Origin of the sequence: Bacteroides sp. L10-4 (assembly GCF_013373675.1) — a bacterium.
GTDB lineage: Bacteria > Bacteroidota > Bacteroidia > Bacteroidales > Bacteroidaceae > Bacteroides > Bacteroides muris.
The window spans coordinates 1-99,709 of record NZ_JABXJH010000007.1 but is presented as its reverse complement, the minus strand read 5'-3'; the positions used below and the strand labels follow the sequence as shown (position 1 = coordinate 99,709).

Below are 99,709 nucleotides of genomic sequence, written 5' to 3'. Positions count from 1 at the left end.
AACTGAGCAAATACAAACTTGTCTTGAAACATATGCGGTCATAGTAAAACTACCGCAAAGATAAAATTTCAAGTCCGTTCGCTCGAAAAATCCATGTAACTAACTATATTTCAATAATTTCAAAGAACTTTTTCAGATTTTAATGGGACAGTAGTGAGCCTTTATGCAAGCCTAGCAAGCCGTTCCTTCAGCAATTCGCCATACTTTTCTTTTAATTCAGCACTTAAGAAAGAGTTTTGAATGACAGTTTCAAACTTAGGCAATAGTTTGATATACTTATTTATCAGTCGTTCCACAATCACATTCTCTATACCTAGTGTAGCTGCTGACCTAATAAAATCCTCTCTTTGAAGCTTTTTCTTCCGACCATTCAAGGTCAATGCCAATTCTTCATTATCCTTGGGATTAATGATAACTGCATTTAGCAAATCGTAAGCAGGAGTCAAACGTATTATATCCGCCACCTCATACAAAGAGAAGTTTTTCAAGTGCATATCGTTATTCCCTATCAACCAAGAGAAAAGCACCAACTCAAAGAAATTGGTAACATCCATTTTAGGTAAAGACGAGTATTTCAAAACAGCCTTGCCGACACGTTCATAACTGCTCTTGTATTTATGCTCTGTTTGCCTTTCGGTCAGTTGGCACATATCTTCCATCGCTATCTTCTCTCCGTCAGAAGTCCTGTCAATACGACGGGTAAGATAACATAGCGTATCATCTGCCATCCGCATTAGCGTATGGGGAACCACCTCAATACGTGCCACCTCTGCAAGGTGCATAGTTAAATCCTCGACCTCAGGCATCATTTCATATTGCAATGTCTGTGGCTTACAAATATAACCGCCCCATAGTCCGACAATAGTCAATCGCTTGCTACCCTCATGCTCATTCAAATGTAAGGATAATTTCGGCTGAACACCGGTTAAAGAGGTTTGGTCTTGAATGATTTGCAGAGCAAGCTGATCAAGTTGTTCTGTCGTATAATCAAGAACAGGCAATGTTGCTGTTCCGAAGAACTTCTTTATGCAAGCTGTGTGCATATCCTTTTCTCCTTTTAAGAGCGGACGATAACAATATAGACAATTACACATAGTGTCCCTCCTTTTCTTCCATTGGGATAACGCTTACTGCCCCGATACAATCTTTGCAGCATGTCAGCAACAACGACATCCGATCAAGAATACTGATGTCTGTATTCCGCAATGCAACATCCAACAGCCATCCCTCAGGAATCAAACCATCGAAGAATGGGAACAACACAGGACTTGTATACGCTTCCTCCTGTAAAGGCAATGTCAGGCTTACAGCCTTTGCCGTTTCCAAAGAGAGATATTCCGGCAAATAGCGGAATTCATATCCGGCATCGTTTTCTGTCAGAATACCAGCTAATTGGTCTTTATAAAATATATGGGCTTGTCTCATTAATTACTGTTTTTTTGAGTGGCAACCATTTCATAATTGAAAAAGTCAAGGAGCTGATTCACTTTATCGAGGCGTAGCGTTTCCTTGCCCTGTTCAAGGTCTCGCACAAAGCGCAACCCCACACCCGACTTCAACGAGAGTTCTTCTTGCGTCAGATTATATTGCTTTCGCAACATCTTGACCGTAGTAGAAAGATTATTCATAACATCGTACTTTATACCTTTTCGGGTACAAAGTTAGTACAAATATTCGATATTATATCAGTATGGGTATAATTTATTGTTTCGCTACTGCAATTATATCAGACAGGGTATAATACAAGGAGGATTGAGGCATTATTATTAAGGCTAAAAACAATTACAACGCATATAGTTTTACACTTTTCCAAGCGAATAAATCTGATTCGTTACACTTTTTCAAACGAATATAACCCATTGCTCTACACTTTTTCAAGCGAATCGAGGTGTCTTCTATAGAAATTTTCTGCTTCTATAACCCATTTTCTACTATCCAACACTTTTCAAGGAATAAAAATCACACCGCAAACCACAGAAATCCCAAGAAAACCACTACCTTTGTATTCAACAAGTGTTCTGTAACATACCTGCGGAAATACCCTATCACTCAATACCTTGTATCTGATAGCGGACATTCCATAAAAGGACTGAAAAGAGGCGGTACAACACGTATATGCAAAGCGATGAAATACAACGGTTTGCATTTGTCCCTACATTCTGTGTATTTGTCAAAACAGAGGTTGTACCGATTAAAATGAATGGTCACTGATAATCAGTGATGTAAATATGCTTGCAGGAAAGAACTGTGAATATCCACAGTGTGGATGACTTTCTTTTGTCTCCTGCTGGCATGGAAAAGTTGGTTTGTTATTATTTTCCGAATTGTAACGCGAATCCCAGATTGAAGAATGTGATGTTGTTTTTGAACCAATTGTGATTCACTCCGTCATCATAGCCGTCCGTGTTGTAAAGTCGTGCATCGGGGTTGGCAAACCAGTCTGCTGTCAGGAAATCACAGCGAATCATGCCCGAGAGTTTACGGCTGATGCGGAATTCATAGCCTGCAGCGAAAGTTATTCCACAATATCCTTTATGGAAAAGGTGTCCGTTCCGTTCACCGCGTTTATATGTCCGTTCCTGATAGTTCATATACCCGATGCCGAACGAGAGGAACAGTCCTTGATTCCCGTTGCTCCACAAGGGCCGGTATGTGATGTTGGGGCGTATGCAGTGCAGATGTGCCTTATCCGGCAGGCGTGCCATGCGTAGATAGTCATATTGAAGTCCTGCGGCAAATAGGGGCGTGATGTAGTAGCGGCCTTCTGTCATCAGGTCATATCCCACCCGGTTGCCATTCTTGCTGAAGAAGTCGTTGCGGTTTCCTTCTACATGGGGCAAGGAAACACCGCCACCAAGGATGATGCTGTAATTTTGCGGTAGGCATTCGCTTTGTGCCAGCATTCCTGTCACTCCGATGGAGAGTAGGGATAGACAGAGGAGGAATCGTTTCATTCTTTTTCTTGAGTTTTTTGAAGTATCGAATCTTTCTATCGCTTACCGTATAGCTTGTCTATCAAATCCGCCCGTCCTATCCGGCGCAGTTCGTTTATGATGTTCCTGCGTTCCTCTGGTTTGTACCAGAAGAAGAACTGGCGTTGCGCCAGCTTCTCGCGTTGCGTCTTGGCGCTGAACACCGGTTCCAACGTATAAGGATGGAAGCCCGTGTACCATGCTTCGGTGGCAACGGTCATGGGAGTAGGGGTAAAGTCCTGTACTTGTTCCAGATGGAAATCCAGGCGTTTGGTGATGACGGCAAGTTCAGCCATATCCTCCTCCTTGCATCCGGGATGGCTACTGATGAAATAAGGGATAAGCTGCTGACGCAGTCCTTCTTCACGGTTGATTCTGTCGAATATCTTCTTGAACTCACCGAACTGGCTGAACGAAGGTTTGCGCATGATGTTGAGCACGCGGTCCGAGGTATGCTCCGGAGCCACTTTCAGACGGCCGCTGACATGGCGGGCGATGAGCTCGCGGGTATATTCCTGCGTACTTTTGTCGGTGTCCGGATTCTTGCTCTGGTGCAGTAGCAGGTCATAGCGTACACCGCTGCCGATGAACGACTTCTTGATGCCGGGCAGGGCATCTACGGCATGATAGATGTCAAGCAGTGGACGGTGGTCTGTATTCAGATTGGGGCATACTTTGGGGTAGATGCACGACGGACGTTTACATTTTCTGCAGATAGCCTCATCCCGTCCCTTCATCCGGTACATATTGGCCGACGGACCTCCCAGGTCACTTAAGTAACCCTTAAAGTCGGGCAGCTCTGTGATGGCTTTTACCTCTTTCAGAATGCTTTTCTTGCTGCGGCTTACGATGAACTTGCCCTGATGTGCGGAAATGGTACAGAACGCACATCCTCCGAAACATCCGCGGTGCAGGTTGACGGAGAACTTTATCATGTCGTATGCCGGAATGCGTTTCCCCTTATATTTGGGGTGGGGCAGGCGTGTATAAGGCAAGTCAAAAGAATGGTCGAGCTCGGCTTCCGTTAAAGGGGGATAGGGGGGATTGACCACCACTGTCTGTTTGCCGGTCTTCTGCAGCATGCGCGATGCTGTATATTTGTTACTTTCCTCCTCGATATGACGGAAGTTGGCAGCTTCTTTCTTTTTATCTTTCAGACATTCTTCATGGGAAAAGAGGGTGATATCTCCTTCTTGTGCTACTACTTCCTTGTCAAGATAAACCATTTGAGGAATATCGGCGATGAGCTCTTTGAAGCTTTGGGCGTCCACTTGTGTCTGTTGGCGTTTCAGTCTCTCTGCAAGTTCCACCACCGGTTTCTCTCCCATGCCGTAGATGAGTGAGTCGGCACCACTGTCGAGAAGGATACTGGGGCGTACACGGTCTTGCCAATAGTCATAGTGTGTCAGGCGGCGCATGCTTGCCTCGATGCCGCCCAGTACGACGGGGACGTCGGGAAATAGTTTCTTCAATATGTGGGTATATACAATGGAAGGATATTCGGGGCGCATATCCGGACGTGCGTCCGGTGTATAGGCGTCATCACTGCGCAAGCGTTTGTTGGCAGTGTATTTATTGACCATCGAATCCATACAGCCGGGACTGATGCCGAAAAACAGACGGGGACGTCCCAGCTTCTTGAAGTCGCGCAAGTCGTCGCGCCAGTTGGGCTGGGGAACGATGGCTACGCGTAATCCTTCCGCCTCGAGGATACGGCCTATGACGGCAGCTCCAAAAGACGGATGGTCTACGTAGGCATCACCGCTGAAAAGTATTACATCCAATTCGTCCCAACCATGCAGCTCTACTTCTTTTTTGGTGGTGGGGAGCCAGTCTGTAAGGCGATATTCTTTCATTAATCCATTGTAAATTGTAATGTCATTCGTTCTCCGTCATAAATCTCACGGAAGCCTATCTGTTGCTCGGCAAGATACTCTTTCATATCATTGAAGGCAGTGGCGTCATCCATGATGATTTCCAGCTTCTCGCCTTTCCCGACCTCGCACATGGTTTTTATGGCAGGAATTAGAGGGCTGTAATGCTGTTGTCCGCAGGTGTCGATGGTTTTCATTTATTCTTCTTCTATGGTGTCTTGTTGGGAAAGCCATTGCAGATAGAGCTTGATGAGTTGCTGTAGTCCGAAGGCCTTCATGTTGTTGTGGTAGATAACGTCGATGCAGAGGTCGAGCAGGTCTTTGCTGTCTTCCTCTTGCGCGGCGATGAGAGAGCGGATGTTCAGTTTCAACTTGTCGAGTACGGTTTCTTCCACAATGCCATTGCTGTCGATGAGATGACGGAAGAGTCCGTATTTTTCGATAGTGGCAAGGTTTTCTTCTGAAACTTCTAAACTGCGGGTTCCGCTGGGATTAGCTTGTATGGTGTACATGTTGTTTAATGTTTAGTGGTTAATGTTTAATGATTAATAGAAGCAAAGATAGTTTTTTCACCACAGATTACACAGATTTCTACAGATTATTTATAGGGATTGCTGTTTTTCTCTGTATTACTCAACCTGATTTGTGGTGAGAAAGTGAAGTATGGAGGCCATAATTGCATTTCTGGACGTTTCTTCCTTGATGCTTTCAAAAGGGAATCCCATGATGAAGGTGCGGTAATCGCTGCCTTGATAGGCCACGGCGGCGGATGCGTTGTCGGTGGCATAGGTCATGACTGGAAAAGCGGGAGACATGGGCAGGATGCAATCGGGGGAAGTGACCGGATAGTCCTGCTCATTCGGTAGTCGGGGAAGGGTGAAGGTATGCCCCAGTCCCCGGACATTGATTTTGTCCCCGTCTGTTTTCAGAGAGTTGCCATGCCGGTACTTCAAGATATTCTGAATAAATTCTTTATTGCCCTGCGAGCTGTCCATATCGCTGCCTACGTAGGCACCGCTGACCAGGAGATGACCTCCCGACCGGCAATAGGAAGTCAGTATGCGCTGCATGGGCGAGGAGAATGTTTTGTAGTAGGTATTGCGTGCCGGATTGCTGGAATTGTCTTCTTTCTCCAGTCCGAGGATATAGTCTACTATCGGATAGTCTTCTAAAGAGAGGATACCTTTTTCCACAGCCTCATCGCTGCATGAGACGAAGCTGTAGTTTCCGGCGGCTTGTATGGCCTTGCCGTGTACGAAGGGGTAATCGAAAGTATTTCCGATGATTTTCATGCCTTCGTATTCCTCTCCACTCTCTCCCAGACGTTTTCCCGCTTCTTCCCGGCTGAAGTTCTGCTGGGCGCCGCAAAGGGAGATGTCATAGAGGTAAGGAACGCCGGGATCTTGCGACAGGTCGAAACCTGCAGCATCGGGAGTGTCTATGACGGCCGGCCCGCTGATACGGTCGAATCCGTTGACGATAAGTATCTGTCCTTTTTCCCGTTTGGCTTTATAGGCAGCAAGAATTTCCGAAGGGAAGCTTTCACCGCCCCGGTTCACGGCGGTTACTTTGAAGGAATAGATGATGCCGGGTTCTATTTTTACGGTATGGGACGGAGAACTGACACGTACGCCATTGTCAAATCCTCCGCGTCCGATACGTGTATATACAATATATTCGCGTGGCTTGGCAGTCGGCTCTAGCGGGTCTTCCTTGCCTTGCCAGGAAAGCTCTAAAGTATTTTCCTTTTTCCCGAAGCGGATGGCAAAGTGGCTGACGGGAAGCGGTTGGACTGCATACTCCTTGCCGTGCTGGCCGCATATATATTGCAAGATGGCTTTATAGAGCGCGCGTCCGACGATGAACTTGAAGTTGGGGTCATGCCCCAGACGCATATCTGCGAAGTTCTGGTGCGACAACAGTTCTACGATGGTGGAAGGAACGGCGGGCAGGCGCGTTTCACTGTAGTTGCGGTTCCATAGGCTGCGGCGTGTCCAGTCTACGTTAAAGGTGGAGCGGATGTCATGCTGCAACTGCGTCAGCAAGACGTCCGAGAGGTCGCGGGAGGCATGGCGGTCTGTACCGGCATTCAGCCTGCCGTTGTTGAAGTTGGTGGTATAAATGCCGAGAGTGCCTATAATCTCGTCTTCCTTGCTGAAGCCGGCATCGCTGTGCAGGGCCATACTCATTTCAAAGGGGATGCCCAAGCCTTCTTCCGTCGGATTGAATACTGATTTTCCTGCGAGATAATTCACTGTACGGGAACGCGCGTTGATGTCATCATTCATGTCATTGTTCCCCTCATAGCCTCCGTAGACAGAGTAAGGCATACCTGCCCATTGAGCAGAGTAGCGTGCACCTTCCAGATATCTGGGCAAGCCGCTGGCTTGTCCGCTGCGGGCAATGTTGCCCATGCCTCCTCCAAAGCGGACGGCATCGGCACAGACCACCCCTTTTTCCTTGCTTTCGTTGCTCAATACCACCATGCCATAGTCATTCCGGCCTTTGTCGAAAGTGAATGTGCCAAGGTATACCCATGTACCTCCTCCTATTTGCTGGTTCACCTTGAATTCCGTGACGCCTCCATTGTGGAATACAAGGTATTTGGCATCGCTTACGCTGCCCGGCAGTGTCTGATAAGATACGTATACGGCATATTCTCCTGTTCCCGGAATATCGGGCACCCATTCGGCAAAAGCTTTGTCTTTCTTCTTTTCAGTTTTGGCAAAGCGTGCCGTGCCGGTAAGGAAAGGGTTTTCATTGTCCTGATAGATTTGTTTCCGTTGGGCAAATCCGGGTCGGGAGGTCTGCTCCCAACGTGCTTTCCGGCTTTTTACATCCAGATAGAGGGAACCTTGTCCTCCATGTCCGCTCAGGCTACCGTCATTGTCTACAATGACTTCTCGCTTTTGTGTGTTCCTTTCGCGGGGAGTGAATACATTGGCTCCTGCATTCTCCAGCATGGGCAGAAGGTAGGGCAGGATGAACGACTGGGTGAACTGGTCTTCTGTGGTACAGAACAACCTGGGGCGTTGCCATCCCCATTTGTCTTTGTCATTAATGTAATATTTCCCGTGGCTTTGCCAAAGGGCGATGTGTCTTCCTTCCAGTCCTCGGGTAATTTCGTAGGGGCGCGAAGTGCGGGTTACCCAGGGTGTACCTTTGTATTCCAGGTGGCTGAACAGACGTGCTTTGTCTTTCTTCCCTTTCCGGTAGAGGTTGGGGATAAGCTCTTCGATGTTTTTCCCGTCAGCAAAGATGGTGAGGCCGAAGTTGTTCACCGGTCCCGGCAGGATTTGTCTCAGATATCGGTAAATGGCATCGACGGTTTCTGGTCGTAGAGGCTGGTAGGCAAAGCGCTCGTTTGCGTAGATGAACAATTTCTTTTTCCGGAAGTCGATTTGGAAGCTGTCCGGACGGCAAGTGCCTATGTTTATCGGGGAGGAATATTCATTGAAGAAGGTTTGCAGGCATTCTGCCACGTTCGATTGAATGTCTTGGGCAGACAGCCACGTCCCGTGTAGCAACAAAAGAAAGAAAAGAACAGGTTTTTTCATATTCGCAGTTCATTTTAGAGCTTGTTTGAATTTCGCTTGCCAGGTTTTTATTCGTCACATACCCGCTACGCTCCGCAGAAAAATATTAGAACAAACTTTTAGGGGATTAAAAAAGAGGTGCATAATCAGAGCGATGCACCTCTTTCCTGAATGTATTTATCTCGTTTCCGAATTTTCTTGTTTCAGCAGGTTATAGTGGAATGTATTCCACAAAGGCCTCCATTGCTTCATAGGAAGCAAGTCCGAGACTGTCATACAAGGCAGCTGTTCCGCGGTTACGGTCTTCGCTGCGTTGCCAGAACAGACGTTCGTCATTGCCCAAGAACGGTGCGCTTTCCATCTGCGACTGATGCTTCAGGATAGAGTTGCGTTTGGCACGCAATTCTTCCGGGCTGATGGGAACGGCCATTTCGATGTTTTCGATTTCCCATTCTGCCCATGCACCGCGATACATCCAGATGCGGCATTCCTTCAACCATTTGGCATCTTCTTCTTTTTCCAGGTCGATAGCGGCAAATACGGCATCCGTACAAACACGGTGTGTTCCGTGCGGGTCGGCCAGGTCGCCGGCAACGAAAATCTGATGGGGCTTCACTTCGCGCAACAGGTTGCGTACGATTTCCACGTCTGCTTCGCTGATAGGATTCTTCTGTATCTTGCCCGTTTCGTAGAACGGCAGGTCAAGGAAGTGGCAGTGATCCAAAGGTATGTTATTATATGTACATGCAGTACGTGCTTCGCCACGACGAATCAGTCCCTTGATGGTCAGGATGTCGCGCGTGTCCATGTCACCGTCTTTTTTCTCCTTCAGATACTTACGGATTTCGGCGTATTTGTCGTTGATAACCTGGTCCTCGCTGTTGTTGAAGATTTGGTTGAATCCGTTGATGAAGTGTAGGAAACGGATCACTTCTTCATCGCCTACGGCAATGTTGCCGGAAGTTTCGTAAGCCACATGCACGTCATGTTTCTGCTCTACTAGACGACGGATGGTACCTCCCATGGAGATAACGTCATCATCGGGATGCGGAGAGAACACGACCACACGTTTGGGATAAGGTTTCGCACGTTCGGGACGATAGGTGTCGTCTGCGTTCGGCTTGCCGCCCGGCCATCCGGTGATGGTATGTTGCAGGTCATTGAATATCTTGATGTTCACGTTATAGGCTGAACCGAACAATGCTAGCAGCTCACTCAGACCGTTTTCGTTGTAGTCCTTGTTGGTTAGCTTCAGAATGGGTTTTCCGGTGAGCTGGCACAACCAGACGATGGCGCTGCGGATGAGCTTGTCGTTCCATTCGCAGGAAGTTACCAGCCAGGGGCGTTGGATACGCGTCAAGTTGGCGGCGGCAGACAAGTCGATGACGATGTGCGCATTGTTGTGAGTCTGCAAGTAAGAAGCTGGAATGGTGTCGGTAACTGCACCTTCCACACACTCTTTTACCATCTTGGCTTTTTCTTCACCCCATGCCATCAGGTATACTTTCTTTGCGGCAAGGATAGTGGAAACACCCATTGTGATGGAACTGATAGGAGTACTTTCGATGCTGCCGAACATCTTGGAAGCTTCGTTACGTGAATCATTATCTAGCAGAATCAGACGGGTGGTAGAGTTCATGCGTGAACCCGGTTCGTTGAAACCGATGTTGCCTACGCGGCCTATGCCTATGATAGCGGCGTCTACTCCGCCGAAGCTTTCGATGCGCTGTTCGTACAGACGGCAATATTCAAAAATGATGTCTTTGGCAATCGTACTGTCCGGGCTGAAGATGTTCTGCCTGTCAATATCCACATGGTCGAGCAGCATTTCTTTCAAGGCATTGAGGTTGCTGTTAATGGCATCCGGTGCCAGTGGATAATATTCGTAAAGGTTGAATACGACTACATTGCGGAAACTCAAGCCTTCTTCTTTATGCATGCGGATGAGGGCTGCATATACGTTGCGTGGAGAGTTTCCTCCTGCCAGTGCCAACACACAGAAACGTCCCGCTTTTTGCTTGTCACGGATTAACTGTGCAATGTCAAGGGCAATCTGGTTGGCGCCTTCTTCGGCAGACTCGTAAATGTCTGTCGGTATTTTTTCCAGTCGGGTCAATACCGACCGTTCAAATGCATTCTCAGGCCTGTAGTATCTGGGGGATACTCTGTTGAGAGTGATTTGAGAGCTTAGATTGGTTTTCATAAATAGAATATTAATAAATGATTAAATATTGCACTGTTCTTTGAAAAACAAATATACGAAAAACAATGTTCATTCGCATGTCGTTGAAGATTAATTAAGAGATTGTATAGGTCTCCGGTACAAGTTTGCCCATGGCCCATACGGCTCTTACGTTCAAGTTTTCGTCCATGACAATGATGTCGGCATCCTTGCCTTTTTGGAGGGAGCCTTTGCGGTCGTATACGCCCATAATCTTTGCCGGGGTTTCAGAAGCCATGCGTACGGCGTCTGCCAACGGAATTTCAGCTTTTTGTACTACGGTGCGTATCAGCCGGTCCATGGTGGCTACGCTGCCGGCAAGGGCGGAATGGTCTGCAAGCTTGCAGACTCCGTCTTCGATGATGACGCGCGGGTCAAAGGCCTCCTGGCTGTCGCTTGCGGCGCATGCCAAGGCGTCGGTTATGAGGCAGGTGCGTTCTACGCCTTTTATCTTGTAGACCAGTCGCAGGATGGTGGGAGGAACATGGATGCCGTCGGCCACCACTTCCACCGTCATATCGTCCAGCAGATAGATGCTTTCTACTGTGCCTTCGTATTTGTACTCACGGCGTTTGTGGAAACCGGGCATTGCATTGTAGAAGTGGGTGGCATGGGTATAGCCTGCTTCGTAGGCTGTACGGATGTCTTCAAACTCCGCTTGCGTATGGGCTACCGATGCCAAAATGCCTTTGGCGGTGATGTATTTTCCAAACTGCATGGCTCCCGGAAGTTCGGGGGCAGCGTCCCAGCGCTTGATACAGGACCAGGTTTCCACGATAGGGATGTATTCGTTGGGGTCGGGACTCTTGATGTTCTCGGGGATTTGTCCGCCTGCCATCGCCATGTTCAGGTAGTGTCCTTCCAGATGCAGGCCAAGGATAGGGCTGTCTTTTTCTTCCATGAGCTTGGTGCAGGTTTCGGCTGCCTGCTCAATCATGGGAACGGTGGAGGAGGAGAGGGTGGGGAAAATGCTGGTTGTTCCATATTTCATATGGGTTTTGACGGCTACACGAAAGGCATCTTCAGTACATTCCATAAAGTCACGGCCTCCACCGCCATGGGCATGGATTTCCACACCGCCGGGGAGTACATACATACCTTTTACGTCTATCAATTGTGCACCGATTACTGCAAGGTCACAGTTAGTCACTTCCAATATTTTTCCGTCCCTGATGAGTACAGAGCCGTCTTTAAGCCATCCTTGCGGGGTAAGGATGCGGGCGTTGATAAGTTGAGTCAACATAGGATTTAGGGGTTAGAGTTATTAAATTAATCATGTCGTTGTTCTGACATTGTTTCAGAGGACAAAAATAGGCACTTTTTGGAGAATATGTACTCCTTCTTTTAGGGTATTTTCATTAAATACTCTAAAAAAAAGCAGATTTGGTGCATTTTGCAGGATGTCTCTTTCCTTAAAATGTGTTCTTATTATATAGAAGCGGAATGCTTATAGGGGTATACCGGGGTAAACTTACGACTGATATACTATTAAAAGGCTTTTAATGATGGTTCGCTATGGGAAGGAGATGGATAGGCGGACTTTGTGGAGGAAAAGGCATAGCTTCTATAAATAGGTTGCTAGGGGTATAATGAGGATAATCATGCAAAAATAAACCGTTCATCGCACTTTTTCCGTTTGGGTTTGTTATATTTGTATTTGTTTATAAACTCTAAAATATCAACGTATGAAAAGCTGGAAAGTAGAAGCAGCCATTATAGCCGTGGGGCTGCTTTTGTTGGGAATCAAGGTAAAAGGCGGTATTGACAATTTTGTGAATAAGGATCGTGTGGTCAGTGTAAAAGGACTGGCCGAAATGGAAGTGCCTGCCGACAAGGTGGTCTGGCCTCTTGTTTACAAAGACATAGGCAATGACCCTGCTCTGCTTTATGCCAATATGGAGAAGAAGAATGCAGCCATCGTGAGTTATCTTGAAAGCAACGGCATAGAGAAGGAAGAAATCAGCATTGCACCCCCCGAGGTGATTGACATGCAGGCTGAACGTTACGGTGACCGCAATGTGGTCTATCGTTATAATGCCACGTCTGTCATCACTGTCACTTCCAAGAATGTGGATAGGGTGCGTAGACTCATGTCCGGGCAAGCCGAGCTCTTGAAGCAGGGCATTGCCATCACAGGAGGAGACTACAAATATAACGTGTCTTATGAATTTACCGGTCTTAATGAAGTGAAGCCAAAGATGATAGAAGAGGCTACCAAGAATGCCCGTGCCGCAGCCGAGAAGTTTGCCAAGGATTCGGACAGCGAGTTGGGCAAAATCCGTAATGCTTCGCAAGGGCAGTTCTCCATCAGCGACCGCGATGCTTATACTCCTTATATAAAGAGCGTGCGCGTAGTGACTACCGTGAACTATTATCTGAAGAAATAACGAAACCGTCCGCATCTTTCCAAGCGGGGAACTTTTGCCTGAACTCCTGCAGGGAGGAAAGGCTGAGGGAGGCAGTGGCAGTCGCTTCTTTGTCATCGGGCACAGTGGCAAGCACTTCTCCTTTTGGAGAGTAGACCGCACTGCCTCCACAGTGTGGAGTGTCTCTGCCATCTCTGCCGATGCGGTTGACACCGCAGACATAACTGATGTTTTCCAAAGCACGTGCTTGCAGCAGGATGTCCCAAACCTTCCGGCGGGGAACGGGCCAGTTGGCGACACAAATCAAAAGGTCGTATTCATTGTTCCTGTTGCGACTCCATACCGGGAAGCGAAGATCATAACATACAAGCAACAGTATGTTCCAGCCGCGATACCGGATAATGGGACGTTGGTAGCCGGAAGTGAAATGCTCTGTTTCGTGCCCCATCCGGAAGAGGTGCCGTTTGTCGTAATGCATCGCCTTCGGGCGTAAGGAAGAATGCACGGTTGTAGTAGGATGGCTTTCCTCCTTCTGGAGCTGTCTCGTTGGCAATAAAGCTGCCTGCAAGAGCGAGTCGGTACTCTTCAGACCATCGGCGCAGCGTTGTGATAGTTTCTCCTGTTGTGGGTTCGGCCAAGCTGGCGGTGTTCATACTGAAGCCGGTGGAGAATGTTTCCGGTAAAACAACAATCTCCGTTGTTCCACGAAGAGTTTCTAACTTCTCGTGGAGACGACGGAGATTTTCTTGTTTATTTTCCCAGACGATGTCTGTTTGCAGAATGCTTATTCGCATGGCATGAATGCTTAATACCTGATTAGATATCTCCTAAATCAAAATTTTCGGGATTTTTCCCTTTAAAGTTCTTGAAATACAGTTTTATCTCGCGCATATCCTTTTCTATGTCTCCGGTAGGCATGACAGCTTTGGTAGAGGAGATGGTCTTGGAAGGATAGTCAATCCCGATAAGCATGATGGGTACTTGTGCTTTAAGCGCTATGTAATAAAAACCTTTCTTCCAGTTGGGATTGGCTTTACGGGTTCCTTCCGGTGTAATGGCCAGGTGGAAATGCTTGCTGCTTACAAACTTTTCGGTCATTTGGTCTACTAAGGAAGATTTACGTCCCCGGTTCACCGGGATGCCACCAACGGCTTTGAATATCAATCCCAGAGGAAAAAAGAACCATTCCTTTTTCATCATGAAGCTGGTCTTGCGGCCGATGGCGCCATAAAACAATTTACCGATAAATAAGTCCCAATTGGAAGTATGGGGTGCCGCACAAATTACACATTTGTCGTAGTTGGGCACCGTCACGTTTGTCTTCCAGCCCAGCAGGCGATAATAAATGAAGCTATAAAAGGCTTTCTTCATCTTATTTCAGCTTGCCCATTGCGTCAATGATTTCGTCTACCTTCGCATTGAAATCAGCACGAAGTTTTTTGTAGAAACCTTTTACATTTCCCGGCTCGGTGTGGCTGATGCGGCTTATGAATTCATCTTGCATTTTTAGAATTTCAGCCATCAGATTGTCGGCTTTTTGTTTCTCTATTCCAGGTATATATAAGCTGTTTACAAGACACTCTGTGAACAATTCACCCGCAATATAGTTTATATTCTTCTTTAGTTCTTTTCTACTTGCCATAATTTTTACGTTTAAAATGAATAATTTGAATTATTTTCGGTAAAGATAATGTTTTTCTTTGTTAGTGTAGAGCAAAAAAGGGTTTTTATGTGTTTTTAATTTAGTAATTTTGTGGAATTATTCCACAAACTGTGGACACATTCCACAAGAAAAAACAGAAGATGCCACCATGAATAAAAAAATGATTTTTTCTTTTATATCTGATATATAGATTGTTATATGTGATGGATAAGATGGTGATAGATTGGCATCGGATTTGTCTTAATAGAAAGAAACAGGGTTAAATTTAATAGACAAACAAACATGAGACAGTTTTTTACGAAAAAAGAATTGAAATTAAAGAAGAAGAGGTTGTTGATGATGGTTGTCTGCATGGCGGTATTGTTGGCAGGTTACTTTATTCTGACTTGGCCTAAGAAGGTTGAACCGGAAGCTCCTACCGTGATTGTGGAATCAGCAGAAAAAGGAGATGTGGAGATATATGGCGAGTACGTGGGGCGTATTCGTGCCCAGCAGTTTGTAGAGGTACGTGCGCGTGTGGAAGGGTATTTGGAGAATATGCTTTTTGCAGAAGGAACGTATGTCACCAAGAACCAGGTGCTTTTTGTTATAAACCAAGACCAGTATAGGGCAAAGGCCGACAAAGCCCGTGCACAGTTAAAGAAAGATGAGGCGCAGGCATTGAAGGCAAAACGAGATTTGGAGCGTATCCGCCCTCTTCATGCGCAGAATGCTGCCAGCCAGTTGGACTTGGATAATGCCCAGGCTGCCTACGAGACGGCAGAAGCTTCGGTGGCGATGAGTCAGGCCGATTTGGACCAGGCCGAATTGGAATTGGGGTATACGTTGGTCCGTTCTCCGTTATCGGGACATATCAGTGAAAGAAATGTGGATTTGGGAACATTGGTCGGACCGGGAGGTAAGTCTTTGCTGGCTACGATTGTGAAAAGTGATACGGTGCTGGTAGATTTCAGCATGACAGCATTGGATTACCTGAAAAGCAAGGAACGGAATATCGAGATAGGGCGTCAGGATTCTACACGTTCCTGGCAGCCGAACATTACAATTACTTTGGCGAATAATACTGTCTATCCTTATAAAGGCTATGTGGATTTTGCCGAACCTCAGGTAGACCCTCAGACCGGAACATTCTCCGTACGTGCAGAAATGCCGAATCCTGACAGAGTGTTGTTGCCGGGGCAATTTACAAAAGTGAAGCTGTTGCTGGATGTACGTGAGGGTGCTGTCGCTGTTCCTCAAAAGGCAGTTACCATTGAGAAAGGTGGTGCATATGTTTTTGTAATGCGCCGGGACTCTACGGTTGAAAAGCGTTTTATTGAGCTGGGACCTGAATTTGGTAACAATTGGGTAGTTGAGCGTGGTTTGGCTGCCGGAGAACAAATTGTGACAGAAGGTTTTCACAAGCTGACTCCGGGTATGAAAGTACGTGCCCAAGCTGCCGTTCCTAAAAAAGAGGGCGGGCAGACGAATGATTCTCTGAACAAGCAGGTCGTTTCTGAAACGGAGCAGACTACCCCGGTTGAGAATAAATCAAAGGACAACAACCCTTCAAAGTAATGATGTTATGAAAGTAAGTTTTTTTATAGACCGTCCGGTATTCTCGGCGGTGATATCGATTGTGATTGTAATTGTCGGTATCATTGGCCTGACCATGCTGCCGGTAGACCAATATCCGCAGATAACACCTCCTGTAGTGAAAATCAGTGCTTCCTATCCGGGAGCCAGTGCATTGACTGTTTCGCAGGCGGTGGCAACTCCTATTGAGCAGGAGATAAACGGTACTCCCGGTATGCTGTATATGGAGTCCAACAGTTCTAATTCCGGAGGTTTTTCGGCTACGGTCACTTTCGACGTATCCGCCGACCCGGATTTGGCTGCCGTAGAAATACAGAACCGTGTGAAACTGGCAGAGAGTCGTTTACCGGCCGAAGTGATTCAGAATGGTATTTCTGTGGAAAAACAGGCTCCCAGCCAGTTGATGACCATCTGTCTGACTTCCAGTGACCCGAAGTTCGACGAAATTTATCTGAGTAACTTTGCCACTATCAATGTGCTCGATTTGTTGCGCCGTATCCCCGGGGTGGGACGTGTTTCCAACATCGGCAGCCGTTACTATGCCATGCAGATATGGGCGTTGCCTGATAAACTTGCCAACTTCGGCCTGACGGTGCAAGACTTGCAGAATGCCCTGAAAGATCAGAATCGTGAGTCTGCTGCAGGTGTTTTGGGACAACAACCGGTGAAGGGACTTGACATTACTATTCCTATCACTACCCAGGGACGTTTAAGTTCGGTAAAGCAGTTTGAGGACATCGTGGTCCGTGCCAATGCCAATGGTTCCATCATCCGCTTGCGCGATGTGGCACGTGTTTCGCTGGAAGCCTCTTCGTATAGTACCGAGAGCGGAATCAACGGTGAGAATGCTGCTGTGCTCGGCATCTATATGCTTCCCGGAGCCAATGCCATGGAAGTTGCAAAGAATGTAAAGGCCGCTATGGAGGAAATCAGTGCGAATTTCCCTGAGGGAATGAGTTATGAGATTCCCTTCGACATGACGACTTATATTTCCGAATCCATTCATGAAGTATACAAGACGTTGTTCGAAGCGTTGATTCTGGTTGTACTGGTCGTATTCCTTTCTTTGCAAAGTTGGCGTGCGACGGTGATACCGATTGTTGCGGTACCTATTTCACTGATTGGTACCTTCGGTTTCATGCTTATTTTCGGTTTCTCTCTGAACATACTGACTTTGCTTGGATTGATTCTCGCCATCGGTATTGTGGTGGATGATGCCATTGTGGTGGTAGAGAACGTGGAACACCTCATGGAGACGGAGAAACTGGGTCCGTATGAAGCTACCAAAAAAGCTATGAACGGGTTGGCAAGTGCTTTGATTGCTACTTCATTGGTGCTTTGTGCCGTATTTGTGCCGGTAAGTTTCTTGAGCGGAATCACCGGACAGCTATACCGTCAGTTTACCATTACTATTGCTGTTTCCGTATTGCTTTCTACAGTAGTGGCTTTGACGCTCAGTCCTGTTATGTGTTCGCTCATATTGAAGCCCGACAGTGGAAAGAAAAAGAACATCGTTTTCCGTAAGATTAATGAATGGTTGAATCTGGGAAACCACAAATATGTGGCTGTCATCAACCGGGTCATCAGGAATCCTCGCCGATTGATGAGTGCGTTTGGTCTGGTACTGGTTGCCATTTTCATTATCCATCGGCTGGTGCCTACCAGCTTCCTGCCGACAGAAGACCAAGGCTATTTTAAGATTGAATTGGAATTGCCGGAAGGTGCCACTTTGGAACGTACCCGTGTAGTGACCGATCGTGCCGTGCAATACCTGGAGAAGAATCCGTACGTGGCATACGTGCAGAACGTCACGGGTAGCAGCCCCCGCGTGGGAAGTAACCAGGCGCGCAGTGAACTGACGGTTATCCTCAAACCCTGGGAAGAACGTAAGGGAATTTCCATTGATAAGATAATGGAGAATGTGGAGAAGGATTTGAAAGAATATCCCGAATGTAGAGTCTATCTTTCCACACCGCCGGTCATTCCGGGTCTGGGTACTTCGGGAGGTTTCGAAATGCAGCTTGAGGCACGCGGAGACGCAACGTTTGATGATTTGGTGCAAGCGGCAGATACGTTGATGTTATATGCCCGAAAGTACAAGGAGTTGGCAGGGCTTTCCTCTTCCTTGCAGTCCGAAATCCCGCAACTCTATTTTGATGTGGATCGAGACAAGGTGAAGATGCTGGGAGTACCTTTGGCAGATGTGTTTTCTACCATGAAAGCTTATACCGGTTCTGTCTATGTGAATGATTTCAATATGTTCAACCGTATATATAAGGTATATATTCAAGCCGAGGCTCCTTATCGCGAGCATAAAGACAACATCAATCTGTTCTTTGTGAAGGCGAAGGATGGAGTGATGGTGCCGCTTACCTCTTTGGGAAATGCTTCCTATACTACCGGACCGGGCAGCATCAAGCGTTTCAACATGTTTACCACTGCCGTAATCCGCGGTTCTGCTGCACAAGGCTATAGCTCCGGTCAGGCAATGGAGATTATGGAGCAGATTGCGCACGACCACTTGCCGGACAATATCGGTCTGGAATGGAGCGGTCTTTCCTATCAGGAAAAGAAGGCGGGAGGGCAGACGGGTCTTGTACTTACGTTGGTATTCCTTTTTGTATTTCTCTTCCTGGCTGCGCAATACGAAAGCTGGACGGTGCCTATCGCAGTGTTGCTTTCACTGCCGGTTGCTGCTTTGGGTGCCTATCTGGGTGTTGTGATATGCGGGTTGGAAAATGATATTTATTTCCAGATTGGCTTGGTGATGCTGGTGGGACTTGCGGCAAAAAATGCCATTTTGATTGTGGAGTTTGCCAAGGTACAGGTTGACAAGGGGGAAGACTTGATTTTGTCGGCCATCCATGCTGCCCAACTTCGTTTCCGGCCTATTCTGATGACTTCCCTTGCTTTTGTATTGGGTATGCTTCCTATGGTGTTGGCAAGCGGACCGGGCTCAGCAAGCCGTCAGGCTATCGGTACCGGTGTTTTCTTCGGAATGATATTTGCCATTGTATTCGGTATTGTGCTTGTACCGTTCTTCTTTGTGCTGGTTTATAAGGCAAAGGCAAAAGTGCAGCATAAAATCAAGAAAGACTGATTCACTTAAACAAAGACTGTTATGAAAAAAAATAAAATATATATCCTTTTGCTGCTGAGTATTTCCATATTCACTTCCTGTAAGGTCGGAAAGAGTTATGTCCGTCCTGAAATGTCCTTGCCGGACAGCCTTGTGCAACAGCAGGACAGTATCAGCATTGCCGACCAGCAATGGCAAGCTGTTTATACGGACAGTACTCTGCGCAGCTTGATAGACCGTGCATTGGAGTATAATAAGGACATGCAGATTGCGGCTTTCCGCGTCAAGGAGATGGCTGCCCAAAAGCGTATCAGTGTTGCCAATCTTCTGCCGCAGCTCACCGGAAAAGTGGAGGCCGAGCGTGAAGTGGATAATTATGGCGGTCATAGCCGTGATGTAGGCAATACCTATGAAGCCAAGGCATTGCTTTCCTGGGAACTGGATCTTTGGGGAAACTTGAGATGGAAGAAAGTGGCCGCCGTGGCCGAATACCTGCAAAGTGTGGAGGCACAGCGTGCGTTGCGCATGACTATCGTTGCCGAAGTTGCACAGGCTTATTATGAGCTGGTAGCCCTTGATACCGAACTGGAGATTGTACGCCAGACGCAAAAGGCGCGTGAAGAGGGAGTTCGCTTGGCCCGTATCCGTTTTGAAGGTGGACTGACCTCCGAGACCTCTTATCAGCAGGCACAAGTGGAGTTGGCCCGTACGGCTACGCTTGTGCCCGATTTAGAACGCCGTATCTCTCTGAAAGAAAATGATATCGCTTTTCTTGTAGGTGAATTTCCTACCCGCATTAAGCGTGTAAATTTTCTACAGGAACTGGATGTGCCGGAGTCTTTACCGGTAGGTCTTCCTTCCGATTTGTTGGAGCGCCGTCCTGATATTCGTGCGGCAGAGCAGCAGTTGAGGGCCGAGCATGCCAGAGTGAAAATTGCTTATACCAATATGTTTCCCCGTCTGGCGTTGACCGGACAGTTTGGATTGGAAAGTGATGTGCTGTCTAATTTTTTGGAATCTCCCTATTCCTTATTGAATGGTGCGATATTGGCTCCGCTTTTCGGTTGGGGAAAGAATCGTGCCGCCCTGAAAGCTCAGAAAGCTTCTTTTGAAGCCGAGATACATAGCTATGAAAAGACCGTACTGAATGCTTTTAAGGAGGCAAAGAATGCTATTGTGGATTTCAATAAAATAAAGGAAGTCTACCAGCTGCGTGCCAAACTTGAACGCTCTGCCAAAGGGTACGTGGATTTGGCACAATTGCAATACATCAATGGTGTTATCAATTATATGGATGTGCTCGATGCCCAGCGTGGTTATTTCGATGCTCAAATTGGAGTGAGTAATGCTATCCGTGACGAGCTTATTGCCATGGTAAATGTCTATAAGGCATTGGGGGGCGGCTGGCAAACCGAATGACGATTAGCGTTTTTATTTATCCGGTTATAAAAAAAGCAGGGGGTGTTGTTGCAATACCCCCTGCTTTTGTCAATAGTCAAGAATATTAATATCTTCTGGAGTTGTAACCGCCTCTTCTGTCGCGATTGCCGCCATTGAAAGATCTTTCTTCTCTGGGGCGTGCAATGTTTACTGAAATTTGTTTGCGGTCAAATTCGGCACCGTTCAACTCGTCAATGGCTTTTTGGGCGGCTGCGTCGTCCGGCATTTCTACAAAACCGAAACCTCTGGATCTTCTTGTTTCTCTGTCTGTGATGATTCTTGCAGAAGAAACTTCCCCGTACTCTGAAAATAAATCGTTTAAGTCAGCGTCTGTTGTGCTGAAGTTTAAACCTGAAATGTAAATGTTCATTTGAAATTTTAATTAATTGTAATTATTAAATTGGAGTATGGAGAATAATTATGGAAGAGACCGCCTGATAATAGTTATGTATTATAAAGAAGAACAATGCGATAATGACTCGTAACTCGAACTTTGCGACAAAGATAACACAATAAATCAGTTAATTGCTTTCTTTCCCTTTTTATTTTAGGATAAAAGACGATAAATGTCATTTTATACATTATTTCGGCCTCTCGTTTGCATATCTTACGAAAAAAAACGAAATTTGCGACGCTTTTAAACGGAACTTTACTAACACCTTTAAATAATTAAGAGAAATGACTAAAAGTGCATTGCAAATTGCAAGGGCTGCCTATCAGCCCAAACTTCCGAAAGCGCTGAAAGGAACTGTTAAGGCTGCAGAAGGCGCAGCTACTCAGTCTGTTGCTGATCAGGAAGAAATCAAGAAATTGTTCCCCAACACGTACGGAATGCCTTTGATTAAGTTTGAGACTACTGATGAGGCAGCCAACTTTCCCGCAATGAACGTGGGGGTTATCCTTTCCGGTGGACAGGCTCCTGGCGGTCACAATGTGATTTCCGGTATCTTCGACGGTATAAAGAAGCTGAACAAAGACAGCAAATTGTATGGCTTTATTCTGGGTCCCGGTGGCTTGGTTGATCATAATTACATCGAACTGACTGCCGAAATTGTCGATGAATACCGCAATACTGGTGGTTTCGATATCATCGGATCAGGTCGTACTAAGCTGGAGAAGGAAGAACAGTTTGAAAAAGGTTATGAGATTCTGAAGGAACTCAACATCAAGGCACTGGTAATTATTGGTGGTGATGACTCTAACACCAATGCTTGCGTACTGGCTGAATACTATGCTGCCAAGAATTATGGCGTGCAGGTAATTGGTTGCCCTAAGACCATTGACGGTGACTTGAAGAATGATATGATTGAAACTTCTTTCGGTTTCGATACGGCTTGCAAGACTTATTCTGAAGTAATCGGTAACATTCAACGTGACTGTAACTCTGCCCGTAAATACTGGCACTTCATCAAGTTGATGGGACGTTCTGCCTCTCACATCGCTTTGGAATGTGCATTGCAGGTACAGCCTAATATGTGTATCATTTCTGAAGAGGTTGAAGCTAAGGATATGTCTTTGGACGACATCGTGACCAGCATTGCCAAGGTTGTTGCTGAACGTGCAGCTCAGGGAAATAACTTCGGTACGGTTCTTATTCCCGAAGGATTGGTTGAATTCATTCCGGCCATGAAGCGTCTGATTGCTGAGTTGAACGACTTCCTTGCTGCCAATGCAGAGGAATTTGCCCAAATCAAGAAATCGGCTCAACGCGACTATATCATCCGTAAACTCTCTCCGGAGAATGCTGCCATTTACGCAAGCCTTCCCGAGGGTGTGGCACGTCAGTTGTCTCTAGACCGCGACCCGCACGGAAACGTACAGGTGTCTTTGATTGAAACTGAAAAATTGCTGTCTGAAATGGTGGGTACCAAGCTGGCTCAGTGGAAAGAAGAGGGTAAGTTCGTAGGTAAGTTTGCTGCACAGCACCACTTCTTCGGTTACGAAGGACGTTGCGCGGCTCCGTCAAACTTCGATGCTGACTACTGCTACTCTTTGGGTTATGCTGCATCAGCATTGATTGCCAACGGAAAGACCGGTTACATGTCTTCTGTACGCAACACTACTGCTCCTGCCGAAGAATGGATTGCAGGCGGTGTGCCCATCACCATGATGATGAACATGGAACGTCGTCATGGCGAAATGAAGCCGGTTATCCAGAAGGCTCTGGTGAAACTGGACGGTGCTCCGTTCAAGGCATTCGCTGCTCAGCGTGACCGTTGGGCTATGGAAACAGACTATGTTTATCCGGGTCCTATCCAGTACTTCGGTCCGACAGAGGTTTGCGACCAGGCTACGAAGACTTTGCAGCTGGAACAGGCTAAATAAGTTGACGCATCAACAAGTTGATAATAAAACGGAAGGGCGGTTCATTCCGCCCTTTCTTTTGATTTACTCATGGCAACCAAGACCTCCATAAATCCCCGGCGCAGAACTGCTGCCACCCGTCGCTCTTCCTCTCCCTCTTCGCGGAGTAAGAAGAAATCGCAGCCGCGTACCATGCCCGTATGGTTGCGCAATCTTTGGGCGGTCTGTATCATTCTTATTTTTTCTACCGGCTTTTACTGGTTTTTCATTCGTCCATACGCTTATCGTTGGAAGCCTTGTTACGGCCAGAAAGGATATGGTGTGTGCATGCCCTGCAACTATGAGGTGCATGGCATAGACATATCTCATCATCAGGGGAAGATAGATTGGGAACTCCTGGCACATAACAGAGAAGCCAAATTTCCCATCCATTTTGTTTTTCTGAAGGCCACCGAGGGCGGCGACCATGGCGATGATACGTTTACGCAGAACTTCGGTCAGGCGCGTAAGTATGGTTTTATCCGTGGTGCCTATCACTACTTTATCCCTAAGACCGATGCCCACAAGCAAGCCGATTTCTTTATCCGTACTGTGCAGCTGGCAAAGGGAGACCTGCCTCCCGTACTTGATGTGGAGACTATCGGCAAGCAGTCACCGCAGGAACTTAAAACGGCTGTCAAGACTTGGCTGGACAGAATTGAGTCTCATTATGGCATAAAGCCTATTCTTTATACTTCCTATAAATTCAAGAAACGCTATCTCAGCGATTCCATTTTCAATGCTTATCCTTATTGGATAGCCCATTATTATGTGGATTCCGTGCGCTATGAGGGCAAGTGGCACTTTTGGCAGCATACCGATGTGGGTGCTGTGCCCGGTATTGAAGAGGAAGTTGACCTGAACGTATTCAACGGGACATTGGAAAAATTGCAGGCACTTACTCTGCAAGAATAATCCTGGCACCACTGTACACAACACATTTCATGTGGCGACTATTTCATGCAAGTGTTCGTTATTGAACAAGTGTCCGTTATCGGACAGGATGTTAATATGTTATGAATCTCACAGTCAGTATATTACAATATTGGCATGCAACTTGTTTTTCTATTGCCCAAATAGCTGTGATATGATAAGAAAGTATTTGCAACAATCTTTTATGTTACTGAAACAAAATCCCTTGTTCAGTAGTCTTTACATCTTGGGCACCGGACTCGCCATAGCTTTGGCGATGGTACTTGCCATACTCTATTATATAAAGGTGGGAGATATTTATCCGGAAAGCCATCGTAGCAGAATGATGGTGGCTTTGTCTGCACATATGCAGGGAGAGGATACTTCTAATAATACGACTTGGTGTTATTCTTTGCCGTTTGTCAAGAATTGTTTTTATCCGTTGGAGGATGTGGAAGCTGTGACGGCAGTCACGAAAGTTGAGCCGGTCACTGTGAAATCGGAGATGATGAAACGGCCGTTGTCTGTCATGCGGAAGTTTACGGATGTGGCGTTTTGGAAAGTGTTCGATTTTAAGTTCATAGCCGGTGGGCCGTTTACGGAGGCGGACTTTCAGAGTGGAGTTCCTGTGGCAGTAGTTTCGGAAGAACTGGCCCGGCGCATATTCGGGCGGGTAGATGTCGTGGGAAGCGAGTTGAACATGAATTATCGGAAATATAGGATTTGTGGGGTAGTGAAGTCGCCTAGCTATGCTATGAAACTTAGTTTTGCGGATGTGTGGTTACCTTATACGTGTGATGTGTCTTTGAAAGACAGTTATATGGATGTAATAGGGGCTTTCCAAGTGGCCATTCTTTTGCATTCTGCCGGGGATGCCGGAAGGGTGAAGGAGTGTGTGGACGAATATGTACGTAAGTTCAACCTGCAGCCACACGATGGTTATAGGCTGGTGCTGCATGGACAGCCCTACATGTATTGGAAATCAATGTTCTATCAGAATGACATGGAAGAGTTGGATTATGCGAAGATTCTTCGTGAGATGGGTGTTTGGTTGCTGTTGCTGTTATTGGTGCCGGCGCTCAACCTTTCGGGGATGATTGCTTCACGTATGGAGTGGCGTCTGCCCGAGATGGGAGTGCGTAAGGCATTCGGGGCAACCCGTGGCAGATTGTTTGCACAGATAATTTGGGAGAATTTGCTATTGACCGTATTGGGGGGAGTACTGGGATTATTGATTTCTTTTGGTATGCTGTTTTTGGCACAACAGTGGTTGCTGACTATGCTTGACGGAGGAACACAGCTCTTTCCGGATGGCACACAGGGCGTTACGTGGGACATGCTTTTCAATCCATACGTGTTCTTGTTCACGTTTCTCATCTGTGTGTTGTTGAATTTGGTTTCAGCATTGATACCGGCTTTTCTATCTTTGAAGAAAAATATTGTTTATTCTCTTAACAAACAAAAATGATATTATTATGTTTGGACAAATCATACGATACCTTTGGAACTGCCGTCGCCACAATTTGTGGATTATGATAGAGCTGATTGTAATTACTATCGTCAGCTGGATGGTGATAGATCCGCTTTTTGTGCTGAATTATAACCGTGGAATTCCTGACGGTTATGATGTTGACGGGCTGTATCGCTTGCAACTGATGCGGAATCCGGAAGATACGGTGTCCAATCCGGCCGATGACTATCGGCTGATTATGCAGAAGTTGCGCAACATACCTTCCGTTGATGCCGCTACTTGTGTGTTGCGTGGTGCTTATCCCAGTTCGCCGGGTATGAATGCCAACAATATAGTGAAAGATACCGTAGCGATAACCACTACCTATATTCCTTTTTTCCGTGGTTCGGACTTTTTCCGTACTTGGCGTTTCCGTTCGGCATCAGACGGCACATGGGAGACCTTGGAGAATCTGGAAGTGCCTGATGATGGTATTATCTTGAGTGAAGATGCCGCCGCAGTTTTGTCCGGAGGAGGCGACATGGTAGGTCAGACTGTGCATGAAGGTAATGGAGACGGCCCCTCTTATCGGGTGGTGGCGTTGATGCGGCCTTTCAAGATGCGTAATGGCATGCAGCCTTGTGCCGTGCGGTTGGTACCTATTATAGGTGAGATGCCCGAGTGGGGATTTAATGGGATGCGCATCTTTATTCGTGCAAAGGAAGGAATCTCGGAAGAGCGTTTTGTAGAGCAATTTTTGCAATGGTCGGATGAGAATCTGGCGGGAGGGTCATTGGTGTTCAAGGATTTCTTGCCGTTTCACGAAATACAGGCAGCTTCGGATTTGGAGAAAGGCGTTACCAATGAGATACGCTCTAAATATCTCCTTGCTGTCTTTTTCCTGTTCAATTTGCTGCTTGCAGTGAGCGGGACGTTTTGGATGAACACCAGTGGCCGGCATGAAGAAATAGGTATCCGTCTTTCGTATGGTGCTTCGCCCGGAAAAATCCGGCTGATGCTGTTTGGCGAGGGGATAGCATTGACGACAGTTGCCGTGTTGCTGGGATGTTTCGTCTATTTCCAGTGGGCGTGTTTTGAGGGTTTGTATGCTTTTGGCGATCTGTATTCTTATGAAAAGAGAATGGTTGTTACGTCCGATTCCTATTTGCCCGGCCATTTCGGTTTGCACTTTATGATTGTTTCGTTGCTGGTATATCTGTTGATGATGCTGGTAACGTGTCTGGGAATATCTGTTCCGGCATACAGAATCAGTACCATTTCTCTGGTGAGAGCGTTGAAGGATGAGTAATCAATCCTTCAACACTTTTACAGGCATGAAGAATTACGGTTTTTGAAACTTCACCGCCGCCCATCGGTTCTTTTCACAATGGTGGACAAAGTGCAGTCCGTTGCGTTCGGCTTCTTCGCGGATGACGGGAATGTCATCTATGTAGAAACCGCTCATCAACAACTCCGCTCCGGGATTCATGCGGGCTATGTAGTACTTCATGTCCGCCAGGAGGATATTGCGGTTGATGTTGGCGATAACCATATCAAACGGACCTTTGCTTTCCAGAGAGGAGGCGTCACCTTGGGATACGGTAATGCTATCCACTCCATTCAATGCTATATTTTCGAGGGAGTTGCGTACACACCATTCATCTATGTCGATAGCCGTACAAGGAGAGGCTCCACGCATACGTGCCAGTATGGCGAGGATGGAAGTTCCACACCCCATATCGAGCAGTGATTTGCCTTGCAGGTCACTGTCCAGCAGTTCGCCGATGATGAGGCTGGTGGTCTCGTGGTGTCCCGTGCCGAATGCCATCTGCGGATTGATGACGATGTCATATTCTGCTTGTGGGACATCGTTGTGAAAAGTGCTGTGAATGACACAACGGTCTCCGATAACGATGGGCTGGAAGAAGTTCTTCTCCCATTCCTCGTTCCAGTCTTTATCTTCTGCTTCCACATAACTGTATTCTATTTGTGCGTCGGGCAGGGGAAAGTAGGCAAGTGCCTCTTTAAGAACGGTTTCGCTATAAAGTTCTTTCTGTATGTAAGCGGTGATGCCGTCGGTCTGTTCGACAAAACTTTCAAAGCCGGCTTCGCCCAGGACGCCGGAAAGTACATCGTTGACTATTTCTGTACACGGAACGGTGCGGAATGTAAATTCTAAATATTTCATCGGAATATAATTGTTTGTTAAATACAGAATATGCTTCTTAGAAGCAAACCGGTTTCTGCGTATATTTGTTTATCTTTCTGCAAAGGTAATGCAAACCGGGGGGAGAATAAAACGAACGTGCTCTTTTTTTATCCGCTAGGGACTTTGATTTATTGAATGATAGTGTATTTAGGGAATTCCCTATCAATCTTTGGGGAAAATCTGCTGCATGGGATAAAATCAGGCGTTATCTTTGTGACGTGAAGAAATAGATAAATGTAAAATCCATAAACCAAACTAATATGAAAAAGATTGTTTTTTTATCGCTTTTTGCCTTGTGCCTTCCATGGACACTGGCGGCACAAAGTATAGATGACGACCTTTACTACATTCCTTCCAAGAATAAGGAAGAGAAAAAAAAAGAGGTGAAGCAGGAGAAGAAAGTAGCCGCTCCCGTAGAAGAGATTGTAGTAAAGTCGAATGCGCCGACCACTATCTATTCGTCGCCGGGAAGCACTACCGTTGTAGTAAAAGACCGTAAGGGGAAAACCCGCGACGTGGACGAATATAACCGTCGTTACGACTCCCGCAACAATGATTTCGTGATGGAGAACGATACCCTTTACATCAATGAAAAAGAAGATGACGGCTTGGACGGCGAATGGGTGAACGGTGAGTTTGAAGGTTCACAAGATGATTACGAGTATGCTACCCGTATTATCCGTTTCCGCAATCCCCGTTATGCCATCAGCATCAGCAGCCCACTGTATTGGGATGTGGTCTATGGCTTGAATTCCTGGGATTGGAACGTGTACACCGATGGTCTGTATGCATACGCTTTCCCGACATTTACCAACCGCTTGTGGTGGGACTGGCGCTATAACTCTTACGGTTGGGGCGGATATCCTTACTATGGCTGGGGATGGAACAGCTGGCACAGTCCGAGCTGGAGCTTTGGCTGGGGCGGCTGGTACGGCGGTGGCTGGTGGGGACACCATCATCATCACCATCACTATCATCCCGGATATTATCCCGGCGGCGGTGGCCATTGGGGAGGAGGCAGTCATTGGGGAAATACCTATACAAACAGACGTTCATTTGGAAGTTCTCGTGGAAATAGGGTCTCTGCCTATGGAGGAAGTACTACAACCAGACGTTCTTCTTATGTGAATGGTGGGCAAACAGTGCGTCGCAGTGGTGCTGCAACGGGACAAGTCAGGCGTGGAAGTACCGACACTAATCGCAGAGTAGTAGGGACAAGGTCATCTGCTGCTACGCGTTCCAGCGCTATTCGCTCCAGTGCTACGCGTTCGGATGCCGCTACGAGCAGACGTTCTACTTATACTCGTCCAAGTAGTACACGTAGTAGTTCCTATGGTAGTAGTCGTTCTACTGTAGAGGGAGTACGACGTAGTAGTTCTACAGCAGGCGGCCGTTCATCGGTAGGGACATCTTCGCGGAGTACTACCCGTAGCTCGGCAACTTATAATCGTGGCTCAAGTACTGCTCCTGCACGTAGTAATTTCAATAATAATCGCAGTAGCCGTTCTTATAATAATAGTAGTACGCGGTCTTATAATAATAGTGGCAGTAATAGTGGTTCCTCTTCCAGCTTTTCTTCTGGAGGTGGCTCTCGTTCCTCGGGTGGAAGTTATTCAACTGGTGGAGGATCTTCTCGTTCAAGTGGTGGAAGTTCTAGAAGGAGATAAAGGACTTACTGATTAATTCTAAAAAGTGGATTTATGAAAAAAAATATAATGATGATGGCACTTGCTATGTCTATAGCCGTAAGTGTCAATGCACAGACTATCTATGATGCAGCTAATATTGCAAATAAAGATTTGAATGGGACTGCTCGTTTTGTGGGAATGGGAGGTGCTATGGGAGCATTGGGAGGAGATATCACCACTATGGGAACTAATCCTGCAGGCATAGGTATATATCGTAGTAATGATGCTGCTGTTTCTTTTGGATTCTCTTCATATGGAACTGAAAGTAACTATATGGGTAATAAAATGAGTTCGGATAAGACACGGGCAGATTTTAATAATGCAGGTTTTGTGTTTTCCACAAAGGTGGGAAATGTAACGCCCTTGCGATACGTGAACTTTGGGTTCAACTACCAGCGTGTAAAATCTTTTTATAATAACATGCAGATGGAAGGTAATCTTGGTGATTTCTCTCAAACTATTTATATGGCTAATCAGGCATCAGATGCAGGTGGTATTAAAGATTGGCCTGATAATCCTTACCGGGATAATAATATAGGTTGGCTCTCTGCTATGGGATATAATGGTTATTTGATTACGGACTTGATTTCGCAAGGAGATTTAGATAATTTGTTGGCTTCAAACCCCAATTATTCTAACTATGTACCTTATATGAAAGATGGTGTGCAAGTGCAAAATGTGGATGAAGAATTGATGTACCGCACTCCGGGCGAATATGTAGGTATGTACACCGGAGCAGATGCTAAGTTTCATTCTGAGGAACGTGGAGGAATTGATCAGTTTGACTTTAATGTTGCCTTTAATTTTAACGACCGTATCTATTTTGGATTAACTGTTGGAGCTTATGCATTGGACTATAGCAAATACTGTATCTATGATGAAAATTATGGTGGAGGTGAAGGCTATAACTTACAGACATGGAGTAAAATCAATGGAGCAGGCTTTGATGTGAAGTTGGGAACTATCGTACGTCCGTTTGAGTATTCTCCATTACGTATAGGGTTCTCGATACACACACCGATATTCTATAGCTTGGATTATAAAACCAATGCACGTTTGGAGTCTGATGTATGGAATGACTTGAATATGAAGAATGAAGTGGGTACTCCGAGCAATGAGATAGGACATTATGATGAAGATACTTATGATATCCTTAGTGGCGACATGGTAAGCAAATTTCAACTTCGTACTCCGTGGACCTATAATCTCAGTTTAGGATATACTGTAGGTAATAATTTGGCATTGGGAGCTGAATATGAATATAAGGATTATTCTTCTATTCAGTTCAGAGATGATGCAGGTTATGCTGATTCTTTCGATTATGAGAATTCTACTACAGACATGCTGAAAGGTGTCAGTACCATTCGTTTGGGAGCAGAGTATAAGGTGATTCCTCAGTTTGCCTTGCGCGCCGGTTATAATTATCAATCTTCTATTTTCAAGGATGATGCTTTTAAGGATCTTCCGCTAAACTCCATCCAGACAGATACGGATTTTGCCAACAGTGAGTCATTGAGTAACTATACATTGGGTATAGGCTATCGCGGTTCTATGTTCTATGCCGATTTGGCTTATAAGTATACTACTTATGATGCAAAGTTCTATCCATTTGATACATTTGATGGGACAACTTTGGCACAAGCAACCAAAGTAACCAATACGCGCAGCCAAGTACTGCTTACGTTAGGTGTGCGTTTCTAAAAGAACAATTTTCATTGCATATAACCTTTCATTGTCAATACCTTAGGGTATAAAAGAACTCCCCGGAATGTACAAATACATTTCGGGGAGTCTTGTGTTATAAGGGAGGGATTACAGATACCATGCCACGCCAAATGAATAGGGAGATACTTCCGGTCCCTTGTCTTTCTGGAATAATCCGTATGTGGAGTAGCGCAGGTAAATGCCGATATTACCATAACCGGCTTGTGCCAGCAGGTTTATGCCGACGGGCTGCACATACATGCCTTTGCCTACGGTTTTCTTCTTGCCTCCGTTGATGTGTGAGAATGACTTCATACCGTGGCGTATCTCAAATTCGGGACCGGCATTGAAGAACACTTTGCGTCTTCCCACTCTTTGCTGCCATTCCATCAATACGGGTACGCGGAAGAAGAAATGGCGCAGACGGCTTTTATTGTAGCTGGTCTCTTCGTTGCCTGCGGTGAAGATGCTGGTTCCGTTTTCCTTCAGCAAGGCATAGTTACCGTCGATATTGAAAGAACGGTATCCCCAGCTGACTCCCAGATTGATTCCCCAATGCGGGTTCTTCTTGAAGTTGTGATATACGGAGAGGATGTTGAAGCCGAATTCCCATGACTTGGATAAGTCGAGTACCATCTTGTCGCTTGCTCCGAAGGAAAGGAAGTCGTTAGCCAGCCGGCTGTAGCCAATATACAGACCGGAACAGTGCGGTTCGTAAGCATTGTATCTTCTCTTTTTGGGGATGAATGGCAGGGCGTCGAGGAAAGTGCGCTTGTCTGCATCCACTTTCTCAAGATAGACTCCTTCATAAATTTGCACTTCTTTTTTTTCGCCGTCTTCCAGCTGTTCTTCGTACACCTTGATGCGCATGTCTCCTTTTCCTTTCCGGATGATGATGGAGTCGCCTTGTGTCTGTACTGTAGCTTTCTGTTCAGGGTCAGTCTGTTGTTGTGCTGCCATGCGGCCGGCCGGCACAGCAAGCAGGCAGGCCAAAATCATAATTCTGGTTTTCATATCGTATATTGTTTTTAGAGTTATTCCGATTTGTAAAGCATATTCATCATTTCCTTTTCACTGAGCAGGCCCTCTATGTAAATCAAGGTACCCATGGAGCCTTTTCCTATCTTGAAAATGAGGTAGCGGTTCAGCTTCTTCCCGTTGCGTTCCACCTCTTTCAGTTGGTAATAGGCGCTACGCAGAATGCCGCTTTCCATTACCTCTTGCGCCTTCTTTGCGTTGTCCTGCTTGTCGTGGGCAATGGCCTGCTGGATTTCCCGGCAATAGGGGAATACATCCTTGAATACAAGGCTCTTGTAGGTAGTCATTCGGTAAGATTTCAGGATGCTGCCGTTCAGCTCTACCCTGGTCACGCCCTTTTGTTCGCCGTACTTGTTGAACAGGTCGGCTATTTGCAGTCCCTCTTGCGCATGTGCAAAGGCCGGCAGGCAAATCAGCAGGGACAAGAGGCACAGCCTGCGCAGGCAAATCTGTATAGATGTTTTCATAAGCTTGTTTATATTAGTGTTGAAACAGTAAGTTGTTTAAGTCTTCCTCCGTGAAGCCGGCATGTTGCAGGGCTTCCAGCGCTTTGGCTTCCACCAGCTTCTCGTCCGTGTACCGTTTTCCGTCGATGACGACATAATTTTCAAGAACACCGGAAAGCGGAAATATAGTCTTGGCTACCCCGAGAAGCAGGAGCAATCCGGCGGCAACGCCGCTTATGGCATAGCACATGCGGTAAAAGCGGGAGGGCTTTCCGGAAGGCTGTTCCTGTTGTTTTTCCTTCGGTGTGATTGTTGAAACGGCTTCCTTCCTGGTCACTGAAACGGCTTCCTTATCCAGATAGACGAATAGGGGGCGGTAAACCTGCAGATGTTCCGGCACCTTTTCTTCTTCTGTAAAGAAACGGCGCAACCGGCGTTCTTCTTCGCAGGAGGTTTCTCCTTCAAAATATTTATCCAGCAGTTCATCTATCTTCATGCTTCCTTTCTCCTTTCTCTTTTTCCTTGTATGGTTTGCAGGTAAATGTCTCTCACTTTTTTCCGGGCTCTCGACAGGTTGCTGCGGATGGCTTCCGGTCCGCAGCCCGTGATTTCAGCGATTTCATCCGTCTCGTATCCTTCGATGTCCTTCATCCGCATGATGGTGCGTTGAAGATGGGGCAGCGAGTTGATGATTTCGTGCATCAGGCAGATTTCATCTTTGATTTCCAACAGCTGTTCAGGTGTTCCGGCAGGGGATGCTGCCTGCACAATGTCGAGAGACTGATTGTCATTACGTTTGCAGCGCCACATATCTATGCAGGTGTTGTGCGTCAACGTCATGGCAAATGCCTCGATGCTCCGGTACTGATTCAGTTCAAGCCTTTTGTTCCATAGCTTGAGCAGTACCTCCTGAACGGCATCTTCTGCATCCTCCGGGGCGTCGGTCAACTTCCGTGCATAGCTCAACAGCTTGGCACGGAGTGGAAGAACGGTTATTTTGAATTCTTTGAGTTCCATTTCTGTAGATAAGACGAATGGGATTGATAAACGTGACATCAAAGATAGGGAAAAAGAAACATCTGACCTGCAAATGAGGTAGTCTCTTCCTATAGAGAAAGAGGTCTGATGCCTACTTTAAACTTTATCTTCAGTGTGAAGATAAATCTTGTTCCCTGCTTCAGCCAGTTTTTCCGGTAGGATGAGATGTCCTTGCAAGGTAGGTGAGATGGCTTAAGGTCTGCTGTCTGTGTGGCAGTGTGACGTTGGCGTATAAAAAAAGTGCCCTTCCGGAAACGGAAGGGCACTTCAATATATTCAGAAATAAGGATTATTTCTTGAAATAGCGGTTGTACAGGCCTTCGAAACCTTTACCGTGACGAGCTTCGTCCTTAGCCATTTCGTGAACGGTATCATGGATAGCGTCGAGGTTCAAAGCTTTGGCGCGGGTAGCGATGCGCTTCTTGTCTTCGCATGCACCTGATTCTGCGTTCATTCGCTTCTCGAGGTTTGTCTTGGTATCCCATACACAGTCGCCCAGCAGTTCGGCAAACTTGGAAGCATGTTCTGCTTCTTCCCAGGCGTAACGCTTGAAAGCCTCTGCCACTTCGGGATAGCCTTCACGGTCTGCCTGGCGGCTCATTGCCAGGTACATGCCTACTTCTGTGCATTCACCCATGAAGTGGTTGTTCAAGTCCTTAATCATTTCATCGTCGCAACCTTTGGCTACACCGATAACGTGTTCGTCGGCAAATACCAACGGACCGCCGGCTGTTGCTTCTTCAACTTCTACAAACTTGCTTGCGGGAGCTTTACACAAAGGGCATTTTTCGGGAGCTGCATCTCCTTCGTATACGTAACCGCATACTGTGCATCTAAATTTTTTCATTTTCTCTCAGATTTTAATTAGTTGAATTAATTATTCTTCGTTATTCTTAAACGTTCTTCTTCCATACAATGCTTGCAGATGCCTTTGTAGTAATAGTGGATTTCCTGCACGTCGTGTCCGTCCATATCCATGTCTATTACTTTCTTGGTGTTGTTATTGCACATCAAGTCATAAATTTTTCCGCAACGTTTACATAAAAAGTGACCGTGCGGACTGGTATCGGCATCGTAACATGTGTTACGCTCGTCAATGGTCAGAGTTTGTGCCGCGCCTTGCTCACTAAGCAACTTCAGGGTATTGTATACCGTTGTCTTGGACAATGTCGGTATAGAGGGAGACAATGCCGTATATATTTCATCCACCGTGGGATGCGTACGATGCTCCATCAGATAGTTCATAATGGCTATGCGCTGCACTGAAGGCTTAATGTGATGATTTTGCAATCGTTTTATTACATCCATGTCATCTTATTATTCAAACTTGTAATAATTACATTTTTAATTTTTTTGCAAAGATAAGAAGTTCCTATAATTCTCCAAAAGATTTCCGGAATATTTTTAGCAGCAACCATTAAAAATGCTGATATGTTCCTCGTGCCGGTAAGCCACAGCTCTTTCATTTAACTCCCTTTAACTCCCTTAAATGAAAGAGCCGTGTCCGGTAAGAGAAAACGTTTTATCTCTTATCTCTCTTAATCAGAATTTTGCACTATCTTTGCCACGAAAACGAAGATAGTGCAAATCGAATAAATAATATGACATCCTTATGAATTACGGATATGTAAAAGTAGCGGCGGCTGTGCCCCGTGTCAAGGTGGCTGACTGTAAGTTCAATGCCTCAGAGATTGAAAAAGAGATTATTATAGCTGACGGGAAAGGTGTGCAAATCATTGCTTTTCCGGAGTTGTGCATTACCGGATATACTTGTGGTGACCTCTTTGCCCAGCAGCTTTTGCTCGAAGAGGCGGAAATGGGGTTGATACAGATTCTGAACAATACGCGCCAGCTGGATATTATTTCGATATTGGGCATGCCCGTTGCACTGAACGGTGTGTTGCTGAATGCGGCGGTTATCATTCAGAAGGGAAAGGTACTGGGCGTTGTCCCCAAGACTTATCTTCCTAACTATAAGGAGTTTTATGAGAAACGCTGGTTTACTTCGGCTTGTGATGTATCGGAAAACAGTGTGCGCCTTTGCGGACAGATTATTCCGATGGGGAGAAACCTGCTGTTCGAAACGGCTGATACCACTTTCGGGGTGGAGATATGCGAGGATTTGTGGGCGCCCATACCGCCCAGCTCTACGCTGGCGCTGCAAGGTGCGGAAGTCTTGTTCAATCTTTCGGCCGACAATGAAGGTATCGGCAAGCACAATTATCTGCGCTCGCTCATCAGCCAGCAGTCGGCACGTTGCATTGCCGGGTATGTATTCAGCTCGTGCGGTTTCGGAGAATCCACTACGGATGTGGTGTTTGCCGGCAGCGGGCTGATTTATGAGAACGGGACTCTGCTGGCGGCAAACGAACGCTTCTCCTTCGAGGGGCAGGTGGTCATCAGCGAAATTGATGTGGAACACTTGCGTACGGAGCGACGGGTGAATACGACCTTCTCGGCTTGCCATGCAAATTGTGTCTCAGACCTCCCGGTACGAATCTCTACGGAGTATGTCGACAGCAGGGATTTGAACCTGACACGTACTTTTGAGCCGCATCCGTTTGTTCCGCAGGGGATAATGCTGGACGAACGCTGCGAGGAAGTATTTTCCATTCAGGTGTCCGGACTGGCGCAACGTCTGGTGCATACTAAAGCGAAGAGTGCCGTTATCGGCATTTCGGGCGGACTGGATTCTACGTTGGCGCTATTGGTCTGTGTGAAGACTTTCGATAAGTTGGGATGGTCTCGCCAGGGCATTGTCGGGGTCACCATGCCGGGATTCGGGACGACCGACCGTACATATACTAATGCGATGGACTTAATGAACTCCCTCGGTGTGACCGTCCGCGAAGTCAGTATCAAGGAGGCTTGCATACAGCATTTCAAGGATATAGACCATGATGTCCATGTGCACGACGTGGTCTACGAGAACGCGCAGGCACGGGAGCGTACCCAAATCTTGATGGATATTGCCAACCAGACTTGGGGAATGGTTATCGGTACGGGTGACCTTTCGGAACTTGCCTTAGGATGGGCCACCTACAATGGCGACCACATGTCGATGTATGGTGTGAATGCCAGCGTCCCCAAGACTCTGGTGAAGCACTTGGTGAAATGGGTGGCAGAGCATGACATGGATGATGCTTCACGCGTTACGTTGCTCGACATTGTGGATACTCCCATTAGTCCGGAACTGATTCCCGCAGATAAGAACGGAAATATCCGGCAGATTACTGAGGACTTGGTGGGTCCGTATGAGCTTCACGACTTCTTTCTTTATTACTTCCTGCGCTGCGGTTTCCGTCCTTCCAAGATTTTCTTCTTGGCAGCACGCACATTCAAAGGGATGTATGATGAAGAAACCATCAAGAAATGGTTGCAAATCTTCTGCCGCCGTTTCTTCAACCAGCAGTTCAAGCGTTCCTGCTTGCCGGATGGTCCGAAGGTCGGGAGTATCTCCCTCAGTCCGCGCGGTGATTGGAGGATGCCGAGCGATGCCTCATCGGAGATGTGGCTAAGGGAGGTGGAAGGACTTTGATTCTTTACTTCGGGCGTGCCGTAATATCTATGGGTATTTGATGACTGCATCTTGTTTGCATTCTTGCTGCATGTGGTTTGCAGTGCCACTGCAAACGTGTTGCAGTATCACTGCATAACTGTTGCAGTCGTACTGCATATCGATGTGCAGCAAGAATGCAAAGCCGTTGCAGTGGCGCTGCAAAATGTATGCAGGATTTTGCAGTAATAATCTATTGATTAATAGCTGGTTGTAAAAGTAGGGATATGCTGCGTGTATGGAAAAGTGCAGCTTAGTTTCGTTTCCCGTAGTATCGTTTGTAGATTTTCTTGTATTCCTTTCCCTTTTTGAAACTATCCAGCCATGTATTGAGGCTGTCCAGCAGGATAGGTGACTGTTTGCTCACTCCCCAGGAATAGAATTGCGTGAAGCTGACGGCGGTATTGATGTCTATTTGAGGAATACTGTCGGCTGCGGTACGGGCAATGCTTTCGTCGCATACGGCATAGTCAATGTCTCCGTGGGCTACCAATGCAATCAGTTGTTCGGAACCGTACTTCTCTATCTCCTCAACGTAGATGGTGTCGCCTATCTCATTTCCCAGGTTGCGGATACGTAGTATGGAAGGGGAGCCTTTCACTACGTGTAGCGTCTTGCCCGCCAAGTCCAGTTGGTTTTTGATGAACAGTGATGAGTCGGGAACATTCTCGAGCTTGCGCTGCACCAGCACTTGCTTGTTCAGTACGATGGGGATGGTAAGCAGCAAGGAGTCTTTCAGCTCGCTGGTGGCAAGGATGCCGTAGGCAATCACGTCATATTGCCCGTCGGCCAGACCTTCCAGCCGCTTGTTGAAGCTCATTTCCGGTGATATGGCAGCCTGCAGTCCGTGGTCGCGTGCAAAAGCTTCTATCAGCTCGTAGTGGAAACCGGACAAGGTGTCATCATCCACATAGAAACTGATGGAGTTGTATTCCGTCGAAACATGTATGATGCCTTCGGCAGCTATCTCGGCATAGTCGCGCGGATGACCTTTCTGTTTCTCTTCTTTCTTGATGAGATAGTGGGCTATGAGAGCCGCTGTAACTCCCAGAAGTGCGTATTTGAGCAGTCTGCTTTTTATCATACAGTTGTCTGTTAGTCATAGAAATTCCATGAGACACCGATCTTGAACAAGCGCGGATTGATGGGGTAGTGCGGTGTCAGGAAGGAATTGGCGCTTCCCATACCCGCGTTGACGTGATACATCATGGCAAAGATACGCGTCCGTTTCAAGTGCAGGTTGGCATATACGTTTACGATGGGGTAACCGCCTATTTCCACCAAGTCGTCCGTAGGCTGCAGATGGAACTGCTGGACACCGGGCGCATAGGCGGGTGCGTTATACTTGGTGAAGTAACGGACATCGGCACCCAGCTGAACGGTCAGCACCTTCTTGGCGAGTTTGGTCAGTATGTAGAAGTTATGGTAGAGCGAGAGTTTGGGCAATGGAAGTACCGCTTCATTGCTTGTCTTCTGCCAGGTCACTTCGTTGTCCAGATGGAAGACACCAAGGCGGAAGTCTTGTTTCAGCGTGGCAGACAGCACTTGTATGTTGCCTCCGTTCTGTTCGGGCAGGGCGCTTTGGTTGAAGTAAGTGTAGTTCTTGATATTTTCTGCACCGGCACGGAGATTGGTTCCCCAATGGGAAATGTTCAGCTCGCCTTCCACACGCGTACGGAATTCCTTGTCCATGTTGTCATTGTCCCAGTTGTAGTGGTTGGAGTGATAATGACGCATATAGAAGGAAGGAAGCGTGTTACTCACATAACCGCGGGCGTAGAAGTTCACCGTATCTTTCCATAGACGGAAGTTCAGGTCCAGATTGGCGTTGACGCGGAACTGTCCGATGGCTTTGTCTACCAACCCCACTTCGCCGTTTACGTTGTAGTGCAGCAGTTTGCCTTCGCGCTTGGCGAGTTCGCCGCCCAGGAAGATTTCCTGCTCGGTATAGCGGATGCGGCGCATGTCGGTAAGCGTGTCCGTGTTCATCAGGTCGTACCGGCTGAACTTGTGGGAGACATAAGCCGTAAGTCCGGCTTTGGCATATTTGTTGAAACCCTCCAGCAAGGCTATTCCGAACACGTTCTTTACACTGAATGCCGTGGTAGAGTCGTTACTGTAATTCTTGTAAAGCTTGTAGTCTTCCGGAAAGAATCCTTCGGGCTCGCTTCCCGAACGGAATTGGTGTCGCGACCGTTCTACTTTCAGGGTATGGATAAAGCTGGTGACGGGGACGAACTCTTCTTCGAAAAGTGAGTCGTTGTCTGCGGTAGAAACAGGCGGCAAGCTGTCATTGGCTGCTGCAAGTGTGCTGACCGATGTTGATACTATGCTGTCGTTTGGCAATGCCATGTCATTGTTCGAAGCGGATATTTCGGTTTCGGAAGAGGGAGAGGATGAAGCTTTGGGTACAGATACCGACGATTTGCCTTTTTGTGTGCTCCGTACTCTCCGCGTAAAACCAAGACGATAGCGCTGTGTCAGATAGATATAAAAATCCTTGTTGCGGTTGGAAGTCTGCTCCAATTTGACCGGTATAGTGGTGGATTCGTACTCTTTCTTTCCTCCGGACATGTTTTCGGGACGGGTGATGTATTGGTCGTCTGCAATACCGCCGTTCTCGTTCATCTTCAGGAAAAAATTGTTGTAGACTGCTTGTACTTGGTATTTCTCGCCGATATAGCTACCGAACAGACCTGCATTGAAGTGTGAGGTGGACTGGTTCTGGTAATAACCGCGCCCATACAGATAGTCGATGTTAAAGCCAAATGCCAACTGCTTGTTGACGTTGACGGAGAAGTAGGACTTGAAGCGTTCTTCACCGTTCACTTTGTTGCCGGCCTTATAGTAGGTAAGATTGGTGTAAGGCACGTTGCTGTTGGTGAAAAGCACCTGGTCGGGACGTGTGAAAAAACTGGAGAAGGGAGCCATGAAGATGGTCGGCTCGCTTTCTTCCCGTTCGAAGAACAGACGTGAGAGGCGTGGTGAACCTAAATTCCCCAAATAATTGTAGTGGCCGAACATTCCTTCCACCAGATTGGTGTTCTGGAAGTTGAGGCTGGCCGTGTCGGCAGGCATGATGGTACGGTTACCCAGTGTCTCACTTAGTTTCCACATGTAAAGCTTGGGCGGAAGACTTTGAATCTCAGTATTGGTACTGTCTTCCAGATTGTCCGGCTGGGTGTTCGGGTCAATTTGGTTACCGAACCGGTCGCGACTGTTCGTCGGGTTTAAGGTGTTTTGAGCCATAGCCCCCCATATCCCTATAACGGACAGAAATATATATGTCAGTACAATTCGTCTCATAATTAGGCGCAAAGATACAATAAAAAATTGTTTGCTTACTGAATTCAGTCTTTTTTGCTTCTTTTAAACTGTCTTGTTTTCTGTTTTGTCCTATACTGCTTCCGGTTCTCCGCCCTTGAATCCATCTTTTTCCGGCTTGAAATAAAATAAGCCCTTGCAATAAATCAATATCACAAGGGCATATCCGTTTTTCCTTTGTCCTTTATTCTGGCATGAAGTCCCTCCTTATGGGAAGTGGCTTTATATAGCTTTTCATTTCATTTCCTGAATAAGTTCCATTCCTTTCTTGATAGCTTCTTCGTTCATCGGTATCAAGTGGTGGTGACGTTCGGGAAGTGTTTTCTTCAGTCCCTTGAGCACGCTTTCCAGTGCGACCATCGGTTTTAGTTTTAATAATCCGCCTAAAACAATCATGTTGAACGCTTTGGCGTTGTTCATTTCATTGGCGGCATCCATGGCGTCGATGCGATAGACGTGGATGTCCTTGCGCGTAGGCGGATGGATGATGCCGTAGCCGTCGTAGATGAGTATGCCGCCGGGCTTCACTTTGCCCTCGAACTTCTCCAATGACGGCTGGTTCAGGATGATGGCGGCATCGTACTTGCTGAGGATGGGTGAGGAGATTTTCTCATCACTTACAATAACGGTCACGTTTGCTGTGCCACCGCGCTGTTCCGGTCCGTAAGCCGGCATCCAAGTTACTTCTTTGCCTTCCATTAGTCCGGAATATGCCAGAATCTTTCCCATGGACAATACACCTTGCCCACCGAAGCCTGCTATAATGATTTCTTCTTTCATTGTTCTTCTGTCTTTAGCATGATTATTTATCTTTCAGGTCGCCCAGCGGATAGAAGGGGAACATGTTCTCTACCATCCATTCATTGGATTTCGCAGGAGACATCTTCCAGCCGGAGTTGCAGGTGGAAACGATTTCCACAAGGTTGGAGCCTTTGCCTGCCATAGAGTTCTCGAATGCTTTGCGGATAGCCTTTTTCGCTTTGCGGATGGCGGGAACAGACTGTACGCTTTGGCGTGTCACATAAGCGGTTCCTTCCAGTTGTGCGGCAATATCGGCCATCTTCAGCGGATAGCCGTGCAGATGCACGTCGCGTCCGTAAGGGCTGGTCGCCGTCTTCATGCCTACAAGGGTAGTGGGAGCCATTTGTCCCCCGGTCATACCATAGATGGCATTGTTGATGAAGATGATGGTGATGTTTTCGCCGCGGTTCAAGGCGTGGATGGTCTCGGCAGTACCGATACAAGCCAAGTCGCCGTCTCCTTGGTAAGTGAACACCAGACGGTCCGGCCAAAGGCGCTTGATGGCAGTGGCAAGTGCGGGTGCACGTCCGTGGGCGGCTTCCTGCCAGTCGATGTCTATATAATTATAGATGAACACGGCACATCCTACGGGGGAGATGCCTATTGCTTTGTCTTCCAGTCCCATTTCTTCGATAACCTCGGCTACGAGTTTATGAACTACGCCGTGGCTGCATCCCGGGCAGTAGTGCATGGGATTATCGTTCATCAGAGTCGGTTTTTTGGCAACCAGATTCTCGGGCTTTATAATATCTTCTTTTGTCATAATCACTTCTCCTTATCTGTTGGTGAACCGTATGAAAAACTCCATCAGCTTGACGAATATTGCTGCACCGCAGACGTAGATGAACAGTTTGAAGTCATCTTTTGCTGCAAAATATATAATGATAGCCGCCAAGGCAAGTGCCATGAAGAGAATGTTCAGTACGTTTCTTATTTTATCAGGATTCATTTTTCAATCAGTTTTTCTTTCAATGCATCTACTATCTCATCCGGATCGGGAACAATGCCGCCGAGGCGTCCGAAATGTTCCACTTTCACTTTACCGTTCACGGCCAGGCGGACATCTTCCACCATCTGTCCGGCATTTAATTCTGTAACAAGCATGCCTTTTACCTTGTCGGCATATGCGGCAATGGCTTTGGTTGGGAATGGCCACAACGTGATGGGGCGGAGCATACCTACCTTGATTCCTTCTTCGCGTGCCAGTTCCATTGCTTTCTGCCCGATGCGTGCCATGGAACCGAAGGCTACAATCAGGTAGTCGGCATCATCGCAATGAATTTCCTCGAAGCGAACCTCATTCTCTTCAATCTGCTTGTATTTGTTTTGGAAGCGGATGTTGTTTTTTTCCATTTCTTCCGGTTTCAGTTCTAACGAGGTGATGATGTTGGGCTTGCGTCCGTTGGTTCTGCCGGTAGTGGCCCATGGGCATTGTTCGATGACTTCCGCATCGGTGCGGCGTGGCTTTTGTGCCGGAAGCACTACTTTTTCCATCATCTGGCCGATGACACCGTCGGCAAGGATGATTGCAGGGTTACGGTATTTGAAGGCAAGTTCGAATGCCAGTCCTACAAAATCTGCCATTTCCTGTACGGAAGCCGGAGCAAGGGCAATCAGACGATAGTCACCGTGACCGCCTCCTTTTACTGTCTGGAAATAGTCGGCCTGGCTCGGTTGGATAGTTCCCAGACCGGGACCGCCGCGCATAACGTTTACAATCAAGCAAGGCAGCTCGGCACCTGCCAGATAAGAGATGCCTTCCTGCTTCAGGCTGACACCGGGGCTGGAGGAGGAGGTCATGACCATTTTTCCACTTCCGGCACCGCCGTACACCATATTGATAGCTGCCACTTCACTTTCTGCCTGAAGAACCACCATGCCGGTCGTTTCCCAGGGTTTCAGTTCGGCAAGAGTTTCCAATACTTCCGATTGCGGAGTAATGGGATATCCGAAGTAACCGTCTGCACCGCAACGGATAGCTGCGTGGGCGATGGCTTCGTTTCCTTTCATTAATACAACTTCTTCTGCCATATTCTGCTGATTTACAGGTTTATTCTACTTTTATTTTATATACAGAGATACATCCGTCCGGACATACTGTGGCGCACGAGGCGCAGCCGTTGCAGGTATCTTCCAATATCTGTTGGGCATAGTTATACCCTTTCACATTCACCTCCTTGGTGAGGGCTATTACGTTGAGCGGACACGCTACCACACACAAGTTGCAGCCTTTGCAACGTTCGGTGTCTACTACGATTGCTCCTTTGATTTTTGCCATAATTTACGTTCTTTATTTATTGATTGTACATATCCTTGTTGTAGAAGTTCAGGATGTCCATAGCCATTTGATGGGCATGTTTTGCCGGGCTTTCGGGGTTCAGGTCGATGGCATACTGATAATTGTTCAGTGCTTGTTGCCAGTTGCCTTGTTTCCGATAGGCATTTCCCCGCAGGTAGTAAGCTTCGTCTTTGCCAGAAAAGTCTGTTTGCAGTATTTCGTCAAGCTGCTGAATGGCTTGCTCCACCTTTCCCTGGTTAATAAGCTCTTTTATGGTATTCAATCGTTCCATATTTAAACAATATCCGGGTTACTGAACCACAAAGATAGTTTTTATTTGAAGACAAAGCATATCTTAGGGTTGAATTTTGCAGGAAAAAGTGTGCTATTTATCTCTAATTGGTTACTTTTGTTCTGTATAATCAATGTGTATAGCCGATATGTGCGGCATTTGGAAACAATGAAGTGGAATGAAACTGTTTGGGAAGGCGGAAGTAATGCGTAAGTATAAAATTGTTTTTTTTATGGTTGTCGTCTCTTTGGTGGCCGGTCGTTTGTCTGCCAATCAAGGTGGCTATTTTGGCGACAGTACTCTCTATGCCTTATCCATGCAGATGTATGACAGCATCAGGTCTTCTGTTTTTCTGGAGTTGAGACAGTGTGGGTTGCAACGGGCAGAGGCTATACGAAACGCTCATTTCGATTACGTCTTCAGGGTGGCCTTGCTTTCATATTATGAAGTGAGGAAAGAGAAGGAGGAGTATCGGCAAGCGTGTGATAGGCTGGTGCGTTATTATCAGGAAATGGATGAGGATTCTTTGCTATACGAGACTTGGGGACGGTTGCCGGATTGTTTGTTGAAGTGGGGAGATTATGTGGAGGCGGTTCTTTCGTTGCGGGAAATGTCGGCCTATGCTCAGCGGCACAATCACCCTATGGGCATGGCTATTTCTCATTTTTATTTTGCGCAGTGTTATTTGAATAACGGGCAGCTTGACGAGGCAGAACGCCATTACCGATGTGCCATGGGGTGTTTTGCTGATTTGGATGTACCGGGCAAGGTGGCACGTTGCGGATTTAATTTGATTTCTATTCTGCTGGTGCGTAATGATTGGGCGGGTGCTTTGGCCTTGAGCGATTCATTGCCTTGTCATATCCGTTCGTGGGAGCAGAAGAAAGGCATTGCCGTCAATCCGGTACTCCGTGTGCAGCAGGCTATGTATCGTCTGAAGATCTTCATCAATATGAAGGATGCGAAGGCTGCTGCTGTCCAGCGAGACAGTATGCTCTATTATAATAAGGTATATGCGGATGCTTCGCAGCAAGAAGAGCTGCAATATACATTGGCTCGTTATGAACGGTTAGTAGGTAACTATTCTGAAGCAGACAGGATTCTGAAGATGCTGGTCGATGATAGTTTGCAGCAAAATAACCACTCTAGGATAGCACGGTATTGCCGTACATTGGCCGAAGTGAAGCGCTTGGAAAACTTGTCTGCGGAGGCTGCCGAGTATTTCCATTTATATGCCCTTGCAGCAGACAGTTCACAAATGACAGATTCTAATTTGCGGCTTGAGCGTATTACGAAACTTTTCCGTTTGAACGAGTTGGAGCAGGAGAAAAGAGTGGTACAAGCTGAGCATAAGAAAGCTTGTGTACTGGTTGTGTGCATAGCTGTGGTAAGTGTGATGATATTTCTTATTTGTCTCTTGTTGATGGTGCATTTTTACCGCTTGCGCCGGAAGAACCGGGAATTGGTGGAGCGTATACGTAGCCAGGAAGAGGCGGAAGAGCGTGCTATGGAAGCATGTACTTTTGTGGAAACAGTGTTGCCTAAGGGCGGGGAGGTGTCGCGCGAAAAGCAACTTTTCAGACAGATACAAATGTTGCTGTCTGATGAAAAAGTACTGTCGCGTCCTAGGTTGGGGCGTGATGAGCTGGCTGCGTTACTGAATACAAACCGTACGTATGTGGCAGAAGCCATTTCTACCTGTACGCAAGGAAAAAGTGTGTCATTGTTTGTAGCAGAAATGCGTGTGAAGCGTGCGCGTCGTTTGTTGGATCAACATACCGAAATGTCTTTGGAAGAAATAGGGATGGCATGTGGGTTTCAGTCGCAAAGTACTTTCACGAAGTATTATCGTAATTATTATGACATTACTCCTGGTGAATATCGAAAGCTGGTGGGTTCGAAATAGTTTTTTTGTTGTTAAGCAGAGGTTTGCGTATAGTAAATGAAGAATTGCGCATAGGAAAAGGAACTGAATGCCGGTTTCTGTATTTTTGTTCCAAAAAGAAAAAACAACAATTGAAGAGTTTATGAAAAATGTATTCGGATTTTTAAGTATTGTCGTGTTAACTGGATGGAGCTTATTTTCCATTTCATCATGTAGTGATCAATATGATGACAGTGAAATCAAGGACCGTCTGGATAAGGTGGAAGACAGAGTTACAAAACTTGAAGAATGGTGCTCAACCGTTAACAGTGAAATTATTTCGTTGAAAGGATTAATAACAGCTCTGGAAAACAAAGATTATGTAACCGGGGTGGAGACTCTTGAGGATGGTTATAGGATTACATTTTACAAAGGTGGAAACATCATTATCCGGAATGGAAAGGATGGTATTGACGGTGAAGATGGTATTGACGGTTATACCCCTATAATAGGTGTAGCCAAGTATTCTGATGGTTTTTATTATTGGACTGTTCAAACGCAGGATGGAAATACGGATTGGTTGACTGATGCGGATGGTGATATGGTACGCGCCACCGGGAATAATGGTAAAGACGGGGTTGATGGTGAAGATGGCGCTGATGGTGAAGATGGTGTTGACGGAAATAACGGCCTGAACCCTTACATCGGTGATAACGGCAATTGGTGGGTTGGTACTACTGATACTGGTGTAAAAGCACAAGGAGAGCAGGGCGTTTCCGGTTTAAGCCCTTATATCGGTGATAACGGCAATTGGTGGATTGGTACTACTGACACTGGTGTAAAAGCACAAGGAGAGCAGGGCATTTCCGGTTTAAGCCCTTACATCGGTGATAACGGCAATTGGTGGATTGGTACTACTGACACTGGTGTAAAAGCACAAGGGGAGCAGGGCGTTTCCGGTTTAAGCCCTTACATCGGTGATAATGGCAATTGGTGGATTGGCACTACTGATACTGGTGTAAAAGCACAAGGAGATAAGGGACTGGATGCGGTAGCGCCGCAAGTCCGTATTAATGATAATACCAACGAATGGGAGATTTCCATTGACGGAGGAAAAACCTACACTTCGACGGGCGTAAAAGCAACCGGAAATCAGGGTGATAGTATGTTCAAGGATATAGATAACTCGAATGCAGATTATGTTGTGCTAACTCTTGCCGATGGAAAGACTAAGATTACATTACCTAAACAATCGGATATTTCGTTTTCAATCGGTGATGTCTCGGAGAATAATGAAGTGATGGAAATCAATCAGAAAACGACTATCGCAGTTAATTTCTCTTCGGGATTAAAAGAAGGCTTTTTTTCTGCCATTATTGCTGATGTCATAACTCCCGGGGGTATTGTCACTCGTGCAGGTTCATCGGGCTGGGAGATTGAAATAATCAAGCCGACATTTACCAATGGAACCTATAACAATGATGCAGCGATAATAATCACTCCTATTTCGGCGGCAGTTGTAGGTTCATGCGCTATTGTTCGTGTTACAGTTATTGATAATAGAGGAAGGGAGATTACTTCTTCACGTCCTGTCAGATGCGGTAGAATGGATTTAGTTTTAAAGGAAACAGTGGCTGAAGGTGGATTGCAGGCGGCTGTTGAAAAACGATTGTCCGGTGTCACTCCGGAAATAATACGAACGCTTGTTGTGGACGGTACATTGAATAAAGATGACTATGACTATATTGTGGGACAACTGAAAGGACTGCAAGAATTGACTCTTAATAGTGCTGTTTCAATACCGGACAAGGCTTTGAACCACCGTTGGGATGAGCCTGACACATCTCTTACGAAAATTTCGGCACCCAAAGTAGTTGCTATTGGAGAATTGGCATTCAATAATTGTGCGGCTTTGGAGGAAATCGATATGCCTGCTCTGAAAACGATTGGCAAGAGTGCATTTTACAGTTGTATTAGTTTGAAGAAGTTTGCATCCTCCTCGGTCACAACCGTTGAAGAATCTGCATTTATCGAGTGTTCATCGCTTGAGAGTGTTTCTCTTCCCGGTATTACTGAAATAAAACGTTACACATTTTGCGATTGCAGCGCTCTGGTCGACATTGTCTTTCCGGAGGTGAAGGCAATAGGTGAATGTGGATTTAAAAACTGTACGTCGCTGGTATCTTTGTCAGATGTGTTATTCCCAAAGTTGGAAACATTTACCGGTGTGAATGTTTTTGAGGGCTGCACGGGACTTACTGTTGTGTCGTTGAGTAAAGTTACATCATTGGAGACTGGTCTTTTTTCACTTTGTCAATCTCTTCGGGAGGCCAGCTTGCCCAAGGTTACAACAATAGGTGGATATGTTTTTAGGAATTGTACACTGTTGGAAACGGTAGACCTGCCAGAGGCTGTATCTGTTGAGAATATGGCATTCGCGGAATGTGCTTCACTTGCGACAATAGTTTTGCCGAAAGCGGAAACATGTGATACTCATGTCTTCTGGAAGTGTACTTCACTTGAAAATGTTATATTACCTGCCGTAAAAAAGCTGGGCTCACGAGTGTTTAGTGAGTGTTCCGGGCTTTTGTGTGTCGAGTTATGTACAGCGGTCGACCATCCCGGGTTGGATTCTGTCGGTGCCTGTTTGTTCGAATCGGTAGATACTTCCCATATTGAACTATCATTAGGCTATGGAGAAATCGTTGTAACCAAGACTCTTGTGGGGGACAATCAAGAGTGGAAACGGCATTCAGGAGATTTTCAGTATAATAGATTCAAGAAGATTATTGAAAAGATGTGATATATATTAGAGCTTATATAGAATAAAATACAGGTACACAGATTTACAGTGCCCTTAAACCTTATTCTATATGATATCTATTTATAAAGAAAACGGTTACTTCAAGCTGAACAACGTTTTCTTTTATGAGAACAGTAGTTATTCACGTGAGTCATATCGAATGAGCATTAACTATAAGAGTGTGTGTCAAAACTAAAAAATCATCATTATTATTGATTTGAATGAAGTTAATCTATCCTTGTTGTGAGTAGGAGAGGAGATGCTTCATTACATTCTGAATGGCAGAATGGTATATCTTGTTAGAGTTTGACATACCTCTTATAGTTAGTGCTCTTGGAATGGAATCATCCATGTTGTTCCATATCTAAAGATGGCACATAGTTATCTTAATGTATTTTTATAACTCCAAAGCGTGGTTATTTGACAGGTATCTTGTCAATTCGCTTTTGATGGCGTCCACCTTCGAAATCCGTTTGAAAGAATTCCCTCATAATTTTGTCGGCTTCTTCCGTAGAGATGAAACGTCCCGGCATGACAAGCACGTTGGCATTGTTGTGTTGGCGTGCCAGACGGGCTATCTCGGGCTTCCAGCAGAGAGCGGCGCGGATGCCTTGGTGTTTGTTCAGCGTCATACTGATGCCTTCGCCGCTTCCGCAGATGGCAATTCCCGGATAACACTCTCCGGTTTCAACGGCCAGTGCCAGCGGATGTGCAAAGTCGGGATAGTCGCAACTCTCGGTAGAGTAAGTCCCGAAGTCCTTGTAAGCCCAGCCTTTGGCTTCCAACCAGCCGCGGACATATTCCTTCAATTCGAAGCCTGCATGGTCGGAACAGATTCCTATTGTTTTCATAATAGTCAGTTAATATATTAATATGCCAATGTGCTGATGCCTGCAGCTTGTGGGGCGCAGGCAACCAGCACATCAGCACATCGGTTAATGATTATAACATTGTTTTTACTTGCTTGTAAACGTTCTCGGCAGTGAAACCAAGCTTTTCGTCCAGCACTTTATAAGGTGCAGAGAATCCAAATGATTCCAATCCCCATACTTTACCGCGCGGACCTACCAGCCCTTGCAGTGTGACGGGCAGACCGGCTGTCAAGCCGAATACCTTGGTGCCACACGGGATAATGCTTTCTTGATATCCCGGAGCCTGGCTACGGAACAGACCTTCTGAAGGAACGGACACGATACGTACCTTGACGCCATCCTTGCGCAGTAATTCAGCGCCGGCTACCAATGTGGCAACTTCCGAGCCTGAAGCAACGAGGATTACATTCGGATTTTCATCAGATCCGGCTACGATATAAGCGCCTTTGGCAGCTTGTTCGTAATCATTGCCTTCGGGCAGGTTGGCGATATTCTGGCGGGAGAAAATCAAACCGGTTGGGGTCGTGGTGTTTTCCATTGCCAGTTTCCATGCCATAGTTGTTTCTTCTGCATCTGCCGGACGGAGTACCAACATCGAATTGTGTCCCTTGTGGTTTTTTAGTTTTTCCATCAAGCGGATTTGGACTTCTTGTTCTACTGGTTCGTGGGTAGGACCGTCTTCACCTACACGGAAGGCATCGTGTGTCCAGATGAACTTCACGGGAACTTCCATCAAGGCTGCCATACGTATAGCAGGTTTCATGTAATCGGAGAATACGAAGAATGTTCCGCAAGCGGGAATTACACCACCGTGCAGTGCCATACCGATACAGCAGCAAGCCATAGTCAGCTCGGCAACACCAGCCTGGAAGAATGCACCGCTGAAGTCATTTTTCTTGAAGGCATGTGTTTTCTTGAGGAATCCGTCTGTCTTGTCAGAATTGGAAAGGTCAGCGGAAGCAACAATCATATTTTCTACTTGAGTGGCGAGAGCACCGAGTACAGTAGCGGATGCTGCACGCGTGGCAACGCCTGCTTTCTGTTCGATGGCGGACCAATTCACTTCGGGAACTTTACCGGAGAAGAACATTTCCAGTTTGGCTGCCTTTTCCGGGTTAGCCTTTGTCCATGCGGCTTTGGCTGCATACTTTTCAGCCATGATTTTCTTCAGCTCAGCTGCACGCTTGGCATATAGCTCGGCCACTTCGGGGAAGATGACAAACGGATTTGTCGGGTCACCACCCAAATTCTTGATAGTGTTTACATAAGCGTCGCCGCCCAGAGGAGCACCGTGAGTGGCACAATTGGCCTCGTAGCTGCTGCCGTCTTCCTTGCGGGCACCCTTGCCCATTATGGTATGGCCGATAATCAGCGTCGGACGCTCTTTCTCTGCTTTGGCTTCGTTCAGTGCACCGCGGATGGCATCGGAATCGTTACCATTGATTTTAATGACTTTCCAGCCCCAAGCTTCATATTTCTTGCCGGTATCTTCGATGGTCACGTCCTTTGTTTCGGTAGAAAGTTGAATGTCGTTGGCATCATAGAACATGATAAGATTGTCCAGCCCCAATGCCCCGGCGATGCGGCCCGAGCCTTGGGAAATCTCTTCCTGAATGCCACCGTCAGAAATATAAGCGTAGATGGTCTGTGGCATTACTTCTTCGAAACGTGCCTTCATGAACTTGGCTGCAATGGCTGCACCGACTGCAAATGTGTGACCTTGCCCCAACGGACCGGAGGTGTTTTCAATACCGCGCATGATGTCACGTTCGGGATGTCCCGGAGTGGGGCTTCCCCATTGACGGAATTCTTTCAGTTCATCCAGGGTGAACTTGCCGGCCAGAGCCAATGTAGAGTAAAGCATCGGTGACATGTGTCCCGGATCGAGGAAAAAACGGTCACGACCTTCCCATGCCGGATTTTCAGGATCATATACTAGGAACTCTGAGAAGAGTACATTTACAAAGTCAGCACCACCCATGGCACCGCCTGGGTGTCCGGAGTTGGCCTTCTCAACCATGGATGCAGCAAGGATACGGATATTGTCTGCCGCACGGTTCATAAGTTTGTTGTCGTTCATATTGAATCTAATTAATTTTGAATATTATCAACGGGTTATTTTGTCCTTGTAGGTTTTCCAAGGGCAAAGATAACTCTTTATGCGTAATTCACAACACTCGCAGAGTGCCTTTTTTATCAGTATTACTGCCTTTTTGCAGTTAAAATGATACTAAACGTATTTAGCTGATTTTGTGAAGCGCACGGTAGTTTTACTGTAACTCAATAGTAACGATTGATTTGGCCGGAAGTTTAATCTTGAGAATATCTTTATTGATTTTTACCTCTTTGAACGGAACGGGTTTCACATTGTCGGGGTTTTCAAATGAATTGTAGTCCGTCAGGTTGTCGGAAGTCAATATTTCACCAACTGCTTTCTTGGCTTTCGTTCCAGACAGATTGATGGTCACTTCTTGTGCATTGTCCGCATCTACGTTGGATATGGAAATGTGTATCTTGCCGTTTTGGTCTATGGAGGCGGTAGCGCTAATCATAGGTATTCTGCGGTTGCCGCGTACATCCATCATGTCGCAGTTCAGCTCAAGAGGAATGTAGGTGGCATCTTGGTGTACATTGTACATTTTGAATACATAATAAGTGGGAGTGAGCACCATGTCTTTTCCGCTGGTCAGAATCATGGATTGCAATACATTGACGATTTGGGCTATGTTTGCCATTTTCAGACGGTCGGTATATTTATGGAAAATGTCGAAGCTGAGAGAGGCGACAAAAGCATCACGCAATGTATTCTGCTGGTACAGATGTCCGGGATTGGTACCCGGTTCAGTGTCCCACCAGGTTCCCCATTCGTCAAGCATAAGAGCCACGTTCTTTTGAGGGTCGTATTCATCCATAATGGTGCAATGCTTCTTGATGACATCTTCTATTTCGCGGCATTTACCCAATGTCCAGTAATAGTCGTCTTTGCTGAATTGGGTGGCGGCACCTTTGCTGCCGTTCCATCCGCTGACGGTATAGTAGTGCAAGGAAAGACCGTGCATACGGCCGCCTACGCGGTCCATCAGTACTTTAGTCCAGTTATAGTCGTAGTCGCTGGCACCGCTGGCTATCTTGAAGAGGCTATTGCCGTCATAGTTGCGGCAGTAGGTGGAATAGCGGCGGTAGAGGTCGGCATAATATTCGGGACGCATGCTTCCACCGCAACCCCAGCTTTCGTTTCCTACACCGAGGTATTTCACTTTCCAGGCCTTATCGCGACCGTTTTGGCGGCGCAGGCGTGCCATGGGGGAGTCTCCTTCGGAGGTCATGTATTCTACCCATTTGGCAAGTTCTTCTACGGTACCACTACCTACGTTTCCGCTGATATAGGGCTCACAACCCAGCATTTCGCAGAGATTGAGGAACTCATGGGTTCCGAAACTGTTGTCTTCGATAGTGCCTCCCCAGTTGTTGTTCACCATTTTGGGACGGTTTTCTTTAGGGCCGATACCGTCCATCCAATGGTATTCGTCGGCAAAGCAGCCGCCCGGCCAGCGAAGGACAGGTACGCGGAGCTCTTTCAGTGCATTGAACACGTCGGTGCGATAACCGTTGATATTGGGAATATCGGAATTTTCGCCTACCCAAAGTCCGCCATAGATGCAAGTTCCCAAATGTTCTGCAAACTGGCCGTAGATTTCTTTGGGAATGATTTGCTCGCTCTGGTCTGTGTGTAAAGTGATAGTGGTACTTTTCTGTGCGAAGAGTGACAACGAAGCGGAGAGAAATATGCTACTGATAAATAACTTTGTGTTCATAGGATTTTTAGTGTTATTAAATACTTAGTTTTTGAATCTTACTGATGCTTCTTCGATGGGTAATCCTGCTTTATATCTTTCGATGTAGGTGTTGAATCCGCTTACATCTTCGGCTGTCGGTGAGATTTCTATATCGGCATCTCCAGTGAATACATCCTTATCCAGAAAGTCGGCAAGGGATTGGCAGTTTCCATTGTTTACAAGGTAGGAAGCGAGGAGGGCGATTCCCCAGGCACCACCTTCGCCGGCTGTTTCCATAACGGAAATGGGGGAGTTGATGGCAGCTGCCAATATTCTCTGGCCTACTCCTTTGGTTTTGAAGAGTCCTCCGTGAGCGGTGATTCTGTCTACTTTAATCTTTTCTTCATTGAAAAGGATGTCGTTGCCGATTTTGAGGACTCCCACTGAAGCATACAGATGGGTGCGCATGAAGTTGGCAAGGTTGAACTTGTCGCTTGCCGAACGTACAAACAGTGGGCGTCCGTCTGCCAGTCCCGTTATAGGTTCGCCTGATATGTAGTTGTAAGAGATGAGCCCTCCGCAGTCTGCATTGCCTGTCAAGGCGTGGTTATAGAGTTTTCCGTAGATTTCGTCCATATCTACGGGAATACCCATCAGTTCCTGATATTCTTTGAAAATATTAATCCAGGCATTGAGGTCGGAAGTACAGTTGTTGCAATGTACCATAGCTACGAGGCTTCCATCGGGGGTGGTTACCATGTCAATCATTTTGTAGGGTTTGGACAATTCTTTCTCCAATACAATCATTGAGAAAGAGGAAGTGCCTGCCGATACGTTTCCGGTACGCTGCTTTACAGCGTTGGTGGCAACCATGCCGGTGCCAGCGTCACCTTCGGGCGGACAAATGGGAATTCCTGCTTTCAGATGTCCTGATACGTCAAGACGGCTGGCTCCTTCAGGAGTAAGGAAACCTGCGCTTTCACCGGCCGACAATACCTTCGGAAGAATATCTCGAAGCTTCCAGTCGTATCCTTTCGGAGCAATAAGTTTGTCGAACTTATCCACCATTTCAGAAGAATAGTCTTTGGTGATAGAATCGATGGGAAGCATACCGGAGGCATCGCCTATACCCAGTACCTTTTGGCCGGTTATTTGCCAGTGGACAAACCCTGCAAGGGTGGTCAGGTAATTGATGGATGGAACGTGCTCTTCATTATCCAGAATGGCTTGGTAGAGGTGGGAAATGCTCCAACGCAGAGGGATGTTATAGATGAATAGTTCGGATAGGGCTGCGGCAGCCTGGCCGGTATTAGTATTTCTCCAGGTACGGAAGGGCACAAGGATTTCTTCTTTTTCGTTGAATGCCATATAGCCGTGCATCATGGCACTGACACCGATGGCTGCCAGGGTTTCTATCTCTGTATCGTAAAGGCTTTTTACATTAGTACGGAGGTTTGCGTAGCAATCCTGCAATCCATACCAGACTGCTTCGACGCTATATGTCCACAGTCCGTCGACTAACTGATTCTCCCAAGTGTGGCTTCCTTGGGCGATGGGTTTGTTTTCCTGGTCTATCAAAACCGCCTTGATTCGTGTGGAACCAAGTTCTATGCCAAGGATGGCCTTACCTGTTTCAATAGTTGATTTTGCATCTAATTTCATGGTATTAATGATGAATTATGGATTTATAGTACGATTATAAACTACGAATTACTGATTGCAAATTGCTAGTTACGTTTGTGGTGCGTGTAATTAGGAATTCGCAATCGGTAATCCGTAATGATTATCAGCAAAGTGCCTTGTTCAGCATATAGTAGACTTCATTCATGCGCAGTTCTTTTTTGAATTCGCTGATGGTGGTATTTTCATCAATGACCACCATTTCGATGCCGGCCATTTCGGCAAAGTCTTCCCAATACTCCACCGTCAGGTCGTAGGAGAAGCTGGTATGATGTGTACCTCCGGCCAGAATCCAGGCTGCGGCGCCAACTTCGAGGTTGGGCATCGGAATCCACAGTGCGCTGGCAACGGGCAACTTGGGTAGAGGCTTGCTCTTGACGCATTCTACTTTGTTCACAATGAGGCGGAAACGGTTTCCCAAATCTACAATGGTGGCGGCTACACCTTCACCTTGTTTGCTGGTAAATACCAGGCGGGCTGTTTCGCTGTCGATACCGATGCTCAGACGGTGTACTTCCAGTTTCGGCTTCTGTTCGGCAATCAGTGGGCAGACTTCCAGCATGTGCGCCTGCAGGATGGCGCTCTTTTCTCCGTCAAAGTTCAGCGTATAGTCTTCGAGGAAAGAGCACCCCTTCGGCATGCCTTGACTCATCACCCAAGTGGTACGGTACAGTGCTGCGGTTTTCCAGTCGCCTTCGGCACCGAAGCCGTAACCTTCCGCCATCAGTCGCTGTGAGGCCAGTCCGGGGATTTGGTCAAAGTCACCCAAATCGTTGAAGTTGGTGGTGAAGCCTTTGGCGTCCGTATCTTTCAGCACGCGGCGAATGGCTATTTCAGCCTTGGCTGAGTTCCATACCTTGGCATAGGCTTCCGTACGTGTGTCTTCCAGTTCGGGAGCGTGGTCGTAGAGCTTAAAGTATTCTGTTACGAGCGCCTCCACGTCTTCGTCGCTGACCGCGTTGTAGTATGTCATTACATCATTGATGGGATAGTAGTCCACATGATAGCCCAATACTTGTTCGGCGCTGACCTTATCACCGTCCGTCACAGCCACGTTATTCATCTGGTCGCCGAAGCGGATGATGAGCATATCTTGTGCATCAGCCCATGCGGCAGCTACACGCATCCATGCAGCAATCTGGTTTTGTGCTTTTTCGTCCTGCCAGTGGCCTACTACCACTTTGCGGTTCTTTCGCATACGTGTCACGATGTGTCCGAATTCGCGGTCACCGTGAGCCGATTGGTTCAGGTTCATGAAATCCATGTCCATCGTCTCCCAAGGAATCTCCTTGTTGAACTGTGTATGGAAGTGTAGTAACGGCTTCTTCAGTTCCTGCAAACCGTGAATCCACATTTTTGCAGGAGAGAAAGTGTGCATCCAGGTGATGACTCCGATACACTTTTCGTCGTTGTTGGCAGCCTTGAAGGCAGCGGTTACTTCTTTGGATGAATTGACCGTACCTTTATATACTACCTTTACGGGCAGTTTTCCGGAATCATTCAGGCCTTTCACCATTTCATTACTATGTGCGTCTACTGCGATAACTGCGTCACCTCCGTATAAAAGCTGTGCTCCGGTTACGAACCATACTTCATATTGTTCAAATGCGTTCATATAATTTATTTTTATAGTTTATATTTAAAGAATGATAGTTATTTCTGTCCATAATAAGCGTTAGGACCGTGCTTGCGGCTGAAATGCTTCTCTATCAACACCGAATTCATAGTCAGGCGGGGATTCACGGCATAGGCTATACTGGCCATTTTTGCCACCTGCTCCATCACTACGGCATTATGTACCGCTTCGTGTGCATCTTTTCCCCACGAGAAGGGACCGTGGTTCTTTACCAATACTCCGGGAGTATGTACCGGGTTTAGCCCCTCAAAGCGTTTTACGATAACATTTCCCGTTTCCAGTTCATACGCTCCTTCCACTTCCTCCTTCGTCATGTCTGCTGTGCAGGGTATGGCGTCGTGGAAGTAATCGGCATGTGTTGTCCCGATATTCGGTATGTCACATCCTGCTTGTGCCCAGGCTGTGGCATAGGTGGAATGTGTATGCACCACTCCACCAATTTTGGGGAATGCTTTGTATAGGACAATATGAGTAGGGGTGTCCGAGGAAGGGTTTAACTTACCCTCTATGACTTTACCGTCGAGGTCTATCACCACCATATCTTCTGCTTTCATTTTATCGTAACTCACTCCACTGGGCTTGATGACTACCAGACCGGACTCGCGGTCAATGCCCGATACGTTGCCCCATGTGAAGATAACCAATCCGTGCTTCACCAGTTCAAGGTTGGCATGGAATACTTTGTCTTTCAGTGCTTCCAGCATGTTGTTTTAATTATTAATTACAATTGTAGAATATTAGGCTCTCAGAGTTTGAATTTCGGAGCTTTGCGGTATGCCTTCTCATTAAACTGATATAAGGCAGCCCCACGTTTAGACCCTGCTTTGTCTATCTTGTCAGTTTTCTCTATATAGTCCATTTCTGCTATGCGTTTTCGGAAGTTCCGTTTGTCAATATTTTCACCGTATATAGCTTCGTATAAGCTTTGCAGTTGTGACAGCGTGAACAGTTTGGGTAGCAGATTAAAGCCGATTGGTTCGGTGGACGCTTTTTGTTGCATCAACTTCCGAGCTTGTTCCACCATTTGCGGATGATCAAAGATTAGCGCTGGAAGTTCATTGATATTTACCCAGAAAGCATTATGTAGTTGTACGGATTCTTTGTCGTATTCGTTGATGTTGATGAGCGCATAGTAAGCAATGGAGACTACGCGTTCTCCCGGGTCACGATCTATAGCTCCGAAAGCTTTGACTTGTTCCATATATACATCTTCCAGTCCGGTAAGTTCATTTAGGACTCGTTTGGCTGCATCATCCACGCTTTCGCCTTCCTGTACGAATCCTCCCATCAGCGACCATTCACCCATTGCCGGTTCGAAATTGCGCTTCAGCAACAGCAGGTTCAGCTCTCCTTCATTGAAACCGAAAATAATGCAGTCGATACCTACATAAAGTTTCGGATTTGAATTATAGTAATTACTCATATCTTGATTTTTATTAAGTGGGATGCTGTATGGATTTATGTCATAGCAACATACCGATTTACCAGAAATACCAATAAAAAGCTGCTGTAATACCGAGGATGATAAGGGTATGAATTATATCCCATTTATTCCAACTCGCATGTGTAGCTGCTTTTTGTTCGGGAGTTGAAGTTCCGAATACCAGTCCTTGAATCTTTTCTTCGCTTGGGGCAGTTGTAAACACGCTGACTGCGATAACCACTATGATGCAGAACAAGAACATCCATCCGCAGAAAAACAGCCAGTTCATATCATAGAACAAATACTTGAAGGTACTACTTGACACATCTCCTGCATTGCTGTAATATACTTTTGCCCCCAAACGGGTTAAACCGATAATCATTCCGGCAATCAGTCCCCACATACCGCCTTGTGCAGAGGTTCGTTTCCAGCAGATTCCCAAAAGGAAGGCTGCGGCAATTCCTGGCGCCAATACAGATTGTACATCTTGTAAGTAGGTGTAAAGAACATCGCCTACACTGCGCATAATAGGAATCCAGAGTATGCCCGATATCACAATCACAACAGTTGCCATCTGTCCAATTCCCACCAGCTTTTTTTCAGAAGTGTTCGGCTTGAAACGTTTGTAGAAGTCAATGGTGAAAAGCATGGCAGATGAGTTGAACAAAGATGCGAGAGAGCTCATCAGTGCTGCAAGAATACCGCATACAACCAAACCTTTAACTCCAGCAGGAAGCAATTTTGCTACTAGAGTCGGGAAAGCAGCATCCGCATTGGCATTTCCGTTTGCCAACATAGGCAGAAAACCTTCTCCTCCTGTACCGAGATATTTTGGGTGTAATGCGAAAGCAATCATGCCCGGGATAAGGAATAAGAATACGGGCAATAATTCAGGTAAGCTCCGAAAATGGTGCCGCGTCGTGCTTCCTTTTCATTCTTTCCGGAAAGTACGCGTTGCACGATGAACTGGTCTGTACACCAATACCAGAATCCGATAATGGCTGAACCAATCAGTGCACCCAACCACGGGAAATTAGGGTCGTTGTTATTGCGTATAAGTTCTGTCATTGTGTTACCATAATCGTTCACTGTGATTGCACCGCAGATTCCCATCATCTCATCCCAGCCTCCCAATTCTTTGAAGCCGAGTACAAGGATTATCAGTGAACCTAACAGCAAGATAGGGGTTTGCAAGACGGAGGTGTAAAGCACCGACTTCATTCCTCCGAAGATTGTGTAGAGCGCAGTCAGTATAACCAGGCCGATGGCGGCAATCCAGAAGAAGTCGATTCCCCAAAGTTTTTTTATACCAAATACTTGTTGGAATACCAATCCTCCAGCATAAACCGTCACGGCAACCTTTGTCAGTACATAGCTGATTAAAGATATTACAAACAATATTGTACGTGACTGTGGATTATAACGGCGTTCTAGGAACTCAGGCATTGTGAATACCATGCTTCGCGAATAGAATGGTACAAATACCCAACCTAAGATAAGAATCATCCAGCCTTGTATTTCCCAATGTGCCATAGCCATACCGCTGGAAACACCGGCGCCGGCTAATCCAATTAAGTGTTCCGAACCGATGTTGGATGCAAAGATAGATGCACCGATAGCGAGCCATGTGGCATCACGGCCACCTAAAAAATAGTCTGCTGAGTCATTCTGTTTCTGTTTGACAACCCAGACAATAATTCCAATCAAAGCCAGGAAAAAGATTCCAATGACTAACCAATCTAATGTCTCCACGATAATAAATGATTTATAAGGTTATCGTTATTTTTCTACGGAAAATTTGAAAATACATTCACTATTGTAAATTTGTCCGGGCTCCAGAACAACGGAAGGCCATTGAGGCTTGTTGGGACTGTCTGGATAATGCTGTGTTTCAAGGCATACAGAAGCACGTTGGTGGTATGTGATTTCTTTTTTCCCCTTTATTGTACCATCTAGAAAGTTGCCGGTATACACTTGGATGCCTGGTTCATTGGTATAGACTTCCAAAGTGATGCCGCTTGTCGGTGAAGTCAGCTGGGCGGCTACTTGATTTATATCGCCTTTTGTATTCAAAACCCAATTGTGGTCGTAACCGTTTCCGTTCTTCAATTGTATAAAGTCGTAATTGGTAATATCTTGTCCGACAGTTTTCGGAGTTGTGAAGTCCATAGGAGTATCTTTTACAGTAACAATCTCTCCGGTTGTCATGAAAGTACTGTCTACCGGAGTATAGTTGTCCGCATTGATATATAAGATGTGGTCTGTTGCTGCCTTTGAAGGATCACCTGACAAATTGAAGTAAGAATGGTTAGTCATATTGATAATCGTCTTTTGGTCTGTTGCAGCACTGTATTTTATATCAATTGCATTGTCATCTGTTAATTTAAAAAGAACTTTTGCCGTAACGTTACCCGGAAAATTCCCGTCTCCATCCGGTGAAATGCGGGTGAGCTCCAGAGTAGTGCTGTCAATGGGATTGGCGCTGTATACTTGGTACTGCCATCCTTTGGGGCCACCGTGCAGGCAATGTCCGAAATTGTTCTGTGGTAACTGTATGGTATCTCCGTCAAGAACTATTTTTCCTTGATTAATCCGGTTGGCGTAGCGTCCGATAGAAGCGCCAAAGTCACTTGGAATGTTGATGTAATCCGCAATGCTGTCAAAGCCCAACACTACATCCTGCATAACTCCATTTTTGTCGGGTACCATAATGGATACAATACGTCCTCCAAAGTTTGTGATGCACACTTCCATACCCGCTTTATTTTTCAGCGTATAAAGCTGTGTTTGGGCATCATTGATTGTTGTTTGGAATTTTACTGGATTAAGACCGGACAGCGTAAGCGTTGTTTCTGTCTTTTGATTGCACGCAATTAGCATTATTGCGGTAATTCCTGCAAGTAGAACATGTCTTTTCATGGTTCTGTATTTAATGTGAATGAGATGATTATCTTTCTTTTGGTGTAAAAGTAACACTTTTCTTTAGTGTAGGCTGTACACTTTTATATGTTATGCAACATAAATGTCAAGAAACATATCTGTGCCAACTGGCTGTACAGATAGATGTGTTCGGAATAAACTTCTCGGATGATTTTGTTTTCAGAGTGGAAAACGGTGGAATAGGGGGGAAGAAAAAGGCGCTTCCCATTGCCGGGAAACGCCTTTTATTTGAATACTGATGTCTATTATTCTAATCTGCGGGCACCGTCGCTGATGACTACATCATATACTTTCGGGCTTCTGCCGAACTTCTTCTTGAATTCATCTTTTGCTTTTTCGATGAATGTGCTGTACAATTCATCCTTTACCAGATTGATTGTACATCCACCGAATCCACCGCCCATGACACGTGAACCGGTAACTCCACAATCGAATGCAAGGTCATTCAGAAAATCGAGTTCTTCGCAGCTTACTTCATACAACTTACTCATGCCATGATGTGTTTCATACATCTTTTGACCTACAGTTTCATAGTCGCCTTTTTCCAGGGCATCGCAAACGTCAAGTACGCGTTGAATCTCTTCGATGACATACTCTGCACGCATGTAGTCTTCTGCGCTTATGTCGGCTTTGGCTTCTTCCAGCATTTCCATGGTAACGTCACGCAGGAACTCTACGTGTGGATGTTTCTTCTGGACAGCGGCAACGGCAGCTTCGCAGCTTTGACGACGTTTGTTGTATGCTGAAGATGCAAGTTCGTGTTTCACTACAGAATCTACAAGAACCAGACGGTAACCTTGCGGATTGAATGGGAAATACTGATATTCCAGTGAACGGCAATCCAAGCGGATGAGGCTTCCTTTCTTTCCGAATACGGAAGCAAATTGGTCCATGATACCACAGTTTACACCACAATAGTTGTGTTCTGTAGATTGTCCCACTTTTGCCAGTTCAAATTTGTCTATTTTGTTGTCACCGAACAAGTCGTTCAAAGCATAGGCATAGGTACTTTCCAAAGCTGCTGAAGAGGACATTCCTGCACCCAGAGGCACATCGCCTGCAAAAGCAGTATTGAATCCTTTTACATCTACACCGCGTTTCATCATTTCCCGGCACACGCCGAAAATATATCTTGCCCAGCTTGCGCGGGGTGCGTCTTCTTCATTCAAGCCGAATTCCACATAATCTTTCAGGTCGATGGAATAAGCTTTTACTGTGTTTGTACCGTTGGGCTTTATTTCTGCAATCATTCCTTTGTCGATTGCTCCGGGGAATACAAAACCACCGTTATAGTCTGTATGCTCACCGATAAGGTTGATGCGTCCCGGAGAAGCATAAACTGCTCCCGTTGTTCCGTCAAAGTGCTTGATGAAACGGCTTCTTACGTATTCTATATCCATGATATTTATTTTTTAAGGTGAATAATAGATTTTTATTTTATTCTTTCGCTTTTTCTGAGGTTATTTCTTTCCGTCAGATACTTTGGAACCGACCAAAGCATAGAACAATACATAAGCAGAGCAGAATACCACTACCCAGTAGCTTGACATGTAGTTGCCGGTAATGTCGGCAATCCAGCCTTGCAGAGGCACCATAACAGCGCATCCGAACACCATTGTCATGAAGATACCGCTGGCGATGGCTGTGTATTTGCCCAATCCTTCGACTGCCATATTGAAGATACCACCCCACATTACGCTGGTGCAGAGGCCAACGAGCAGGAAAGCGAAGATGCCCATGGGGACTTCTGCCCAAATCACTGAAATGTTAGCCCAGTCGATACCCGGTACGTTTACTGTGACGTCTGCTGGCGCGAACATGCCGAAGATGACAAGCAGGATGCTGACTGAGGATACGGTGGTAATCATTGTACGGCTGCTTACCTTGCCACCGATACTACCGCCTACAAAACGTCCGACAAGCATCATCAGCCAATAGACAGCCACGATAAGTCCTACGATGTTGGCATCCATTCCACGTCCCGGAGTAGCGGCATCGGGTGCGGAGGTCAGGTATTGAAGGATGTAGGTAGGTGTGCCTACTTCGATACCCATGTAGAGGAAGATGGCTAATGTACCTAGCATGAAATGGCGGTACTTCATAGCGCCTTTTATCAGTGTGATGTCGATAGGAGCCTGTTCCGGTTCTTCTATTTTAGTGAAAAATATAACGATGGCTGCTATTACAAAGATAGCAAGTGCAATCATCAAAGCAGGAGTTGCATCGGCAATATGTGCTTTGGTAGCATCACCAATCAAGGCACCCATGATGATATAAACGGCAACTGCAGCACTGCTGTTGAATACGCCACCAATCTGGATAAGCTGGTTGCCTTTGTTGCCGCCGCCGCCCAGAATATTTAACATCGGGTTGACCACACAGTTCAAAATACACATGGTGAATCCGCTGATGAATGCACCAATCAGATAAACAAGGAATGCACTTTCTTTGCCCACATGTCCGCTAAGCCATTGTATCAAGATGCCGACGATACCGATGGCAAGACCTATGAGGGCGGTTTTCTTATAGCCGAATTTGGAAATAAGCATACCGGCAGGGATACCCATGACCAGATAAGCGATGAAATTCCCGATGTTTCCGATTTGTGCCAATACATTGCTGGCACCGAAATCGTTCTTAACGATAATTGCCATCGGTGAGCATAGATTTGTTACGAAAGCAATCATTGCGAAGAGCGCAATCATAATGATGATGGCTCCCCATTGTTTTTTTGGGTTACTCATGATGAAATTTGTGTTGAATTATTATTAATAATATTTTATTTTTGTATGCCAAACTTATAAATAGTCACTTGCTGGTATTCGTCACCCGGCAGCAATACTGCCGACGGAAAATGAGACTTGTTGGGCGTGTCGGGAAAACACTGGGCTTCAAAGCAGACTGCGCTTCTTGCCGGGAAAGTAGCTCCATGGGCACCTTCAAAGCCTCCAAGCCAGTTTCCGGTGTAGAGCTGTACGCCATTCTCAGTTGTATATACTTCCATGGTTCGTCCGCTGTCGGGCTCTGTGCAGGTAGCTGCAAGGCTCAGTTCTCCACTTTCTGTCTTGTTCAGTACATAGCAATGGTCATATCCTGCACCATTCACAATTTGCGTATGCTTTTCATCAATCCGTTCACCAAGAGTATGGGGAGTACGGAAATCCATTGGAGTACCTTCTACCTTTAATATTTCTCCGGTAGGGATGGATACTTCATCAATGGGTACATAAAAATCTGCGTTGATGGTAACGATATTGTTTAAGACTGTAGGAGAGGGATTGGCTATACCGGCAAGATTGAAGAAACCGTGATTGGTCAGATTGACGATGGTGGCTTTATCGGTAGTAGCCCGGTATTCGATGACCAGAGCATTGGTTTCATCCTCCAAGCGATAAGTCATTTCTACTTCGAGATTTCCGGGGAAGCCTTCTTCACCGTCAGCGGATATATAGTTGAAGATAACCGTTGATTGCTCCGGTTGGACAGCATCCCATACGCGAGCATGAAAACCGGTCGGACCGCCATGCAGTGAGTTGGGACCATTATTGATTGCCAATTGGTGCTCTTCGCCGTATAAAGTGAACTTTCCTTTGGCTATCCGGTTGCCGTAGCGTCCGATGGTAGTGTTCAGAAAAGGTTCCGGACTGTTGATTACATGCTCAATACTGTCGTGTCCTAATACAACATTGGCATATTTGCCATTTTTGTCGGGTACCATGATGGAAAGTATTGCACAGCCGTAATTAGTAACTGCAACTTCCATTCCCTGGGCATTCTTCAGGATAAACAAATCTGTCTTTTTGTTATTTATATCCTTTTGAAAGTCTCGGGGGTTCAAACCGGACAAATTACTTTCTGTTGGAGTAGTGTTTATCATATCCATGGTATTAATTAAATTTCTTGCAAATAAAAAGAAATTCTTTTGTTCCCCCAAGTAATTGGAAGGAAATGTGAAGAACATTTTAGGAAAGTTTAGCGTTTAGCAAATGGAATACAAATTGATATTTTTTGTATGTTTGTCCCCGGAATCTAGAAAAAATTACATCATTAACAGAAAGTTCTAATAAAAACAACGAATGTATCCTCTAAAATTTGAGCCTATTCTGAAGCAAACGCTTTGGGGAGGCGATAAGATTATTCCATTCAAACATTTGAATGATACCCTTGCCAATGTAGGTGAGAGTTGGGAAGTATCGGCAGTAGAAGGTAGTGAGTCCATTGTGGCCAATGGTGCTGACAAAGGATTAACGTTGCCGGATATGGTCAGGAAATATAAGGAAGACCTGGTAGGAGAAGCTAACTATGCACGTTTCGGAAATAAGTTCCCTTTGTTGATAAAGTTTATTGATGCCAAGTTGGACTTGTCGATTCAGGTACACCCGGGTGATGAGTTGGCTAAGAAACGTCATAGCAGTTTTGGTAAAAATGAAATGTGGTATGTTGTTGCCGCTGACCAAGGTGCCAAGCTGATTTCCGGTTTTGCAGAGCAGATTACTCCGAAAGAATATAAGGAACGGGTGTATAATGGTACGTTTGCGGATGTCCTGCAGACTTGTGCCATCAAACCGGGCGATGTGTTTTATGTGCCTGCAGGCCGCGTACACGGAATTGGTGCGGGAGCTTTTGTAGCAGAAATACAGCAGACGTCGGATATCACTTACCGTATTTTTGATTATAACCGTAAGGATAAGGACGGTAAATCAAGAGAACTGCATACAAGCCAGGCTATTGATGCCATTAATTTTGCAGATGTGCAGGACGATTTTCGTACGGAATACGAACAGGTGCAGAATGAACCGGTAGAAATGGTGGCAAGTCCGTATTTCACGACTTCAATCTATGACATGACGGAAGAAATCACTTGTGACTATTCTGAACTGGATTCCTTTGTTATCTTTATTTGTGTGGAAGGCGCATGTCGCATGATAGACAATGAAAAGAATGAAGTTACTGTACAGGCAGGGGAGACGGTATTGCTTCCGGCTGCAACTCAAGAGGTCACAATTGTGCCTGAGGGCTCGGTAAAACTGCTTGAAACATACGTGTAAGAGTTTTGGAGCATTTAGATAAAAAGATAAGGGTGGCATTTCGCAAAAAATGCCACCCTTATCTTTTTTTATTCGGAGTATTACTTCTTTCTTCCAAAGAATCTTTTGAACTTCTTCATCATTTTTACTCCCAATACTATACCGTCAAAGATTGCCATACCCGTGTTGAATGTCCTCATCATGGCGTTGCCCTTGTTAGTGGCAGGTCGCAGCGGAGCGAAAATCTCGTGTGTAAGTCCGGTCATGATTTCTTTTTGCAACCGTATTTTTTGCTGAAGCTCGGCTTTCTGCCGGGCGATACTTTCTAAAGTGACTGGAATGGTATTGGTGGTATTATTCATAAATATTTCAAATTAATTGTTTAAGAATAATTTAGCGATAAACTTTGTTATCGGATTGATAATAAGTCTTCTGCGGAAAGAGACAAGCAGAACGATGAGTAGTATGTGAAAACATGTGATAAGTGCAAAACTCATCATGAGCCCGCCTACCAATGGAGCTAAAACATAGACCAGCGTAAACGACAGATGAAACAGAACCACTACGCCGAGAGTAATAAGCAGTAGCACTAATAAAAGAGTGGAGAGTAGTTGGGATGTTTTTTCAATAATCTCCAATTTGGTGTATTCCTTTTGCAGCTCCAGGTATTTCTTGAATTCCGTGAACAACTGCTGCATATTTTCTATACTTTTGTCATCTGCGAACATAGTGGCTCTATTTTTAGTCTTATTCCGTTACTTCACCTTTAATCTCTGCTGCGATTTCATTCACCAAATCCTCCATTTCGTTTCGGGTCAGGCGAATGCCTTTTTTGCGGAGAATCTCTGCGATTTTGTTACGTGTGTCTTCTCCTTTTTCAGGAGCGAACAAGATACCAAGGGCTGCGCCTACAGCGGCACCACCCAGAAAAGCTGCTAGAACATTTAATCCTTTCATAATGATATTCCTTTCTTTTTTTGAAGTTAATACAACAAAGCTAACAAATTTTCTGGAAGTTTGTTCGGAATATCTGCTTTTTTTGAATTTTCTTTGTTTTTCATTTTCGTATCTGCTCCAGGCATATAGATGAGGAGCAGATACGGACTTGATATGGAGTAGAGTAGGCTGAACTATCTGTTTCCCTTTATAGGACTGTTCGGGGTAGCTCGCTTCTTTCTTCTCCGATGGTTTTCGTTTGCGCGGCTTCCGCGATAAGCCTTGCTATCCTTGGTTTTGGTTTTGATTTCTTCGGTTTTGGCTTCTTGGGCCTTCATGCCATCGGCAGTGACAAAAGGGTGTTCCTTTATCACCGGTATGTTTTTTCCTATCAGCTTTTGGATGTCTTTCAGGTAAAGCAGCTCTTCCGATTCGCAAAAAGAAAGTGCAATGCCATCGTGGCCGGCACGTCCGGTGCGTCCGATGCGGTGTACGTATGTTTCCGGGATATTGGGCAGCTCGTAGTTGATGACGTGTGATAGTTGCTCTACGTCAATTCCCCGTGCTGCAATGTCGGTTGCAATCAGTACGCGCAAATCGTGACATTTGAAACCGGTCAGTGCACGCTGCCGGGCATTCTGCGACTTGTTTCCGTGTATGGCTTCAGCCCTTATTCCTGATTTGTTTAGAATACGCGCAAGTTTGTCTGCTCCATATTTAGTTCTGGTGAAGATTAGTACGGACTCGATAGCCGGATTCTTCAGCAGATGAATCAGTAAGTCTTTTTTCTCCTTTTTCTCAACGAAATAGACTGATTGGGAGATTGTGTCAACTGTAGACGATGCGGGGGTGACTTCCACTTTCTCAGGGTGCGTCAGCATGGTTTTTGCCAAGGTTTCTATTTCGGGAGGCATTGTGGCCGAAAAGAAGAGAGTCTGTCGTTTTGCGGGCAATAGCTTTAATATGCGTCGGATATCATGTATGAATCCCATGTCCAACATACGGTCCGCTTCGTCCAAAACGAAGAATTCGAGTGCTTTTAGGTTGATGAAACCTTGGTTGACCAGGTCTTGCAGTCGTCCGGGAGTTGCAACCAGTATTTGTACTCCACGTCTCAGTTCGTCTGTCTGTGGCTTTTGTCCTACGCCGCCGAAGATGACGGCGTGCCTCAATCCGGTATACTTGCCGTACGCACTGAAGCATTCTCCTATCTGTATGGCTAGCTCGCGGGTCGGTGTCAGAATGAGTGCTTTGATACTTTTGCGGTTATCTGTTTTATACAGTTTTTGCAAGATAGGGATGGAAAATGCGGCGGTTTTGCCTGTTCCGGTCTGGGCACATCCTAATAAGTCTTTTCCTTGAAGTAATATAGGGATTGATTTTTCTTGGATTGGGGTAGGGGCGGAATACCCCTCTTCTTGAAGAGCCTTCAATATAGGTTCTATCAAATTCAAATTTTCAAATGTCATGCAATCAATTAAGTGAGCCTCATGCTCTGTTTATATTTGGCAAATATACGTCAAGTATTTCGGGAAATCTCTTTTTATGGTAGGGTTTAATTATATTTAACTAAGGAAGCTGAGGTATAATCGCATGTTATGGTGTACTTTTGTTCCATATTTAGAAATGGGATGGAAAAAAGATGGAATCGCATTTAAAATATCTTTGGATCGTATCACTGGCTTGTACTCTGACTGCTTGCATGAATGGTGGAGGAGACTTGGCCGGTAAGTGGCAGTTGCGTCAGTACCAATATGCCGACGGTACATCGGAAAAGGTGGACTGTGTATTCTATAATTTTCAAAAAGGAAGTTTTTCTGCCATATGTTTGTTGAAAGATGGCGGATTGACTACGTTTTTTGGAAATTATTCTTTGAAAGGTGCTGAAATTTCCATTATTTTGTTGCCCGAAAGTGTTAACGATGAAAATTATGATACTTATTTCGGATGGCCGGAAGGAAAACGCACCTTTAAAGTAGAAGAATTGTCCTGCTCTTCATTGCGTTTGGAATATGGGAGCACGAAATCAGTTTTTCGGAAATTTTGAGATAAAGATAAGAATAGACATAGATTTTACTAATAAAAACAATAGAAAAGATGAAAAGATTAGCCGTATTGGGAATGGGAGTGTGCATAGCTCTGGCATTCTCTTCTTGTAAATCAAGTGAAAGTGCTTATAAGAAAGCATACGAAAAGGCAAAACAGCAGGAATTGGCCGAGCCGCAAACAACTGCCCCTGCTGAAGAGGTGGCTCCGGTGGTTACCGCTCCGGTAGAAGTGAAAGTGGTGGAAAGCGCACCTGTCGGCATGCGTCAGGAAAAGGTGACTGTGGTATCAGGTGGTACCAGCTTGAAAACCTTCAGTGTGGTTTGCGGAGCTTATAGCGTGAAAGCTAATGCAGAAGGTGTGAAGCAGACATTGGTGAATGAAGGTTATGCTGCAATGGTGGTTTACAATGCAGAAAGAAATCTGTATCGTGTAGTTATCGGTACATTCGATGACAGAGCATCCGCCGAGAATCTGCGCGACTCTTTCAAAGCTAAACATCCTTCGAATGATGACTTCCAGAAAGCATGGCTGTTGTATAGCGTCAATTAATAGAATTCTTTTTGGTAATTCATAACAGAACAGAAAGGAATATATGTTTCCTTTCATGATGAGGCAGTAACTGCGAAGTTACTGCCTTTTTGATGATATGCCGAAAGAATTTTATTCCCTCTTCCTTCGTGAATACTTCCCTCTGTTTCTTTGCTCCGGCTTTATTTTCCTGATTGTGAAAAGTGCTTATAATATTCTCTCTTTCGTTTAAAAGAAGTTATAAAACAAGGGGTGAAAACTTTCGGGCCTGAAAAAGTTTCTAATTTTGCGCTTTATCTTTGAGAAGAATATAGTATGGAACAACGATATATACTGAATGCGATTGATGCCGCCTTGCAGGCTGGCGAGAAAATTCTTTCCATTTACGATGATCCGGCATCGGATTTTCAGGTAGAAAAAAAAGCGGATAATTCTCCTCTTACTATTGCCGACCGTAAGGCTCATGAAACTATCTGCCGTTTTTTGGCTGATACACCTTTCCCTCTGCTGAGCGAGGAAGGTAAGCATTTGCCTTTTCCGGAACGACGGAGTTGGGAGACCTTATGGATTGTAGACCCTTTGGACGGTACGAAGGAGTTCATAAAGAGGAACGGTGAGTTTACAGTGAATATAGCTTTGGTACATCAGTCGGTACCGGTGATGGGAGTCATTTATTTGCCGGTAAAAAAAGAACTTTATTTTGGCGTGCATGGTTCGGGTGCCTATAAGCTGTCCGGTATTGTTGCACGTGATGGAATGCCTTGGGATGAACTGATTGCGAAAGCTGTCCGGTTGCCGGAGACAAGCGCGCATGAGCGGTTTGTAATTGTGGCTTCCCGCTCACATCTGACGCCCGAGACGGAAGATTATATAGAACAGATGAAACGCAGCCATGCGGAAGTCGACCTGATATCAAGCGGGAGTTCCATCAAGATTTGTCTGGTGGCTGAAGGCAAGGCTGATGTATATCCTCGTTTTGCTCCTACGATGGAATGGGATACGGCGGCAGGGCATGCTATTGCACGTGCTGCCGGAATGGAGATTTATCAGGCGGGGAAGGAGGAACCTTTGCAATATAATAAGGAGGATTTGCTGAATCCGTGGTTCATCGTAGAGCCTGAACGTACCGAAATAAAATAACGATTTTATGACATTTGAGATTTTGTTTGTGCTGTTGGGATTGTTGGGCATGGTGATTGCCTTGGTTCTGGATAAAATGCGTCCGGGCATGGTACTCTTTTCCGTCGTAGTATTGTTCCTGTGTGCAGGTATCCTCACTCCTAAGGAGATGTTGGAAGGGTTCAGTAATAAGGGGATGATGACCGTCGCCATGCTGTTTCTGGTCAGTGAAGGTATCAGGCAGTCGGGTGCCTTGGGGCAAATAATCAAGAAGCTGCTTCCCCAAGGTAAGACTACGGTCTTTAAAGCACAATTCCGTATGTTACCCACCATCGCCTTTATTTCAGCTTTTCTAAACAATACTCCGGTGGTTGTTATCTTTGCTCCCATTATCAAGCGTTGGGCGGAATCGGTGAAGTTGCCTGCTACCAAGTTCCTTATACCTCTTTCATACGTTACGATACTTGGTGGTATCTGTACGTTGATAGGCACATCGACCAATCTGGTGGTGCATGGTATGATATTGGAAGCCGGATATGAGGGTTTCGCAATGTTCGAGTTGGGCAAAGTGGGGATTTTCATTGCGATTGTGGGAGTTATTTATCTGTTCGCTTTTTCCTCAAGGCTTTTGCCGGATGTTCGTACGGATGCGGTGAAGCTTGATGAGGAGCCGGAGGAGCATGGAGATTTGCATCGGGTGGAGGCTGTACTCGGTGCCCGTTTTCCCGGTATCAACAAGAAACTGGGTGATTTTAATTTCAAACGGCATTATGGGGCCGAAGTGAAAGAGATTAAGCGTAGCGGTCAGAGCATTGCCGGAAATTTGGAAAATGAATATCTCCGCGAAGGGGATACGCTGGTGGTGATGGCCGATGACTCTTTTGTAAAGACCTGGGGGGAATCTTCGGTATTCGTGTTGCTGGCCAATGGCAAGGATACGGAACCGGTGCCTGGAAAGGGAAAGCGCTGGTTTGCCTTGGCTTTGCTGATATTGATGATAGTGGGTGCGACGGTCGGTGAACTTCCGGCTGTCAAGGAAGCTTTCCCGAAAATCAAGCTGGACATGTTTTTCTTCGTTTCCATTACTACCATCATTATGGCCTGGACAAAGATATTCCCGGCCCGCAAGTATACCAAGTATATATCTTGGGATATTCTGATTACGATTGCTTGTGCTTTTGCCATCAGCAAGGCGATGGTGAATTCCGGTGTGGCGGATGTTGTGGCGCGTTTCATTATAGGCATGAGCCATCATTATGGCCCCCACGTGTTACTGGCTGCTATGTTTATCATAACGAACTTGTTTACGGAACTGATTACGAACAATGCGGCTGCGGCACTTGCTTTCCCGTTGGCACTTTCCATTTCTTCACAGATGGGAGTCAGCCCAATGCCTTTCTTTGTGGTGATTTGTATGGCGGCTTCTGCCAGTTTCTCCACTCCTATAGGATATCAGACTAATTTGATTGTACAAGGTATCGGTAACTATAAGTTTACGGATTTTGTACGTATCGGATTGCCTTTGAATATCATCACTTTCTTGATATCCGTTTTCTTGATTCCTTTAATTTGGCCATTTTAAAAAAAAGAAGAAATAATAACATATGGAAGAAAACAATCACATATATCCGATATTTGACAGAATGCTGATGCGGAAGGACAAAGAAGATTTGTTGAAGCAGCGCAGCGTGATGATTTGGTTTACCGGTTTGAGCGGATCCGGCAAAAGCACGATAGCCATTGCCTTGGAGCGTGAGCTTCATAAGAGGGGATTGCTTTGCCGTATTTTGGATGGTGACAATATTCGTAGTGGCATCAACAATAACCTCGGTTTTACGGAGGCCGACCGTGTGGAGAATATCCGGCGTATAGCCGAAGTATCAAAACTCTTTCTTGATACGGGTATCATAACAATTGCGGCTTTTATCAGTCCCAATAACGATATTCGTGAGATGGCGGCTGATATTATCGGACAAGACGATTTTCTGGAAGTTTATGTCAGTACCCCGCTTGAAGAGTGTGAACGCCGTGACGTGAAGGGGCTTTATGCCAAGGCACGCAAGGGAGAAATCAAGAATTTTACGGGTATTTCCGCGCCTTTTGAGGAACCTGTCCATCCGGCTCTGACGTTGGACACCTCTGTTCTCAGCCTGGAAGAATCAGTCAACAAGCTGCTGGAACTTATTTTACCAAGAACTCAGAAGAAATAAAATATAATGAAAGAAGAATATAAATTGAGCCATTTGAAGGAACTCGAAGCAGAGTCCATTCATATTATCCGTGAAGTGGCGGCGGAGTTTGAGAATCCGGTGATGCTGTATAGCATCGGCAAGGATTCTTCGGTTATGGTGCGCTTGGCCGAGAAAGCGTTTGCTCCCGGCAAAGTGCCGTTCCCGTTGATGCACATCGATTCCAAGTGGAAGTTTAAGGAGATGATAGAGTTTCGTGACGAGTATGCCGGGAAGTACGGTTGGAACCTGATAGTGGAAAGCAATATGGAAGCTTTCAATGCGGGGGTCGGACCCTTTACGCATGGCAGCAAGGTACATACGGACCTGATGAAAACGCAAGCTTTGCTCCACGCATTGGATAAGCATAAGTTTGATGCTGCATTCGGTGGCGCTCGCCGCGACGAGGAGAAGTCACGCGCTAAAGAGCGTATTTTCTCCTTCCGCGACAAGTTCCATCAATGGGACCCCAAAAATCAGCGTCCCGAGTTGTGGGATATTTATAATGCCCGCGTACATAAGGGAGAGAGCATCCGCGTATTTCCGTTAAGTAATTGGACGGAGCTGGACATCTGGCAATATATACGTCTGGAAAACATTCCTATTGTGCCGTTGTATTTTGCCAAGGAACGTCCTTGCGTGGAGATTGACGGAAATCTGATAATGGCAGATGACGACCGTTTGCCGGAACAGTACCGCGACCAGATAAAGATGCGTATGGTGCGTTTCCGTACGCTGGGCTGTTGGCCCTTGACCGGTGCTGTGGAAAGCGATGCCGATACCATCGAGAAGATTGTCGAAGAAATGATGACCACTACCAAGAGTGAACGGACAACCCGGGTCATTGACTTCGACCAGGACGCAAGCATGGAGCAGAAGAAGCGTGAGGGATACTTCTAAAGGAATTAGAAATTAAGAATTAAAAACAGAAAGATTAGGATGAACGATTCTACACTTGATATAAAGGCTTTCCTTGACAAAGATGAGCAAAAGGATTTGCTGAGGCTGTTGACTGCCGGTTCTGTGGATGACGGAAAATCCACATTGATAGGCCGTTTGTTGTTCGACAGCAAGAAATTGTACGAAGACCAGCTGGACGCACTGGAGCGTGACAGCAAACGCATGGGAAATGCCGGTGACCATATAGACTATGCCCTTTTGCTGGACGGCTTGAAGGCAGAGCGCGAACAAGGCATCACCATCGACGTGGCATACCGCTACTTCTCGACCAATAACCGTAAGTTTATCATTGCCGACACTCCGGGACACGAGCAATACACGCGCAACATGATTACCGGAGGCTCTACGGCCAACTTGGCAATTATTCTGGTGGATGCACGTATGGGTGTCATTACGCAGACGCGCCGGCATACTTTCCTGGTGTCGTTGCTGGGCATCAAGCATGTGGTGCTTGCTGTCAACAAGATGGACCTGGTGGATTTTTCCGAAAAACGTTTTAATGAGATAGTCGATGAGTATCGGAAGTTTATAGCTCCGTTGGGCATTCCTGATGTGAACTGCATTCCGCTGTCAGCCTTGGACGGAGACAATGTGGTGGAGAAGTCGGAACGTACTCCTTGGTATGAGGGCATTTCACTTCTTGACTTCCTGGAGACGGTACATATTGACAATGACCATAATCTGAAGGATTTTCGTTTCCCGGTTCAATACGTCTTGCGCCCCAATCTCGATTTCCGTGGTTTTTGCGGCAAGGTGGCTTCGGGCATTGTCCGTAAGGGAGATGAAGTGATGGCATTGCCTTCCGGCAAGAAGTCGCATGTCAAGAGTATAGTTACATACGACGGCGAATTGGATTACGCCTTTCCGCCCCAGTCCGTCACTTTGACGCTGGAAGACGAGATAGATGTGTCGAGAGGGGAAATGCTGGTACATCCGGATAACCTGCCTGTCATGGACCGCAATTTTGAGACGATGCTGGTTTGGATGGATGAAGAGCCGATGGATATAAACAAATCATTCTTCATCAAGCAGACCACCAATATAAGCCGCACCCGTATCGACAGCATTAAGTATAAGGTGGATGTCAATACGATGGAGCATCTTTCCCTTGACAACGGAAAACTGAGCAAGGAAACATTGCCGATGCAGCTCAATCAAATTGCGCGCGTGGTGCTGACTACTGCCAAAGAGCTTTTCTTTGACCCTTATCAGCAGAATAAGGCTACCGGTTCGTTTATCCTGATAGACCCGATAACCAACAATACCAGTGCTGTAGGTATGATTATCGATAGGGTGGAGGATAAGGATATGCACTTGTCCGAGGACATGCCTGTGCTGAACCTGCCTAAGTTGGGTATTGCTCCCGAACATTATGAGGCTATCGAAAAGGCTGTGAAGGAACTTAAACGCCAGGGCATTGCAGTGATTATAGAGAAGGAATAGACGTTACTTGTGCGGAGTATGACCGTTTCCTGCAGAGGAAACGGCTTTTGCCGTGAGAGGTATATGTGTGCTAAATGTAATATATTAATATATAGACTATAATGGGATTATTAGAATTCAACAAGCTTCCTATAAACACATTGGTAGGTGCGGATTGGAAGACATTCAAGGATATAACAGGCGGTCGTGATATCGGTGCCGCCTACAAAGGTAAGTACCGGCTGACAAAAGCCGTCTGCCGTCTGCTGTCCACTTTGGCTCCTCTGCAGGACAGGCGCTATGAAAAGCTTCTGGCTGCTAAGCCTCTGGAGCACGACCCGGTATTCATTTTGGGACACTGGCGTAGCGGGACTACGTTTGTGCATAATGTCTTCTCCTGCGACAGGCATTTCGGCTACAACACGACATACCAGACTGTATTTCCGCATCTTATGATGTGGGGGCAGCCTTTCTTTAAGAAGAACATGAGTTGGCTGATGCCGGACAAACGTCCCACGGACAATATGGAGCTTGCTGTTGACCTTCCGCAGGAAGAGGAGTTTGCTTTGGCAAATATGATGCCCTATACCTATTATAATTTCTGGTTTCTGCCCAAGTATCAGCAAGAGTATGCCGATAAATACCTGCTGTTTGATGATATCACGGAGCAAGAACTGAAAGTGTTTGAGGAGACTTTCGTCAAACTGATAAAGATTTCTCTTTGGAATACGAACGGAACCCAGTTCCTTAGTAAGAATCCGCCTCATACGGGACGTGTGAAAGAGCTTGTCAAGATGTTCCCCAATGCTAAGTTCATCTATCTGATGCGCAATCCTTATACTGTTTTCGAAAGTACACGTAGTTTCTTTACTAACACCATTCAGCCGTTGAAACTGCAGGACATCAGTAATGAGGAACTTGAAAAGAACATATTGTCCATTTATGCCAAACTGTATCATAAGTACGAGGCGGACAAGGCATGTATTCCTGAAGGAAATCTGATAGAGGTGAAGTTTGAGGACTTCGAAGCGGATGCGATGGGAATGACTGAGCATATCTACAAGGCCTTGTCCATACCGGGTTTTGCAGAAGCGCGTGCCGATATTGAGAAGTATGTAGGCGGAAAGAAAGGGTATAAGAAGAATAAATACAAGTATGATGAGCGTACGGTGCAGTTGGTTCAGGATAACTGGAATTTTGCGCTGCAACAGTGGAATTACGATTTATAATGACTGCCGATTATCAATGAAAAAAATGATTCAAAAGAAAGTTCGTATATGGGGAGTGCTGTCTGCCATGTTCTGTTGCGGATTTGTTTCTGCGCAGCAGCACGAGGTAGAGTTGATTCCTTTCGGAAATATGGATCAGTGGATTGACCGTCAAATCAAGGAGTCCGGTATTATTGGCGGTGCTACGAAGAATGTGTATGCCATCGGGCCCGCTGCCACTGTCACCGAAACCAAGGCATATAAGAATATGGGAGGTTCGCCATGGGCGACATCCAATGTGATGGCACGGGTAGCCGGTATTACGAAAACCAATACTTCTGTTTTTCCGGAAAAAAGGGGAGATGGTTTCTGCGCCCGCATGGACACCCGTATGGAGAGTGTAAAGGTTTTTGGACTCGTGGATATCACAGTGCTGGCTGCCGGATCCATGTTTCTGGGTGAGGTGCACGAACCTATCAAGGGAACCAAGAATCCGCAGAAAATGCTGAATTCCGGCATACCTTTTACAAAGAAACCTATCGCCATACAGTTTGATTATAAAGTAAAGATGTCCGACCGCGAGAAGCGTATCCGTGCAACGGGCTTTAGCCGTATCACAGATGTGGAAGGAAAGGACTTTCCGGAAGTGAATCTGTTCTTGCAAAAGCGCTGGGAGGATGAGAAGGGGAATATCTATGCCAAGCGCGTAGGAACGATGGTCGTAAGATATTATACTACTACCGGTTGGCATAATAATGCCACTTATTCCATCATGTACGGTGATATTACCGGTGATCCTGCATACAAGGCCCACATGATGCGCCTTCAGGTTGAAGAACGCTATGCAGTTAATAGTAAAGGAGAAAGTGTACCGGTTAAGGAGGTTGCCTGGGGCACGGAGGATGATGTGCCCACTCATTTGCTGCTGCAATTTACCTCTAGTCATGGTGGTGCTTATATAGGGTCTCCCGGCAACTCGCTATGGATTGACAATGTAAAATTGGTTTATTAGACATTGGTACACTTGGTACAGAGGTTCATCCGTCCTCTTGCCTCACACACACGTACGCGCGGGAAAGAGAGGGGGGAATCCGAAAAGGGCAGAAAAATCAGGACCGGCATTCTGTAACACCTGACGGAATTCTACGGCATCGGTCGCAAATACCGGAAGGTTAAGAGGGCCTGTCTTTCCGTACTTCGCTTGGCCTGGCGCGCATACGCGCGTGTGTGAGGCAAGAGGACGGATGAACCTCTGTACCAAGTGTACCAATGTCAGCTTTGCATCGCCTGAGTTGACCTCTGCACCACTCAAGTTGACCTTTACGTCGCCAGACCTCAGGTTTATGGTTTTTCCGGTGCAGCCGCTATTTTTGCAAATAATTTTTCTATTCATTCTTTTTGAAGAAAAAACGATATTATTTCATCTTTTCAGATAAAAATCTTTGGTATTATTAAAAATGTATCTATTTTTGCACCGCATTTTGTGTTATACGGACACAAAAAAGGTTGAAAAAATGAGGTATAAAAACTCTAACATAAAAAAGTGCCTAAATACTAAAACAATAGCACGGTGTGCGGCGTTCTTTTTATTCTGTTTGCTTCCTTTAAAAGGAATTTGTCAAACGGGAGAAAGTACTGTAGATGCTTTAGTGGAAATGGGATTTGAAAATGTTGGATGGACGGAAGATGACGATGAACGTGTTTATGTTCTGCAGAACTCTGCATATCGTTTGCAAGGCGTAGGCATAGGCAAAGCGGTGGATGTTATCCAAAAGACGGGTTTGTCGGAAGAAAAACCGTGCCGGATAATAGTTCTGGATAATAATGTGCCTCAGATTTCTCTTTATTACCATCCTCTAAAGGGTGATTCGGTGCCTCAGGCAGAGCGTAAAGACTGGCATGTAAGCTATGAGCTGGGTGACGCTTGGGAGAGTGCACGGAAAATAAAGTTGAAAAATAGCTCTTTGTTCAAGATTGATGTATTGGTGTATCCGGAGTTGGCTTTCAAGAATCTGATTATTACACAGATTTACCAGGTTTTATTTGATTTGAGCCCGGCCGTGGAAGTTTCGCTGTGGAAAGGCATGAAGCTTACGGCGCAAATGAAAATACCGGTATATAATGATGGTTATGGAAAGCGGGAAGGAAAAGTTCATCCGGGTTTTTTAACGGTTTCGCAGCGCTTTCGTTTGCCATATAATGTTTTCGGCAAAACAACGATTGGCATTTTTAACGGTAGTCGTTATGGTTTTGATGCGGAATTTTCCCGGCCTTTCAAGGATGAACGTTTTTCAGTGTTTGCCCGAATGGGGTATACGGGAGCCGGAAGGTGGGATGGATTCAAATTCCAGTATGATCCTTCGCAATGGTTGCTTTCATGGTCTTTGGGAGGTAGCTTCTATTGGCCGCGTTACAATATGCAGTTTACGCTGCAAACAGAACGGTATATGCTGAAAGAAAAAGGAGTGCGGTTTGATATGATACGCCATTTCCGATATTGTTCGATTGGATTTTATGCGGTAAAGGCAAAAAATATAAAGGCAAACGGAGGATTCCGTTTCCAAGTGGCATTGCCCGCTTATAAATATAGAAGAAAAGGATATGTGCCGCGTGTTAATGCTTCAAACAATATGGGTATTACTTATAATGCCGGTAATGAAAGGTATTATTATAAGCAATATCGGTCGGAAGCAAGCGATAATATAATGGAGAAGAATAGTTTTAACCCATATTTTATTAAGTCGGAATTGTTAAATTTTTAATTAATTAATTGAAATGAGAAAAAGAAGTTTTTTAAGCGGCGTAAGTGCTAAATTGGCATTGGCTGCAGTAGCTTTGACAAGCATGATGTTCACAAGCTGCGAAAAAGAGGAATTTAATTTTGCACCCGTAGAAGTAGAACCTGCAAGTGCTACCATTCTTGTTACTGTATACGACTTGAATGACGGCTCTGTTATCACAGATGCTGCAATTACAGAAAATGGAGCTGCTGTTTCTAATTCAATCAAAGTAGAAGCAGGTGAAGATGGTACAATTGCTGCGGCAACAAGAACTTTTGCTGCTACAAAAAGTGGCTATGTAGCCGGAGAAGGACAAGCTACTATTCCTGCTCTTGCAAAAGGTAAGTCTGCTGTTGTTCCGGTAAGTATTTTCTTGCAACGGGTAGATGCTGCTTTCGATAATCCTACAGCGAAAGATGAAGAGGATGCTAAACTCTCTGATGATAAAACTGTTATGATGGACCTTGGCGATAATACTGAAGCAGGTGAAGAACCTATTGTAAAGTCAATCAAGTACGATGCTGAGTATGGTCAGAAAGTTCAAAATCTGAGTGATGTAGAAAAGTGGATTGACGCTATGCCTACTACGAAGGCAATGTCTGCTGCTGATGTAAAAAATGTATTGAAAGCTTTGGTTGCGTCATACAATCCGGGTATAGAGAAAAGAGAAATGGTTAAGGATATTATCATTATGCCTTTCACTAAGTTGGTTAGTGTAAACATTATCAACAATTACAAAACAACAAAGAAGAGCATTACTGCTACTGTTGACGGCGTTTCTTATACTGTTCCTGGTGTAGAAATCAAGGAAGTTGTAAATACAGTAGTTGATCCTCGATTTATTTCTGTAGCACACGGTCACGATCATGGTCACGGTCATGGCGATGGTAACAATGCCGGTGGTGGTATTGGTGAAAACTAATTGATTTTTTAGTTGTTGTTTATCTTTAAACCAAAGAAAAGATGAAAAGTAAATTAATGATAGCCTCCTTATTGTTGGCAGGCGCTTGTGCAGCAAACCTGAATGCACAAGAAAAAAAGAGCTACTACACTCCGAAATGGAGCGACAATATTTTTGTCAGTGTAGGTGGCGGTATTCATTCCATCAACAATGATGGTTTCAACAAGATTGCTCCGCATTTCAGCGTATCATTGGGTAAGCTGATTACTCCGACTTGGGGAGTACGTGCTCAGGTGAACGGTGTTACTCAACACTTGTGCCTGGATAACGCATATTGGGAACATAACAAGACTTACATTGGCGGTAACATTGATGCAATGGTCAACTTGTCTACATTGTTTGCCGGTGTAAATCCTAACCGTTTCTTCGAGGTTTACGGTTTTGCCGGTCCTCAGTTGTCAGTAGCAAAATCTACCAACGTAATGGTTCAAAACGACGGAACAATGATTCCTGATGGCGAGGCTAAGGCTAGAGCCCGTGTAGGTGCTTCTGCCGGTTTGGGCTTGAAGTTCAATATCAACACCAAGTGGGCTATTGACGTAGAAGCCCGTGGTGCTATCGCTCCGTCCGTTTTCGGTAACATCAGTAGCCATCGCAAGGCTGAAGGTACAGGTATGCTGACCGCAGGTGTAAGCTACATCTTCGGTGGCAAGAAGTTCCTGCCTGCTTCCAATGTAGACGAAGATGCTGTCAATGCAGAAATCAACAGATACAGAAGCGAGCTGGCTCAGGCTCAGGCTGACCTGGCTAACTGCAAGAACGCACTGGCCAATGCTAAACCGGAAGTGAAGGAAGTGACCAAGGAAGTTGAAGTTGCCGGTCCGCGTGCTATCTTCTTCAAGATTGGTAGCGCCCGTCTGGATGACTATGGTAAAGTTAACATCGAATTGGCTGCCAAGATTCTGAAGGCTAATCCGGACAAGAAGTACAAGGTTGCAGGTTATGCAGACAAGGCTACCGGTAGCGCTTCTTGGAACCAAAAGCTGTCTGAAAAGCGTGCTCAGGTTGTTTACGATGCCTTGATTGCTCAGGGTGTTGACAAAGACCAGCTCGAACTCGTAGGATTCGGTGGTACTGCCAATATGTTCGGCAAGAACTTCTTGAACCGCGTAGTTATCTTGGAATAATATACTCCAAGTGACAAATAGACTCTAAAAATGAAGGCGTCTGGGACTCAGACGCCTTTTTTTGGTACTATGTCCGATGCATGTTATAAAGCAACCCATTTTTATCAGCGACTGAATTTATATGTGATGATGAAGTTCAAGCTATTTCTTATCGTTCTGTCTTGCAGCCTTTCCCTATCGGCCTTTTCTCAGCTGACGTATGGTACGACGGGGCTGTTGCACGCACCCTCTGCGGAGATGCAGCGCGACAAGACTTTCATGGTCGGCGGCAACTTCCTGAACAAGGAACTCACACCGCCCACCTGGTACTATCATACCTACAACTATTTTCTGAATGTCACCATCTTCCCCTTTCTGGAAGTGGCCTACACATGTACGCTTTTCAAGGCGGAGGCGTTGGGCCTGAAACCATACGGGTACAGCGGATTCACGAACCAGGACCGTTACTTTTCAGCCCGTTTGCGTGTGTTGAAGGAGGGACAGTTCTGGAAATACATGCCGGCTGTCGTGCTGGGGACGTCCGACCCGTTCACTTCCTCCGGAGGGGGACAAGTCGGCACCACGGAAGGTAACGGCTATTACAGCCGTTTCTATATTGCCGCTTCCAAGCATATACCCGTCATGGGCAAGGAGGAAGTGGGCGTTCACCTTTCCTACCTTTATAACAACCGCAAGGAGTACAAGCTGAACGGGCTGGCATTGGGTGTCACCTACAATCCCTCCTTTCATCCGCAGTTGAGGGTGATAGCGGAGTATGACTCCAAGGACTTTGCCCTGGGAGCCACCTATCTGCTGTTCAAGCATCTGCATGTGCAGCTGGAAATGCAGAGGATGAAGTATTTCAGTGGAGGGCTCACATACAAAATTCATCTGAAATAATTAGTGGAAAAATCAGAGGAGGGGATGTTTGATATTACCAGACATCCCCTTTTTCTGTATTATATATGTAAGATTAACGGCAAAATCCAAATTTTAATCGTAATTTTGTAGCCCATTATGAGTAGAATAATAGCCATAGACTACGGTCGGAAACGTACGGGAATAGCCGTGAGCGATACATTGCAGATGATTGCCAATGGACTGACAACTGTGCCTACACACCAACTGTTGCAGTTCCTTCTTGATTATGTGACTAAGGAACCGGTGGAGCGGATTTTGGTAGGTCTGCCTAAGCAGATGAACAATGAGGCTTCGGAAAACATGAGGAATATCGAGCCTTTTGTCCGTTCGTTGAAGAAGAAACTGCCTGACATGCCGGTTGAATATGTAGACGAACGTTTTACTTCTGTTCTGGCTCATCGGACGATGCTTGAGGCCGGCTTGAAGAAGAAAGCTCGCCAGAACAAAGCGTTGGTGGACGAAATCAGTGCGACTATTATTCTGCAAACTTATTTGGAGAACAAGCGCTTCTCCTTCTTATAATGTATAGGGAAGTAATGTGTAATTAAGTAATATTGTAATTAAGGAAATGATTTTACCCATTTATGTGTACGGCCAGCCCGTATTGAGAAAGGTGGCAGAGGATATTGCTCCGGACTATCCGAACTTGAAGGAACTTATTGAGAATATGTTTGAAACCATGGACCATGCCGAAGGTGTAGGGCTTGCAGCTCCGCAAATAGGTCTTCCTATCCGTGTTGTGGTTATCAATTTGGATGTTCTGTCTGAAGATTTGCCGGAATACAAAGATTTTCGTAAGGTGTATATCAATGCCCATATTTTGGAAGTGGGAGGTGAAACCGTGTCTATGGATGAGGGTTGCTTGAGCCTCCCGGGAATTCATGAATCTGTGAAGCGTGGCGATAAGATACGTGTGGAGTATCTGGACGAGAACCTGGAACCGCACGACGAGATTGTAGAAGGCTATCTGGCACGCGTGATGCAGCATGAGTTCGACCATCTGGAAGGAAAGATGTTTATCGACCATTTGTCTCCGCTCCGCAAGCAGATGATTAAAGGAAAACTGAATGCCATGTTGAAAGGCAAGGCGCACTGTACTTATAAGGTGAAAACCGTAAAGAAATAAGTCAATCATATAATATGGTATAAAAGGCTCAAAAAATATAAAAAGTATTCCGTGAATCCTGACAAGTAAGCGAAAAACGTTACTTTTGTTTCGTTTACAAGTATTTATAAAACAAGATGATAAAAAAAATACTGACGGCTATTTTGCTGCTACCCACGTTGCTGTATGCACAAATCAATACGGAACGGGTGATGACCATTGCTCGGAATGCATTGTATTTTGAGGATTACGTGCTTTCTATCCAATATTTTAATCAGGTAATCAACGCGAAGCCTTATTTATATGAGCCTTATTTTTTTCGCGGACTGGCAAAAATCAATCTGGATGACTATCAGGGGGCGGAGAGTGATTGCGATGCTGCGATTCAAAGAAATCCTTTCGTAGTAGGTGCTTACCAGATCAGAGGACTGGCACGTATCCGGCAGAACAAGTTTGACAGGGCGATTGAAGATTATAAAACTGCCCTCAAATACGACCCCGAGAATCTGGTGCTTTGGCATAATCTTTCCCTTTGCCATATTCAAAAAGAAGATTATGAGTCGGCTAAGGAAGATTTGGGTACGCTCCTGACAATTGCCCCCAAGTACACACGCGCTTATCTTATGCGTGGTGAGGTTTCTCTGAAACAGAACGATACGATACAGGCTTTGTATGATTTTGACAAAGCTATCGGTATGGACCGCTATGACCCGGACGGATGGGGGGCAAGAGCCATTGTACGTCTTCAGCAAGGGAAGTATAAAGAGGCTGAAGCTGATTTGGACCAGTCCATCCATCTGAGTGCAAAGAATGCCGGCAACTATATCAACCGTGCCTTGGCGCGTTTCCATCAGAATAATTTGAGAGGTGCCATGAGCGACTATGACTTGGCTCTGGATATTGATCCGAATAATTTTCTCGGGCACTACAACCGAGGTTTGCTGCGTGCCCAGGTAGGCGATGACAACCGGGCGATAGAGGATTTTGATTTTGTGTTGAAGATAGAACCGGACAACATGATGGCTACCTTCAATCGTGGTTTGTTGCGTGCTCAAACGGGGGATTACCGGGGAGCAGTCAGCGACTATTCCAAAGTGATTGCAGAATATCCTAATTTTATGGCAGGCTATTATCGGCGTGCCGAAGCCCGTAAAAAGATTGGCGACCATAAGGGGGCTGAACAGGATGAGTTCAAAATCATGAAGATGCAGATTGATAAGCGCAACGGTGTTTCTTCCGGTGAGAAAAAAGAAGATAGCGACAGTAAGGATGTTGCGGATAATTCTTCGGAAAACTCCAATGGCGGGAAAACACGTAAGAAATCGGACAAGAACATGGAAAACTATCGGAAAATTGTAATAGCGGACGATTCGGAAGCTGACCAGCGTTATAAGAGCGATTATCGCGGACGCGTACAAGACCGGAATGTGACCATCAAGCTTGAGCCGATGTATGCTTTGACATATTATGAGAAATTGAGCGATGTGAAGCGTATCGTACATTATCATAAGTATATCGAGGAACTGAACCATTCGAAACAGTTCCCGAAGCCACTGCGCATTACCAATATGGAGGCTCCGCTGACGGAGGAACAAGTACGTTTCCACTTTGCTTTGATAGATGCTCATACGTCTGATGTGGTAGCTGATGAGAGGAATGCCCAAAAACGTTTCATGAGAGGTCTGGATTTTTATCTGGTTCAGGATTTTGCCAGTTCCATAGATGACTTTACGAAAAGTATTTTGTTGGATGATACTTTCTTCCCGGCATACTTTATGCGTGCTTTGGTGCGTTATAAGCAACTGGAATATAAAAAGGCCGAAGCCACAATGAGTGAAGGTGCCACTCTGAGTGCAACGGAAATGAAAAAGCCTGAAGTGACGGCCATCGACTATGAAGTTGTGAAGAATGACCTGGATCATGTTATCCAATTGGCTCCTGATTTTGTCTATGGCTATTACAACCGTGGCAATGTGTCTTCGTTGCTGAAGGATTACCGTGCCGCCTTGGTGGATTATGATAAGGCGATTGAGTTGAGTCCCGATTTTGCAGAAGCATACTTTAACCGTGGATTGACACATATCTTTTTGGGGAATAACAAACAAGGTATTTCCGATTTGAGTAAAGCCGGAGAGTTGGGCATTGTGTCGGCCTATAACATTATAAAGAGGTTTACAGTTACACGTGAATAACATTTTTTTGCTAAAAAATAGAATATCAAAAAGAATTAGTTATTTTTGCGTTCTGAAAAATGAAATATACATATAAACTATGATAAAGATAACATTTCCAGACGGCTCTGTTCGTGAATATAACGAAGGAGTAACGGGACTGCAGATTGCAGAAAGCATCAGTTCGCGACTGGCACAGGATGTGCTGGCTTGTGGCGTGAACGGAGAAACTTATGATTTGGGGCGTCCTATCATGCAAGACGCTGAAGTGGTTCTTTATAAATGGGAGGATGAGCAGGGCAAGCATGCCTTTTGGCATACCAGTGCCCACTTGCTGGCCGAGGCTTTGCAAGAGCTCTATCCGGGCATCCAGTTCGGTATAGGTCCTGCTATCGAAAACGGTTTCTACTATGATGTGGATCCGGGTGAAACGACTATCAAGGAAGCCGACCTTCCGGTCATTGAGAAAAAAATGGCTGAATTGGTGGCTAAGAAAGAAGCGGTTGTCAGACAAGACATTGCCAAGGCAGATGCTTTGAAGATGTTCGGCGACCGTGGAGAAACTTATAAATGCGAGCTGATTTCCGAATTGGAAGACGGTCACATCACTACTTATACGCAAGGTGCGTTTACTGATTTGTGCCGTGGCCCTCACTTGATGACCACAGCTCCTATCAAGGCTATTAAGCTGACTTCCGTTGCCGGTGCTTACTGGCGTGGACAAGAAGACCGTAAAATGATGACCCGTATCTATGGTATCACCTTCCCTAAGAAGAAGATGCTGGATGAGTATCTCGTTCTGCTGGAAGAGGCAAAGAAGCGCGACCACCGCAAAATCGGTAAGGAGATGGACTTGTTCATGTTCTCCGACACGGTAGGTAAGGGACTTCCGATGTGGTTGCCAAAAGGTACTGCACTGCGCATCCGCTTACAGGACTTCTTACGCCGCATCCAGGCTCGTTACGATTATCAAGAGGTAATGTGTCCGCCTATCGGCAACAAATTGCTTTACATCACTTCCGGCCATTATGCAAAATATGGTAAGGACTCATTCCAGCCTATCCATACACCGGAAGAAGGGGAAGAGTACTTCTTGAAACCGATGAACTGCCCTCACCACTGTATGATTTATAAAAACTCACCCCGTTCTTACAAAGATTTGCCTTTGCGTCTGGCAGAGTTCGGTACGGTTTGCCGTTATGAGCAGAGCGGTGAGTTGCACGGATTGACACGTGTGCGCAGTTTCACGCAGGATGATGCGCACATCTTCTGTCGTCCGGATCAAGTAAAGGATGAGTTCCTCCGTGTAATGGATATTATTTCCATCGTTTTTGAATCTATGGACTTCGAAAACTTCGAGGCACAGATTTCTTTGCGCGACAAGGTGAACCGCGAAAAATATATCGGTAGCGACGAGAACTGGGAAAAAGCAGAACGCGCCATCATCGAAGCTTGTGAAGAAAAGGGATTGAAGGCAAAAATAGAATATGGAGAAGCCGCTTTCTATGGTCCTAAACTGGACTTTATGGTGAAGGATGCCATCGGTCGCCGTTGGCAGCTGGGTACCATCCAGGTAGACTACAATCTGCCGGAACGTTTCCAGCTGGAATATACCGGTGCCGACAATCAGAAGCACCGTCCCGTAATGGTTCACCGTGCTCCGTTCGGTTCTATGGAACGCTTTGTGGCTGTTCTTATTGAGCATACGGCCGGCAAGTTCCCGTTGTGGCTGACTCCTGACCAGGTCGCTATTCTGCCTATCAGCGAGAAGTTCAACGACTATGCGCATGAAGTGAAACAATACTTGAAGAGATATGACATCCGTGCCATTGTGGACGAACGCAATGAAAAGATTGGTCGTAAGATTCGTGACAATGAGATGAAGCGTATTCCGTACATGCTGGTTGTAGGTGAAAAGGAGGCTGAAAATAAGGAAGTTGCTGTCCGCAAGCAGGGAGAAGGTGATAAAGGAACCATGAAATTTGAAGAATTTGCCAAAAAAATGAACGAAGAAGTTCAGAATATGATAAATAAATGGTAACTTTGCGCCCAATTGTAGAAGCATAGCATATATTGGATGTTCTAAAGATTGCTTTTACTTAACATAAAACATTAATTTGGGAATAGTAAATAAGAAACAAACTGGAAGTAAACGTTATTTAATGAAGAATGACAGCTTAAAAGGGCAACATCGGATTAACGAACAAATCCGGGCCAAAGAAGTCCGCATAGTGGGCGATGAAGTAGAACCAAAAGTGTATCCGATAGGGCAGGCTTTAAGACTTGCTGAAGAACATGAAGCGGATCTCGTGGAGATTTCTCCGAATGCACAACCCCCTGTTTGTCGTATTATTGATTATTCTAAATTTCTTTACCAGTTAAAGAAGCGTCAGAAAGAGCAAAAGGCAAAGCAGGTGAAGGTAAACGTGAAGGAAATACGTTTTGGACCTCAGACTGATGACCATGACTATAACTTCAAGTTGAAGCATGCCAAAGGCTTTTTGGAAGATGGCGATAAGGTGAAAGCCTACGTGTTTTTTAAAGGCCGTTCCATCTTGTTCAAAGAGCAGGGAGAAGTGTTGCTGCTCCGTTTTGCCAATGACTTGGAAGACTATGCGAAAGTAGACCAGATGCCGGTTCTGGAAGGAAAGAGAATGATTATTCAGCTCTCTCCGAAGAAGATGACGGCACCGAAGAAGAACGTAGCTCCCAAGCCTGCAGAAGATGCGCCAAAGGCTGTGTCGGCTGAAACAGAAGAATAAAGAAGTGAGTAACGCCATAGGTATAGTGCGTTGCCATATAATTTAATAATTAAAAAGTTTAAAAAAGATGCCAAAGATGAAGACTAACTCCGGTGCTAAAAAGAGATTTACTCTTACCGGAACAGGTAAAATCAAAAGAAAGCACGCTTTTCATAGTCACATTTTGACTAAGAAAACTAAGAAGCAGAAAAGAAATTTGTGCTACTCTACACTTGTCAGTACAACAGATGTAAGCCAAGTGAAAGAGCTTTTAGCAATGAAGTAATTGAAAAGCGTACAAAAGTATTAAAGTTATTAACCGAATGCATTAGCTTTAAGTCCGCTGCGTGAAGTAACGGCGCTAACATTCAAAAACAAGTAAAACTATGCCAAGATCAGTAAATCATGTTGCTTCTAGAGCAAGAAGAAAGAAAATTTTGAAATTGACCAGAGGTTACTTTGGTGCAAGAAAGAACGTTTGGACTGTTGCCAAGAATACTTGGGAGAAAGGTTTGACCTATGCGTTCCGTGACCGTAAGAACAAGAAGAGAAACTTCCGTGCTTTGTGGATTCAGCGTATCAATGCTGCCGCTCGTCTGGAAGGTATGTCTTACTCTAAGCTGATGGGCGCTTTGCACAAAGCCGGTATCGAAATCAACCGCAAAGTATTGGCTGATTTAGCGATGAACCATCCGGAAGCTTTCAAGGCTATCGTTGCTAAAGCAAAGGCTGCGTAAAAACACAGTTAGCAAATAAATCGCAAGGTGCTGATTACTATTTTGGTAGTCAGCACTTTTTGTCTTCTGATAGTCCTGGAAGGGAGGAAAACTTTAAAAGGACTTGAAACAATTTGCTGCTTTTTCTTGTTTCTTTCATAGAAACTCATTACCTTTGTTATAGAAAAAATAGCCGCATTGATTGAATCGGGAAACTCATCAATTTTTATGAAATACCGAGACAAGCTTCGCTTCTCAATGGCGGGCCACGCCCTTCGGGGTAACTCTTGAGTCGGTGGATTACAAAGAGGAGGAGCACTCAAATCATGTCATACGGAGTTTCATCACATCATCGGTGCGGCTTTCTATAAAAGAGGAACGGTAATCTGTTTGGATAACTGTTCCTCTTTCTTTTTATGCGGATGCGGGTGATTGTGAAACAGATGGTCTGTTTTGAAAAGAGGTTTTACGGTTTATTTGTTGTTCCTCAAATCTTTTACCCTCACAGCTTTTCCTTCACTCTGTGGTAGGGAGCCTTTCTTTACCAACCGTAATTTCGGGGTGACCAGAATCTCATCTTTCAACTGACGGGTGATTGCTTTGCGAATCTTCTCCAGTTCGATATAGTTGTCGGTAGAGAGGTCGCTGAGCTCAACTTCTACAATCATTTCATCCTGATTGTTGACCGTTTCGAGCGTGATGAGGTAATTGCTGCCCAATTCGGGGAATTGTACCAGCACCTTTTCCACCTGCATGGGGAAGATGTTGACTCCCTTGATGATGAACATGTCGTCACTACGGCCTTTGATGCGGTCTATACGGATGTGGGTACGTCCGCAAGGGCACTTGCCGGGCAGAATGCGGGTAAGGTCGCGTGTACGATAACGGATGAGCGGCATCATTTCTCTGTCTAAGGTTGTCAGTACCAGTTCGCCGATTTCACCTTCCGGTACGGGGGCGCCGGTTTCGGGATTGATGATTTCGACCAGGTAACAATCTTCCCAAAAATGCATGCCGTCTTGTTCGGTACATTCGAAAGCTACGCCGGGACCATTCATTTCCGACATACCGAAGCTGTTGTAGGCTTTGACACCAAGCATGCGCTCAATCTTTCTGCGTTGCTCGTCTGTGTGGGGCTCGGCGCCGATTACAAGCGTTTTCAGACTTGTACCGGCCGGGTCTATACCTTCTTCCTGGAATACTTCGGCCAGACGGATGGCATAGCTGGGAATAGCATGCAGGGCAGTGGTTTTGAAATCGGTGATGAACTTAATTTGGCGCTTGCTGTTGCCGGCAGCGGCCGGAACAGTCAGTGCACCCAGACGCTCTGCTCCATACTGAAAACCCAGTCCTCCGGTGAACATGCCGTAGCCGGAGCTGTTTTGGAAAATATCCGTCTTACGGATGCCTACCATATAGAGGCAGCGGGCCACTAAGTTAGCCCAAGAGTCCAAATCGTGTTGAGAGTGTACGATGACTGTCGGTGTGCCCGTAGTGCCACTGGAAGAATGGATACGTACTCCGTCCTCACGCATATTTCCTGCGACTAATCCGAAAGGATAATTGGCGCGCATATCGGCCTTAGTGGTAAAGGGTATCTTGCGTATGTCTTCTACAGACCGGATGCTGTCGGCGGTGATGCCATGCTCTTGGAATACCTTTTTGTAATAGGGCGAGTTGGCGGCAATGCTGACAGTTTTCTTTAACCGTTGCAGTTGCAGTTCGCGCAACTGCTCACGGGGCATTGTTTCAATCTCTTCTTCCCAGTATTTGTTATTCATGGTATGGTGAAATTTAGGGTCAATTATAGTTTATATCAGTTTTTCTGCAATTTCTTTGCCTGCTGCCAATGCTTTGAGGTTCAGCTCAACAATAGCATCGCCTTTGCGCTGAAAGATTTCGCGGATACTGTCTTGTACCTTTGCATAGTCGATGCCGAGGAAGGGGATGGTGGCGCCCAGAAGTACGATGTTTGCTACGCGGGGAGAACCTGCTTCTTTTGCCACTTCGTTCACATTCAGCATGATTTTATGCGGCAACTTGTTGATTTCAGCCTTGATGTCTTTTTCTGCAGGATAGTTGGGGATGTTGATGAAGGGAGCTTCATTGGTCACCAACCAACCTTCGGGGCTGAGGTAGGGGAGGTAGCGCAGTGCCTCCATCGGTTCCAGGGAGATGATGAGGTCGCATTTTCCTGTGGGAATGAGGTCTGAAGCGATGGGTTGGTTGCTAATACGTAGATTGGACTGCACGTCACCGCCTCGCTGGCTCATGCCGTGTACTTCTGCCTGCTTCATATAGAGTCCGTCCTTAAGGGCTGCTTTGCCGATTACGGTGGCGATGGAGAGGATACCTTGTCCTCCTACGCCGGAAAGTATGATGTCTTTTTTCATGGTTTTACTTGTTTCTTTTTTTGCGTGCTAATGTCTGGATACATTCTCTGCGGGGTATGATGACGGATACGCCGTGGTATTCGATTTCTTCCCGGATTATTTGCTTCATTTCCTCGTAGTTTTTCTTCAAGGGGACTACGACGCGGATATGTTCGGGGGCTACACCGATGCCGGCGCAGATGGCTTCCAGACGTCCGGTGCCGGCAGAGTCTTGTCCTCCGGTCATGGCGGTGGTTTCATTATCGGAGATGACGATGGTGACGTCGGCGTTTTCGTTGACGCAATCCAGCAATCCCGTCATGCCCGAGTGGGTGAAGGTGGAGTCGCCGATGACGGCTACGGCAGGATGCAGACCGGCATCCGAAGCGCCCTTCGCCATGGTGATGGATGCGCCCATATCCACGCAAGAGTTGATGGCGTTGAATGGGGCATTGGCTCCAAGCGTATAGCAACCAATGTCGCTGAATACCTTGTATGTGGGATATTCTTCTTTCAATACTTGGGTCAGCACCGTGTACATGTCGCGATGGCCGCACCCTTCGCACAAGGCGGGCGGGCGCATCTCTACCAGAGAAGGAACACTGAACTCAGCCTTGTTCTCCTTGCCTATGGCACGCGCCACGCTGTCCGGGTTCAGTTCTCCGTCTTGCGCCAAGGTACCGTCCAGGCGGCCTTTTACGTTGATGCCGATGCCCAGATAACCTTTCAGTTGTTTTTCTACGAAGGGTTGCCCGTCTTCCAGTACCAGAATCTCGTCACACGCCTCTACCAGCTGCATCAGCTGTTTCTTGGGCAACGGATATTGTCCGATTTTCAGTACCGGATATTCGCAACCTTCGGGATAGTTCTCCATCAGGTAGTTGTAGCCGATGCCGCATGCCACGATGCCCAGTTTTTTGTTGGGACCGTCGGTGTATTTGTTGTAAGCGGAGTTCTCAGAAGCTTTGATAAATTCGTCCTGGCGCTGCAGCAATGCTTTGTAGCGTTTACGTGCATTACCCGGCAGAAGGATGAACTGACGCGGGTCGTCGCTGAAGGAAATCTCATTCTGCGGTTGTCGTTCCTTGCGCTCTACGCCGGAGCGGGAGTGGGCCAGGCGCGTAACCATGCGCATCAGGATGGGCTCGCCGGTCTGTTCGGAGAAGCTGAATCCGTTGTACGCCATGTCGTAGGCTTCCTGCTGGTTGCTTGGCTCGTACATCGGGATGAGGGAGAAGTCGCCATAGAAACGGCTGTCCTGCTCGTTCTGTGAGGAGTGCATGCTGGGGTCGTCGGCAGCAATGACTATCAGACCGCCTTTTACTCCTGTAATGGCAGAATTGATGAAACAGTCGGCGGCCACGTTCATACCCACGTGCTTCATGCACACCAGTGAACGCTTGCCTGCAAAGGACATGCCCAAGGCGGCCTCCATCGCAGTTTTCTCGTTAGAGCACCAACGGTTATGTATGTTCTTTTCGGCAGTAACCGGTGCCATCTGGATATATTCGGTGATTTCCGTAGAAGGAGTGCCGGGATAGGCATATACGCCCGAAAGTCCGGCATCTAATGCAGCTTGTGCAATGGCTTCATCGCCAAGTAAGAGTTGCTTGCTCATATCTGAATATTTAAGTGTTAGTCATGGATTATTATAGACGCAAATATAGGATTTTGCTTTTATTTTATCAGCAGATTACTTGAAAATCTTTCTTTCGTTTAATGCATTCCAATATTTTCTTGCATTTTTCATATGCTCGGCATAGTTGGATGCGAAGTTGTGGGTACCCGAGAAGTCCTCTTTGGCACACATGTAGAGGTAGTTGTGTTTCGTATAATTCAGCACCGCATCCAGTCCGATGGGTGAAGGGATACGTATGGGGCCGGGAGGCAGTCCGGCATTGAGGTAGGTATTGTAGGGTGATTCTACCGCCAGATGTGCATTTGTAATTCTCCGCAAACCGAAATCCTGCAAGGCAAATTTGATGGTAGGGTCGGCCTGCAGGGGCATGCCGGTGTGCAGGCGGTTGATGTAGAGTCCTGCTACCATCGGTTTCTCGGAATTATTGTTTGTTTCTTCCTCGACGATGGACGCGAGGGTACAGACTTCCGTCGGGGTCATTCCGATGGCATTGGCTTTATCTAAGCGTTCCTGGTTCCAGAACTTCTGGTGCTCTTTCTGCATTCTTTCGAAAAATTCTTCTGCGTTCATGTCCCAATAGACTTGGTAGGTTTCGGGAATGAAGAGGCAAGGCATAGTCTCTTTGGTGTATCCCAGTTTTTGTTGAAATGCGGAGTCGTTCATCAGTCCGGCTATTTCGGTGGAGTCTATCATGAGCTGTTTGCCTACGCTGCGTGCCAAGCGGTCTAGCGTGCGTACGCTGCCGACGGTGAGGTTTATAGGTTCTTGATATCCGCGGTACAGACGGCTGAATACGTGATATACATTTTCTCCCGGTCGGATGGCGTAGCGTCCGGTGTGTATGTTTGTGGGATATTTCTTGTATTGGGCCATCCAGCGGAAGCCGTTGAAGCTCCGGGGATGGCCTTGTCGTTTCACCTTATTATATATGGAATCGGTGGTGTCGTCGCGGTCTATATAGATATAGACTGTTTTTTGCGGATGGAATTGCGGGGCAAACAGATAGTAGTATGCTGTTCCTGCACAAGCTGCTCCGATGAGAGTCAGTGCGATGAATGTTCCGATAATGATTTTCTTCTTTTCCATTTTATTTTACAATGTCTTTAGTTGGGCAAAGTTAGTAAAAAATGGAGTGAAAACCATCAAGTCATATCAGTTAATTCGATAGCTGACATCTCTACCATCTTCCTCCTTTCTGCCTCTGCCGAATGACAACCCTTACCCGAATTGCTATTAAGAAGACAGAGAGTGTAACGGACGTGACAAAGGTAAATTCTATTGTTGAAGGTGTCAGCTTTTCGGACGTGCTTAATTCCTATGGCGATTTCCGTGCCGGGGATACCTCAAAAACGGCAGTGACTAACTACGAGAGAAGAAGTTAGGAATGCTTTGGAACTGTGTTTTTTCATGATGGATATTTCGGCTTCTCAGCATGTCAGCTCGATGAGGAACGTGTCAATGCTGGCAGCAAGACCGGAACAGTAGGAAACGTAACGCTTTTCGGGCAGATAGCCCATTTGGTTGACACGCTTCATCTGAGTTATACCGAGGAAAATTTGAACAGGCTCTAAAATATTTCCAAAAAAAACAGAAATTCTTTTTGCCTTTTCAAATAAAGGTGTACCTTTGCATCCCGTAAACAAAAGCTTATTGCCGCTATAGCTCAGTTGGTAGAGCAACGCATTCGTAACGCGTAGGTCGCCAGTTCAAGTCTGGCTAGCGGCTCAAAAGCAGAAGCCCATTAATTGTCTTATATTTGAAACAATTAGGCTTCTGCTTTTGTTTTATAATTCTTCGATTTTTTTTAAGAAGGATTCATAGTCCACTGGTGGACTAAATAACTTATCCAAAACTTATCCTTCAAATTTTAATCTATTATGGTAACCCTTAATTAGCTATTTTCAAGGCAAAAGTTCTAAAGGACAGCAGACATAAAATAAGAGTGGCTAAAGGTCTGATGCTTCTATTATAAACACCAAGCTAAGAAGCATGATGAATGAATCCTTATTGTATGATGGCCTTGTTCGAAGCTTGTATGCTCACCCTGGAAGTGGGAGCTACGGGGATGGGGAAAAGTTATACTGGCCTTGGGGCAACATGGTTATATTGAAAAAAAGGGCTTTGATTGGACAAATAAAAAAATAGTGTCAATTTCCCCGCTTTCTTCTACCAAATGAAAAGGCGTGAAAAGAACAGCTTTTTAATGCTTTTTCTGAAACTTAGAGGTGGAATAAATGTATATTATAAAAATAATATATTACCTTTGCGCCCGATTTATATTTATTACAAGAACTCAAAAGGTTAATCATCTTATGCGTAAATTAATAGCACTATTCTTTTTGGTATTTATTTTGTCAGGGGTAGCTTTCGCTCAGCAGATGTCAGATGATCAGGTTGTTCAGTATGTGAAAAACGCTCAGCAGATGGGCAAAAATCAAAAGCAGATTACTACTGAATTAATGCGGCGGGGAGTGACAAAAGAACAAGTTGAAAGAATTCAGAAAAAGTATGAAAACTCCAAATCTGGAAATTCGCAGCGCAATACGCAAGATGAGAAACGTTCTCGTCAACGTGGTGAAATGAGTGGTGTGGTCAAAGGGTTGCGTACAACTTCGGAAACGTATTCTGCCGGACAAACAGTGGCTGCAGGAGATTCTTTACAAATGATGGATAATCGTTCCTTGCCCCAAGAGAAAGAGACGGAGTATCTGACTTCGCAAATTTATGGTCATAATATTTTTACTAACGATAATTTGACTTTCGAGCCCAATGTAAATGTCGCTACTCCCGAGAACTATCGTTTGGGACCTGGTGACGAGGTGATTATTGATGTGTGGGGGGCTTCTGAAACAACGATTCGGCAAACGATATCTCCGGAAGGGAGCATCCTTGTGAATAATCTGGGACCGGTTTATCTCAATGGTAAAACTGTAAAGGAAGCCAATAATTATTTGAAACAAGAGTTTGCCAGAATATATTCCGGAGTAACTGGAAATGTGCCTTCTACCCAAGTTAAATTGACATTAGGGGAAATACGTTCTATTCAAGTAAACGTTATGGGTGAAGTTCTGGTGCCCGGAACTTATACCCTTTCATCATTTGCTTCCGTATTCCATGCACTATATCGTGCAGGTGGTGTAAACCCGATTGGTAGTTTACGCAGTATTAAAGTGATTCGCAATGGAAATACAATAGCGGATTTGGATGTTTACGATTTGCTTATGGAAGGAAAAATGAAGGATGACATCCGTTTGCAGGATGGTGATGTGATTCTTGTGGATCCTTACCAGTCATTGGTACAGATATTGGGTAAGGTAAAACGTCCGATGTTTTATGAAATGAAACCCACTGAAACCGTAGGTACATTATTGAAGTATTCAGGTGGTTTTACGGGTGATGCTTATAAGAAAGCATTACGTATAATTCGTAAAAGTGGACGTGAACATCAAATTTATAATGTGGATGAAATGGATTATTCCGTATTCCGCATAGATGATGGTGATAAGATTACGGTTGACTCCGTTTTACAGCGTTTTGAGAATCGTGTGGAAGTCCGCGGTGCCGTATATCGTGAAGGCTTATATCAGTTGGACGGTACAATGAATACAGTGAAGCAGTTGATTAAGAAAGCGGAAGGACTTCGCGGAGATGCATTCTTGAATCGTGCTATAATCGACCGTGAGCTTGAAGACTTGTCGCATGAGATTATACAAGTAGATGTAAAAGGTTTGCTGAACGGGACAACGGCAGATATTCCTTTGCAGAAGAATGACATTTTATATATTCCAAGTATTCATGACTTGAAAGAAGAAGCTACACTTACCATCTATGGTGAAATAGCCAATCCGGGTACGTATCTTTATTCTGATAAGATGACAGTAGAGGATTTGGTGTTGCAGGCTGGTGGTCTGTTGGAGGCAGCGGCTACAACAAAGGTTGAAGTGGCACGGCGTATGAAAGATTCCAAAAGTACGTCTTTCTGTACTACGGTAGGCCAGAATTTCTCTTTTGATTTGAAGGATGGCTTATTGTTGGGAGAAGGAAGTCAGGATTTTTATCTTGAACCTTTTGATGAAGTTTATGTTCGTAAGAGTCCGTCTTATTTTAAACAACAGAATGTTATGGTGGGTGGAGAAGTTCTTTTTGGCGGTAATTATGCACTATCGAAAAAGAATGAACGTTTGAGTGACTTGATAGCTAAGGCTGGTGGGGTAACTCCCGATGCTTATATAAAAGGAGCACGTCTTATGCGTAGAATGACTGAAGAAGAATTCCGTCGTAAGGAAGATGCACTGCGTATGGCACAAGCCGGAGGCGGAGATTCCATATCTGTGAAAAGATTGGATTTGTCCAATACCTATTCTGTAGGTATAAATCTGGGAGAGGCCTTGAAAAATCCTGGTTCAGATGCTGATATGGTACTTCGTGAGGGAGATGTGTTGTTTGTTCCGGAGTATGTAAGTACAGTGAAAATCAACGGTGCTGTAATGTATCCGAATACAGTTTTATATAAAAAGGGTGAAAGCTTGAAATATTACATCAATCAGGCTGGTGGCTTTGGCAACGATGCCAAGAAACGCAAGGCCTATGTAATATACATGAATGGTACAGTTTCTCGTTTAAGAGCTGGAAACAAGAAGGCAATTGAACCTGGTTGTGAAATAATAGTTCCAAGTAAAGAGCAGAAAAAGAAGATGACTACTACTGAAATTTTGGGAATGGGAAGTACGACAGCTTCTATTGCAGCGATGATTGCGACTATGGTTAATCTCTTTAAGTAATTTGAATTATGAGCGAAGAAAGAATACAAAACATATCTTCTCCACAACCTGAGGAACAAGAGATAGATTTGATAGAACTGGCCCAAAAAGTATGGGCTAGTCGCAAATTGGTTTTTAAGGCCTGTGGCATCGCTGCCCTTATAGGTTTGGTTGTTGCTTTTAGTATTCCTAAGGAGTACTCTACAAGTGTAACTTTGGCTCCGGAGAGCGGTGGCAAGTCTGCCGGTGGAAGTATGGGAGCTCTTGCTGCCATGGCGGGTATCAATCTGGGTACTTCTTCCGGTGAAGATGCTTTGTCACCCGAACTCTATCCTGATATTGTAAGTTCTACTCCTTTTCTGATTGAACTGTTCGATGTTAGAGTCAAGGATCAGAAAGCGAAAGTTGACACAACTTTATATACTTATTTGAAAGAGGAACAACGTTCTCCGTGGTGGAGTGCAATTATTTCCGCTCCTTTTAAGGTATTGGGATGGACATTGTCTTTGTTTATGGATGAACCGGAAGGGGGGGATGCAAAGCTGGACCCTTTTCGTCTTACTAAAGATGAGGCTGCCATTGCAGATGCTTTAAGTAAACGTATCTCTGTTTCTGTAGACAAAAAGACAGGTGTGACAACCTTGTCTGTTACTATGCAGGATCCTTTGATATCTGCTTCACTGACGGATACTGTGATGCATTGCCTGCAGAACTACATCACAGATTATCGGACTAATAAGGCTCGTCATGATTTGGCATTTACCGAAAAACTTTACGGAGAAGCAAAGGCCAGTTATGAGGATGCCCAGAAGAAATATGCTAATTTTGTAGATGCAAACCAGAATATAATATTGCTGAGTTATCGTGCAGAGCAAGAGCGTTTACAGAATGAAATGAATTTAGCCTATCAAGTATATACGCAAGTTTCTCAACAATTGCAGATGGCAAGAGCTAAGGTGCAGGAGATTACACCGGTATATACGGTTGTTCAGCCGGCTACGGTACCTTTAAAGCCTGCAAAGCCCAATAAATTGATGATTTTGATTGGTTTCATGTTCTTAGCAGGTGTCGGCAGTGTGGGATGGATATTATTTGTAAAAGATTTATTAAAGGAATGGAAAAAGCAAACAATATGATGACGGATAATGAGATGATGTGCTGGCATGCATTGTACACAGCACCCAAGTCTGAGCATAAGTTGATGCAGTGTTTGAACGCTGCGGGATATACTACATATTGCCCGATGCAGGCTGTGTTTGTAAAATGGAAGGGGCGTACCCGGAAGGTGATTGCCCCTCTTTTCTCCGGATGTTTGTTTGTTGCCGGTAATGTGGCGGAAGTAACTTCATTGGCTTCCTCGCAGAAGGCTGCTATATTAGTAGATAAAGAAGGAAAAAGTTTGTCTATTGAAGCAGGAAAAGCAGAACTTCCTGCCAAGTTTGCTCAATTACTGAAGTTATGATGAAGCTGATAACAGAAGAACTGCTGGATACCGTTACTTCACAAGCTAAGGAGAACTCCCGCTTACGTATGAATTATAATTTTCATGCGTCTATGGATGCCCCTATTCATCGGTTGCTGAATGCTTTGGAACCTGGAACTTATCTTCCTCCTCACCGTCATACGGATAAGGAGGAAACTTATCTGGTTTTGCGTGGAAGTCTGCTGGCATTTTTCTATGATGATGCCGGCAATGTAACAGATAGGGTATGTCTCAATCCTTCGGAAGGTAAATATGGTCTGGAGATTCCTTCTAATACATGGCATAGTATTATTGCCTTGGAGTCAGGTACTGTTATTTTTGAAATTAAAAAAGGCCCATATCAGCCTCTGCCTTCAGAGGATTTGGCTTCGTGGGCTCCTCAGGCTTCTGATGTGGAGGGAATAGAGGCTTTTATGAAGAGGATGTTGGAGTAGCTTTAACATTTCCCCGATAGAACATAAAGAAGGGGATGTGTCAAAACACCAAAAATATGAAAATCACCCCTGTCACAGATATCTGTAGCAAGGGTGATTTTGTTAAAAAGAGGGTTTTGACACATTTACATTTGCAGTATTAAATATCACAACAAAATATAAGTGTATATTTGAAAAGTAGAGTTGCAGTGAACTAACTTTGACACTAGTCTTAAATGACTATAGGCTGAATCAGACTGCAACT

At 45.7% G+C, this 99,709-nt stretch carries 87 protein-coding genes, 1 tRNA gene and 2 pseudogenes; 40 read left to right on the top strand and 50 right to left on the bottom strand.

The window, feature by feature from the left end; translation table 11 throughout:
• Nucleotides 1-161: 161 nt before the first annotated feature.
• The 10 genes from HU824_RS04125 to nagA all read right to left on the bottom strand — a co-directional run bounded on the left by HU824_RS04125 (nucleotide 162) and on the right by nagA (nucleotide 11,846).
• Entirely contained in the window at nucleotides 162-1,094 is a 933-nt protein-coding gene (locus HU824_RS04125; protein ID WP_176468176.1) for a HipA domain-containing protein, read from the bottom strand.
• On the bottom strand, nucleotides 1,087-1,425 hold the full coding sequence (locus tag HU824_RS04120; RefSeq protein ID WP_136009307.1) for a HipA N-terminal domain-containing protein: 339 nt from the start codon (nucleotides 1,423-1,425) through the stop codon (nucleotides 1,087-1,089). Before HU824_RS04120 ends, HU824_RS04125 begins: the two co-directional genes overlap by 8 nt.
• Nucleotides 1,425-1,628 carry a helix-turn-helix transcriptional regulator gene (locus HU824_RS04115; protein ID WP_055278865.1) on the bottom strand — a complete coding sequence of 68 codons (204 nt, stop codon included), beginning with the start codon at nucleotides 1,626-1,628 and terminating at the stop codon, nucleotides 1,425-1,427. Before HU824_RS04115 ends, HU824_RS04120 begins: the two co-directional genes overlap by 1 nt.
• 684 nt (nucleotides 1,629-2,312) lie before the next feature.
• A complete protein-coding gene (locus tag HU824_RS04110) occupies nucleotides 2,313-2,954 on the bottom strand; it encodes a hypothetical protein (RefSeq protein WP_136009306.1) in 642 nt (213 codons plus the stop codon).
• 35 nt (nucleotides 2,955-2,989) lie between these two features.
• Nucleotides 2,990-4,828 carry a YgiQ family radical SAM protein gene (locus HU824_RS04105; protein ID WP_176468175.1) on the bottom strand — a complete coding sequence of 613 codons (1,839 nt, stop codon included), beginning with the start codon at nucleotides 4,826-4,828 and terminating at the stop codon, nucleotides 2,990-2,992.
• The gene (locus tag HU824_RS04100) at nucleotides 4,828-5,043 is read right to left on the bottom strand and encodes a sulfurtransferase TusA family protein (protein WP_136009304.1); all 216 of its coding nucleotides are present in this window, start codon (nucleotides 5,041-5,043) and stop codon (nucleotides 4,828-4,830) included. Before HU824_RS04100 ends, HU824_RS04105 begins: the two co-directional genes overlap by 1 nt.
• Nucleotides 5,044-5,358 (bottom strand): hypothetical protein, encoded by a 315-nt coding sequence (locus HU824_RS04095; RefSeq protein ID WP_136009303.1) that lies wholly within the window; start codon nucleotides 5,356-5,358, stop codon nucleotides 5,044-5,046.
• Nucleotides 5,359-5,475: 117 nt separating this feature from the next.
• A complete protein-coding gene (locus HU824_RS04090; RefSeq protein WP_136009302.1) occupies nucleotides 5,476-8,403 on the bottom strand; it encodes a xanthan lyase in 2,928 nt (975 codons plus the stop codon).
• Nucleotides 8,404-8,593: 190 nt separating this feature from the next.
• Entirely contained in the window at nucleotides 8,594-10,585 is a 1,992-nt protein-coding gene (locus HU824_RS04085; RefSeq protein ID WP_176468174.1) for a glucosamine-6-phosphate deaminase, read from the bottom strand.
• A 94-nt stretch (nucleotides 10,586-10,679) separates the two neighbouring features.
• Nucleotides 10,680-11,846, bottom strand: a complete 1,167-nt coding sequence (gene nagA, locus HU824_RS04080) for an N-acetylglucosamine-6-phosphate deacetylase (protein WP_136009300.1) — start codon at nucleotides 11,844-11,846, stop codon at nucleotides 10,680-10,682.
• Nucleotides 11,847-12,288: 442 nt separating this feature from the next.
• On the opposite strand from nagA, the gene HU824_RS04075 reads away from it, so the two are divergent.
• The gene (locus tag HU824_RS04075) at nucleotides 12,289-12,990 is read left to right on the top strand and encodes an SIMPL domain-containing protein (RefSeq protein ID WP_136009299.1); all 702 of its coding nucleotides are present in this window, start codon (nucleotides 12,289-12,291) and stop codon (nucleotides 12,988-12,990) included.
• Here the strand turns inward: HU824_RS04075 and HU824_RS04070 are convergent.
• From HU824_RS04070 to HU824_RS04060, 3 genes and pseudogenes are all read right to left on the bottom strand, one after another.
• Nucleotides 12,962-13,763 (bottom strand): annotated as a pseudogene (locus tag HU824_RS04070) (amidohydrolase). The gene HU824_RS04075 and the pseudogene HU824_RS04070 sit on opposite strands and share 29 nt — an antisense overlap.
• Nucleotides 13,764-13,785: 22 nt before the next feature.
• The gene (locus HU824_RS04065) at nucleotides 13,786-14,340 is read right to left on the bottom strand and encodes a 1-acyl-sn-glycerol-3-phosphate acyltransferase (protein WP_176468173.1); all 555 of its coding nucleotides are present in this window, start codon (nucleotides 14,338-14,340) and stop codon (nucleotides 13,786-13,788) included.
• 1 nt (nucleotide 14,341) lies between these two features.
• Nucleotides 14,342-14,611, bottom strand: coding sequence for a hypothetical protein (locus HU824_RS04060; RefSeq protein WP_136009296.1), 270 nt, complete (start codon nucleotides 14,609-14,611; stop codon nucleotides 14,342-14,344).
• Nucleotides 14,612-14,914: 303 nt separating this feature from the next.
• Between HU824_RS04060 and HU824_RS04055 the strand changes: the two genes are divergently transcribed.
• Genes HU824_RS04055 through HU824_RS04045 form a run of 3 tightly spaced genes read left to right on the top strand, consistent with a single transcriptional unit; the run spans nucleotide 14,915 to nucleotide 20,705 of the window.
• Nucleotides 14,915-16,189 carry an efflux RND transporter periplasmic adaptor subunit gene (locus tag HU824_RS04055; protein ID WP_136009295.1) on the top strand — a complete coding sequence of 425 codons (1,275 nt, stop codon included), beginning with the start codon at nucleotides 14,915-14,917 and terminating at the stop codon, nucleotides 16,187-16,189.
• 7 nt (nucleotides 16,190-16,196) lie between these two features.
• Nucleotides 16,197-19,307, top strand: coding sequence for an efflux RND transporter permease subunit (locus tag HU824_RS04050; protein ID WP_136009294.1), 3,111 nt, complete (start codon nucleotides 16,197-16,199; stop codon nucleotides 19,305-19,307).
• Between the two features lie 21 nt (nucleotides 19,308-19,328).
• Nucleotides 19,329-20,705: an efflux transporter outer membrane subunit gene (locus HU824_RS04045; RefSeq protein WP_136009293.1), complete on the top strand. Its 1,377-nt coding sequence runs from the start codon at nucleotides 19,329-19,331 to the stop codon at nucleotides 20,703-20,705.
• A gap of 85 nt (nucleotides 20,706-20,790) precedes the next feature.
• Here HU824_RS04045 and HU824_RS04040 read toward each other — a convergent pair whose 3' ends face one another.
• Complete coding sequence (locus tag HU824_RS04040; protein WP_136009292.1) at nucleotides 20,791-21,096, bottom strand: RNA-binding protein; 306 nt, start codon at nucleotides 21,094-21,096, stop codon at nucleotides 20,791-20,793.
• A 308-nt stretch (nucleotides 21,097-21,404) separates the two neighbouring features.
• Here HU824_RS04040 and HU824_RS04035 point away from each other — a divergent pair, with 308 nt between their 5' ends.
• The 4 genes from HU824_RS04035 to HU824_RS04020 all read left to right on the top strand — a co-directional run bounded on the left by HU824_RS04035 (nucleotide 21,405) and on the right by HU824_RS04020 (nucleotide 26,740).
• A complete protein-coding gene (locus HU824_RS04035) occupies nucleotides 21,405-23,051 on the top strand; it encodes a diphosphate--fructose-6-phosphate 1-phosphotransferase (RefSeq protein WP_136009291.1) in 1,647 nt (548 codons plus the stop codon).
• A 69-nt stretch (nucleotides 23,052-23,120) separates the two neighbouring features.
• Complete coding sequence (locus HU824_RS04030) at nucleotides 23,121-23,984, top strand: glycoside hydrolase family 25 protein (RefSeq protein ID WP_176468172.1); 864 nt, start codon at nucleotides 23,121-23,123, stop codon at nucleotides 23,982-23,984.
• Nucleotides 23,985-24,186: 202 nt separating this feature from the next.
• Nucleotides 24,187-25,449, top strand: coding sequence for an ABC transporter permease (locus HU824_RS04025; protein WP_255260460.1), 1,263 nt, complete (start codon nucleotides 24,187-24,189; stop codon nucleotides 25,447-25,449).
• A 7-nt stretch (nucleotides 25,450-25,456) separates the two neighbouring features.
• Entirely contained in the window at nucleotides 25,457-26,740 is a 1,284-nt protein-coding gene (locus HU824_RS04020) for an ABC transporter permease (protein WP_176468170.1), read from the top strand.
• A 33-nt stretch (nucleotides 26,741-26,773) separates the two neighbouring features.
• Here HU824_RS04020 and prmA read toward each other — a convergent pair whose 3' ends face one another.
• Nucleotides 26,774-27,619: a 50S ribosomal protein L11 methyltransferase gene (prmA, locus tag HU824_RS04015; protein WP_176468169.1), complete on the bottom strand. Its 846-nt coding sequence runs from the start codon at nucleotides 27,617-27,619 to the stop codon at nucleotides 26,774-26,776.
• Nucleotides 27,620-27,900: 281 nt separating this feature from the next.
• Here prmA and HU824_RS04010 point away from each other — a divergent pair, with 281 nt between their 5' ends.
• Both HU824_RS04010 and HU824_RS04005 read left to right on the top strand, forming a co-directional pair.
• Nucleotides 27,901-29,307, top strand: a complete 1,407-nt coding sequence (locus HU824_RS04010; RefSeq protein WP_136009287.1) for a hypothetical protein — start codon at nucleotides 27,901-27,903, stop codon at nucleotides 29,305-29,307.
• A gap of 33 nt (nucleotides 29,308-29,340) precedes the next feature.
• Complete coding sequence (locus HU824_RS04005) at nucleotides 29,341-31,029, top strand: OmpP1/FadL family transporter (protein WP_176468168.1); 1,689 nt, start codon at nucleotides 29,341-29,343, stop codon at nucleotides 31,027-31,029.
• A gap of 111 nt (nucleotides 31,030-31,140) precedes the next feature.
• On the opposite strand, the gene HU824_RS04000 is transcribed toward HU824_RS04005, so the two are convergent.
• From HU824_RS04000 to HU824_RS03975, 6 genes are all read right to left on the bottom strand, one after another.
• Nucleotides 31,141-32,046 carry an outer membrane beta-barrel protein gene (locus tag HU824_RS04000; RefSeq protein ID WP_176468167.1) on the bottom strand — a complete coding sequence of 302 codons (906 nt, stop codon included), beginning with the start codon at nucleotides 32,044-32,046 and terminating at the stop codon, nucleotides 31,141-31,143.
• Between the two features lie 20 nt (nucleotides 32,047-32,066).
• Nucleotides 32,067-32,537, bottom strand: coding sequence for a DUF6108 family protein (locus tag HU824_RS03995; protein WP_136009284.1), 471 nt, complete (start codon nucleotides 32,535-32,537; stop codon nucleotides 32,067-32,069).
• A gap of 13 nt (nucleotides 32,538-32,550) precedes the next feature.
• On the bottom strand, nucleotides 32,551-33,012 hold the full coding sequence (locus HU824_RS03990; protein WP_176468166.1) for a hypothetical protein: 462 nt from the start codon (nucleotides 33,010-33,012) through the stop codon (nucleotides 32,551-32,553).
• Nucleotides 33,009-33,533, bottom strand: coding sequence for an RNA polymerase sigma factor (locus HU824_RS03985; RefSeq protein ID WP_176468165.1), 525 nt, complete (start codon nucleotides 33,531-33,533; stop codon nucleotides 33,009-33,011). Before HU824_RS03985 ends, HU824_RS03990 begins: the two co-directional genes overlap by 4 nt.
• A 310-nt stretch (nucleotides 33,534-33,843) precedes the next feature.
• Nucleotides 33,844-34,401, bottom strand: coding sequence for an NADH peroxidase (locus tag HU824_RS03980; RefSeq protein ID WP_009123967.1), 558 nt, complete (start codon nucleotides 34,399-34,401; stop codon nucleotides 33,844-33,846).
• A 26-nt stretch (nucleotides 34,402-34,427) separates the two neighbouring features.
• Complete coding sequence (locus HU824_RS03975) at nucleotides 34,428-34,862, bottom strand: Fur family transcriptional regulator (protein WP_176468164.1); 435 nt, start codon at nucleotides 34,860-34,862, stop codon at nucleotides 34,428-34,430.
• A gap of 304 nt (nucleotides 34,863-35,166) precedes the next feature.
• Between HU824_RS03975 and HU824_RS03970 the strand changes: the two genes are divergently transcribed.
• Nucleotides 35,167-37,092 (top strand): NAD(+) synthase, encoded by a 1,926-nt coding sequence (locus HU824_RS03970; RefSeq protein ID WP_136009280.1) that lies wholly within the window; start codon nucleotides 35,167-35,169, stop codon nucleotides 37,090-37,092.
• 271 nt (nucleotides 37,093-37,363) lie between these two features.
• Here the strand turns inward: HU824_RS03970 and HU824_RS03965 are convergent, their stop codons facing one another.
• From HU824_RS03965 to HU824_RS03930, 8 genes are all read right to left on the bottom strand, one after another.
• Nucleotides 37,364-38,194, bottom strand: coding sequence for a transporter substrate-binding domain-containing protein (locus tag HU824_RS03965; protein WP_176468163.1), 831 nt, complete (start codon nucleotides 38,192-38,194; stop codon nucleotides 37,364-37,366).
• Nucleotides 38,195-38,205: 11 nt separating this feature from the next.
• Nucleotides 38,206-40,416: a putative porin gene (locus HU824_RS03960; RefSeq protein WP_176468162.1), complete on the bottom strand. Its 2,211-nt coding sequence runs from the start codon at nucleotides 40,414-40,416 to the stop codon at nucleotides 38,206-38,208.
• A 252-nt stretch (nucleotides 40,417-40,668) separates the two neighbouring features.
• A complete protein-coding gene (locus tag HU824_RS03955; protein WP_136009277.1) occupies nucleotides 40,669-41,214 on the bottom strand; it encodes a 2-oxoacid:acceptor oxidoreductase family protein in 546 nt (181 codons plus the stop codon).
• Between the two features lie 22 nt (nucleotides 41,215-41,236).
• Entirely contained in the window at nucleotides 41,237-41,998 is a 762-nt protein-coding gene (locus HU824_RS03950; RefSeq protein ID WP_136009276.1) for a thiamine pyrophosphate-dependent enzyme, read from the bottom strand.
• Between the two features lie 12 nt (nucleotides 41,999-42,010).
• Nucleotides 42,011-42,184, bottom strand: a complete 174-nt coding sequence (locus HU824_RS03945; protein ID WP_176468161.1) for a hypothetical protein — start codon at nucleotides 42,182-42,184, stop codon at nucleotides 42,011-42,013.
• A complete protein-coding gene (locus HU824_RS03940; RefSeq protein WP_176468160.1) occupies nucleotides 42,181-43,266 on the bottom strand; it encodes a 3-methyl-2-oxobutanoate dehydrogenase subunit VorB in 1,086 nt (361 codons plus the stop codon). The genes HU824_RS03945 and HU824_RS03940 overlap by 4 nt, the downstream gene beginning before the upstream one ends.
• A gap of 19 nt (nucleotides 43,267-43,285) precedes the next feature.
• Complete coding sequence (locus tag HU824_RS03935; protein ID WP_176468159.1) at nucleotides 43,286-43,513, bottom strand: ferredoxin family protein; 228 nt, start codon at nucleotides 43,511-43,513, stop codon at nucleotides 43,286-43,288.
• Between the two features lie 16 nt (nucleotides 43,514-43,529).
• Nucleotides 43,530-43,805 (bottom strand): tetratricopeptide repeat protein, encoded by a 276-nt coding sequence (locus tag HU824_RS03930; RefSeq protein ID WP_136009272.1) that lies wholly within the window; start codon nucleotides 43,803-43,805, stop codon nucleotides 43,530-43,532.
• A gap of 178 nt (nucleotides 43,806-43,983) precedes the next feature.
• Here HU824_RS03930 and HU824_RS03925 point away from each other — a divergent pair, with 178 nt between their 5' ends.
• Both HU824_RS03925 and HU824_RS03920 read left to right on the top strand, forming a co-directional pair.
• Entirely contained in the window at nucleotides 43,984-45,711 is a 1,728-nt protein-coding gene (locus tag HU824_RS03925; RefSeq protein ID WP_176468158.1) for a helix-turn-helix domain-containing protein, read from the top strand.
• A 67-nt stretch (nucleotides 45,712-45,778) separates the two neighbouring features.
• Complete coding sequence (locus tag HU824_RS03920) at nucleotides 45,779-48,472, top strand: leucine-rich repeat protein (RefSeq protein WP_176468157.1); 2,694 nt, start codon at nucleotides 45,779-45,781, stop codon at nucleotides 48,470-48,472.
• Nucleotides 48,473-48,888: 416 nt separating this feature from the next.
• On the opposite strand, the gene rpiB is transcribed toward HU824_RS03920, so the two are convergent.
• From rpiB to HU824_RS03875, 9 genes and pseudogenes are all read right to left on the bottom strand, one after another.
• Entirely contained in the window at nucleotides 48,889-49,323 is a 435-nt protein-coding gene (gene rpiB, locus HU824_RS03915) for a ribose 5-phosphate isomerase B (protein WP_136009269.1), read from the bottom strand.
• A gap of 91 nt (nucleotides 49,324-49,414) precedes the next feature.
• On the bottom strand, nucleotides 49,415-51,424 hold the full coding sequence (locus HU824_RS03910) for a transketolase (RefSeq protein ID WP_176468156.1): 2,010 nt from the start codon (nucleotides 51,422-51,424) through the stop codon (nucleotides 49,415-49,417).
• A gap of 190 nt (nucleotides 51,425-51,614) precedes the next feature.
• Complete coding sequence (locus HU824_RS03905; RefSeq protein WP_176468155.1) at nucleotides 51,615-53,159, bottom strand: alpha-N-arabinofuranosidase; 1,545 nt, start codon at nucleotides 53,157-53,159, stop codon at nucleotides 51,615-51,617.
• 24 nt (nucleotides 53,160-53,183) lie between these two features.
• On the bottom strand, nucleotides 53,184-54,782 hold the full coding sequence (locus HU824_RS03900) for a xylulokinase (protein ID WP_176468154.1): 1,599 nt from the start codon (nucleotides 54,780-54,782) through the stop codon (nucleotides 53,184-53,186).
• A 124-nt stretch (nucleotides 54,783-54,906) separates the two neighbouring features.
• Complete coding sequence (araA, locus tag HU824_RS03895; protein WP_176468153.1) at nucleotides 54,907-56,415, bottom strand: L-arabinose isomerase; 1,509 nt, start codon at nucleotides 56,413-56,415, stop codon at nucleotides 54,907-54,909.
• Nucleotides 56,416-56,453: 38 nt separating this feature from the next.
• Nucleotides 56,454-57,140, bottom strand: a complete 687-nt coding sequence (locus HU824_RS03890) for an L-ribulose-5-phosphate 4-epimerase (protein WP_136009264.1) — start codon at nucleotides 57,138-57,140, stop codon at nucleotides 56,454-56,456.
• A gap of 41 nt (nucleotides 57,141-57,181) precedes the next feature.
• Nucleotides 57,182-57,859, bottom strand: coding sequence for an NUDIX domain-containing protein (locus HU824_RS03885; RefSeq protein ID WP_176468152.1), 678 nt, complete (start codon nucleotides 57,857-57,859; stop codon nucleotides 57,182-57,184).
• Nucleotides 57,860-57,917: 58 nt separating this feature from the next.
• Nucleotides 57,918-59,611, bottom strand: a pseudogene (locus HU824_RS03880) (sodium:solute symporter).
• A 27-nt stretch (nucleotides 59,612-59,638) separates the two neighbouring features.
• Nucleotides 59,639-60,778 carry an aldose epimerase family protein gene (locus HU824_RS03875; protein ID WP_176468151.1) on the bottom strand — a complete coding sequence of 380 codons (1,140 nt, stop codon included), beginning with the start codon at nucleotides 60,776-60,778 and terminating at the stop codon, nucleotides 59,639-59,641.
• A 92-nt stretch (nucleotides 60,779-60,870) separates the two neighbouring features.
• Between HU824_RS03875 and HU824_RS03870 the strand changes: the two genes are divergently transcribed.
• Nucleotides 60,871-61,038: a hypothetical protein gene (locus tag HU824_RS03870; RefSeq protein ID WP_176468150.1), complete on the top strand. Its 168-nt coding sequence runs from the start codon at nucleotides 60,871-60,873 to the stop codon at nucleotides 61,036-61,038.
• 6 nt (nucleotides 61,039-61,044) lie between these two features.
• Here the strand turns inward: HU824_RS03870 and galK are convergent, their stop codons facing one another.
• From galK to HU824_RS03855, 3 genes are read right to left on the bottom strand one after another with little or no spacing between them, the layout of a single operon-like run.
• Nucleotides 61,045-62,199 (bottom strand): galactokinase, encoded by a 1,155-nt coding sequence (galK, locus tag HU824_RS03865; RefSeq protein WP_176468149.1) that lies wholly within the window; start codon nucleotides 62,197-62,199, stop codon nucleotides 61,045-61,047.
• Between the two features lie 60 nt (nucleotides 62,200-62,259).
• Complete coding sequence (locus HU824_RS03860) at nucleotides 62,260-63,543, bottom strand: MFS transporter (protein ID WP_136009260.1); 1,284 nt, start codon at nucleotides 63,541-63,543, stop codon at nucleotides 62,260-62,262.
• A gap of 35 nt (nucleotides 63,544-63,578) precedes the next feature.
• A complete protein-coding gene (locus HU824_RS03855; protein ID WP_136009315.1) occupies nucleotides 63,579-64,676 on the bottom strand; it encodes an aldose epimerase family protein in 1,098 nt (365 codons plus the stop codon).
• A 199-nt stretch (nucleotides 64,677-64,875) separates the two neighbouring features.
• Between HU824_RS03855 and HU824_RS03850 the strand changes: the two genes are divergently transcribed.
• A complete protein-coding gene (locus HU824_RS03850; protein ID WP_016273413.1) occupies nucleotides 64,876-65,847 on the top strand; it encodes a type I phosphomannose isomerase catalytic subunit in 972 nt (323 codons plus the stop codon).
• Nucleotides 65,848-65,927: 80 nt separating this feature from the next.
• On the opposite strand, the gene HU824_RS03845 is transcribed toward HU824_RS03850, so the two are convergent.
• From HU824_RS03845 to HU824_RS03830, 4 genes are all read right to left on the bottom strand, one after another.
• Nucleotides 65,928-66,188 carry a hypothetical protein gene (locus HU824_RS03845; protein WP_016273414.1) on the bottom strand — a complete coding sequence of 87 codons (261 nt, stop codon included), beginning with the start codon at nucleotides 66,186-66,188 and terminating at the stop codon, nucleotides 65,928-65,930.
• A 12-nt stretch (nucleotides 66,189-66,200) separates the two neighbouring features.
• Complete coding sequence (locus tag HU824_RS03840; protein ID WP_016273415.1) at nucleotides 66,201-66,554, bottom strand: phage holin family protein; 354 nt, start codon at nucleotides 66,552-66,554, stop codon at nucleotides 66,201-66,203.
• Between the two features lie 19 nt (nucleotides 66,555-66,573).
• The gene (locus HU824_RS03835; RefSeq protein WP_176468148.1) at nucleotides 66,574-66,783 is read right to left on the bottom strand and encodes a YtxH domain-containing protein; all 210 of its coding nucleotides are present in this window, start codon (nucleotides 66,781-66,783) and stop codon (nucleotides 66,574-66,576) included.
• Nucleotides 66,784-66,956: 173 nt separating this feature from the next.
• Nucleotides 66,957-68,231, bottom strand: coding sequence for a DEAD/DEAH box helicase (locus HU824_RS03830; protein WP_176468147.1), 1,275 nt, complete (start codon nucleotides 68,229-68,231; stop codon nucleotides 66,957-66,959).
• Nucleotides 68,232-68,404: 173 nt separating this feature from the next.
• On the opposite strand from HU824_RS03830, the gene HU824_RS03825 reads away from it, so the two are divergent.
• The 9 genes from HU824_RS03825 (at nucleotide 68,405) to HU824_RS03785 (ending at nucleotide 77,288) form a co-directional block, all read left to right on the top strand.
• Nucleotides 68,405-68,809, top strand: a complete 405-nt coding sequence (locus tag HU824_RS03825; protein ID WP_176468146.1) for a lipocalin-like domain-containing protein — start codon at nucleotides 68,405-68,407, stop codon at nucleotides 68,807-68,809.
• A 50-nt stretch (nucleotides 68,810-68,859) separates the two neighbouring features.
• On the top strand, nucleotides 68,860-69,360 hold the full coding sequence (locus tag HU824_RS03820) for an SPOR domain-containing protein (protein WP_016273419.1): 501 nt from the start codon (nucleotides 68,860-68,862) through the stop codon (nucleotides 69,358-69,360).
• A 294-nt stretch (nucleotides 69,361-69,654) separates the two neighbouring features.
• Nucleotides 69,655-70,479 (top strand): 3'(2'),5'-bisphosphate nucleotidase CysQ, encoded by an 825-nt coding sequence (cysQ, locus tag HU824_RS03815; RefSeq protein ID WP_176468145.1) that lies wholly within the window; start codon nucleotides 69,655-69,657, stop codon nucleotides 70,477-70,479.
• Between the two features lie 7 nt (nucleotides 70,480-70,486).
• Nucleotides 70,487-72,040 carry an SLC13 family permease gene (locus HU824_RS03810; protein WP_016273421.1) on the top strand — a complete coding sequence of 518 codons (1,554 nt, stop codon included), beginning with the start codon at nucleotides 70,487-70,489 and terminating at the stop codon, nucleotides 72,038-72,040.
• Between the two features lie 22 nt (nucleotides 72,041-72,062).
• The gene (cysC, locus tag HU824_RS03805; protein WP_136009257.1) at nucleotides 72,063-72,668 is read left to right on the top strand and encodes an adenylyl-sulfate kinase; all 606 of its coding nucleotides are present in this window, start codon (nucleotides 72,063-72,065) and stop codon (nucleotides 72,666-72,668) included.
• A gap of 6 nt (nucleotides 72,669-72,674) precedes the next feature.
• Complete coding sequence (gene cysD, locus HU824_RS03800) at nucleotides 72,675-73,586, top strand: sulfate adenylyltransferase subunit CysD (protein WP_016273423.1); 912 nt, start codon at nucleotides 72,675-72,677, stop codon at nucleotides 73,584-73,586.
• A 39-nt stretch (nucleotides 73,587-73,625) separates the two neighbouring features.
• Nucleotides 73,626-75,089: a sulfate adenylyltransferase subunit CysN gene (cysN, locus tag HU824_RS03795; protein WP_176468144.1), complete on the top strand. Its 1,464-nt coding sequence runs from the start codon at nucleotides 73,626-73,628 to the stop codon at nucleotides 75,087-75,089.
• 101 nt (nucleotides 75,090-75,190) lie between these two features.
• Nucleotides 75,191-76,297: a sulfotransferase gene (locus HU824_RS03790; protein WP_176468143.1), complete on the top strand. Its 1,107-nt coding sequence runs from the start codon at nucleotides 75,191-75,193 to the stop codon at nucleotides 76,295-76,297.
• 25 nt (nucleotides 76,298-76,322) lie between these two features.
• Nucleotides 76,323-77,288 (top strand): PCMD domain-containing protein, encoded by a 966-nt coding sequence (locus tag HU824_RS03785; protein WP_176468142.1) that lies wholly within the window; start codon nucleotides 76,323-76,325, stop codon nucleotides 77,286-77,288.
• Nucleotides 77,289-77,330: 42 nt separating this feature from the next.
• Here the strand turns inward: HU824_RS03785 and HU824_RS03780 are convergent, their stop codons facing one another.
• Nucleotides 77,331-77,669 (bottom strand): hypothetical protein, encoded by a 339-nt coding sequence (locus HU824_RS03780; RefSeq protein ID WP_176468141.1) that lies wholly within the window; start codon nucleotides 77,667-77,669, stop codon nucleotides 77,331-77,333.
• Between the two features lie 121 nt (nucleotides 77,670-77,790).
• Between HU824_RS03780 and HU824_RS03775 the strand changes: the two genes are divergently transcribed.
• The 11 genes from HU824_RS03775 (at nucleotide 77,791) to rplT (ending at nucleotide 88,798) form a co-directional block, all read left to right on the top strand.
• Complete coding sequence (locus HU824_RS03775; protein ID WP_176468177.1) at nucleotides 77,791-79,038, top strand: hypothetical protein; 1,248 nt, start codon at nucleotides 77,791-77,793, stop codon at nucleotides 79,036-79,038.
• 13 nt (nucleotides 79,039-79,051) lie between these two features.
• Nucleotides 79,052-79,978 carry a DUF3869 domain-containing protein gene (locus tag HU824_RS03770; RefSeq protein ID WP_176468140.1) on the top strand — a complete coding sequence of 309 codons (927 nt, stop codon included), beginning with the start codon at nucleotides 79,052-79,054 and terminating at the stop codon, nucleotides 79,976-79,978.
• A gap of 41 nt (nucleotides 79,979-80,019) precedes the next feature.
• Nucleotides 80,020-81,144 carry an OmpA family protein gene (locus HU824_RS03765; RefSeq protein ID WP_016273430.1) on the top strand — a complete coding sequence of 375 codons (1,125 nt, stop codon included), beginning with the start codon at nucleotides 80,020-80,022 and terminating at the stop codon, nucleotides 81,142-81,144.
• A gap of 126 nt (nucleotides 81,145-81,270) precedes the next feature.
• Nucleotides 81,271-82,023 carry a YjbH domain-containing protein gene (locus HU824_RS03760; protein WP_230469218.1) on the top strand — a complete coding sequence of 251 codons (753 nt, stop codon included), beginning with the start codon at nucleotides 81,271-81,273 and terminating at the stop codon, nucleotides 82,021-82,023.
• Between the two features lie 117 nt (nucleotides 82,024-82,140).
• Nucleotides 82,141-82,566, top strand: coding sequence for a Holliday junction resolvase RuvX (gene ruvX, locus HU824_RS03755; protein ID WP_016273432.1), 426 nt, complete (start codon nucleotides 82,141-82,143; stop codon nucleotides 82,564-82,566).
• A gap of 46 nt (nucleotides 82,567-82,612) precedes the next feature.
• Nucleotides 82,613-83,170 (top strand): peptide deformylase, encoded by a 558-nt coding sequence (gene def / locus HU824_RS03750; RefSeq protein ID WP_016273433.1) that lies wholly within the window; start codon nucleotides 82,613-82,615, stop codon nucleotides 83,168-83,170.
• A gap of 116 nt (nucleotides 83,171-83,286) precedes the next feature.
• A complete protein-coding gene (locus HU824_RS03745) occupies nucleotides 83,287-85,341 on the top strand; it encodes a tetratricopeptide repeat protein (protein ID WP_176468139.1) in 2,055 nt (684 codons plus the stop codon).
• Between the two features lie 79 nt (nucleotides 85,342-85,420).
• Nucleotides 85,421-87,361, top strand: coding sequence for a threonine--tRNA ligase (thrS, locus tag HU824_RS03740; RefSeq protein ID WP_176468138.1), 1,941 nt, complete (start codon nucleotides 85,421-85,423; stop codon nucleotides 87,359-87,361).
• 121 nt (nucleotides 87,362-87,482) lie between these two features.
• Nucleotides 87,483-88,082, top strand: a complete 600-nt coding sequence (gene infC, locus HU824_RS03735; RefSeq protein WP_176468137.1) for a translation initiation factor IF-3 — start codon at nucleotides 87,483-87,485, stop codon at nucleotides 88,080-88,082.
• Nucleotides 88,083-88,149: 67 nt separating this feature from the next.
• On the top strand, nucleotides 88,150-88,347 hold the full coding sequence (gene rpmI, locus HU824_RS03730) for a 50S ribosomal protein L35 (protein ID WP_016273436.1): 198 nt from the start codon (nucleotides 88,150-88,152) through the stop codon (nucleotides 88,345-88,347).
• A 100-nt stretch (nucleotides 88,348-88,447) separates the two neighbouring features.
• Nucleotides 88,448-88,798, top strand: coding sequence for a 50S ribosomal protein L20 (gene rplT / locus HU824_RS03725; protein WP_007214085.1), 351 nt, complete (start codon nucleotides 88,448-88,450; stop codon nucleotides 88,796-88,798).
• Nucleotides 88,799-89,250: 452 nt separating this feature from the next.
• On the opposite strand, the gene HU824_RS03720 is transcribed toward rplT, so the two are convergent.
• From HU824_RS03720 to mltG, 4 genes are all read right to left on the bottom strand, one after another.
• On the bottom strand, nucleotides 89,251-90,558 hold the full coding sequence (locus HU824_RS03720; RefSeq protein WP_176468136.1) for a phenylacetate--CoA ligase: 1,308 nt from the start codon (nucleotides 90,556-90,558) through the stop codon (nucleotides 89,251-89,253).
• A gap of 30 nt (nucleotides 90,559-90,588) precedes the next feature.
• On the bottom strand, nucleotides 90,589-91,170 hold the full coding sequence (locus HU824_RS03715; protein WP_176468135.1) for an indolepyruvate oxidoreductase subunit beta: 582 nt from the start codon (nucleotides 91,168-91,170) through the stop codon (nucleotides 90,589-90,591).
• Between the two features lie 4 nt (nucleotides 91,171-91,174).
• Nucleotides 91,175-92,767, bottom strand: a complete 1,593-nt coding sequence (locus HU824_RS03710; protein WP_176468134.1) for a thiamine pyrophosphate-dependent enzyme — start codon at nucleotides 92,765-92,767, stop codon at nucleotides 91,175-91,177.
• A 75-nt stretch (nucleotides 92,768-92,842) separates the two neighbouring features.
• The gene (gene mltG, locus HU824_RS03705; protein WP_176468133.1) at nucleotides 92,843-93,874 is read right to left on the bottom strand and encodes an endolytic transglycosylase MltG; all 1,032 of its coding nucleotides are present in this window, start codon (nucleotides 93,872-93,874) and stop codon (nucleotides 92,843-92,845) included.
• Nucleotides 93,875-94,440: 566 nt separating this feature from the next.
• Here mltG and HU824_RS03700 point away from each other — a divergent pair.
• The 5 genes from HU824_RS03700 (at nucleotide 94,441) to HU824_RS03680 (ending at nucleotide 99,465) form a co-directional block, all read left to right on the top strand.
• Nucleotides 94,441-94,513: transfer RNA gene (locus HU824_RS03700), tRNA-Thr, on the top strand.
• Between the two features lie 587 nt (nucleotides 94,514-95,100).
• Nucleotides 95,101-97,569, top strand: coding sequence for an SLBB domain-containing protein (locus HU824_RS03695; protein WP_176468132.1), 2,469 nt, complete (start codon nucleotides 95,101-95,103; stop codon nucleotides 97,567-97,569).
• A gap of 8 nt (nucleotides 97,570-97,577) precedes the next feature.
• Nucleotides 97,578-98,684 carry a Wzz/FepE/Etk N-terminal domain-containing protein gene (locus HU824_RS03690; protein ID WP_136009240.1) on the top strand — a complete coding sequence of 369 codons (1,107 nt, stop codon included), beginning with the start codon at nucleotides 97,578-97,580 and terminating at the stop codon, nucleotides 98,682-98,684.
• Nucleotides 98,663-99,010 (top strand): UpxY family transcription antiterminator, encoded by a 348-nt coding sequence (locus HU824_RS03685; RefSeq protein ID WP_176468131.1) that lies wholly within the window; start codon nucleotides 98,663-98,665, stop codon nucleotides 99,008-99,010. The genes HU824_RS03690 and HU824_RS03685 overlap by 22 nt, the downstream gene beginning before the upstream one ends.
• Nucleotides 99,010-99,465 (top strand): WbuC family cupin fold metalloprotein, encoded by a 456-nt coding sequence (locus HU824_RS03680; RefSeq protein ID WP_255260461.1) that lies wholly within the window; start codon nucleotides 99,010-99,012, stop codon nucleotides 99,463-99,465. Before HU824_RS03685 ends, HU824_RS03680 begins: the two co-directional genes overlap by 1 nt.
• The last annotated feature ends 244 nt before the right edge of the window (nucleotides 99,466-99,709 follow it).

What these genes read in the sequence shown, in the direction of transcription:
- HU824_RS03970 (WP_136009280.1), top strand. Translation starts at nt 35,167, where the DNA reads ATGAATTACGGATATGTAAAAGTAGCGGCGGCTGTGCCCCGTGTCAAG.
- HU824_RS04065 (WP_176468173.1), bottom strand. Translation starts at nt 14,340, where the DNA reads ATGAAGAAAGCCTTTTATAGCTTCATTTATTATCGCCTGCTGGGCTGG.
- HU824_RS04050 (WP_136009294.1), top strand. Translation starts at nt 16,197, where the DNA reads ATGAAAGTAAGTTTTTTTATAGACCGTCCGGTATTCTCGGCGGTGATA.
- HU824_RS04125 (WP_176468176.1), bottom strand. Translation starts at nt 1,094, where the DNA reads ATGTGTAATTGTCTATATTGTTATCGTCCGCTCTTAAAAGGAGAAAAG.
- HU824_RS04055 (WP_136009295.1), top strand. Translation starts at nt 14,915, where the DNA reads ATGAGACAGTTTTTTACGAAAAAAGAATTGAAATTAAAGAAGAAGAGG.
- cysC (WP_136009257.1), top strand. Translation starts at nt 72,063, where the DNA reads ATGGAAGAAAACAATCACATATATCCGATATTTGACAGAATGCTGATG.
- HU824_RS03825 (WP_176468146.1), top strand. Translation starts at nt 68,405, where the DNA reads ATGGAATCGCATTTAAAATATCTTTGGATCGTATCACTGGCTTGTACT.
- cysN (WP_176468144.1), top strand. Translation starts at nt 73,626, where the DNA reads ATGAACGATTCTACACTTGATATAAAGGCTTTCCTTGACAAAGATGAG.
- HU824_RS04035 (WP_136009291.1), top strand. Translation starts at nt 21,405, where the DNA reads ATGACTAAAAGTGCATTGCAAATTGCAAGGGCTGCCTATCAGCCCAAA.
- rpmI (WP_016273436.1), top strand. Translation starts at nt 88,150, where the DNA reads ATGCCAAAGATGAAGACTAACTCCGGTGCTAAAAAGAGATTTACTCTT.
- HU824_RS03900 (WP_176468154.1), bottom strand. Translation starts at nt 54,782, where the DNA reads ATGAAATTAGATGCAAAATCAACTATTGAAACAGGTAAGGCCATCCTT.
- HU824_RS03980 (WP_009123967.1), bottom strand. Translation starts at nt 34,401, where the DNA reads ATGAAAAAATTTAGATGCACAGTATGCGGTTACGTATACGAAGGAGAT.
- HU824_RS03775 (WP_176468177.1), top strand. Translation starts at nt 77,791, where the DNA reads ATGAGGTATAAAAACTCTAACATAAAAAAGTGCCTAAATACTAAAACA.
- HU824_RS03875 (WP_176468151.1), bottom strand. Translation starts at nt 60,778, where the DNA reads ATGAAAAGACATGTTCTACTTGCAGGAATTACCGCAATAATGCTAATT.
- HU824_RS04000 (WP_176468167.1), bottom strand. Translation starts at nt 32,046, where the DNA reads ATGAAAACCAGAATTATGATTTTGGCCTGCCTGCTTGCTGTGCCGGCC.
- HU824_RS03685 (WP_176468131.1), top strand. Translation starts at nt 98,663, where the DNA reads ATGGAAAAAGCAAACAATATGATGACGGATAATGAGATGATGTGCTGG.
- HU824_RS03910 (WP_176468156.1), bottom strand. Translation starts at nt 51,424, where the DNA reads ATGAACGACAACAAACTTATGAACCGTGCGGCAGACAATATCCGTATC.
- rplT (WP_007214085.1), top strand. Translation starts at nt 88,448, where the DNA reads ATGCCAAGATCAGTAAATCATGTTGCTTCTAGAGCAAGAAGAAAGAAA.
- HU824_RS04120 (WP_136009307.1), bottom strand. Translation starts at nt 1,425, where the DNA reads ATGAGACAAGCCCATATATTTTATAAAGACCAATTAGCTGGTATTCTG.
- HU824_RS04045 (WP_136009293.1), top strand. Translation starts at nt 19,329, where the DNA reads ATGAAAAAAAATAAAATATATATCCTTTTGCTGCTGAGTATTTCCATA.
- HU824_RS03720 (WP_176468136.1), bottom strand. Translation starts at nt 90,558, where the DNA reads ATGAATAACAAATACTGGGAAGAAGAGATTGAAACAATGCCCCGTGAG.
- galK (WP_176468149.1), bottom strand. Translation starts at nt 62,199, where the DNA reads ATGGATATAGAATACGTAAGAAGCCGTTTCATCAAGCACTTTGACGGA.
- HU824_RS04060 (WP_136009296.1), bottom strand. Translation starts at nt 14,611, where the DNA reads ATGGCAAGTAGAAAAGAACTAAAGAAGAATATAAACTATATTGCGGGT.
- HU824_RS03860 (WP_136009260.1), bottom strand. Translation starts at nt 63,543, where the DNA reads ATGAGTAACCCAAAAAAACAATGGGGAGCCATCATCATTATGATTGCG.
- HU824_RS04100 (WP_136009304.1), bottom strand. Translation starts at nt 5,043, where the DNA reads ATGAAAACCATCGACACCTGCGGACAACAGCATTACAGCCCTCTAATT.
- HU824_RS03695 (WP_176468132.1), top strand. Translation starts at nt 95,101, where the DNA reads ATGCGTAAATTAATAGCACTATTCTTTTTGGTATTTATTTTGTCAGGG.
- HU824_RS03840 (WP_016273415.1), bottom strand. Translation starts at nt 66,554, where the DNA reads ATGTTCGCAGATGACAAAAGTATAGAAAATATGCAGCAGTTGTTCACG.
- HU824_RS03960 (WP_176468162.1), bottom strand. Translation starts at nt 40,416, where the DNA reads ATGAGACGAATTGTACTGACATATATATTTCTGTCCGTTATAGGGATA.
- HU824_RS04105 (WP_176468175.1), bottom strand. Translation starts at nt 4,828, where the DNA reads ATGAAAGAATATCGCCTTACAGACTGGCTCCCCACCACCAAAAAAGAA.
- HU824_RS04040 (WP_136009292.1), bottom strand. Translation starts at nt 21,096, where the DNA reads ATGAACATTTACATTTCAGGTTTAAACTTCAGCACAACAGACGCTGAC.
- HU824_RS04085 (WP_176468174.1), bottom strand. Translation starts at nt 10,585, where the DNA reads ATGAAAACCAATCTAAGCTCTCAAATCACTCTCAACAGAGTATCCCCC.
- thrS (WP_176468138.1), top strand. Translation starts at nt 85,421, where the DNA reads ATGATAAAGATAACATTTCCAGACGGCTCTGTTCGTGAATATAACGAA.
- HU824_RS03940 (WP_176468160.1), bottom strand. Translation starts at nt 43,266, where the DNA reads ATGGCAGAAGAAGTTGTATTAATGAAAGGAAACGAAGCCATCGCCCAC.
- rpiB (WP_136009269.1), bottom strand. Translation starts at nt 49,323, where the DNA reads ATGAAAACAATAGGAATCTGTTCCGACCATGCAGGCTTCGAATTGAAG.
- HU824_RS04075 (WP_136009299.1), top strand. Translation starts at nt 12,289, where the DNA reads ATGAAAAGCTGGAAAGTAGAAGCAGCCATTATAGCCGTGGGGCTGCTT.
- HU824_RS03890 (WP_136009264.1), bottom strand. Translation starts at nt 57,140, where the DNA reads ATGCTGGAAGCACTGAAAGACAAAGTATTCCATGCCAACCTTGAACTG.
- HU824_RS04030 (WP_176468172.1), top strand. Translation starts at nt 23,121, where the DNA reads ATGGCAACCAAGACCTCCATAAATCCCCGGCGCAGAACTGCTGCCACC.
- HU824_RS03945 (WP_176468161.1), bottom strand. Translation starts at nt 42,184, where the DNA reads ATGAATCCTGATAAAATAAGAAACGTACTGAACATTCTCTTCATGGCA.
- HU824_RS03905 (WP_176468155.1), bottom strand. Translation starts at nt 53,159, where the DNA reads ATGAACACAAAGTTATTTATCAGTAGCATATTTCTCTCCGCTTCGTTG.
- HU824_RS04090 (WP_136009302.1), bottom strand. Translation starts at nt 8,403, where the DNA reads ATGAAAAAACCTGTTCTTTTCTTTCTTTTGTTGCTACACGGGACGTGG.
- HU824_RS03955 (WP_136009277.1), bottom strand. Translation starts at nt 41,214, where the DNA reads ATGAAAGAAGAAATCATTATAGCAGGCTTCGGTGGGCAAGGTGTATTG.
- HU824_RS03680 (WP_255260461.1), top strand. Translation starts at nt 99,010, where the DNA reads ATGAAGCTGATAACAGAAGAACTGCTGGATACCGTTACTTCACAAGCT.
- HU824_RS04095 (WP_136009303.1), bottom strand. Translation starts at nt 5,358, where the DNA reads ATGTACACCATACAAGCTAATCCCAGCGGAACCCGCAGTTTAGAAGTT.
- HU824_RS04025 (WP_255260460.1), top strand. Translation starts at nt 24,187, where the DNA reads ATGTTACTGAAACAAAATCCCTTGTTCAGTAGTCTTTACATCTTGGGC.
- HU824_RS04005 (WP_176468168.1), top strand. Translation starts at nt 29,341, where the DNA reads ATGAAAAAAAATATAATGATGATGGCACTTGCTATGTCTATAGCCGTA.
- HU824_RS04010 (WP_136009287.1), top strand. Translation starts at nt 27,901, where the DNA reads ATGAAAAAGATTGTTTTTTTATCGCTTTTTGCCTTGTGCCTTCCATGG.
- HU824_RS04020 (WP_176468170.1), top strand. Translation starts at nt 25,457, where the DNA reads ATGTTTGGACAAATCATACGATACCTTTGGAACTGCCGTCGCCACAAT.
- HU824_RS03830 (WP_176468147.1), bottom strand. Translation starts at nt 68,231, where the DNA reads ATGACATTTGAAAATTTGAATTTGATAGAACCTATATTGAAGGCTCTT.
- HU824_RS03850 (WP_016273413.1), top strand. Translation starts at nt 64,876, where the DNA reads ATGTATCCTCTAAAATTTGAGCCTATTCTGAAGCAAACGCTTTGGGGA.
- HU824_RS03855 (WP_136009315.1), bottom strand. Translation starts at nt 64,676, where the DNA reads ATGATAAACACTACTCCAACAGAAAGTAATTTGTCCGGTTTGAACCCC.
- infC (WP_176468137.1), top strand. Translation starts at nt 87,483, where the DNA reads ATGAAGAATGACAGCTTAAAAGGGCAACATCGGATTAACGAACAAATC.
- def (WP_016273433.1), top strand. Translation starts at nt 82,613, where the DNA reads ATGATTTTACCCATTTATGTGTACGGCCAGCCCGTATTGAGAAAGGTG.
- cysD (WP_016273423.1), top strand. Translation starts at nt 72,675, where the DNA reads ATGAAAGAAGAATATAAATTGAGCCATTTGAAGGAACTCGAAGCAGAG.
- HU824_RS03985 (WP_176468165.1), bottom strand. Translation starts at nt 33,533, where the DNA reads ATGGAACTCAAAGAATTCAAAATAACCGTTCTTCCACTCCGTGCCAAG.
- HU824_RS03965 (WP_176468163.1), bottom strand. Translation starts at nt 38,194, where the DNA reads ATGATAAAAAGCAGACTGCTCAAATACGCACTTCTGGGAGTTACAGCG.
- HU824_RS03760 (WP_230469218.1), top strand. Translation starts at nt 81,271, where the DNA reads ATGATGAAGTTCAAGCTATTTCTTATCGTTCTGTCTTGCAGCCTTTCC.
- HU824_RS03835 (WP_176468148.1), bottom strand. Translation starts at nt 66,783, where the DNA reads ATGAAAGGATTAAATGTTCTAGCAGCTTTTCTGGGTGGTGCCGCTGTA.
- HU824_RS03845 (WP_016273414.1), bottom strand. Translation starts at nt 66,188, where the DNA reads ATGAATAATACCACCAATACCATTCCAGTCACTTTAGAAAGTATCGCC.
- HU824_RS03790 (WP_176468143.1), top strand. Translation starts at nt 75,191, where the DNA reads ATGGGATTATTAGAATTCAACAAGCTTCCTATAAACACATTGGTAGGT.
- HU824_RS03810 (WP_016273421.1), top strand. Translation starts at nt 70,487, where the DNA reads ATGACATTTGAGATTTTGTTTGTGCTGTTGGGATTGTTGGGCATGGTG.
- HU824_RS03925 (WP_176468158.1), top strand. Translation starts at nt 43,984, where the DNA reads ATGAAACTGTTTGGGAAGGCGGAAGTAATGCGTAAGTATAAAATTGTT.
- HU824_RS03920 (WP_176468157.1), top strand. Translation starts at nt 45,779, where the DNA reads ATGCCGGTTTCTGTATTTTTGTTCCAAAAAGAAAAAACAACAATTGAA.
- HU824_RS03995 (WP_136009284.1), bottom strand. Translation starts at nt 32,537, where the DNA reads ATGAAAACATCTATACAGATTTGCCTGCGCAGGCTGTGCCTCTTGTCC.
- HU824_RS03780 (WP_176468141.1), bottom strand. Translation starts at nt 77,669, where the DNA reads ATGAATAGAAAAATTATTTGCAAAAATAGCGGCTGCACCGGAAAAACC.
- HU824_RS03975 (WP_176468164.1), bottom strand. Translation starts at nt 34,862, where the DNA reads ATGGATGTAATAAAACGATTGCAAAATCATCACATTAAGCCTTCAGTG.
- HU824_RS03870 (WP_176468150.1), top strand. Translation starts at nt 60,871, where the DNA reads ATGCAACATAAATGTCAAGAAACATATCTGTGCCAACTGGCTGTACAG.
- HU824_RS04110 (WP_136009306.1), bottom strand. Translation starts at nt 2,954, where the DNA reads ATGAAACGATTCCTCCTCTGTCTATCCCTACTCTCCATCGGAGTGACA.
- cysQ (WP_176468145.1), top strand. Translation starts at nt 69,655, where the DNA reads ATGGAACAACGATATATACTGAATGCGATTGATGCCGCCTTGCAGGCT.
- HU824_RS03745 (WP_176468139.1), top strand. Translation starts at nt 83,287, where the DNA reads ATGATAAAAAAAATACTGACGGCTATTTTGCTGCTACCCACGTTGCTG.
- HU824_RS03785 (WP_176468142.1), top strand. Translation starts at nt 76,323, where the DNA reads ATGATTCAAAAGAAAGTTCGTATATGGGGAGTGCTGTCTGCCATGTTC.
- HU824_RS03930 (WP_136009272.1), bottom strand. Translation starts at nt 43,805, where the DNA reads ATGGAACGATTGAATACCATAAAAGAGCTTATTAACCAGGGAAAGGTG.
- ruvX (WP_016273432.1), top strand. Translation starts at nt 82,141, where the DNA reads ATGAGTAGAATAATAGCCATAGACTACGGTCGGAAACGTACGGGAATA.
- HU824_RS03990 (WP_176468166.1), bottom strand. Translation starts at nt 33,012, where the DNA reads ATGAAGATAGATGAACTGCTGGATAAATATTTTGAAGGAGAAACCTCC.
- HU824_RS03710 (WP_176468134.1), bottom strand. Translation starts at nt 92,767, where the DNA reads ATGAGCAAGCAACTCTTACTTGGCGATGAAGCCATTGCACAAGCTGCA.
- HU824_RS04115 (WP_055278865.1), bottom strand. Translation starts at nt 1,628, where the DNA reads ATGAATAATCTTTCTACTACGGTCAAGATGTTGCGAAAGCAATATAAT.
- HU824_RS03950 (WP_136009276.1), bottom strand. Translation starts at nt 41,998, where the DNA reads ATGACAAAAGAAGATATTATAAAGCCCGAGAATCTGGTTGCCAAAAAA.
- HU824_RS03935 (WP_176468159.1), bottom strand. Translation starts at nt 43,513, where the DNA reads ATGGCAAAAATCAAAGGAGCAATCGTAGTAGACACCGAACGTTGCAAA.
- HU824_RS03820 (WP_016273419.1), top strand. Translation starts at nt 68,860, where the DNA reads ATGAAAAGATTAGCCGTATTGGGAATGGGAGTGTGCATAGCTCTGGCA.
- HU824_RS03715 (WP_176468135.1), bottom strand. Translation starts at nt 91,170, where the DNA reads ATGAAAAAAGACATCATACTTTCCGGCGTAGGAGGACAAGGTATCCTC.
- araA (WP_176468153.1), bottom strand. Translation starts at nt 56,415, where the DNA reads ATGAACGCATTTGAACAATATGAAGTATGGTTCGTAACCGGAGCACAG.
- HU824_RS03765 (WP_016273430.1), top strand. Translation starts at nt 80,020, where the DNA reads ATGAAAAGTAAATTAATGATAGCCTCCTTATTGTTGGCAGGCGCTTGT.
- nagA (WP_136009300.1), bottom strand. Translation starts at nt 11,846, where the DNA reads ATGTTGACTCAACTTATCAACGCCCGCATCCTTACCCCGCAAGGATGG.
- HU824_RS03690 (WP_136009240.1), top strand. Translation starts at nt 97,578, where the DNA reads ATGAGCGAAGAAAGAATACAAAACATATCTTCTCCACAACCTGAGGAA.
- HU824_RS03770 (WP_176468140.1), top strand. Translation starts at nt 79,052, where the DNA reads ATGAGAAAAAGAAGTTTTTTAAGCGGCGTAAGTGCTAAATTGGCATTG.
- HU824_RS03885 (WP_176468152.1), bottom strand. Translation starts at nt 57,859, where the DNA reads ATGAGTAATTACTATAATTCAAATCCGAAACTTTATGTAGGTATCGAC.
- mltG (WP_176468133.1), bottom strand. Translation starts at nt 93,874, where the DNA reads ATGGAAAAGAAGAAAATCATTATCGGAACATTCATCGCACTGACTCTC.
- prmA (WP_176468169.1), bottom strand. Translation starts at nt 27,619, where the DNA reads ATGAAATATTTAGAATTTACATTCCGCACCGTTCCGTGTACAGAAATA.